The organism is Shewanella bicestrii (assembly GCF_002216875.1).
Lineage (GTDB): Bacteria > Pseudomonadota > Gammaproteobacteria > Enterobacterales > Shewanellaceae > Shewanella > Shewanella seohaensis.
Window position 1 is genome coordinate 4,438,530 of sequence record NZ_CP022358.1, and the last position, 115,343, is coordinate 4,553,872.

Genomic DNA, 115,343 nt, shown 5'->3' on the forward strand with positions numbered 1-115,343 from the left:
TCAGTAATGATATCGCGCTGTTGCAACGACTAATCGGCTTTAAGGCTGCGCCACCAGCACCGTGGGAAAGCTTTCCCGATGTCGATCCTGATACACTCGGGAGTCTGCAGGGCAATATTGAGTTTTGGTGCGATACGTTTTGGCGGCCTTACTGGTTATCACTCAGTGAGGCCGAGCGCAGTCAGTACCCCACTAATTGGCATGAATTCAGTGAGTTCCACTAGCAGCGTTATACGGAGGTCAAAATGAAGCTCAAATTTATCACGGTCGCCATGCTGCTTTTTATTCTTGCAGGATGCCTAGTACCAGAACAGCCCGTCATCCCAGTCAAAGGCGCCAGCAATAAGGATTGGAATAGCCAAACCTTTTGGTATGAACCCTGGGGCAGCTCAGGCACCCACAAAGGCATTGATATATTTGCCGCGGCCAATACGCCCGTAATCGCGCCAACGCCGCTGTTACTTCTGTATAAAGGGGAGTTTTTTAAGGGTGGCAAGGTAGTGGTAGGACTTGGCCCCAAATGGCAAATCCACTATTTTGCCCACCTCGATAGCCTTAACGCATCGACAGGGTTATTTGCGGGACGCGGGGATGTGCTAGGTACTGTCGGCACGACGGGGAACGCCCAAGGCAAACCGCCCCATTTGCACTATTCCATTTTAAGCATGTTACCCAGACCTTGGTTAATCGACACTTCAACCCAGGGATATAAAAAGGCGTTTTACTTAAATCCAATCGACTATTTAGACCCTAAGTAAAGGATTGGTCGGTTAAGCATTCCTGTTGGCAACGACTTCAGCGGGTTGTTCAACGGGTTGAGTCACCTCGGTTTCTACCGCGATGGCCTGCGCCGCCCGCTCGGCTTTAGAAACGTATTTAGGCTTATTGCTGCTATGCAACTTGGCATTGGCTTTTTTCGCCTTCTGTTTAAGCGTTTGGTTAATCTTCTTTTTACGGTTCATATCGGCACTAAGGCGTGAAAAAGGTCGCCATTATATTCTTCCTTCGACTCGGCAACAAATCGGCGGTTCAGCCTACGTGCAAACCCTCAATCTAAATGCACCTATATTGATAACCGAGTCACAAGTTCAAGAAAGTGCCACTTTTTCCACGCATTTTATTTACAACTCGACTAGACAAGCCCAATTCACTTCCTTAAAATCAGCGGCAATAAAAATCGTTATCATTTGCAATGTTGTTTAACGGAATAGTCTGATGCCAAGGATATCGGTGTAGCAAATTCACTCGCCCTTAGCAGGAAGTTATATGACGTTCAAAACCTCGTTTGTTGCCCTCGCCGTATTTACCGCCCTCACCCAATCCGCAGTGGCTCAAGAAGCCCCAGATACGGGAACGAATAAGAATAAAGACATCGAAAAGATCACTGTCACCGCGAGCCGCATGGATAAATCGCCAAGCTCCATTCCCAATACAGTGACCATTATCGACCGCGTGCAACTCGAAGAGCAGTTCCGCACTACTAAAGATTTATCGACCATTATCGGCAACTTAGCACCTAGCTTTTCACCCAGCCGCCAGAAGATGAGTAACACGGGCGAAACCCTGCGTGGCCGTCCGCCATTAATAATGATCGATGGAGTGCCCCAATCCAACCCACTGCGTAGTGGTGGTCGTTCGGGACAAACTATCGACCCTGCGATGATCGAGCGTATCGAAATTATCCACGGCGCCAATGCGATGCACGGCTTAGGCGCACAGGGCGGTATCATCAACTACATCACCAAAAAACCAACGGGCGATAACCAACACGTCGTCAGTTTCGATGTTACTGTGCCCGACTCGCTCAAATCGAACGGTGTAAGTTTTGGTGCCAGCTATGCGTTTTCGGGCGAATCCGAGCTGATCGATATGTTGGGCTCGGTGAGCTATCGCAATAACGGCGTGTACTACGATGCAAACCACGATGTGATTGGCGTGGACACGACGCAAGGCGAGTCCATGGACAGCCAGAGCAAAGACTTCTTTATCAAACTCGGCCATAACTTTGCCGAGTCGCGCTTAGAGCTGATGGTTAACCATTACAACATGGAGAACAATGGCGATTGGATGCCGGTGAAAGGCGATATCACCACTGGCAAACCAACGGGCGCAATCGAAGAAAAACAACCTTGGGAAGCGGCCAACAACCAAGTCACGACGACTAGCCTCACTTACACCCACGAGAATATTGCTGGTCAACAGCTGAGTATTCAGTTGTTTAATCAAGATTTTGAGGCCGTGTATGGCGGTGGCTGTAACAAGACTTTCTACGATCCTGCATTTGCCAATAACGACAACCTAGTACAATGCGAAGGCCCTAAAGGCGAGAGTTGGTACTATGAGCAATCGCGTAACTCTTCGGTCAAATGGGGATTAAAAACCTCGTTAATTGCCAAAAACATTGCCGATACGGGTATCGACGCCGCCTATGGTATCGACCTGTTCCGCGATACCACTGAGCAGGATTTAGTGCAGACGGGTCTGTCGTGGGTGCCTGAAAGCACCTATGACAACTTCGCGCCTTATTTGCAGTTAGATTATGATTTAATTACTGATCTAACCCTATCGACCGGCGTACGCTACGAGCACGCTAAACTCAATGTCGATGACTACAAGACGCTCTACGGTGCAGGGAATAAACAAATCGAAGGGGGCGAAGCGAGTTTCGACGAGACCCTATTCAACATAGGTGTCTCCTACAAGATCACTCCAGATATCCGCGTTTACACTAGCTATAACCAAGGCTTTGGTATGCCAGACATCGGCCGTATTCTGCGCGACGGTAACAGCTTCCCCGGAGCAAACCCAAGTATCAGCGACTCTCTATCCCTTGCACCGATTGTGACGGATAACGTGGAGTTTGGCGCCGATTACCAAGGTGAATTCTTGAGCGCTAAGATTGCTTACTACCGTTCGGCCACCGATTATGGCGCCCGTTTAGCCTTAAACAGCGACGGCTTCTACGACGTTAAACGTGAGAAGAGCGTCATTGACGGTATCGAAGCCAATATCACCGCCTACCTGACCAGCAACGACGATCTGGGCATGAATCTAGCGATTCAGCGCGGTGAATACGATTCGAATGATGACAACAAAACAGATACCGATCTCGATGGTGCCAACATTTCACCAAATCGTATCAACCTGTTCTGGACCCATAATTTCGATAACGAAATGTCGACGCGCGTACAGGCAAACTACTTTATGGACCGTGATTTCGAAGATGCCACGGGTGAGAAATATGCCGAGTTTAATGGCTACACCACTGTCGATGCGTCATTCTCAATGCCGCTCTACACTGGCACCTTAACCTTAGGCGTGCAAAACCTGTTTAATAAGGATTATTTCAACTACTACTCACAAACTATGGGTACTAATGATCGTTATTTCAAAGGCATGGGTCGCACCGCAACACTCGGTTATACCGTGGCTTTCTAATTAGCACGCCCAATTTACCGCGTAAAAAAGCGCAACCTAGGTTGCGCTTTTTTATTGAGGATTTACTAATCTTTCGTCACCACCCAGAGTGCATGCAACAAACCGGGGAACCAGAAAAATAAACACAACACTATGTTGATTAATAAGTCCTTGCCCGCACCCGCCTTTAAAAATACCGCGACTGGAGGTAATAGAATCGCAATGATGACTAAGAGTAATTTGTTTGTATCCATAGCAGGCTGTCCTTAATTGACCATATCTTTAACTAACTTCGCAGTTAGTGTGCAGGTTTGCAACTTTTTCATCGTTCACAGTTTTGTTTGAGTCGTATATACGTCCGCACAAACTGAAAAAGCCATCTATAGTTAAAGGAAAAAATGAACCCTAACCATGGATCCTCAAGCCCTTTTACTGATTAAGTTTATCTGCCTGCTCACAGGCACCGCCGCTATTGCTTGGGGATTAATCGCTCAACCGTTAAAAATCGCCCCCCTAGCCAGCATGCGGTTTTCCCTCGCCAACCTTTTTGTGCTGTTTGGTATCATACTCAATACCCAACGGACAGAATCAAACAGTTATCTCTATTGGTTTTGCTCCGATATCATCATCTTGTTGGGATTTATCATGCTGCGTTGGGGGACCCAGTATCTGTTTCGCTTGAAGCACAGCACTCAGTTCGATCTAACCATTCTTACTATCACCGCAGTATTGATGTTAACGGTTCCCCCGAGCTCTCACTCAGAGCCAGTGCTAGCCATGCTGTTTTCTGCCAATGCCGCCCTTACCTTTGTGATGCTGACTCGAGATAATTTTATTGCCATCAAGCCAGATGCTGGCAGCAAAGTCGCCACGGCAATGGTGCTGCCATTAGTCGCCATGGTCATTATCTTCACTCTTCGCTTCTTAATCGCCCTGCTTTCATCGAACGAAAACCATGTCTTTATCGCCATCTATCGGGAGGAGGCGACGCCCGTGCTGTGGTTTTATGTTGTCCTCGCCCTTATCATCAACATAGTGATGATTGGCAATGCGATAACACGCCTTGTCAGCAAAATCAGAGTATTAGCCGAGCGAGACCAACTGACTGGGCTGTGGAATCGGCGGGCGATGCAAAAGCGGCTTACGGTTATCCATCAACGCTGGCAAAAAAATGCTGAGCCCTACAGCCTGATACTGCTCGATCTCGATCATTTCAAACAAATCAACGATCAATATGGCCACGCCGTCGGCGATCTCGCCCTACTTACGGCCGCTAGGCTGTTTAGCACTGTATTGAGGGAACATGACGTCCTATGCCGCCAAGGTGGAGAAGAATTTCTGGTATTACTGCCCGCCACCAGCGCGTCCGCCGCCAGAACCGTCGCTGATAAGTTACATAGGGTGTTGAGGGAAAATCCGCTTCAATGCCAAGGGCAGGAGATCCAACTCTATGCCAGCATTGGTTACGCCACCATTTACCGAGGCTGTGAGCCAGACAAGCTCTTAATCGAAGCCGACCATGCCATGTATCGCGCCAAATCAGAGGGGCGAGACAGGATCTGCCAAGCCCTAACACCACAAGCCTAACGCTCTGGCCAGTCTAATGACTCGGGGGCTTGCCACTGTTTAAGCGCCTCAGTCACACCCTGCAAGGTAAAGACCTCGCCCTGCTCGGGCATATCAAGATACGCATAGTCCTGCCTGTGACCATCCTCATGTTGATAACGAAAATGCAGGCAATAGGCGTGTAGATAACAGCGGTCGGCGACATCCGAGCCGTAGAGTGCATCGCCTAAAATCGGTACCCCAAGGCTTGCAAGCGCGACTCGTAACTGGTGGGTTTTCCCCGAGTGGGGTTTGAGTAAGTAAAGCCTAAGCCCTTCGCCAACACTGGTGGAGAAGAATTGGGTTATTGCGGGATTTTCTTTGGTTCGCAGCAACTTAAACATGCTGCGGCGGGATTTAGCCATATCGCCAATCACCCAGCCTTGCTTCTTCTTCGGCTTGCCTTTGGCGAGCGCAAGATAGTATTTCTGCACTTGATGGGCGCTAAAAAGCTCAGTCAACTGCCGCGCCGCCGCTGGATGTTTGGCTAACAGTAACAGCCCTGAAGTCGGCGTATCGAGCCGATGCACGGCAAAGAGTTTTATCCCTAAATCCTGCTCCAGCTGCGCAACGACACCCGCAGTGCCATCTTGGCTGTGAAAATGCACATTCGGCGATTTAGAAATAACAAGAAAATCAGCCTCGTCGGCTATGATTCGGTACATGGGGTTCTCAACACTGTCACGCGGATATTGGCCTAAAACTGAATGGTCACCACTAGGCCTGGATGATTATCCGAAAGAGTAATTTGCGCATTGTGCCGCGACATGATCGCTTTGACCATAGATAATCCTAAACCCGTGCCCTGCAAATGGCGGCTTGGGTCGAGACGCACTAATCGCTCAAACACCCTTTCCTTGCTGTCATCGGGGATCCCTGGGCCGTTATCGCAAATCTTAATTTGGGCGCCAGATTGAATAATATCGATGCGAGCACCTTGGCCTGAGTACTTCATCGCATTGTCGACCAAGTTATATAAGGCCTGGAACAACAAATACTTGTCACCATAAATCTTATGGTCTGATAGGAGCGATAGACTCAAGGTTTGCTCATTCGACTCGGCGACCGCGTCGGCCATGTCCAACAAATCGGTACATAGCTGCGCCAAACTCAGCTCCTGTAAGTCTAAGGTTTGCTGCCCTTCCTCGATGCGTGTTAACGAGAGCATGGCATCGAAGGTCGCAAGACAGTGGTCGAGCTCTTCGGTCAAAATCGCGCAACCTTCGCTGATTTCATCGGGGGATTTGGCCGCTAACTCCTCAAGACCAATGCGAATATGGGATAAGGGTGTACGCAAATCGTGGGCAATGTTATCTGTCACCCCGCGCACCGCCATCAGGTTATTCTCAAGAATATCCAGCACGTTATTAAACTGCAGCGCCAGCATATCGAACTCGTCCTGACGCCAACTGAGCGGCAGACGCGTATCGTAATGCCCCCGCTCAATTTGCTCACTCAAGCGGTTGTACTGCACTAAGCGGCGCAAAATCGCCTTAGAAAACAAATAGCCCAACGCTAAGGTTAACACTATGGTCAACATCACGGCCGTGGCCGCCGCACTGATAAATTTATCGATCAAGGTGGCTAAGTTATCGGTACGGGTGGCAATGAGCACAGGGCCATAGCGGGTCATCACTAGGCCGCCGGTAAGGATATGCAGCTTATCAGGACCGCCAGTTAAAATCGGGAAATCCCGAGTTTGCGGCAGCATGGGCATACCTTCTGGCATAAAGCTTAAGGCACCAACCATGTCATAACTGTTGCGCCAGGCGATGAGCGCCGTCTGCGGATCGGCGGCACGGATTTGCGCTGCAAAACTACGACGGTCCACAGTAAGAGCAAGTTGCTGATAGCGTTGGGTTTCTGACTCGAGATATTGAGTCACTTGGTACTGCTGTTCGATAATCAGTTGTCGATAAAGGGCAAACAGCAAAGCGCCTATGATCACAGTCACTAAGGTCGAGAAGATAATAGTGATGCGCCAGGCGCTGCTTTGGTAAGGCTTAATGCCTTTGGCGTAAGCGATAACCCGCTCCCCTTACGGTTTCAATCAATTCACCGTGGCCTAACTCTTCAAACTTACGGCGTAACTTGGCGATATGCACGTCGATCACATTGGTACGGGGATCGAAGTGATAATCCCATACGGCTTCGAATAATAGTGTGCGGCTAATGACCTGATTGGCGTGTTCCATCAGATACTTAAGCAGTTGGAATTCTTTGGGTTGCAGCATTAAATCGTGACCATCTAAAGTCACATTGCGGGTGAGCAGCTCCATTTTTAAGCCGCCGACCACTAAATCAGTGGTAATAGGGATGGATTGACCCCGTTGCATCAACTTTTCGGCACGCACGAGCAGCTCCGAAAAGGCAAATGGCTTAGTCATATAATCATCGCCACCCGCACGCAGGCCTTTCACTCTTTCATCCACATGGGCCAGCGCCGACAGTATAAGCACAGGGGTTTGATTGCCCGTGGCTCTGAGGGCGGCCAGCAGTTTCAAACCGTCGAGTTGGGGCAACATGCGGTCGAGAATCAAGAGGTCGTACTGACCACTCGTGGCTTGCAGCAGGCCTTGATGACCATCGCTGGCGGTCTCAATATTATGCCCCTGCTCAAGAAATCCTTTAACGATGTAGTCGATCGTTGTCGCATCATCTTCAACTAAAAGTATTTTCATCTGTATGCTGCGCTCCCCTGTCTTCACTTAGCGGTGATGCTCAGTGCTAATCCCACTTAAGTAAAGGTAGTTGCCGTAAATTTTCAATATCGAATGCCAATTTATACTTACCAGTATCATCCAGCAACTTTAACTCTAAGTAACTGATACCTAAGTCATGATCTAACTTTGCGTCGGTCAAAAAGGCCTTATGGTCCTTAGTCGCCATCGCAATAATGCCGGAGAAAGTTTGATGTTTAGTGCTGATAAGGCGCGCGGCTTCCACTTCACCAACATCGTCGGCAGTGACTTTGCCCGCTTTTTGTTTCAATAACTTACCATCTCGCGCCCGATATTCGAAACGGGTAATCGCATTCGCCAGCGGATTAATCAACTCAAACTGGTAGACCAACTCGCCTTCCTGCATTTCCATTTCAAACTCGGCAATCACGCCAGGAAAATCCTTCTCAATTTGCTGCATCACACTTAACGGCGGCTGATACTCACCGCTCGAAAGCATCGAATACATGCTCTGGGCTGCGGTGGCAATCCCAGATACCAACATGAATCCTAGCAACCATAGTCTCATGGCTCCTCCATAAAAATCGGCTAAGTTTGTATCTTATGAGACAATCAGTTAGATGTCGATGGCGTGCTAAAACCCCATCGTTTTTATCCCTGTTTGCCCATGATGGCGCCTCGTTCATCACCCATGTGGATTGCTCAATCCGATTGATTCAGGCTCGGCAAGCACTGACGAATGTATTGAGTTTACCTAATACCTACTGAAACACCGATGGAAACAAGATTAAGCTTTGATCATCTAGGGATTTAACGGCAGCGCAGCTTCGCAAATCAAGCTGAGTTATTCGTTAATGGAGAATAGATTTCGCGAAATGAGGCAAAAAACTTAGTTACTCTAAAATATGAATTTGTTCAGATTTGAGCGCAACCGTAGTTTGCATCCCCTTAGTTAAACCAAGCTTTTGTGCAAGGTGGAGCGACACTTCCGTATTAAGTTGCAACTCAGTCCCAGTGGCGTAACAGACCACGCGCACCGACTCGCCCATCACCAGCAAGGAGTCGATGGTGACATCTAACTTATTAAAACTGCGGCATAAACGTCCATTTGAGATGGCGTTAAATCTGATGCCTTGATTCGGGATCACCCAACGCACTTTACTGCCCACGCTGCGGTCTTTGCCAAAATCACTGGCGATCAGCTGCTCGCCAAATTTGAGCCAAGTAATGTCCTTAGTACGGTCTTGGAACACCACTTCGCCATCGAAAATATTTCTTAAGCCCATCTGCCGCGCAACCGCCTCGTTACGTGGACGCGATAACACCTCAAACGGCGCGCCCTGCTGCAACATCTGACCTTGGCTAATCAAGATCATCGAATCGGCCAGCAACAGCGCTTCATTTAAATCGTGGGTCACCATAATCACGGGGCAAAGCAGCAGCTCTTTTAGGCGAGCAAGTTCGAGGTATAAACGCTCGCGGGTTTCTCTGTCCACCGCCGAAAAGGGCTCATCGAGTAACAACACCGACGGTTCACGGGCAAGGGCGCGAGCAAGCGCAACCCGCTGGCGTTGACCGCCGGAGAGATGCATAGGCAGTCTATCGGGCAACCCATGCAAATTGACCCGTTCTAACCAGTCCTTCGCCCTCGCAATTCGCTCCGATTTGGGAATATGGTCAAGCCCTGCAACCACGTTCTCGAGCGCGGTAAGATTAGGAAAAAGCCCAAAATGCTGTGGCATATAGCCAATATGGCGCTGCTGTGGCGTCAGTGCGGTGCGACTTTGATGGTCGAACCATGGCGTTTCACCAAACACAATACTGCCCGCATCGGGATGATTCAGCCCTGCGATCATCCGCAGCAACGTTGTCTTACCGCCCCCCGAAGGCCCGACAACAGCCAACACCTCACCCGCCTTACAGTTAAATTCGGCGCTCAGTTTAATATGCTTTTGGTTTTGGATCTGGCAATGCAGATCAGCGATGATTTGCGCCACGCTGACCTCCTAAACGCCGCGATAGACTGGTAGTAAGAGCCAATGCGGTAATCGCAAATAACAACAGTACCAATGACATAGTGCCTGCTGCACCAAAATCGAAGGCCTGAACACTGTCGTAGATGGAAATCGAGATAGTTTTGGTCTCGCCGGCAATATTCCCGCCCATCATCAACACGACCCCAAACTCACCGAGTACATGGGAGAAACACAGCACTAAGGCGGTCAGCACCCCAGGCCATACCATAGGCAATTCAATTTTCAGCAGAATCTTAAGTTTGCTCATGCCGCAACAGGCAGCAGCATCGCGCACGTCGTGGGGAACCGCCTCAAAGGCACGTTGTATCGGTTGCAACGCAAAGGGAATATTCACCAGCACGGACGCCAGCACTAACCCCGAGAAATGAAACACTAACTGCTGCCCGGTTAGGCGCTCTAGCCATTGCCCTAACCAGCTTTGACTCCCTAGCCCCACCAGCAAGTAATACCCAATCACAGTTGGCGGTAAGACTAAGGGCACCATGATTAAGGCCTCAACCCAGGATTTACCCACAAACTGACGATAGGCTAAGGCTCGCCCCGCCAGAATCGCCAGCGGGATCAACACCAATACCGTGATGCTACTGAGCTTGACCGATAACCAGAGTGCCTGCCAATCCATGTCTAGCCTTACCGAACGGGTAGACCAAATCCGTATTGCAGGAATACGGCTCTGGCTGCATCAGATTGAAGATATTGATAAAAACGCTCTGCGGTTGCTCCCGCTTTTGGCATCAAGGCCATGCGTTGATTGAGTGGACCATGCAATTCTTCGGGCAAGGCAATCGCCTGACCTAAGGCCTTAAACTGTGGCGCTAAGGCAAGGGATAACGGAATAATACCGCCTTGGGTGGAGCCACTCACGGCAAATTGCGCCGCTTGGGAGGCATTTTCACCCAAGATTAACTTAGTTTGTAGACCATCCCACAAACCTAATTTTTGCAGGAGTTCGCGGGCACGCTCCCCATAGGGCGCATGTTCAGGGTTGGCAATCGCAAAGCGCTCCAACTTGCCTGCGGCGAGCAAGTTTTTTACGCCGTTCAGTTCGGCATCTAAGGTTAAGGGTGACTTATTTGGGGCCACTAAGGCTAGGCGACCGACCGCGTATTGCACGCCAGCATCGCGGGTAAAGCCTGCTTTTTGCAACTCATGGATATAACGCTCATCGGCGCTGAGCAAGAGTTCAAACGGCGCACCATGTTGAATTTGCGCCACAAAATTACCCGATGAGCCATAGGATACTCGCACCTTGAGCCCGGTTTCGGCGCTGAAGTTTTTAACAATATCATCGAGGGCAAACTTGATATTGGCGGCGGCCGCAATCGCTGGCACAGTCTCGGCGCGGCTAACGGCAGGCATCAAGGCGACACAGCACGACAAGCCGAGAGCAAATACTAAACTCCAGATTTTGCCTAACCCTGTCACACTGTGCATAAACTCACCCTCACTCTCGCCTACTACTGACTCAGTCTTACATTAGTCTTTGTGTTGCCACAATTGCGCCGCTTGCTCATCGGCGTCCTTGGCTTCGACCCAATTCTTGCCCTTGTCCCCGGCTTCTAATTTCCAGAAAGGGGCTTTGGTTTTCAAAAAGTCGATTAAGAATTCGCAGGCCGCAAAGGCCGCCTTGCGATGGGCACTGGTGACGCCGATAAACACAATTTGCTCACCTAGCGCCATAGTACCCACACGGTGGATAACAGTGACTTTATTGAGCGGCCAACGCTCACGCGCTTCGGCCACGATTTGCTCGAGCACACGCTCCGTCATACCGGGATAGTGTTCTAAGGTCAGGTCCGTCACCACTGAACCGTCGTTAAAGTCGCGCACCTTGCCCACAAAGGTGACAACGGCGCCATCGCTATTATCTTGGGCTAATTGGTGGTACTCATCGGCCACATTAAAATCGACGGTTTGCACCCGCACATTTGGCAGTAAACGCATATCAACCTCCGGTCACAGGCGGGAAGAAGGCGACTTCATCACCATCGCTCACTCGGGTATCCCATTGACTAATGGTTTGATTCACCGCCACCAGCAATTTGTCCGAGGCTAACACTTTGGCCCATTTATCGTCGGTGGCCGCGAGTGTTGCGCGTAATCCTTCTGCGGTTTGTGTCTGCTCACTCGCTTCAACACTCAGCTGGGCAGTTCCTAAAAGCTCACGAACTTGGGCAAAAAACAACACGTTAATCATATTCTTATCTCGCTTTACGTTATTCAGCTTTAAAGTGTCCCGACTTGCCGCCGCGTTTTTCGAGCAGGCGCACCTGTGAAATCACCATGTCTTTCTGTACGGCTTTACACATGTCGTAAATCGTCAGCGCTGCGACAGAGGCCGCCGTGAGCGCCTCCATTTCGACACCGGTTTTACCGGACAATTTACACAGGCTAGTGATGCGCACGCGATTGTGCTCAGGCTGAGCCTCGAGCTCGACTTCAACCTTAGTTAGCATTAGTGGATGACATAACGGAATTAAATCTGAAGTCTTTTTCGCCGCTTGGATCCCCGCGATACGCGCGGTGGCGAACACATCGCCCTTATGGTGGCTGCCGCTCATGATCATCTCGAGGGTCGTGCTCGCCATCTCGATAAAGGCTTCGGCACGGGCCTCGCGCTCGGTCACGGCTTTCTCGGTCACATCGACCATATGGGCATTGCCGTCGGCGTTAATATGGGTAAATACATTGCTCATTGAAGCGATCCTTTAAACTGATGCCAAATTCAAGCATAGGGAAGTTAAGCGCCATCGCGAAATCTAACCTAATGAAAGATAACGCGATAAGCAGACTAAGACCTAAGTTAGATTAACCGCCAATCGAGGCCAGATGTTGCGTCACGCCGGTAATGCCCTGATGCAGATAATGGGTTTCCTTCTTCTGCGCCAGTTGACCGTGTAACCGCTCGATTAATTCCGCTTGCTGACTCGGGTGTTGCAGTAGATCACGCAAATCGATGCCAGACTCGGTAAAGAGGCATAAGTGCAACTTACCCTTGGCCGAGACCCGCAAGCGATTACAGCTCGCGCAGAAGTTAGTGGCGTAGGGCATGATCAAGCCGATACGGCCCTTAAAGTCACTGTGGCTGAAGTTTTGCGCAGGGCCATCGTCGGCGCGAGGCGTATCTAATTGCCAGCCCTCGGCTTGCAGCTGCGCTTTGATATCGGCACCCGCCAAATGGTGAGCTTGGAAATACTCGCGGCCAAGGCCTGTTTCCATCAGCTCAATAAAACGCAGGTCGATGGGCGTGTGCTTAATCCAATTCAAAAAGCGCGGTAAATCTTTATCGTTCATACCCTTGAGCAATACCGCATTGACCTTCACGCGCTCAAAACCCGCGGATAAGGCGGCATCGATACCACGCATCACCTCGTCGAACTTATTTTCGCCGGTGATCTGGTAAAACATCTTAGGATCTAAGCTGTCTACCGACACATTGATACGGCGCAGCCCTGCGTCGAACCACTCTTGGGCATGCTTCTCGAGCCTATACCCATTAGTGGTAGTAGCTACGGTATGAATACGTGGGTTGTCGGCAACCACTCGAATGATATCGGTAAAATCTTTACGCAGCGTGGGTTCGCCGCCAGTGATACGGATTTTTTGAGTGCCAACCTGGCTAAATGCGGACACAAGGTTTTCTATCTCACTGAGAGATAAAAACTGTTGTTTGCCATTCGGATGATAACCATCTGGGAGGCAATAACTGCATTTGAAGTTACAAACGTCAGTGACTGACATTCGTAAGTAATGAAATTTACGACCAAAATTGTCTTGTAATTGAGACATGATCACCTTTCCAAGTGTGGGAGGCGAGTGCATTTCTTTACTCACCCCAGTGGCCTTATTGCCACGGCTACACCCCCATATCTGTTGACTTAGGTAGGCAAGCTCGGAGAACCGTCAACCGTGATTATAAGCCGAAAGTATTGCCTAGCTATACCCCCAAACAGGTATTTCTTGATCCGCTTCAAGTGGGCGTGAACAATCTGTGACAGCGCTCACCCAAAGATTTGTCATTATTTAGGCTAAACAGCCCGCTTAGCCCCTGTGCCCTGCGGTGATTTTGAGGTAAGGTGGACATCAGCAATAAAACGCCCGTTTACAAACAAACTACAACACCCGGTAAAAATCGGGGATATGCGAAGGAAGAGGTGAACTGATGGAACGCGAATCAATGGAATTCGATGTTGTTATCGTCGGCGCAGGCCCAGCTGGCTTGGCCACTGCGTGTCGGTTGATGCAGATATCACAGAGTTCAGGCAAAGAAATTACCGTCTGCGTGGTAGAAAAAGGCTCCGAAGTGGGCGCCCACATTCTATCTGGCGCCGTATTCGAACCACGAGTGTTAGATGAGCTATTCAGCGACTGGCGCGATTCAGGCGCTCCTGTCACCACAGCCGTGACCCACGATGAAATCTATCTACTCAATTCCGCCACCGACAGCAAGCTGATGCCCAATGCGTTTGTGCCTAAAACTATGCACAACGAAGGCAACTATATTGTCAGCGTAGGTAACCTCTGCCGTTGGCTCGCGACCCGCGCCGAAGCGCTCGGCGTAGAAATCTTCCCTGGCTTTGCCGCCAGCGAATTACTCTTCAATGAAGATAACAGCGTGAAGGGCATCCTGATTGGTGACATGGGCGTCGGTGCCGACGGTCAGCCGAAGGACAGCTTTATGCCCGGCATGGAACTACACGCCAAATATACCGTGTTCTCAGAAGGTTGCCGTGGTCACTTAGGCAAACAGCTGATCGCGAAATACCACTTAGATAATGGCAAGACACCACAGCATTACGGCCTAGGCTTTAAAGAAATCTGGAAAGTCCCCGCCGAACAACACGAGCAAGGTAAAGTGGTGCACACAGGTGGTTGGCCATTAACCGATGGCGCATCGGGTGGCGGCTTCCTCTACCATATGGAAGACAACCAAATTGCCGTGGGTCTGATTATCGACCTCAACTACAAGAATCCCCATTTAAGCCCGTTCGATGAGTTCCAACGTTATAAGACTCACCCAGTTATCGCCAAATACTTAACCGGCGGCGAGCGTTTGACCTATGGGGCTCGCGCAATCACTAAGGGCGGCCTGAACTCACTGCCGAAGATGAGTTTCCCCGGCGGTCTGCTGATTGGTTGCGATGCAGGCACCTTAAACTTTGCCAAGATCAAAGGCACCCACACCGCGATGAAGAGCGGTATTGTCGCGGCCGAAACCTTAGCCAAAGCGATGCTGGCCGAGGTCGAAGGCGGTAAAGATCTGGATTGTTTCCAAACCCATCTGGAAGAAAGCTGGTTACACGAAGAGTTATATAAGTCGCGTAACTTTGGCCCAGCAATGCACAAGTTTGGCACTTTCCTCGGCGGCGCATTTAACTACATAGATCAAAACTGGTTCGGTGGTAAGTTCCCAATCACCCTGCGTGATGAGCACCCAGACTATGCACAAATGGCCCCAGTCAGCGCCTACAGCAAGATTGATTATCCCAAGCCCGATGGCAAACTCAGCTTCGATAAGCTCTCTTCAGTCTACCTGTCGAGCACTTATCATGAGGAAGACCAGCCTTGCCATCTGCGCTTAAAAGACAACAGCATCCCGCTCGGGATAAACCTGACGCAATTTAACGAGCCAGCCCAGCGTTACTGCCCTGCCGGTGTGTACGAAATCGTTGAAGAAGCAGGACAACCTAAGTTTGTCATCAATGCGCAAAACTGCATCCACTGCAAAACCTGCGACATTAAAGACCCGAGCCAAAACATTACTTGGGTGACGCCTGAGGGCGGTGGTGGCCCAAACTACCCGAATATGTAACTCAACCGGAATAAGGCGCTCATTGAGCGCCTTATTTTTGCTTGCCTTCACGCCACACTTTGGTCACAATTGCGCCATAAAAATCATACGCTCCAAATCAGTAACTCATTTCCATCTATACTCTACATAACAAGATCTACCGCAAGAGCAACAGGTTAGGCCTAATAAATGTCTTGTACGCTGTTTTATTCGGCATTCGACCTAAACAAAGGTTAACTTTTACATTTCTGTCCGATACTTGTTATTGGCTAGAAAACGTCGACCGATATTTCTAAACGTCTAACACAGGCATATTGATATTTATGATATTGAATAACCTTACTATTAAGCAGAAAATCCTGCTGACAGTGACATTTGCTGTTCTGCTGTCGACCATACTCGTGGGCGTCCTCAGCCAACGTAGTGCAAAAAGCGTGGTACAGCAGCGTATGCTTGGGTCGGAAATGCCCAGCCTAATGATGCAGATCCGCAACAAGATTGAGCTAGATATTTCGAGCTTAATGAATGCCGCCGAACAACTCGCCAGCAGCCGTATGTTACTGCAATGGCTTGAAAACGGTCGTCCGCAGGAGCAAGAGCCGCAAGTCGTTGCCCAGCTGAAGGACATCACTCGCCAATATCATCTGGCCCAAGCCTCCTACGCCGATAGACAAACCGCCGCCTACTACACTCAGGATGGTTTTTTACGTGTACTCACCCCAGCGCAGGACGGTTGGTTTTTTGGTTATCGCGACAGCGGCCAAGAGCGAATGCTTAACGTCTTTACCGAAGCCAATGGCGAGGTAAAACTCTTTATCAACTATCAGCAACCTAATGGCCGTGGGCTCGTTGGCCTCGCCAAATCCCTCGATGATATGGTGCGCCTACTGGGCTCCTTTAAGATTGAAGAAACTGGCTTTGTTTACTTAGTCGATGCCAAAGGCGAGATAAAACTGCACCCCGACGCCAGCCAAATTGGCAAGAGTAGCCTCAAGAGCTTGTACTCTGGCGCCAACATCAGCTCATTACTCAATCGTAATGATTTCAACCTGATCGATACCCAAATCCAAGGTGAAAATACCTTCGTAGCCAGCAGCTATATTCCCTCCATGGATTGGTATCTCGTGGCACAAGTGCCCGAAGCCGAAGTGTTCGCCCTGCTAACGGATGCCGCCTACCAGATTTTAATTTGGACCTTAATCATTGCCGTGGGCTTTATCATGCTGGCGATTGTGGTGGCAGGTTCAGTAAGCCGCCCTATCGCACAAGTCGCGGCAATGTTCCGTGATATCGGCGAAGGTGAAGGCGATTTACGTCAGCGCCTCCCTGTTAAAGGTGAAGATGAAATTGCCCAACTAGCACAAGGTTTTAATAGCTTTATCAGCAAAATCCAAGACTCAGTGATTGAGGTTGCGCAGACCAGTGAACAGCTCGGCTTCTCAGCGAAGGATGTGTCTAATCAGGCGCAGCAAACCCTTGAAGACAGCCATGAGCAAAAAGATCGCACTATGATGGTAGTGACCGCCATCAATGAGATGGGTGCCACGGTAAATGAAATCGCCAGCAATGCCGCCCAAGCCGCTGTTGCTGCGAAAGATGCCGATACCGAATCCAATAGTGGCCAAGTGGTGGTAACCCGTGCTCGAGATACCATTAATCAGCTCTCTCAGGATGTGGAACAAGTTGGTGAAGTGATTGAATCCCTCGCGACTCATACCAAATCTATCGGCGGCATTCTCGATGTGATCCGCGCGATTTCGGAGCAAACTAACCTGTTAGCCCTAAACGCCGCGATTGAAGCCGCACGTGCTGGTGAGGCGGGACGAGGCTTTGCAGTGGTAGCCGATGAAGTCCGTAATCTGGCATCGCGCACCGCCGCATCGACCAACGAAGTCCAAGGTATGATCGACAAGTTGCAATCCGAGGCCAGTCGAGCGGTGAATGCCATGGCCCAAAGCCGTGCGCGCTCACACGAAGGGGTGGCCGCTGTCGATGAGGCGAGCCAATCTCTGGTAGGCATTAGTGACCGTATTGGCCTGATCAGCGATATGAATATTCAAGTGGCTGCTGCGACGGAAGAGCAATCGACCGTAGTGGAAGACATCAACCGCAACGTGACCGAAATTAACGAGATCACCCAGCGCACCGCCAGCACGGCACAAGCTGCGGCACAGGCGAGCTTAGCGCTAAATCAACTCGCCCACCGCTTAGACACCTTAGTGGCGAAATTTAAGGTGTAAGTCCAAGATGGGTTGAAACCAAACAACAACGCCTTAGCGAATCTCTCCCTAAGGCGTTTTTATTGAATCGCTTTAAAAGCAATTAGTTGTCGGAAAGGAACTTAATCGTCAGCGGATAACGATACACTTGCCCTTCGCTCGCCTTAATGATCCCAAGGATAGTGCAAACTAAGTCGAGAATGCCGAGGATGATCAAGAAGATAAACCCAATGCCCACAAAGGCTAACAGCCCGCTGATAATCACATAGATCAACAGGCTTAATTTAAAGTTCAAGCAACTACGGCCGCATTGGTCGACAAAAGCCGACTCTTCACGTTTCATCAACCACATAATCAGTGGTCCGAGTATCGAGCCTAATGGCACTAAATAACCGATTAAACTAGAGGCATACACAAGTAAGCCAAAATCTCTTTCACTCTTAGTCACTGACTCTATCATTACACTTTCCCTGTATTATCGTTTGAAAAATAAAGTTTATTTACCTTTTGGCCCATATAAACGCATCTGCCAATCTTCGACTTGCTGAGTCGCTAAGCGCCGCTGCAGGCTATTCACCCAGCTTTGTGCCAACCCTTCACAGGAGGCGAGTCTATCATAGGCTTTGGCATCGTATTCGGGTGAGAAATACAATGCCATGGCCTCGGCAACACTGATATCGGTTTTACGCTCGACTAATTCTATCCTGTCGTTTAGCTGAATCACACCTGGGGTTAATACTCTGTAAAACCAACCGCATAGCTGACTCTGCTGCATGGCGAGGGCAAAGTCTCTATGGCCAAATTGCAAGTTCAATTTAAAGCAAGGTGAGCGCGGCTGAGTCACCTGCACTGTGACGGCACCGATTTGCAGGATATCGCCGATATTGACTTCGGTTTCATTCAAACCAACAGTGCTGATGTTTTCCCCCATGCTCGGCGCATCTTCGAGTTGGGTGATTAAATCCCAGCGACGGTACTGACCATAATGCTCGCGGGGAAAATGATGCAGCACTCGGTCGAGTCCACCATGGTGCTTAGGATCGGCCTGTGCATCGCCTTCGACATGATCGACATTCACTCGCAACTGCTGCGCCGATTTTTTACCATCGATACCAGTAGAAACACCATCAATCTCTTGCAGAACCGCCCCTAAATACAAACCCGATAATCTATTTACCAACAAGGTCGACATTTGTTACTCCTACTTCTCGCTATCCGTCACCGAACTCTACCCGCACGGCTCAGCCACTAAACGCGGCGTTGAACCCAAACAATCCCTTTGGCAGATTTGGCCATCATAACAGCATACTACTGATTGAGAACCACTTGATTGCGCCCCGCTTCTTTCGCCTGATACAAGGCGAGATCCGCTCGTTTAATCAAATCTTCCGCGGGCTCAAGTTTTTGGTATTCGGCAACCCCAATACTCACAGTGATAGCGATGTGCACGCCATTGACTTTTAATTCGCGCTGGAAAATTAAATCCCGGAAATGCTCCGCCAATTCAGCGGCATGGCTAAGATCCATCTCAGGCAATAACACGATAAATTCCTCGCCGCCCCAACGGCAAAGTACATCCTGCTCTTTTAACTGACTACGCAGCAGGTTAGTGACGGTTTTTAATACTAAGTCACCAATGCTGTGACCATAGCTATCGTTCACTTTTTTAAAGTGGTCGATATCGACAAGGAGGATTGAAATCGCTTGCTTGGACAGCTTTGCCTTCTCTAATGCCTGATGGAAATACTCTTCAAACACTTGGCGATTAGCGGCGCCGGTGAGTTTATCGGTTGAGGCCATGACCTCCAGTTTGCGCTGATAACGACCTAAGGTCATGTTTGAAATCAGTAAAATCCCAATTGTCACCAACAAACTTAAGCCCAAGTTACCCCAAAAGGTATTCAGCAGCTCTTGCTCCTGCGGTACATCTTCCTGCTCAACGATAAGATACCATTTGAATTCAGGCACGAGGCGACTGTTTAAGTGGACCGTTTTACCGTTGCGTTGATAGCTAAAGGCCGCGCTCGGACTGGTTAAAATCCGCGTAGCTAGCAGCTCGAGTCCGGCGGTAGTCTGCAAAGAATCGGCACCATCATATTCATCCCCATGGAGGGTGACGTTGCCCTGCCTATCGGTGAAAAATACCCGGCGGTTGTAACGTTTCTGATAGAGCTCGATCAGCGCCTTGACCTTTTCAACCGCAAGGCCGACACCGGTGACGCCAATAAACTTACCTTCAAAATCAAAAACCTTGTAGTTAACAAATACGGTTGTCTTAGTCCGATCCGCCGTATCGGAATCAATATTAATCTCGTAATGTTCTGACTCGGGTAACGAGCGCACACGAAAATACCAGGCATCGTTTGGGTCGATATCTTGGATTTTCTTTAGGACTCCCGAAGAATGGTAGTAATTACGGCTCTGCTCCGAGACAAAAAAGCTGGTGACTGTATCGTATTTATCTTGGATTTCTTTGAGATAACGGATCAGTTTTTCGGGTTCTTGTTCGTGATTTAACATCCAGTCACGCACAAAGGTATCCTGCGCCATAAGCGAGGAGATAAAGATGGGACGAAGCAGATCCTGTTGAATTTCAGAATAAATATTGTCGCTGGTTAGGGGCAAAGTATTGCTCTCAATCTGCTGACTCAAGGAGTCATGGGCTACTTTATAACTAATGCCACTGGTGACTAAAAAGGCCACCAGCAACAATACTGACAGCAACCAAATAAACTTCTTTTTATCATTCCAAACGTGATTGCCCATTTCCAACTCCAACAACGGCAGGCTTATTATTCTATTTCAACGAGATGCGTTGCCTGAATGTTAACGTAAACCCTCGCCAACCGCACAATATTTCCACAATATGAATGTTCGGTAACGGAATAACATTATTCGAGCTAAAAAAATGCCCCGTTGGGGAAACGGGGCAAACATGCGAACCAACAAAATGGGAGAAAAGCACAAGAAAACGTTAAGGGACAAGAGCTATTCGTCACTGAACACACTCTAGCAAGCCTAGATGACAGAAAGATGACTTCCCTTGCACGTCACATTGAGGCTAATCAGCCATTCTAACCTTCTAAATAGTGTTTCAATGCCTCACCGGGGATAGAGCTGTCGGTGGCCACGGCAAATGCCGCCCAAATCGCGCCTTCGGCCATGGCTTCGGTAATGGTTTTTCCCGCACATAAGCCATGGATAAGCCCTGCGGCATAGGCATCTCCCGCCCCTGTAGTATCGACAACCTCAGCAGGCACAGCTGGGACATGCTGCACATCATCTCGGGTATACACCTTTGCGCCACGCACGCCGTCGGTGACAACAAAATAACGTAATGATTCACCACCAATGCTCACGCCATAATCCCAAGAAGCGACATCACAGCGGCCATGCATATCACTCACGGAAGCCAGCAACACGTGGCAAGGGCGCGGCCTGTCATCCTTCGCCAGTTGTGCGATCACAAGGCAGTGATCCAGCGCGGTTTTCGCCCAACTGACCGTACCCTCTGCCGAGGTATTAAAATACAGCGCATCCCAATGCTGCCATTTGGGTGGCACAGATAATTCAAAAACTGGCCGCTGCGGACGAATGATGGTGCGCTCACCATCGGGCGTCATCACCAGTAACATTTCACAGGTATTTCCCGCGCGGCGCTGCACTAAGCGACAATCGAGCCCTTGAGTACTCGCCTCTGCGATGACCCAGTCGCCCATTTCATCCCGCCCGACTTGGCTCACCAGTGCAACTCTATGACCTGCCCATACCAGCCCGAGCCCAGTATTGGCGCCACCACCACCTAACCTTTGTCCGCCATCTTGATAATGAAAGCGTCCGCCCGTTTTCAATGGTTTATCAAGGATCAACACTCGGTCACAGTTAAGATTGGCCACCAGCAAAATATTTGCCATGACAGGACTCCATAATGAAAGAACAGACCGCGCTAACTCTCAGCGATGACTCGGTTAAAAGAGCCCTCAATCTAGACCAAAACCTCAGGTGACACAATCGCAGCTATCAAGGTGTTGAACCCCATCACGGCAGCCAATCGCAGTTTTTGCTGTAAGACTTTATCCATATTTGAATTCAGCGAGTTAACCCACCAGGCAACTTAAACGTTAAATGCAATCACTCAATATATTGATAAATAATAAAAATATTCTTTAATGTGTGATTTTTAGACATTTATTCATAAAAGTGTCATCAAATGCCATCCCACACTAGATTAGAAAAAGGTTAAGCTGGCGCTTCAAGGATGAAAGACGAAAGGAATTCGTATGCTTATCGACTGGCTACATCAAGATATTGATGGACAAGAGCAACTACGTCGTTATCGACAATGTTTAGAAGAGTTTAGCGAGTTGGAGTTTCATGACGCCTATGTCGCGAAGATTCAGCATGAATATCAGTTATTAAAGGCATTATTTGAGGAGCAGTCGGTTCAACACTTTGAGCCTAACTGCTCCGAACAATAGGATGTTGGTTAATCGATCATCTTAAAGGGAGAAAGCGAGGTAAACTTTACATCCAGTTGCCAATCTTGGATCACCATCTCCGAAGGTTGCCAGCTGTCATCCACCCATTCGTAAATGAGGCCAGGATCTTCCTCTGCGTTCACCAATAAACGACGACCATCTTTTAACACAACCGTATAATCAAGCCCTTGAGCATCAACACTTTCAATATCCCCCAAGACTTTGTGATGAATGCTTGAAATTGCGCCTGTCGCTTTCACTGCATCAGCTTCTTTCGCGCCGCTGTAAAATCTCAGTGCCTCATTGGTAGCGGGTTTATGAAATACAAACTCTTCAGTCACGCCCACAACGATCGACGGATCAAGCTCATACCAAGCGGGTATCCATAATGCGTTCATTGCCATCCCGTTATATCCTGCATAATAATTTTACGGACGAGAACATTCTGCCTTAACCTTGGCAGATAAAATACTGGTCAGGGATAAAATAATTTTAACCTTCTGCAGACATCTTTAAAACGGCAATCAATTTCAGTAAATACCTAAAGTTAGGTTAGCAATCCCGATCTTAACCAAAATGGTTTATCCCTAAACCATTGCGTACAAACCCATTTTTGCCCAGATTTTACTTCACAACCGCGATGCAAAGAGGAAGGTATTGGTCTGCCAGACTGGTCTGTATTGTCGAATACTAAAAGAGCACCGGCCTGAGGCTTTACTTGAATGTAAGGCACTTTAAACTCGGTTTCTCCTCCTTGAAAATCATCGTTAAGGTATAAAATACCTGTTCGACACCTTTGCCCAAAACGTTCTAATTCAGCTTGAATCTCAGAAGTATGCGCATGTATTGCATCATAATGCCATTGATAAAACTGACCTGGCTCGTACCGTAACACCACCATAGGTTCTGCATGGGCGAGCTTTATTCCTGAAAATTTAGCCGTCACTCTTTCAACACAGGCTAGTGCAACACATCCATTAGGTATAGGGGTCGGATAATGCATATTGTTACGAATCTCCGCTTCAAAACTTCCCTTACCTTGATGCCCATAAACTGTGATGGGTTGTAAATAAGGCAATGAGAATTGCTTAACCTCTTCTAATAGGTTCGAAGGTAATTGGGAGTAAAACAATTTAGCCGATTGTAGCTGTTGTCCAATAGATATAGGACGTTGCTCAAAAGCCAATAAAGCAGAGAAGATACAAATAGCATCGACATGATGAGGTGAAATTGTTTTGAGCCAAGGAATGAACTCATAAAAACGCGCTTTCAAACTTTCATTTTGTGGAAGATTCTCAACCACAACATAATCGGTCCAGAAAGCTTTTAAGCAAGAAAGTTCTTCTAACTGCCACTCTGCACTAAAAAACAAAGCCAACGCCAACTCTCTTTCTGAAGCAGAACTACGCATACAATGAACTAACCAAAAACGAACAAAATCAGCTGATTCTGTAGCAAATTTCAGTACGACTTTTTCAGGGAGTCGATTGAAAAAACGTTCTTCTAATAATTGAATGAATAGCTGCTGCATATAACGAACGACCTCAGTACGGCATAACAAACACGACTGTTATTAAAACTGAATCGCGCCATGGATGAAACATTTTATTTACAAACCCTCTTTTAATGGCCGCTAATGGGTCATCCATACGGATACAAAAACACAACTCTAGTTTCACCTAGAACCTAGTTTCTGTTAGCTTGAAAAAACAGCTCAATAACTGCCACATTTTGTTGATAGAGTGATCCAATAAACCCTCGCCACGTATTGAGCCTGACAACCCATAGCCACCACTATGGCACTAGCTTGCCCTATGGAGAAATCGAATATGCCAGTTTTGCAAACACTCAAACTTACGGGTGAGAATGAGGCGCTGAAACGTCAAGAGCTTAAACAATACTTCAATCAAACTTGGGCACTCTATGAATCCCTTTTCGAGCTGATAAAACACGATGAGGCTTATTACGTTAAAGCCGAACCGCTGCGCCATCCGCTGATTTTTTACTTTGGCCATACTGCCACTTTCTACATCAATAAACTCAAGCTGGGGAAGTATCTCGATGAACGAGTGAATGATCACTTTGAATCTATGTTTGCCATTGGTGTGGACGAAATGTCTTGGGATGACCTCGATGAAACCCACTATCAATGGCCAAGTGTCGCAGAGGTAAAGAGTTATCGGGATCAAGTCAAACAGGTCGCCAATCAACTGATTGATACCATGCCAATCACTCTGCCGATCAGCCAAGACAGTCCCGCTTGGGTCATCTTGATGGGCATAGAACACGAGCGCATTCACTTAGAGACCTCTTCCGCCATTATTCGCCAGCTTCCATTAGAGGATGTGAGTGCTAATTCCCAGTGGCCAGAATGTCAGGATGTGGGTAGCGCCGAACCCAATCAGCTGCTTGCCGTGGCGGGTAAAAAAATCACCTTAGGTAAAAAAGAGCAAGACAACACCTATGGCTGGGATAACGAATACGGTAACAAGAGTTTTAAAGTCGCCGACTTTAAAGCCTCAAAGTACTTAGTGAGCAATCAAGAATACCTAGCCTTTGTCGAAGCGGGAGGCTACCAAACTCAAGACTATTGGAATGAGGAAGGACAAGCTTGGTTGGCGTATACCCAAGCCCAAATGCCGCGCTTTTGGCGTCGCCGCGATGATAAATGGTGGCAACGTAACCTCACCAGCGAAATCCCTTTGCCGCTCAATTGGCCCGTCGAAGTCAATCAACTCGAAGCTAAAGCCTTTTGTAATTGGAAGGCGCGCCAAAGCCAGAGCAATATTCGCCTGCTCACCGAGGCCGAGTGGTATATCTTGCGGGAAAATGTACCGAGCGATGCCCCTGATTGGCATGAAGTTCCAGGCAATATCTCACTGGCTTATTACGCCTCTTCGTGCCCGGTGAACCGCTTTAAACACAATGATTTTTATGACATTGTCGGCAATGTCTGGCAATGGACTGAAACCGCTATCGACGGTTTTAATGGTTTTGCTGTACATCCGCTCTACGATGATTTTTCGACGCCCACCTTCGATGGCAAGCACAATCTGATTAAGGGCGGCTCGTGGATTTCAACGGGCAATGAAGCCATTGCCGCCTCACGCTACGCCTTTAGGCGTCACTTTTATCAACATGCCGGATTCCGTTACGTCGAGTCGCTGCAAAATCCAGAACAGATGGCCGAGGTCAATGTGTACGAAACCGATGAACTGATTTCCCAGTATTTAGAATTCCACTATGGCGCCGAGTACTTTGGTGTGCCGAATTTTTGCGTAAATGGGGTGCAGCAGGCACTCAACGAGATCCAACTTGAGCACACCACCAAAGCCTTAGATATAGGTTGCTCAGTCGGACGCGCCAGTTTTGAGTTAGCCAAAGTGTTCGACCACGTGGATGGCATCGACTTTTCGGCGCGCTTTATCCAGCAGGCTTACGCCCTGACCGAGCAAGGTGAAAAACGCTACACCATTCGCACCGAGGGAGACTTACAGGAATTCAAGAGCGCCAGCCTTGCTAAACTGGGATACCTTGGCGAAGCCAAAAAAGTCAATTTTATCCAAGGGGATGCCTGTAATCTCAAACCAATCTACACAGGATACGATTTGGTCTATGCCTCAAATCTAATCGATAGATTGAACGACCCTCAACATTTCCTCACCAGTATTGGGCAACGCATCAACCAAGGAGGATATCTGGTTATCGCCTCGCCCTATACTTGGCTCGAAGACTACACGCCGAAGGATAAATGGCTCGGGGGGATTAAAGTCAAAGGGGAGAACTTCACTACTTTAGATGGGTTAACCGAAACCTTGATAGGCCAATTTGAACTGGTCGCGGTGAAAGAAATCCCCTTCGTTATCCGCGAAACCAAGCGTAAATTCCAGCATTCGATTTCAGAGATGACAATCTGGCGTAAGCGTTAGTTTTCAAGATTAATCGTCGCCCTAAAGAAAAAATCCGCCAGATAATCCCTTCTGGCGGATGCATAACAAACGGCGCAGCAATAATAGTCATCCAGTTGCAAGAACGACGAATGCTCGGCATTGCTTACCTATGCTTGGCACTGCGTCCTAGACCTTAAACTGAGCCGTTGTTAAACCAAGTTGGTTTGCTAGCCCTAACAGGCTGCGGGTGCTTGCGGCCACTTGGCTGATGGCCGCGCTATTTTCCTCCGCCGCCGCGCTGAGCCCTGCAATGCCTTGGGCTATCGTCGCCGACACTGTGGTTTGTTCCTCTGCGGCAGTTGCCGTCTGGATCATTAAGGCTTTAAGTGTTTCGAGCCGCATAGCAATATCATCCACCGCCGCTTGCATGCCTTCGGCATCCTCAGCCGTTTTAGATGCCTCAGACGAACAAGTCACGCTATGCTGCGCCAGCACACCCGATTGCTGCTGGATCCCCTGCAATACCTTTCCAATATCCTGCGTCGCCTCTTGTACCTTCACCGCAAGTTGCCGCACTTCATCGGCCACCACCGCAAATCCACGCCCATGTTCGCCTGCTCGGGCAGCTTCAATCGCCGCATTGAGGGCTAACAGATTGGTTTGCTCGGCAATCGCATTAATCACATCCAGAACGCTGCCGATTTTCTGGCTATCTGCCTCAAGATTTCCGACCTGCTGATGAATGGCGGCAAAACTTGCTAGCGTCACCTGTAAGCTTTGGCGAGTACTCGCAAGATTTTGTGAAAGAATGCCACTCGATTGAGTACAAGAGGCCACCTCGTCGGAGGATTTCAGTGTATTGGTACTGATTTCGGCGGCGGCATAACTCATTTCCTCTACGGCCGTGGCCAACATATCTGTCTCTTTCGCCTGCAATTGAATGCTGCAATCGGCCTGACACATAGCCGCAGAATTTTGCTCCGCGGCAGACTCTAGCTCGTGGCCCATCCCCACCAATTGGCTAATAATTTCCTTTAATTTGGTCTGCATCCTCGCCAGCCAGCTCATTAAATGATTATCAGCATGGCCGTGGGAGAGACTATGGGTTAAGTCCCCAGAGGCGATAAGGCTAGTCAAATGGCACATATCCTCGGGCTCACCGCCCAGAGGTTTAAGCACAAAGCTGGTCACGAGTTTTGCCGCCGCGATCGCCAGCACCACAGACAAGGCACACACCATCAGCCCGATATACATCATATGGTAGGCAGGCGCGGCAATTTCACTCACATCAATCTCGGCCATTAAGCCCCATTTGAGCCCCATTTCAATGACAGGCGAGTAGGCTGAGAGAACAAGATTATGATTGTAATCATAAACCTGCATAACCCCCTCTTTACCAGCTAACGCAGCTGCCACCGCCAGAGTATCGACCCCATTTTTAGCGACCGAGCCTGCAAAGGAGGCAGATACGGTGAGATTGATGGGGTCAAGAAAAGAGTCAGAACGCATTCGATTATCAGGGCCGATGAGATAGGTTTCCCCCGAATCCCCCATCCCTTCGCGGATCTGCATCACGCGGTTGATCCGCTCTATAGAAACCTGTGCCGCCACCACAATATGCTGCCCATGGTATTGAATGCCTTGGCCAATAAAGGCGGCCGCTTGTCCGTTTGATGGTGCATAGGCAGAAAAATCCTGTAAAAACACAGTGTCCGATGTCGTAAGTGCCTTATCGAAGAGTTGTGCAAGCCCTGAAGAACGATAGGGCCCAGTACGCAGATTGGTTCCGTAATCAGGCTCTTTCGCCACAGTATAAAAAACCGTGCCATCATCGGAGATGATAAACAGATCGTAAAAACCCAGCAGTTTGTTGAGGGATTTGAGCGTTGAGTCTAAATCGCTCAAGGTTTCTAGATTCGGCTGGCTGGCAATCACCGCGCTAACGGACTGTAAGTTATCTGAGAAATCTTGAAACATACCGTTGATCTGCCGCTGTTTAATCTCGCGAACGGCCACCAAACGGGATTGAGCCTCTGCAAATAACTCATTTTTGGCAAGATAGGTCACTATCGCTGTCGATAGGATCAGAGGTAACAGAACGATCAACAGACTAATCAGTTGAATTTTACGCGTAAATCCCATGGAGACACTCCTTGTCGCACCCAAGATTCCATAATTACTGGCAAAACAACTACCGTTAAAACTATAGGTGAAGATTGAAACCTCAACCAAGTGAGGCCATTTTTTTATTCAGTACGCAACTCGCTAATTAAATAACCATTAACCTTGCTCAGGCGCTTTTATGCATATTTCATTGAAATGTATAAGAGGCAATAGAAATAGCGTTGTTAAGTGATACATAACGTTGACGATGAAAATTTTCACATTGACGCAAGAATAAAAATCACATCAAATTGAATACAAATTCACATCTGCACAAATGGGAGCGTAACATGGAGTTAATCGAGCAAGTCTCAGTCGCGAAAAAAGCCAATATTTACTTTGAGGGTAAAGTTGCCAGCCGCAGTGTATTTTTCAGCGATGGCAGCAAAAAGACCTTAGGCGTGGTCCTCCCTGGAGAATATGAGTTTTCCACCTCTCAAGGGGAAATCATGCAGGTTACCAGCGGCAGTTTCGAGGTGTTACTGCCAAATAACACAACCTGGCAAACCTTTAGCGAAGGCAGTCAATTTGAGCTCGCGGCCAACGTCAGCTTTAAAATCCGCAACAATGCAATAGCCGAGTATTGCTGTAGCTACCAGTAAGACCCTTGCTGAGGAATGCTTAACCAGCTTAGGCATTCCTTAATCGTTAGCGCTTTAGTGTTGATGCAAACCAGACCACTAGACGACTGGTCTAATATACTTTATGATCCTTCGCCATGAAAACTGAAACCCAATCGACGCGTCAGCATATTCTCGACGTTGGATACTCACTGATCCTCAAACAAGGCTTTTCGTGCCTAGGCTTAGCCCAATTACTCAAGGCCGCCCAAGTCCCTAAAGGCTCGTTTTATCATTATTTTAAATCCAAAGAGCAATTCGGTGAGGCCTTGTTAGCGGGGTATTTCGAGCAATACCAAGCTGAGCTTGATTGCCTGTTTAACGAGACTCAACTCTCTGGCTTTGAGCGCCAAATGCAATACTGGCAAAGGTGGTTGCACGTGCAGCAGGACGGCTGTGTCGATCAAAAATGCCTAGTCGTTAAGTTAAGTGCAGAGGTGGCCGATCTCTCTGAGGCCATGCGCCTTGTGCTTTTAAAGGGGTCAGCAGGGATCATTGAGCGCTTAACCCAGTGCATTCAAGTGGGGATTGCCGATAAATCCATCTGTGAACAGGATGCCCAGGTAACAGCAGAGTTGTTGTATCACATGTGGCTCGGTGCCAGTTTGATGAATAAACTCGGCCACAGCCGCGCAGCTTTAGAGCGCGCCCTTGCAATGACCGAATCTATTTTAAAGACCAAAACCATGGGTTAATGCCAACAACACTGGCACACCAATTAATCCGCAACCCGTTAATGAACAATGAAATATCGCCTCATCGGCTTGATTTATCATTTAGTAGCCAAACAAATCTAGACGACTGGTCTACTAAAATCATTTTCCAACCATAGGACACATAGCAGTATGTTCAATTTCGCCTACTACAACCCAACCCGAATCCACTTTGGTAAAAACACCATCGCTGAAATCGACACCTTAGTGCCTCGCGATGCCAGAGTCATGGCGTTATTTGGCGGCAGCAGTGCCAGAAGAACAGGCACCTTAGCCGAAGTAAAACAAGCGCTTGGAAATCGTTTCGTGGTCGAGTTTGAGGGAATCGAACCTAACCCAACCTACGAAACCCTGATGCAGGCTGTCGAGCAAGTTCGTGAATTAAACATCGACTTTTTACTCGCCGTCGGCGGCGGTTCTGTGATCGATGGAACTAAATTTGTTGCGGCGGCAGCGGTATTTGAAGGCGAGCCTTGGGATATCCTCACCAACTGGGGCGCGAATGTGACTAAAGCCATGCCATTTGGCTCGGTATTAACCTTGCCTGCGACGGGTTCAGAGATGAACAACGCCAGCGTAGTGACCCGTAAGTCTTTGAAAGCTAAACTGCCGTTCCGTAACGACTTGGTTTATCCGCAATTCTCAATCCTCGACCCAACGAAGACCTTCACCCTGCCAGAAAGACAAGTGGCGAACGGTGTGGTCGATGCCTTTGTGCATATCACAGAGCAGTACCTCACCTACCCAGTCAATGCTGCGGTGCAGGACAGATTCGCCGAAGGCTTGCTGCAAATTTTGATTGAACTAGGGCCACAGGCACTCACACAGCCAGAAGATTACGATATCCGCGCTAACTTGATGTGGGTCGCGACTATGGCACTCAATGGCACTATTGCGACGGGTGTACCGCACGACTGGGCAACACACATGATCGGCCATGAGCTAACGGCCTTATATGATATTGACCATGCCCGCACCTTAGCCATTGTATTGCCAGCATTATTACGCTGCACCAAAGCCGCTAAGCGCGAAAAGCTACTGCAGTTTGCTGACAGAGTGTGGCGCATCAACACTGGCTCGGAAGATGAACGTATTGAGGCTGCGATTGCGAAAACTCAAGCCTTCTTCGAATCCATGGGCATTGCAACCCACTTATCTGCCTACGATTTAGGTAAAGAAGCTGTCGATGCTGTCGTCACTCAGCTTGAGCAGCATGGCATGGTTGCCCTAGGCGAACATGGCAATATCGATCCCGCTATGAGCCGCGATATTTTAACCCTGGCGCTCTAAGCTTTCGTTACTGTCGTCAACGCACCATAGTGGTGCGTTGACACTCCCCTAAAAGAGGCAAACTCGCCTGCGCCTCAACATCCAAACCGCTCTCACCTTCACTCCACAAGATATTTGCCGCTAGAACCACGCGCTCCACAAATTTGAAGGCATAAAATCAATCCCGCGATTATTCCTACGCTAAACCTCAACCGAGCTGAATAAACACCATGATTTTTGGTGAAAAAACGACTAATCTTGTAGAACTTCATCTCCAAGGCAAAAGGACTTTCGCATGCGTGCATTCACCCTCATCAGCTTATTGCTGCTCAGCCTGTTCGCTCAGGCAACAGTGTACAAATGGGTCGATAAGGATGGAAAAGTCCATTACTCAGATGAGCCGCATCCCAATGCCGAGGTTGTTGAGTTAAAAGAGAAAACCCTCAATCAAATTGCACTTCCCCCCGTAAAAAATGACGCGGATGACTCGCAAGTGATCCAACAAATCCAGTATCAAGTCGTCATCACCTCCCCAGAAGAAGAGGAAACAGTGAGAGACAATAACGGCGACTTTCAGGTCACGGCCACTGTCACCCCGGAGATCAAAAGCCAGTATCTGATGGCACTAAAACTCGACGGTCAAACGGTCGGCCAGCCTCAAGTGGGTGGCATCTTCCAACTTAAGAACATCGACCGAGGTGAACATACCATTGTTGTCGATGCCATGACTCAAAACGGCAAAATCTTTGCATCTAGCTCTCCACGAAAGATATTTCTTCATCAAGCGGCGATGAATCCAGTCCCGAAAAAACAACCGAAATCCAATTAAACCATTTAATAACAATTGATTAGGTCGTTTTTATTCAATCTAGCCGTTTGATGAAGTCGAGTTGCAGCCCGCACCAAATCGGTGCAACATAATGGTGCAACCCCATTTTCAGGAACGGTAGATGGATAAAGAGACTCTGCTTAATCATTTAGTCACCGCGGTACTTGTCATCGATAAGGATCTTAAGCCTTGTTATGCCAACGCCGCAGCAGAGCAGCTATTAGGTGTCGGTAGCCATAGGTTAGTCGAGCAAGCCCTGCCGGAGCATTATCAAGTCCTTGGCGTTGATGCCCAATTACTGAGTGATGCAGTGAAAGCAGGCCAAGGCCTCACAGTTAACACGGCGACCTTAGTGACCTTAGATGCCCAGCATCATACCGTCGACCTAACACTGATCCCGCTCGAAGATGAAGCGCAATTGAGCCTACTTGAACTGAGACAGGTGGACCAACAACGCCGGATCCACCAGCAACTCAGCCAAGATGCCCAGCAACAGGCGGCGCAATTCCTCGTGCGAAATTTGGCCCACGAGATCAAAAATCCCTTGGGTGGCCTGCGTGGCGCGGCACAATTGCTCTCGCGGGAATTAGAGGATCCGGCACAAAAGGAATTTACCAATCTGATCATTGAGCAGGCCGACCGCCTGCGCAGCCTAGTGGACAGATTGCTCGGCCCGCAGCGACCAACCCAACATAGCCTGCACAACATTCATCAAGTGGTGCAGAAGGTCTATAAACTGGTGGAAATGGCTCTGCCCGCCAATATTCAGCTAAAGCGCGACTACGACCCCTCGATTCCCGATATCGAGATGGATCCCGACCAAATGCAACAAGCCGTGCTGAATATTTTGCAAAATGCGGTGCAAGCCCTTGAGCATACAGGGGGCGAAATCCTGATCCGCACCCGCACGCAACATCAGGTCACTATCGGTTCGCAGCGCCACAAGCTCGTGCTGACCCTGTCCATTATCGACAATGGTCCAGGTATACCACCAGAGCTGATGGACACGCTGTTTTATCCCATGGTCACCAGTCGTGAGCAAGGTTCGGGACTCGGCCTATCGATTGCCCATAACATTGCCAGATTACACTCGGGCAGAATCGATTGTGTATCCAGCCCTGGGCATACCGAATTTATCATTTCGTTACCGATTTTAAGCGCCAAATAATCAAGACAAACCAACACATACCGTATGAGGAAGCAAAATGCGAATGAGTGAACAAGTGTGGATCCTCGACGATGACAGTTCGATACGTTGGGTGCTCGAAAAGGCGCTACAAGGCGCGAAACTCAGCACCGCCAGCTTTGCCGCGGCCGAATCACTTTGGCAAGCATTAGAGATTTCCCAGCCACGGGTCATAGTCTCAGATATTCGTATGCCGGGCACCGATGGCTTAACCCTGTTAGAAAGGCTACAAATCCACTACCCGCATATTCCCGTCATCATCATGACTGCGCATTCGGATTTAGACAGTGCCGTCAGCGCCTATCAGGCGGGGGCATTTGAGTATTTACCCAAGCCCTTCGATATTGATGAGGCGATTTCCTTAGTCGAGCGCGCCCTAACCCATGCGACCGAGCAAAGCCCCGCACCTGCGGCGCAGGAGACGCAAGTAAAAACGCCCGAAATCATAGGCGAAGCGCCCGCCATGCAGGAGGTATTTCGCGCCATCGGCCGATTATCACGCTCCTCAATCAGCGTGCTGATCAACGGCCAATCGGGTACAGGTAAAGAGCTGGTTGCAGGCGCATTACACAAACACAGCCCACGTAAGGATAAGCCCTTTATCGCCTTGAATATGGCTGCAATTCCCAAAGACTTAATCGAATCAGAACTCTTCGGCCATGAAAAAGGCGCCTTCACCGGCGCGGCAAACGTGCGCCAAGGACGCTTCGAGCAAGCCAATGGCGGCACCCTGTTTTTAGATGAAATAGGCGATATGCCGCTGGACGTGCAAACCCGCCTGCTGCGGGTGCTCGCCGATGGGCAATTTTATCGAGTCGGCGGTCATAGCGCCGTCCAAGTGGATGTGCGCATTATTGCCGCTACTCACCAAGATCTGGAACAACTCGTACTCAAAGGGGGATTTAGGGAAGACCTATTCCATCGGCTCAATGTTATCCGCGTCCACTTGCCGCCGCTGTCACAACGTCGTGAGGATATTCCCCAATTGGCAACCCACTTTTTAGCCTCCGCCGCGAAGGAGATTGGTGTCGAGGCAAAAATCCTCACCAAAGAGACCGCCGCCAAGCTATCGCAACTGCCTTGGCCAGGAAACGTCAGACAACTCGAGAATACCTGTCGCTGGCTCACGGTTATGGCCTCAGGGCAAGAAATCCTGCCCCAGGATTTACCCCCAGAGCTACTTAAAGAGCCCGCCAGTATTAATCCTATGGCAAAAGGCAGCCAAGATTGGCAATCGGCACTCACAGAGTGGATTGACCAAAAACTGTCTGAGGGAAATAGTGATTTATTAACTGAGGTTCAGCCGGCCTTTGAACGTATTTTGCTCGAAACCGCATTACGCCATACCCAAGGGCATAAACAAGAAGCGGCAAAACGTTTAGGTTGGGGAAGAAATACCTTAACGCGAAAACTCAAAGAATTGTCTATGGATTAACCATCCATTAAAAAGCAAAAAGGGATATAACTATCCCTTTTTTATTATTTAGATTAAATCTAAATCATTAGAACTGGTAATGAACACCAATCGCTAGTTGCTTCATATCGGTGTCGATATCGTTCACATTTAAATAGCTGTGGTCAGCATCTAAATCACCTGTGGTGACATCGTAGCTAAAGCGCACATTTAAATGCTCGGTCACGGCAGCATTAATACCTACGCCGTACGTCCAACCAAAGCCTGTGAAATCTTCATCGAAACCAAAACCGTCAAAATTCATAGCCATAGATGCAACACCAACTTTTGCATAAGCCGAGAACATATCATTGATTTGCAGAGTAAACTTAGGCGTGAAAGTTAATGCGCCCGCAGTGACATCCGTATCGCTGTCGCCCAAATCGGCCGTCGCAAATAAATTGGCTTCTAAACCAAACCACTCGTTGAAGTTGTAACCACCGTAAACACCGAAACCTGTGCCAGTATCTGAATCATCAAAAACATCCACAGCTACGCGGTTTAGTGCGCCACCCACATAGAAACCAGTAGTATCGGCAGCCGCTGAAGCTTGGCCGGCCACTAATGCTGATAATAAAGATACCGCAACTAAAGATAGTTTTTTCATTATATTTTCCTAATGAGTTAACTTGAGTAGTAAACGCTGCGGATATTACAACAAACAAATAATAAGGGTGACAGTTTGTAAAAACTAAATGCGCTTTATACAGGAAGCATTCAGCTTTAAATTAAACAATAACAAACTAGATGCACTTAAGTATTAAATGAAATACTCAATATTAAACAATAAGTATTAAATGAAATACTCAATATTAAACAATAAGTATTAAATGAAATACTCAATATTAAACAATAAGTATTAACTTACTATTCGCAATAAATTCATGATGCCAAAATAACACCAACGAATTATCGAACGGCGTTTTCGTTCATCAAGGCATTCAATAATCATGACCTTTCCTGACTGCGCGCATGTCACACGGCTGCGCCACATCAACAAGGGCCAAATATGCAGTCGGTAGCCCCGCTGCGCGATATTGAATGGGATCGTTCTCGGCAAATAATATAAAGATTGGCGCAGGATAAGCTCGCTCCAAACGCCCGTAGGAGGATTGACTAAATACGGATCAGGGAGTTTTGAATCAGGCCCCGCGCTCGCGGCGGGGGCATGTTCGGCAATCAACTCGAAGCGGGTCGATAATTTATGATAACGACAGATCAGCCGAGTCTGTTCGGCCAAGGGATGAACCTGCTGCTGTATCCATGACATAACCATTCCTTTGGTTGTTTGGTTGAGGGCTAAACCACTAAACTGGGTTCCACCTGCACAGGATCTTGGTGAATAATCACCTCGGCATCTTCAAAGGCGGCCTTTACCCTCAGCCCCGTGGTATCGGCAATGCTGTGGGCTTCGTTCAGGCTCAAATTACCATCCAACTCCAAATGAAATTGAATAAAGATGGTTTTACCCGCTTGGCGCGTACGTAAATCATGTAGTCCTTGCACTCTAGGATCTTGCTTGGCGATTTGCTTAATTTGCTGACGCGTCTCTTCATCCAACTCACGGTCGAGCAGTGCTTGAATAGAGCGGTAACCTAAATCAAAGGCCTGTTGACCTATGTAGCAGGCAATAAGCACGGCAAAGACCCCATCGGCCCACCACCAGCCATACTGGGACAAAAGGAGTGCGAGTAACACGGCGCCATTGAGGAATAAATCCGACTTGTAGTGCAACGAATCGGCTTCAACCACTGTGCTCTTGGTTGCCGCCAGCGCCCGCTTTTGTAACGCCACTAACGCCAATGTCAGCACGATAGCAACGACAGACACCACCACACCTAAGGTGGCATATTCAACGGGAGCAGGATTGAGTAAGCGTTCTCCGCCATAAAACAGCAGCAGGAATGCCGAGCCCATGATAAAGGCCGATTGTGCCAGCGACGCTAACGGCTCGGCCTTACCGTGGCCGTATCTGTGGTCATGGTCGGCAGGAACGATAGCATAACGAATGGCGATAAAGTTGATGATCGAGGCGAGCGCATCAGCAAAGGAGTCCGTTAAGGACGCCAGCATACTGGCCGAGCCTGAATATAACCAAGCTAATAGCTTGATAATAATAAGGGTCAAAGCGGTAGCCACGGAAGCGCGACTAGCCAGTTTGACCCAAAAATCGTATTGGGAAGTTTGAGTCATAGGGGTCTATATCGGGAAGCTATGACTCTATTGTATATCAGCTTACAAGCTTAACCGCGAGGTTCTTTACCAGCTTGTGCTTCAAATCGCGCTTTAAATTTTGCTTGTTGCTCAGGCGTGAGCAGGTTGTAGATCTGATTCTGCATCTTCATCCGTTCAATCGCTTGAGCTTGGCGTTTTTCCTGCTGGGCACTCATTAATGCCTTAGCTTGCGCCTCATCGAAGTTGGCCGCAGTGATCAGCGCATGCATCTCGGCGCGGTGCGCTAAACGCTCTTCCTTGGTTGGTCTATTATCGCTGCGGGCGGCACGTTGCTCGGCGAACAGTTTCTTAATATCAGCCTTTTGTGCATCGGTTAAATCCAAACCTTCAAACATTCTGTGCATACCGTCATGGCCCATACGGTCGCCGTGTTTGTGGAACTCACTCCGTGGATGATCGCAGCCCTGGCTTGGTTCGGCACTGACTGTCGTCGCAAATACTGCTGAGCTTGCTAAGATGGCAAATAGGCCAGCTTTTAAAGGAGATAATGTTTTCATCATGTTAACCTCAATATTCAACTTATGTTGTATACAGTGACGACCCTTTTAAAAGCCGAATCACTTTCGACGATTACAGTCTAAAGCACCCTATGTAAGTGAGGTCGTGACCTGAGTAAATCAGTGTAAAGTTGCGATAAGAACTATCCCAAAACAATCTTAAGGTGTTGAAACTGGCGTATTAAGAACAGCTTGAGCATACAAATTCCCTATTCTTTACTTTGGCTTACATTGCTACACAGCAATTGACACCAAAAGAGGTATACTCAGGCAAAATACTCAAACCGTCTGTGGTTTAGCACATCGCTTTGAGTCTTTCGCACCAGTTCACCCAGATTAAGGAACACTATGAGTCGGATATTATTAATCGATGATGATCTTGGTTTATCAGAACTTCTCGGACAATTACTCGAACTCGAAGGGTTTAAACTCACCCTCGCCTACGATGGCAAGCAAGGCCTAGAACTGGCCCTCGCGGGGGATTACGATCTGATCTTACTCGACGTGATGCTGCCTAAATTAAACGGTTTTGAAGTGCTACGCGCCCTGCGCCAACACAAGCAAACACCGGTGTTGATGCTCACAGCCAGAGGCGACGAGATTGACCGAGTAGTAGGGCTTGAGATCGGTGCCGACGATTATTTACCTAAGCCCTTCAATGACAGGGAGCTTATCGCCCGTATTCGCGCCATTATTCGCCGCTCGCACTTAACCGCCCAAGAAATCCATGCAACACCGGCACAGGAGTTTGGTGATTTACGCTTAGATCCCTCGCGCCAAGAGGCTTACTGCAATGAGCAACTCATCATACTCACAGGGACTGAGTTTACCCTGCTTCACACACTGGCACTGCATGCGGGAGAATTGATGAATAAAGAAGAGCTCAATGAAATTGTGCTCGGCAAAAAACTCATGCCCTTCGATCGCAGCCTAGATATGCACCTGTCGAATCTACGCAAAAAGCTCCCCGAGCGCAGCGATGGTAGACCTAGGGTGAAAACCATCCGTGGCAAAGGCTATATCTGGCTACCATAACGGCGGGAACAACTGTGCCTAATCGTTTATTTATCAAATTACTGCTCGGATTTTGGATCTGTAGCTCACTGATTATCGCCTTAGTCGGCTTGCTACCTTTGCTGCAGCAAAATCACGACCGCGCGCCTATCCCACCCCATATGCAAAAAATGCTCGCGACCGTAGCTCAGCGAATTCAAGCCAACCCTGAGCTGATAAAGTCCGATTTTCTGCGCCGCTGGGAAAGGCGTGGCGATATGGAAGGCAAGCCCCTGCGACTCTATCTCGCGAACAGCCAAGGCCAAGTGATTAACACCAGCCGAGTGAGCCGTGGCGTACGCAGTTTTATGCTGATGACAGATGAGGAAAAACAACCCATTAGTCATCAATTTAAAGATGAGCTAGTGTTTGGCCCCTATCAATTTAGCCTCGAAGGCGAAACCTATTACCTCTATGGTCGCTTGCCGGATATTCACCCTCGCCCATGGTTTTTCTTCTTTATCGAAAATAAGCTGCTCACCCTAAGTCTAGCCATAGTGCTCTCGGGATTACTGTGCGCCATTCTCGCATGGCATTTAGGTAAGCCATTAAGCTCACTAAAGAAAAGTGCCGATGCCCTCGCCGAAGGTGATCTTAGTAACCGTGTCGATAAGGCGACCACTCAACGTAACGATGAAATCGGTCAACTCGCCACCGCGTTTAATAGCATGGCGGACTCGATTGAAGCCATGGTGAAGAATCAGCAACGTTTGATGGGGGATATTTCCCATGAACTGCGCACCCCATTGACACGCCTACAATTGTCACTGGCACTGGCCCGCAAGAAAGGTCAACAGACCACTGAAACCGACCGTATCGCCTACGAGGCCGAGCAATTAGAGAAATTGATCGCAGAGTTGCTGGAGTTATCGCGGGTCAAACTCAGCACCAATGAAACTAAAGTGCGTCTCGGATTAGCCGAGTCCCTCAGCCAAGTGCTAGATGACGCCGAGTTTGAGGCCGATCAACAGGGCAAAAAGATCACAATCGACATCGATGAAGCCATCGAGCTCAGCCATTACCCTAAATCCCTGTCCCGTGCGATAGAAAACCTACTGCGCAACGCCATTCGTTATGCCCAGAGCGATATTCACCTGCGCGCGAGCCAAACCAACGGCCAAGTACAGATCACCATTAAAGACGATGGTCCAGGGATTGATCCTGCTGAGCTTGAAGCGATTTTCAAACCCTTCTATCGCCCCGATTCGGCAAGGCAGCGGGAAAGCGGTGGCTGGGGCCTAGGACTCGCCATTACCGAAGCGGCCATTAGCGCCCATAAAGGTAAAATCAGAGCCGAGAATCGTCAGCCTCATGGACTCGAAGTCAATATCAGTTTACCGACCTAAAAACATAAGCCCCGCTAACACAGTTAGCGGGGCTTATATCATCAACAGTTAACTGCCGTTAGTCCTTAATCCCTAGCTGTTTTAACTTGCGATACAAGGCATTACGGCTAATCCCCAAACGCTTAGCACATTGGCTCACATTGCCCTCGCAGGCGCGGTAAGCCTGTAACACGTTCAGATTTATGGTTCCGTGGAGCGAGTCTATGGTGGCGGAGCTAGACTCGGACAGTTCGAGCGGATGCGCCGTGGTTTCGGCGTCGACAACTTCAGTTAAAGTTTGGGGCTCAAACGCCAGATTCATGAGCTTTTGAGCAAGGTAATCGGGGAGATGATTTATCTCGAGTACAGCCTCACCTTCGGCCATCAAACACGCCACCTGCATTAAGTTATCCAACTCCCTTAGGTTACCGGGCCAATCGTAACGCATTAGCTGCACCAACAACTCAGTACACAAGGTTTGTGGGCTGCTGCGGTGACGGCGGTGCAATTTATGGATGATGCGCTCAATATCCTGCCGCTCACGTAGCGCAGGCAGCCGCACCTGCAATCCATTTAGGCGATAAAATAAGTCCTGACGGAACAATCCCTGCGCCACCAGCGACTCTAAATCCATATGGGTCGCGGCGATGATCTGAATATCGACCTTAAAACTTTGATTACTGCCGACGGGAACGACCTCGCGCTCCTGCAACACCCGGAGTAAACGGCTCTGCGCCGCCAGCGGCATCTCACCAATTTCATCGAGGAATAAAAAGCCACCGTGGGCTTGGCGGATCTTACCGATAAAACCGGTTCTATTGGCACCGGTAAAAGCCCCCGCCTGATAACCAAATAACTCTGACTCAACCAACTCAGCAGGCAAGGCGGCGCAGTTCACCGCCACCAAGGGCTGCGCGCGGCGGGCACTTTGAGCGTGGAGCTTTTTCACAAATTGCTCCTTGCCGACACCCGTTTCGCCAAGTACCAGTAGGGGGATCTGCTTAGTGATCACCTTATTCGCCTGCTGCCAAGCCCGCTCAAGCAGTGGATCGCGAAACCTGACCCCCAATTGGTTCAAGGGTTTATCTTGAAGAGTTCTGGTACTTTTCGTCTGTATCAGTGCCAGCGCTTGCGTCTGCACATGCAGCGCCGAATCGCGGTGAAAGCCCCCCGCTCGTGCCCAATTGTCGCCGAGGTGTTGCTCTAAACTGTCACCCAACTTGGCCTGACTCAGCAGCTGTTTCGCCATGGGATTACAGCCCACAATTCGCCCGTCACTGCTGGCGATAACTATGCCTTGCCAACCAGAATTTAATAGACTCGGCTGCGCTGCAAAATCAATTCGATAATGACTATCGGGCAGATGGCACAACAGCGCCGTTTCGACCTGCTGCGCTAGGCTCGACACTAGCATCAAGGTTTGCTGCGAATGCCGTTGCTGCTCACTGGTAATATCGAGCACTCCGAGCATCTCACCTTGGGGCGAAAAAATCGGGCAAGCGGTGCAACTCATAAAACGGTTTTGGCGGATAAAATGCTGCTCACCGACCACTGATACCGCCTGCTTGGCCGTGAGCGCCGTGCCTATTGCATTGGTGCCCTTATACTTTTCGAGCCAGTTGACCCCAATATCGAGCGCCACATCCGCCAGCTTGCTGGAATAGCGGCTCACCCCCCAATGTTTCAGCACATAACCGTCGGCATCGGAGAGCAATAATCGACTATTGGAGTGCGCCATCAGTTGATTAAACAGCGGCAAGGCATGGGATTGTACTAATTCGATGAGCTGCTGATATTGCTCATGTTTATGTTTGAGCTCCGAGCGCGTGAGTCTGAGATCCTCACCAGCACGAAACTCTGATAAGCCAGCACCTAAGCTACGCTGCCATGAATCGGTTAACCATGCCTGTGTGGTTGGGAAATGCGGTTTTACTGTCATAGCCATGCTCCCCGAGCGCTGTTCCATTTCGGCACACCCATGGTGTGTCGTTGGATGACAAAATGACCACAGGGCACCTTTCTTTCCGTGAGCGCCCCTATTGTTTGGGATCTGCAAAATTAGCTTTTCATCATACTGTTAGCTCAACAAGTGTACAACTCTTGCCAGTTTGGCACTGTCCTTGCGATGTCTGTTTATACGCAGTACTCAGGTGTTGCGTAAGAGAACATCAACTTAATCAATAGCTTTGTCAGTCAACTCGATTGGCAAAGGATAAAAATAACAACAGTGCTAAAACCTATTTCAACAAGACCCTTTGCTGAGACGCTGCACATTTAGCGTATTCGGCAGTCACAGAAGGAAAACACTATGATCTATGCTCAACCCGGAACCGCTGGTGCCATCGTTAACTTTAAAGAAAAATACGCCAACTTTATCGGTGGAAAATGGGTCGCCCCAGTCAACGGCGAATACTTCGATAATCGCTCCCCCGTTAATGGTCAAAACTTCTGTAAAATTCCCCGCTCTGACTACCGCGATATTGAACTGGCGCTCGATGCCGCTCACGCAGCTAAGGATGCTTGGGGAAAAACCTCGGTCACCGAGCGTGCGAATTTACTGCTGCGTATCGCCGATCGCGTTGAGCAAAATCTCGAATACTTAGCCGTTGCCGAAACCTGGGAAAACGGTAAAGCGGTGCGCGAAACCCTCAACGCTGACTTGCCTCTGTTTGTCGACCACTTCCGTTACTTTGCCGGCTGTATTCGAGCACAGGAAGGCAGCGCCGCGGACATCGATGGCAATACCGTCAGCTATCACTTCCCAGAGCCATTGGGTGTCGTCGGGCAAATCATTCCGTGGAACTTCCCGCTATTGATGGCGGCATGGAAAATCGCCCCTGCCCTCGCCGCGGGCAACTGCGTGGTACTCAAGCCCGCCGAGCAAACGCCGGTATCTATCCTTGTGCTGCTCGAACTGATTGAAGATCTGCTGCCGCCCGGCATCCTCAACGTCGTCAACGGTTTTGGTGCCGAAGCGGGCCAAGCCCTCGCCACCAGCAAACGCATCGCTAAACTGGCCTTCACTGGCTCCACCGAAGTCGGTTACCACATCTTAAAATGTGCCGCCGAATCACTGATCCCATCGACAGTCGAACTCGGCGGTAAATCGCCTAACCTGTATTTCGCCGATGTAATGGACCACGAAGACGAGTATTTAGATAAGGCCGTCGAAGGCATGTTGCTGGCCTTCTTCAACCAAGGTGAAGTCTGTACTTGCCCATCAAGGGTGTTAATCCAAGAGTCGATTTACGATCGCTTTATCGAAAAAGTGCTCGCCCGTGCGCAAACCATCAAGCAGGGCAACCCGCTGGATACCGCCACCCAAGTGGGCGCACAGGCCTCCCAAGAACAGTTCGATAAGATCTTAAGCTATCTCGCGATTGGTAAAGATGAAGGCGCGCAGGTGCTCTTAGGCGGCTCGCTCTGCCAGCTCGAAGGCGAGCAAAGCAAAGGCTATTACATCAGCCCAACGATCATGAAAGGCCATAATAAGATGCGGATTTTCCAAGAGGAAATCTTCGGTCCGGTTATTTCGGTCACCACCTTCAAGGATGAGGCCGAAGCCTTGGCAATTGCCAACGATACCGAATACGGCCTTGGTGCGGGTGTATGGACTCGGGACATGAACCGCGCCCAGCGTCTAGGTCGCGGCATTCAAGCGGGTCGCGTTTGGATTAACTGCTACCACGCCTATCCTGCCCACGCGGCCTTTGGCGGTTATAAGAAGTCAGGCATCGGCCGTGAAACCCACAAGATGATGCTCAATCACTATCAAAACACCAAAAACCTATTGGTGAGTTACGATATCAATCCGCTCGGGTTCTTCTAACCCAGCTGCAACTTTGCCTTGATAACAAGAAAGGGCCATTGGCCCTTTCTTTGTTTTTATCGCATTGAACTATAAGAACATACCGCCAGAAGCCTCGATACGTTGTGCGTTTATCCACGCCGCGGCGGGTGACAACAAGACACTGATTGCACCGCCAATATCCTCGGGTAATCCCACCCGCCCCAAAGCCGTTTGCTGCGCTAAAAACTCATTCATCTGTCGGTTATCCCGAACGGCACCACCACCGAAGTCCGTTTCGATTGCACCGGGAGCCAGCACATTAACGCGAATGCCGCGTGGACCAAGCTCCTTCGCCCAATACTTGGTCATGGTTTCGACCGCGCCTTTCATAGTGGCGTAAGCACCAAACCCCGGGACAGCAAAGCGCGTTAACCCCGTGGAGACATTGATAATACTGCCGTTATCGGCAAGCAGAGGCAGCAGTGCCTGAGTTAAGAAGAAAGGCCCTTTGACATGGATATTCATCAAGGTATCGAACTGTTCCACACTGGTTTCAGCCATAGGCACATGAATACCAATCCCAGCATTATTAACTAGATAGTTAAAACTATCCCGCTGCCAAGTCTGTTCGAGTGCGGTTTTAACGCGTTGAGAAAAATCACTAAAGGACTGGCTATCACCCACATCTAACGGTAACGCGACAGCCTTGCGTCCGTGCCATTCAAGTTCCGCAACCACCTCGGCGGCGGCAGCGGCATTACTTTGGTAAGTTATAATAATATCAACACCTTGTGCGGCTAAAGTCAGGGCCGCATTTTTACCTAAGCCACGACTTGCACCGGTGATCAGCGCGATGGGAGTTGTGTTCATTGTGTATCCTCTTCATTCATCTATGTTAATGCCGCCACACAGCATGGCGATTCCACATCACAAAGCTTATTACTTGCACAAAGAGGGATAAACACACTATAAATGGCAAGACTGTTAGCTATTAGAGAACAATTGCGATGCAAGATAGACTACAAGCCATGCAAATTTTTATGCGGGTGGCTGAATTAGAGAGTTTTACTCAAGCCAGTATCAGCCTAGGTCTGTCGAAAACCCATGTGTCGAATGTCGTAGCTCAGTTCGAAACCGCGTTAGGTGCACGTTTACTACAACGTACCACTCGCACAGTGCGCCTCACTCAAGATGGTATAAGTTGTTATGAGCGCTGCAAAAACTTGCTCACCGACTATCAAGAATTAGAAAGCCTTTTCCAGCTACAGGCGGCGCAAGTTTCCGGTCGCTTAAGAGTCGATATGTCCACAGGGATTGCGCGAAACTTAGTGCTTCCTCATCTTCCTGACTTTATTGAGCAATATCCCCAAATTGAGTTGGAGCTAAGCAGTACCGACCGCAAGGTCGATATCGTCGCCGAAGGTTTTGACTGCGTGATCCGCGTTGGTAGCGTGCAGCAAGAAGGCGTTATCGCAAAGAAGATTGGCCACTTTAAGATGCTGAACTGCGTTAGCCCAAGCTATATCGCAAAATACGGTAAACCATCGAGTTTAGAAGAGCTTAGCCAAGGGCATAAGCTTATTCATTACGTTGGCCAATTGGGCGGCAGCGATTCAGGATTTGAGTATCTAAGCCAAGATAATCACGAACTCTGCGCCCTAGCCTTACCTAAGCTAATCACAGTCAATAATGCCGATGCCTACTGCGCGGCCTGTCTGGCGGGTTTAGGGATTATTCAAGCGCCGAATATTGGGGTGGCAAAATATATCCAAACTGGCGAACTGATAGAGATCTTGCCAGATTACCCAGCGCCCTCAATGCCTGTGAGCTTGCTCTATCCCCATAGACGCCATCTTTCAAAGCGCCTTCAGGTATTTATGGCTTGGTTGACCGAATTGCTGACGCCTTTTTTAGTATCGCGTTAACGGTCAGTCTCGATATTCGCTAACCGCTGCGACAGTTGTGCCATCGAGCTTGTGGTGCGGGGATCGCACTCAGGATTGGCTACTGGGCTAAATTCGAGGCGCAGCCCGCCAAACCTACCTAAACGGCTTGGCAGAATATGCAAATCCCAAACTAACTGATCGTAGTAATGCAGCCGCAGGCCATTATCCGCAACAGGCCAATGGGCATAGAGTAAAAATGAATGATAACTCTGCGAGAGGGAGCGACTCGCCACTAATTTAAAATTTGCATCGAGCAGGCTGCTCTCGGTCGATTCTTCAAAGGGACAATCGTAGGAGGTCAGCAGTAAATAGCCTTGGGTGCCATTGGGTAAAGTGCAGCAGTACTGGGCCTCAAGCTGCCTTCCCGCAATCTTGGCCCCTGTAGCTTGCTCATTGAAATACAAAGGCTGAGTGAGCGCCTCGGTATCGGACACTCGCAGTGTGAAGGCTGTTATCGGCTGCATGCGGTATCCTTCCTTTGCCTTGAAATAGCTAATGTCGCTTCCAATACAAACCCATCAATATCAGGTATCCCACAAAATACGCCAGCAAGTCGAGTGGGTCGAAATGGCTACCAATCACGATTCGCGCTAAACGATTTCCGCCCAACCCCAGCTTGTCCACTAAGCCCCAATACTGACCAAATTCGATACCGAAGGCAAACAACAGCACAGCCAGCGCCAACCATGGCGTTTGCCAAAACCGATTGATTGACTCCCCTTTTGCATTCACCACGGGCACTAGCGTGCGCGCCATGCAAAACAACAGGATCACCACTAACACGTCACCTACAAAACCGCGAATAAACCCCGAAGGCACAAAACGCGCGATCAACACTTCGATGATAAACAGCAGCACCGCATAAATTAAAAAAGATTTTCGATCGGGCTGACGGCTAAAAAGATGGACTGGCATAAACAGGTTGCTCCCTTACCTCTCGAAGATGAAGCGGCAAAATCTATCTTAAAACCAATGCCTTAACAAGCTTAGTTCGATGGATTTATCTCCTATTTACCCATTTCACTCACCAGAACAGCGGGCAAGTCACTCCGCAAAATTTAAGCGCCGTTTAAGTTTGGCTTTAGTAGCCTGCAAGCACACCATCTTAGGAGCAACAGATCATGTCCTCAAATATGCAGCAAAACATCAAAGTCTGGGATCCCTTGATCCGTATCTTTCACTGGTCATTGGTGGGCTTTTTTACCTTAGCCTACCTCACCGAAGGTGAAGACGAATGGATGAACATCCACAGTTACGCTGGCTACAGCATCTTAACCCTGCTGGTATTTCGCCTGTTATGGGGCGTGATTGGCACTCACCATGCGCGTTTTATCAACTTTGTTACCCGTCCGAGCATCGCATGGGCTTACCTGAAGGAACTCTTCACTGGCAAGGCTAAAGATTACATCGGCCACAATCCCGCAGGCGCGCTGATGATAGTCGCCCTGATCCTCAGCATAGGGTTCACGGGCTTCTCCGGCATGGCGCTTTATGCCACCGATGGCCAAGGTCCACTAGCCACAAGCTTTTTCGCCTCTTGGCCCGAGGGCGCACTGAAAGAAGTGCATGAGTTTTTCGCCAACTTCAGCCTGTTTCTTATCGTCACCCATGTCGGCGGCGTGATCGTCAGCAGCCTGCTGCATAAGGAAAACCTCGTCAAAGCCATGCTGACAGGTAAAAAGCAGCGCCCGCTGATCCAACAAGATGAACATCAATAACCGTCACAATCCGACCGTTCAAAGGAGTTAGAGATGAACAACAACCTGAATAAAAGCCTGATGGGACTGGCGCTCACTGTGGTACTGCTCAGCAGTGTTAATGCCAATGCCGCCAATTCCAAGGTCGCCAGCTTGCCACTCAGCGCCGAGCGAATTGGCTTACAACTACAACAATATCAGGCACAAGGTGCAGGCCCATTTAGCGCCGCGGCAGGACAAGCACTGTGGCTACAGCAGAGTGAGGATCGCAGCTGTGCCAGCTGCCACACCGCCAAAGTGACAGACCCAGGTATGCATCAAAACACCCGAAAGCCCATCGAGGCCATGGCGCCATCGCTCACCAGTAACCGTTTAACCGATGCGGCCAAGATTGAGAAATGGTTTACCCGCAACTGTAACTGGACCTTTAAACGCGAGTGCACGCCTCAAGAAAAAGGTGACGTACTGCTGTGGCTGAGTTTGCAATAACGGCGTTATTCACATCGATTTTAATCAGTAAAACTTAAGGAAATACTATGACTAAACAAGCCCACCCCCTAAGCTGGATTGCCGGAACCACACTCACCGTCCTCGCCCTTGCGATAGGCGCCGTAGGCCTCAGCTTAACCTTTACTGGCACAGGTTATGCCCACGATGGCTTCGAACATAATCAAGCCATCCCACAAAATGCAGAATATTCAGCGGAATGCGGCAGCTGCCATATGGCGTATCCCGCAAATTTACTGCCCGCCGAAAAGTGGCAGGCAATTACCAGCAACCTAAGCAACCACTTTGGTGATGATGCCAGTCTGTCGCCTGAAGCAACGGCTAGAATTGAGCAATATCTCGTTCAACATGCTGCGCAAAATGGTAAGGTGATGAAAAATAGCAAACCTTTGATTGCTGGCATGGGGCCGCAGAAAATTACCGAGCAGGCATTTTTTATCCGTAAGCACGATGAGATCCCAAGACGCATGGTGCAAGATAACCCCAAAGTCGGCTCATTCAGCCAATGCAGCAATTGCCATAACCTCGCAGAGAAGGGCATATTCGATGAAGATACCGTTAATATTCCTGGCTTTGGCCGCTGGGATGATTAACAGCCCAAGCTGTCTAGCCCATGATGAAGACCTCTCCAACAAAGTGGTCGAATGGGTGAAGGAGGGTAAAGTATTACCCTTCGACACCATCATGCAACGCTATGAGTCGCGCCTTAAGGGGCGCTTGCTCGACCTCGAGGTCGAGCAAAAACACGGGCGCATCATCTATGAGCTCGAAATCCTGCGCGACGATGGCGTGGTCTATGAGATTAAGATCGATGCCAAAACGGGTGAATGGCTTAAGGAAAAGGTCGACTGATGCGCTTACTCCTAATTGAAGATGATACTGACTTAGTGGCTCGCCTCATCCCCGCCCTTAACAAGGCGGGCTACACGGTTGAACATGCCAATAATGGTATCGATGGCGCTTTTCTGGGCGAGGAAGAAGCCTTCGAGGCGGTGATCCTCGATTTAGGCTTGCCCGGAAAGCCGGGCTTAAGCGTACTGAGCCAATGGCGCCAAAAGGGCCTGTTGATGCCAGTGTTAATTCTTACGGCTCGCGATGCTTGGCACGAACGTGTCGATGGCCTAAAGGCCGGCGCCGATGATTATCTCGGTAAACCTTTCCATGTTGAGGAGCTGCTCGCCAGATTAGAAGCGCTGATCCGCCGCCACTTTGGCCGCGCCGATAATCTGCTGCAACATGCGGGCGTCTCCCTCGATGTGGATAAACAAGCGGTGACCAATGCCGAAGGAGAAGTAATCGAGCTGACGAAGATTGAGTATCGCCTGCTGCATTACTTAATGGCCAACCCGACTAAGATTGTCTCCAAATCCGAGCTGAGCGAGCGCATTTACGAAGAGGAACAAATCAAAGACAGCAATGTGATTGAAGTGTACGTCAACCGACTCCGCCAACGCCTAGGTAAAGACTATATCGAGACGCGGCGCGGCCAAGGTTATCGACTCAAGGATGCATAAGCGTGTATTCACTCAAAGCCTACCTCACCCGCAATCTGCTTATCACCCTCACCTGCGCCATGGCGCTATTGTTGTATTTGCTATTTCAAGGCATTCAAATCTTGACCCAAGACTTTGTCGCCTCGCGCCTGCAACACGATGCCGATAGTCTGATCTCCGCCCTCGAACCGCAAGCCGATGGCACTTGGGCACTGAGTGCCGATAGGCTCCCCAATGTGTATCACAGGGTCAATTCGGGCCACTACTTTGCGATCAAAATCGGTGAGCAACAACTCCGCTCTCGATCGCTTTTCGATCATAACGTCACCCTGCCAACACTAAAGGTTGGTGAACAACAACTCGCCACTCAATATGTTGGCCACCATCATTGGCTGATGCTCAGTCAGGCAATCGTTAAGAATGAGCAAACCATTATCCTCTGGGTGACGGAAGACATTAGCTCACTCGAGCAAACCCAATTACGCTTTTTAGGCTTTGCCGCGGTAGTGGTACTGCTGACCATTATGATCCTGTTATTTGCCCAACATCTGTTGCTCAAACGGGGCTTTAAACCGCTAGAGCAAATGCCAGATGCAATCAGGCAACTGCGGCTCCAAGGGCAAGAAATCGATACCCAGCACACGCCAACAGAGATTAGTCCTTTGATTGAGGAAATCGAACGCCTCATGAATCAACTCGGCCAGAGGGTGCAACGTTCACGCAATGCCTTGGGTAATCTTGCCCACGAAATGAAACGCCCACTGCAAGGGCTACAATCCTACCTCGATAGCCTAGCGCCACAGCAAAGACGCGAAGGCAGTAAGGTGCTCGCGGATCTGCACCATATTATTGAGCGAGAGCTTAAGCGCACTAAAATCGTCGGGCTTTCAACGCCTGGGCGTTTTACCGTGCTCAATGACGATCTGCCGCCACTCATCCAAGTGATGCAGCGCATCTATCCCGAGCGTCAAATTGATTATCAGTTTGAGAAAACACTGGTCATGCCCTTCGACCGGGACGACTTACTGGAACTACTTGGCAATCTACTCGACAACGCCTGCAAGCATGCGCGTCAACAGATAAAGCTGTGTATTGAGCAGACTCATGCCAGCAAGCAGGCGTATCAGATTGAGGTCAGCGACGATGGTGAAGGCGTATCCGATAGCGATTTAGCTGTGATTACGGAGCGAGGGATTCGGCTCGATGAGAGTATTCAAGGCCATGGCTTAGGCCTGTCGATTTGCAAAGATATTGTCGAGAGTTATCAGGGGGAACTTAGCTTTACACATTCAGACCTTGGCGGATTAAAGGTTAGCGTACTATTACCTCAGCCGCATTAAGCGCACAGCAAAGCAAATGCTCTGCTGTGCGATGGGCATTACGACTTGTAAGGCATAGGGCCAAGATAATCTTTCTTACCCACATCCACACCGTTGTGGCGCAGAATCGCATAGGCCGTCGTCACATGGAAATATAAGTTCGGGATAGCATGCTCAATCGCAAACTCATATCCCGTCAAATACTTACCTTCCCAACGCGGTTGAGAGACGTGAATTGTCGCCGCATCGGCAAAATCTGCTTCGGTAAATTGAGCTAAGTACTCGATAACAGAAGCAATACGCGCCTGCAGCTCAGGCAGAGTCGTTTCTGTATCATCATGCTTAGGCACTGTATCTAAATTACCCGTCAGACGCGCGACCCCAATCTTGGCGGTATCACAGGCAATCTGGATCTGACGGATCAGATTAAATTGATCGGGCGCTAAGCGGGAATTCAATAATACCGCCATATCCACCTTCTTCAAGTTGGCAAAAACCTCGCCCTTTTCCAGAATAAGACTCAAGTTTTTCAGCATCTTGCTAAATTGAACAGCCGTTAAATCATAAAGCATGACATAAACTCCTGTGATAAACGCCACCAGATTGCAGCACTTCGGATTATCTTGGGGCAAATAACATGATTTCAACAGCAGAAAATAAAGATTTATTTTGCGCTAGCCTGAAGATAGATAGACAAGAGATAAGAGCGACTCAAAAATGAAACAGCTCAAACGAAAAAAGCCTCTGCATTGCTGCAGAGGCTTATCTCTTAATGTTGGCGGAGCGGACGGGACTCGAACCCGCGACCCCCGGCGTGACAGGCCGGTATTCTAACCAACTGAACTACCGCTCCTTTAACTTAACGTTTGCACATTAAGCTAAATTAGGCGCTTGGCGATGACCTACTCTCACATGGGGAGACCCCACACTACCATCGGCGCGATTGCGTTTCACTTCTGAGTTCGGGATGGGATCAGGTGGGACCACAATGCTATTGTCACCAAGCAAATTTGCTATTTACTTACCCGTCTTATCTCATGCAGGCAGTAAATTAATTCGGAAAGCTGAATTGAGTTGCACTTCTTAAGTGTTTGTATTCAAGCTAAGTTCTCTTAGCAAAACCCATCTGGGTTGTATGGTTAAGCCTCTCGAGTCATTAGTATCAGTTAGCTCAACGCCTCACAACGCTTACACACCTGACCTATCAACGTCCTAGTCTCGAACGGCTCTTTAGTGGACTTAAAGTCCAAGGGATGACTCATCTTGGGGCTCGCTTCCCGCTTAGATGCTTTCAGCGGTTATCGATTCCGAACATAGCTACCGGGCAATGCCATTGGCATGACAACCCGAACACCAGCGGTTCGTTCACTCCGGTCCTCTCGTACTAGGAGCAACTCCCCTCAATCATCCAACGCCCACGGCAGATAGGGACCGAACTGTCTCACGACGTTCTGAACCCAGCTCGCGTACCACTTTAAATGGCGAACAGCCATACCCTTGGGACCGACTTCAGCCCCAGGATGTGATGAGCCGACATCGAGGTGCCAAACACCGCCGTCGATATGAACTCTTGGGCGGTATCAGCCTGTTATCCCCGGAGTACCTTTTATCCGTTGAGCGATGGCCCTTCCATTCAGAACCACCGGATCACTATGACCTACTTTCGTACCTGCTCGACGTGTCTGTCTCGCAGTTAAGCTGGCTTATGCCATTGCACTAACCGTACGATGTCCGACCGTACTTAGCCAACCTTCGTGCTCCTCCGTTACTCTTTGGGAGGAGACCGCCCCAGTCAAACTACCCACCAGGCACTGTCCTTAACCCCGATTAGGGGCCCAAGTTAGAACATCAACACTACAAGGGTGGTATTTCAAGGACGACTCCACGTGAACTAGCGTTCCCGCTTCAAAGTCTCCCACCTATCCTACACATGTAGGGTCAATGTTCAGTGCCAAGCTATAGTAAAGGTTCACGGGGTCTTTCCGTCTAGCCGCGGGTATACGGCATCTTCACCGCAATTTCAACTTCACTGAGTCTCGGCTGGAGACAGCGTGGCCATCATTACGCCATTCGTGCAGGTCGGAACTTACCCGACAAGGAATTTCGCTACCTTAGGACCGTTATAGTTACGGCCGCCGTTTACCGGGGCTTCGATCATGAGCTTCTCTTGCGATAACCCAATCAATTAACCTTCCGGCACCGGGCAGGCGTCACACCGTATACGTCATCTTGCGATTTTGCACAGTGCTGTGTTTTTGATAAACAGTTGCAGCCACCTGGTATCTGCGACTGCCGTCAGCTTAGGGAGCAAGTCCCATCACCAACAGCAGCGTACCTTCTCCCGAAGTTACGGTACCATTTTGCCTAGTTCCTTCAGCCGAGTTCTCTCAAGCGCCTTGGTATTCTCTACCCGACCACCTGTGTCGGTTTGGGGTACGATTCCCGCTAACCTGAAGCTTAGAAGATTTTCCTGGAAGCATGGCATCAACTACTTCATCCCCTTGGGGACTCGTCATCAGCTCTCAGTGTTAAGAACGCCCGGATTTGCCTAAGCATTCCACCTACCACCTTAAACGCGGACTACCAACGCCGCGCTAGCCTAGCCTTCTCCGTCTCTCCATCGCAGTTAGCGGAAGTACAGAAATATTAATCTGTTTCCCATCGACTACGCCTTTCGGCCTCGCCTTAGGGGTCGACTCACCCTGCCCCGATTAACGTTGGACAGGAACCCTTGGTCTTTCGGCGAGGGGGTTTTTCACCCCCTTTATCGTTACTCATGTCAGCATTCGCACTTCTGATACCTCCAGCGTGGGTTACCCCTTCACCTTCAACGGCTTACAGAACGCTCCTCTACCGCGCAACCCTAATGGATTGCACCCGTAGCTTCGGTGGTATGTTTAGCCCCGTTACATCTTCCGCGCAGGCCGACTCGACTAGTGAGCTATTACGCTTTCTTTAAATGATGGCTGCTTCTAAGCCAACATCCTAGCTGTCTAAGCCTTCCCACATCGTTTCCCACTTAACATACACTTTGGGACCTTAGCTGACGGTCTGGGTTGTTTCCCTTTTGACGACGGACGTTAGCACCCGCCGTCTGTCTCCCGGATAGCACTCTTTGGTATTCGGAGTTTGCAAAGGGTTGGTAAGTCGGGATGACCCCCTAGCCTTAACAGTGCTCTACCCCCAAAGGTGTTCGTCCGAGGCGCTACCTAAATAGCTTTCGAGGAGAACCAGATATCTCCCGGTTTGATTGGCCTTTCACCCCCAGCCACAAGTCATCCGCTAATTTTTCAACATTAGTCGGTTCGGTCCTCCAGTTGATGTTACTCAACCTTCAACCTGCCCATGGCTAGATCACCGGGTTTCGGGTCTACGCCTTGCAACTAAACGCGCAGTTAACACTCGGTTTCCCTACGGCTCCGCTATTCGCTTAACCTCGCTACAAAACGTAAGTCGCTGACCCATTATACAAAAGGTACGCAGTCACGGTCTCAAGTACCGCTCCCACTGCTTGTACGTATACGGTTTCAGGTTCTATTTCACTCCCCTCACAGGGGTTCTTTTCGCCTTTCCCTCACGGTACTGGTTCACTATCGGTCAGTCAGGAGTATTTAGCCTTGGAGGATGGTCCCCCCATATTCAAACAGGATATCACGTGTCCCGCCTTACTCGTTTTCATCAAAGGTTAGTTTTCGTGTACGGGGCTATCACCCTGTGCCGCTGGACTTTCCAGACCATTCCACTAACACCCCTCTGACTTAAGGGCTAATCCCCGTTCGCTCGCCGCTACTAGGGGAATCTCGGTTGATTTCTTTTCCTAAGGGTACTTAGATGTTTCAGTTCCCCTCGTTTGCCTCACTACACTATGTATTCATGTAGTGATAACAGCTTATGCTGCTGGGTTCCCCCATTCGGACATCGTTAGCTCAAATGCTTGTTACTAGCTCGCCAACGCTTTTCGCAAGTTACTACGTCCTTCATCGCCTCTGACTGCCAAGGCATCCACCGTATACGCTTAGTCGCTTAACCATACAACCCAAATGAGTTTCACTTGAATTGTTGCGACCAGCTGGTTTTACTTGTCTCATTTCCGACCAAGGAAATGGACTCGCCTTAGACTTGAATATTCAAGACACTTAAAAAGTGTTTTAAGAACTCAATTTTTTTCGTATTAACACAACGACAGACATCATTGTATTAATTACTATCAGCTTTCCAAATTGTTAAAGAACAATGCTTACCGGCACGCGGTGCATTTCGCTCTCCCTCCTCTTTCGAGAAGTTCAACAAGCCATCTGTGTGAACACTCAACAAACATCGAGTTAGTCGTATAGGTAAGGAGGTGATCCAGCCCCAGGTTCCCCTAGGGCTACCTTGTTACGACTTCACCCCAGTCATGAACCACAAAGTGGTGAGCGCCCTCCCGAAGGTTAAGCTACCCACTTCTTTTGCAGCCCACTCCCATGGTGTGACGGGCGGTGTGTACAAGGCCCGGGAACGTATTCACCGTGGCATTCTGATCCACGATTACTAGCGATTCCGACTTCATGGAGTCGAGTTGCAGACTCCAATCCGGACTACGACGAGCTTTGTGAGATTAGCTCCACCTCGCGGCTTTGCAACCCTCTGTACTCGCCATTGTAGCACGTGTGTAGCCCTACTCGTAAGGGCCATGATGACTTGACGTCGTCCCCACCTTCCTCCGGTTTATCACCGGCAGTCTCCCTAGAGTTCCCGCCATTACGCGCTGGCAAATAAGGATAGGGGTTGCGCTCGTTGCGGGACTTAACCCAACATTTCACAACACGAGCTGACGACAGCCATGCAGCACCTGTCTCAGAGTTCCCGAAGGCACTAAGCTATCTCTAGCGAATTCTCTGGATGTCAAGAGTAGGTAAGGTTCTTCGCGTTGCATCGAATTAAACCACATGCTCCACCGCTTGTGCGGGCCCCCGTCAATTCATTTGAGTTTTAACCTTGCGGCCGTACTCCCCAGGCGGTCTACTTAATGCGTTAGCTTGAGAGCCCAGTGTTCAAGACACCAAACTCCGAGTAGACATCGTTTACGGCGTGGACTACCAGGGTATCTAATCCTGTTTGCTCCCCACGCTTTCGTGCCTGAGCGTCAGTCTTTGTCCAGGGGGCCGCCTTCGCCACCGGTATTCCCCCAGATCTCTACGCATTTCACCGCTACACCTGGAATTCTACCCCCCTCTACAAGACTCTAGTTTGCCAGTTCGAAATGCAATTCCCAGGTTGAGCCCGGGGCTTTCACATCTCGCTTAACAAACCGCCTGCGCACGCTTTACGCCCAGTAATTCCGATTAACGCTTGGACCCTCCGTATTACCGCGGCTGCTGGCACGGAGTTAGCCGGTCCTTCTTCTGTAGGTAACGTCACAGCTGCAAGGTATTAACTTACAACCTTTCCTCCCTACTGAAAGTGCTTTACAACCCGAAGGCCTTCTTCACACACGCGGCATGGCTGCATCAGGGTTTCCCCCATTGTGCAATATTCCCCACTGCTGCCTCCCGTAGGAGTCTGGGCCGTGTCTCAGTCCCAGTGTGGCTGATCATCCTCTCAGAACAGCTAGGGATCGTCGCCTTGGTGAGCCATTACCTCACCAACTAGCTAATCCCACCTAGGTTCATCCAATCGCGAGAGGCCCGAAAGTCCCCCTCTTTCCCCCGTAGGGCGTATGCGGTATTAGCAGTCGTTTCCAACTGTTATCCCCCTCGACTGGGCAGATCCCTAGGCATTACTCACCCGTCCGCCGCTCGCCACCTCAGGAGTAAACTCCCTTGTGCTGCCGCTCGACTTGCATGTGTTAGGCCTGCCGCCAGCGTTCAATCTGAGCCATGATCAAACTCTTCAATTAAAAGTTTTGTGTTTAACTCGCGTTAAACGACTCAATGAATTCTACTGTTTTGATTCGCTTTGCTCACTAAGAAACATCGCGTCTCAATTCATACATTACTGTATGTACATATTGCTATGAACACTCATTCATTGATTTAAATTTTGATTACTCGCCAAACGGCAGAGTAATTTCGATTAACTCAACACCTGTGAGTGTCCACACAGATTTCTTGTTTAGATTGTTAAAGAGCATTTGACCATTCACTTCGCGTTACCGCTCAGCGGGCCAGGGCTGCGTATTCTACGCATTTCCCTTGTCGCGTCAAGGCGTTTTTGCAAACTTCTTGAGGCTTTCGAATCAACTGCACATTTTGCATTCGATTCGCACTGATACCGCGCTTGCTTTCGCTGTCTGCCGTGTCAGTGGATGCGCATTATAGGCAGCAGAACTTTTTGTGCAAGGGCTTTTTTCAGGTTTTTTGCATTATTTTTCAAATCGCTTTTTACACCCAAACTAGGCACAAGCTACCCACTACTTATTCCCAAAGTTATCCACAGTCGCTGAATTTATCACCACTGTATGCCATTAAAATCATTAATTAGAGCAGTTCATCGCTCAATTGAAACGTGCCGCTGAAGCAAAAAAGGAATTAAAGATGAAAGTCGGCAGTTAGAATTGAAGAACAAAGAGACGAAGTAGCGACCTTATACTTATATAGCTAAATAAAAGTATAAGGCCGTGCAACGCGGCTCACTTATGGCGTTAGTTAGCACTCCACAATAACTGGCCGCAATCAGTAAGATCGTATCCGCCTAACAACGCCGCCATTTGGCGTGTATGCCCGCTGCTTAACATAGTAAAGAGTTGTTGCAGTTGTCTGCGGAAGTAGATGCTTTGTGGCATAACAAAGTCGAAGGACTCTTTAACGAGTGGCACGAAGCTTAAACCACTTTCCAAGGCTACGGATTGGCAACCAAAACCAATGTCGGCATCACCCCGTGCTATATATCCTGCAAGTTCACGTTCGCTGTAGGCTGTGAGCACCACATTGAGTTGGTCTAAACGTGCCCCTTGCTTTAATAGCCATTGTTCTAAATGTTGTTGGCTCCCTGCGCCACCTTGGCGACTGACCCAGCGCCAGGGTAAGGTGAGTACCTTGTCCTCTTCTTGGCATCTGTGGTGCATATCGGTTCGCATGATCAAACCTTGCTGGCGAGAATAGCCATGGACCATGATCCATTGCTGATGGTTCTGATAACCTTTGAGTAAGGCTGGATGGCGGATATTTCTATCCTCCATGCTGCCCCAGTGCAGAGTACAAACATCAGCATATCCCTTTGCTAAAAGCTCTAACCCGAGGCGCGAGCCTGTTGCGCTGTAGCTGATCAGCTCACGACTACCAACCTGCGCCATCAAACGCGCCACTAACATAGATAGCAGGGGATCATCACTGCCAGTGATCAAGAGTCGATCGGTTAACATGCCGCTGTGGCAGGAGTCCATCACCCAGCGATCAATTAGCACCTTAGGGAATAGCCATTTACCGGTGATTTTCGTTGCTGGCAGAATTCGGTCATTCGCCATGGCGTAGACCTTCTTCTCGTTCAGATCTAAATACTCAGCAACCTGCTTCGCGCTCATGTAAATCAATTCACTGGCGGATGTCATCTTATGTCCTTGTCGTCCTGTCTCTCTGAGTTCAAGCAATACCATTTATCGCGGCATTAGTTGCCTGACGGGGTATTCACATCAAATTCGAGATTTTCACTACCGTGATAGATCAAAAAGTGGCGCCCTTTCGCTCGGGCAATAATTGTGATGCCCAGCTGTTGAGCCAGTTCTAAACCCATTTGTGTCACGCCACTGCGCGACAGCAATACGGGGATCCCCATTTTGGCGACCTTAATCACCATCTCCGAGGTGAGTCGTCCCGTGGTGTAGAAAATTTTGTTATCGCCCCGATCCTGTGCCAACCACATATCACCCGCTAAGGTATCCACGGCATTGTGGCGTCCCACATCTTCCACAAAGGCAAGGATCTGGTCGTTCTCGCAAACACCACAGCCATGAACGGCGCCGGCATTCTTATAAGTGTCATTATATTCGTTGATATTTTTAAGCAAACTGTAGAGCGTACTTTGCTTAAGGCTAGGTGTGGGTAGCTGGATATCATCTAAATCCTGCATAAAACTGCCATATACAGTTCCTTGACCACAGCCTGAGGTCACGGTTTTTTCCGATAATTTTTGCTCGATATCGGCAGTTTGCTCACGGGTTAATACGGCGGCGGAGTTCACATCCCAGTCGACAATTACAGAGTCTAACTGGCTGACATCTGAAATAAAGCCCTGATTTTTAAGATAGCCTAACGCCAGCGACTCGGGTTTTGCCCCTAAGGTCATCAAAGTCACAATCGGGCGCCAGTTAAGGTAAACCGTTAAGGGCCTCTCACAGGCAACATGCTTATCAATCACCTCGCCCGACTCATCAACGGCTTTGACTGCGATCGTTAACGGCACTTCAGCCTGTGTTTTCACAAATGTGAAGGCTGACTTCGCTGGCGATGGAGGGTCATTCGGCTGTGCTTGCTGAGCAATATTAGAACTATTATCAGAAATCATAATGTTACCGCGTTACGTGTGATGGCATCAGCATAGCAATATTTATACCTAGGTATGAAACTCTGGGCTAAATGCGTGATCCGTCGCAATTCTGAATATTTCACTGGGCGTAAATGTCCCAGACAAAATGTCCAACTAGACAAAATGTCCTAAATTCACCCTTATTTTGATGATCCACCTCAAACAAATACCCCCTGTTTAATGGCATTAATATTGCAGTGACCTTTTATCGCAATCAGTAGGGGAAAGAGAACCGTTAGCTCAGGTTCGTCCCCTCTCGGCTGAAACGGAGAGACAATGCAACATACTACTAGTGTTTGGCCAATGTACGTTTCGCTCAAAAAAGTAGAGAAACAAATGGGCCGTTGGACCTCGGTACAATGGGAAATCGATCATCTGCTGCCCGCCACCCACGACGCCCCCGAAGGCGCGACCTTAGTGCTGCTCGAACTGCACAAAGATGAACGCGCCAGTTATCGCATCAACCTCGACATGGACAATGCCATGCTGTATTTGGTCTGCGATGAAATGGCAGATGGCACTTGGGTCCCCGCGCTACTCTCGGCGGATCAAAACGTGGCGGCAGGCTGCCTTGAGGGCAATACTCCCGTTATCAATATGCTGATGCCTGAGGCCATAGCCTGCTGGATTGAAGCCTTTATCACCCAATACGGCGAAGTTGAAATCGCCGCTTATCGTCGCAAGCATGTCGACCACCGTAAAAACCAAGGCCCTAGCCGCGACCCATTGCGGAGGGACTAATGACTGACTCAACCCCGAAGGCTAACGGCTTTTTTAGCCGTTGGAGCCAGCGCCGTGAGCAAGTCGCAGCCGAAGAAGCCGCACTTGCAGCCCAAACTACGGCCGAAAATCTTGCAGAAGTAAAGCCTGAGAGCACGGCAGAGCCTGCCGCGACGACTTCTGAACCTCAAGATGCTCCCCCAAAAACCGATGAGGACCCTAACCGTCTCCTCACCGCAGAGGAATTGCCCAATCCCGAAGAAATTGAGATTGGCGGCAGCTTTGCTAAGTTTATGGGAGCCAATGTTGACCCCGCGGCCAAAACAGCAGCGCTACGAGCCTTGTGGAAACAGCCTCATTTCAATGAGATAGATGGTCTGTTGGAATATGCGCTCGACTACAGTAATCAGCCAAAGCTGACGCCTGAAGTATCCGCTGAGTTAGCCCAAAAAGTATTCCGTTTTATCACCAAAGAGAATGAAGAGTCAGACGAAGATCTGGCCTCAATCCCTAGCGATGCGGTGGTGAATACAGAAAATGCAATGGAATCAAAAAACAGTGATGTCGAAACCGAGTTAGCAAACACTCAGATCACGGACAATTTGGATGGGGAGACTGATGACCTACCCCAAAATGCACCAGAGCCTGCCGCTCAGATGCAAAAGCCAGTTGTTTAATGTCAGTTTAGCTAATTTTTATGTCCATAACTTTGGTATGTGAATTGCTGTACTAAGGGATAAAAACTTAGATAAAAGCAGAAAAGGCAATGACTTAGTCTCAAATTACCGCCTAACTCTGCAGCAAAACAGCTATAAAAGAGCAGCCAAAGTACTGTTCAGGAACGCAATGTGAGCACTCATTTGATGACCAATCAAACCCAGCTTGCGCTAAAACAAGCGCGGCAAAATGTGTTAGCCCAAACGCAGATTTTACAGAATCTGATCCCCCCAACAGTGAGCTACACCACTGAAGGCACAGTGCTAATTATTGGCCCAGAGGATCTGGCACGCCTCGCGGCGGACAAATTGTCCACTATGGCGAGCCGTGTGATTTTGGCTAACGAAGCGATTACCAGCCAAGATGAAACCCACCTTGAAAAGGTGATGGCTGCGGCGACGGATGTTGAAAGCTACTACAACAAACTCATTGGCATTAAAGGATTTTTAGGTCAATTCCAGGTCAGCGTTGAACATCAAAATGGCGCGGCGGAATTGAGTGTTGTCGCCATTCGTAAACCTCATTTCGACTTGATTCTCGATTTAAGCAGCACGCCTTGCTTGAATTTAGAGATGCTGCCACCGGGTTATTTCTATGTCGGTCAAGACGAAGCCAAACTGGCCGATGCGCTGGAGCAACTCCCAGAACTAGTGGGGCAATTTGATAAACCCCGTTACGTAAAAATCAATGCCGACCTGTGCGCCCATGACCGTAATGGCATCAACGGCTGTAACCGTTGCCTCAACTTCTGTCCAGCCGATGCTATTAGCAGTGTCGCCAAGAAAATTGAGGTCGATCCTTACCTCTGCCACGGCGCTGGCAGCTGTTCGAGCGCCTGCCCAACGGGTGCGATTGGTTATGACTTACCGACACCACAGGCATTGCATTCTTACCTGAACAAAATTATCAACCGTTATCGTGAACAAGCTCAAACCGCACCTGTGATCCTGTTCCACGACAACGCGGTTGGCGCAAGCTTGATAGGGGACGACTTAGCCGGGGATGTACTCCCTGTCGCCCTCGAAGAAATCACCGTTGCCAGCATTGACCATTGGTTAGCTTCGCTGGCTTGGGGCGCACGCCAAGTGTTAATCCTCAATACCGAGGCAACCGCCCCTACGCTCACACAAATGTTGAAAGGCGAACTGGCTTTAGCCAACAGCATTTTAGATGAAATGGGCCAACCGCAGCGCTTGAGTCTTATCGACCCAAGCATGCTGGCGAATTTGGAGCCTCTGCTCGACATCAGCCTCGATTGGCCAGTGATTGTGCCCGGTGCTTTTGCGTCCACCAGCAAACGTAACACTCTGTTTGATGCGATTGATCATCTAAACAGCCAAGCGGGTGAAATCAATAGTTGTTTGAGTATCAACAACGTTCCCTACGGCAACGTCAGCGTCAATGTCGAGAAATGTACCCTGTGCATGTCCTGTGTGGCAATTTGCCCCACCATGGCATTGCAAGATGGTGGCGACAAACCTGCACTACACTTTATTGAGCAAAACTGTGTGCAATGTGGCTTGTGTGAGGCGGCTTGCCCTGAAAAGGTCATCAGCCTGACGCCACAAATTAACTTTGATAAAGCTGCTCGTCAGCAATTACAAACCCTGAAAGAAGAAGCCCCGTTCGAATGTATTCGCTGCGGCTCTCCTTTTGCGACCCAATCTATGGTGCATCGGATGCTGGATATGGTCGGCGCGCACAGCGCATTCTCAGCCAATATTGAACGGCTGAAAATGTGTGGCGATTGCCGGGTAAAAGACATGTTTGAAGACATTCTTCAAGATCCTGAAAAGCAACTGCGATAAGAGATCCGCTATGACCGAATCAGTAAGACAAGTATCAGAAAACGATCAGTTGAGAGCCGATATCTATCAACTGTTGGCCGCCCTGTTGCGTCGCCATCCAAGCCCTGAACTACTGCAATTTTTGGCCAATCTTGAAATCGATGCCAATGAAGACAATGAGATGACCAAGGCTTGGTTATCCCTGCAATTAGCGGCGCAGCAGTTCAGCAGTGAACAATTAGAAGATGAGTATTTTGCCCTGTTCCTCGGTGTGGGTTGTGGCGAAATCCTGCCCTATGGCAGCTGGTTTATGACAGGCTCACTGATGGATAAGCCCTTGGCTCTGCTACGCCAAGACTTAATGCAACTCGGTTTTGAACGCGAAGAAAACGTCAAAGAACCTGAGGATCATGTGGCCGCTCTGTGCGAAGTCATGGGTACGCTTATCCTTGAAGCCCCAGGCTACCGCCAGCTGGCGTTCTATCAACGCCACATGGGCAGTTGGATTCAGCGCTTCTGCGACGCCGTCAGCAAAGCCCCGAGCGCAGCGTTTTATGCCACGGTTGCCCATCTTGCTAAGGCGTTTTTCGAGATGGAAGCCACCGAATTTGAACAACTGAGTTTAGACATTCCCGTCAATTGCCCCGGCAGTGCGGAGTTACAACCCGCCGCCAGCGATTTAGAAAAACAAGTGGAATTAATGAACTAAACTTAAAACGGTTAGCGATACGCAGATTCAATGCCTGTCGCGTTTTAGTTTGATAGGCAAAGGTGGACTTAAGGTTCACCTTTGCCACAAAAAGGAAGCTTAGGCTTCCACAGTAACCGAGGTGGTCGTGGTATGCATCACCTCACCCAGTAACACAAGGAGACACTATGAAGAAGCAAGCTTCCGACATGGGCCGTCGTCAATTGCTCAAAGCATTGGCACTCGGCAGTGCGGCTGGCGCGGTTGCGACTGTCAGTAGCCAAGCTCTGGCTGCGACCCCAACAGTTGCCCCAAGCGAAACTAAGAGTGACAGCTATCGCGAAACCGACCATATCCGTAACTACTATGCGTCGTTGAACAACTAACCAGAGGAGTGTGTGTGATGCGATTAACCCGCAAAACAGACCAAGTCGTCGAGCCTAAAGTGCCCGCCCTCGGTCTTAATCGTCGCCAATTCTTAAAATCTGCAGGTCTTGCCACTGGTGGTATCGCCGCCGCGTCTATGCTTGGCACAGGTATGATGCGTAAAGCACAGGCACAGGAACATATCCCCCATAATGCACCGACTGAAGTCAAACGTACCATTTGCTCTCACTGCGCTGTGGGTTGTGGTATCTATGCTGAAGTGCAAAACGGTGTGTGGACAGGTCAAGAACCCGCGTTCGATCATCCATTTAACCAAGGCGGCCACTGCGCGAAAGGGGCTGCACTGCGTGAACACGGCCACGGTGAAAAACGCCTGAAATACCCAATGAAGTTAGAAGGCGGTAAGTGGAAGAAGATCTCTTGGGATCAAGCCATCAATGAAGTGGGCGATAAAATGACTGCGATTCGTCAAGAATCGGGTCCAGACTCTATCTACTTCATGGGTAGTGCTAAGTTCTCTAACGAACAGGCTTATTTATATCGCAAACTCGCGGCACTGTGGGGCACAAACAACGTCGACCACTCAGCCCGTATTTGTCACTCTACCACGGTAGCCGGTGTTGCTAACACTTGGGGCTACGGTGCGCAAACCAACTCGTTAAACGATATCCGCAACTCTAAGTGCATCATGTTCGTGGGTTCAAACCCAAGTGAAGCACACCCTGTCGCCATGCAACACATTCTGGTGGCAAAAGAGCGCGGCGCTAAGATTATCGTTGTTGACCCACGTTTCACCCGTACTGCAGCTAAGTCTGACGAGTACGTGCATATCCGCCCAGGTACCGATATCCCCTTCATCTATGGCCTGTTATGGCACATTTTTGAAAACGGCTGGGAAGATAAAGAGTTCATCAATCAACGTGTTTACGGCATGGAACGTATTCGCGATGAGGTGAAAAAATATACCCCTGAAGAAGTCGAAAACGTGGCAGGCGTGCCTAAGGCGCAAATGTACCGTATCGCTAAAATGTTAGCCGAAACCAAACCAGGCACTATCGTATGGTGTATGGGCGGTACTCAGCACCACGTCGGTAACGCCAACACCCGTTCATACTGTATTTTACAGTTAGCGCTGGGCAACATGGGCGTGTCTGGCGGCGGTACCAACATTTTCCGCGGTCACGATAACGTGCAAGGTGCAACAGACTTTGGTCTGTTATTCGACAACTTACCCGGTTACTACGGCTTAACCTCAGGCGCTTGGGCTCACTGGTCTGGCGTTTGGGACTTAGATCCAAAATGGGTTGCAGGCCGTTTCGACCAAGGCGAATACTTAGGTCAAACCCCACAAACCTCAACGGGTATCCCCTGCTCTCGCTGGCACGATGGTGTACTCGAAGATAAAACCAAGATCGCGCAGAAGGACAATATCCGTCTGGCGTTCTTCTGGGGTCAATCAGTTAACACCGAAACCCGTGGCCGTGAAGTGCGTGAAGCGCTGAACAAGTTAGATACTGTGGTCGTTGTTGACCCAATCCCAACTATGGCCGGTGTGATGCACCAGCGTAAAGATGGGGTATATCTACTCCCTGCGGCGACTCAATTTGAAACCTACGGCTCAGTGTCTGCCACTAACCGTTCGATTCAATGGCGATCTAAAGTCATCGAGCCACTGTTTGAGTCTCTGCCTGACCACGTGATCATGTACAAACTGGCGAAAAAGCTGGGTATCGAAAAAGAATTCTGTAAGCACATCCAAGTCAATGGCGAAGAGCCATTAATTGAAGATGTGACTCGCGAGTTCAACAAAGGTATGTGGACCGTCGGTTACACAGGTCAAAGCCCAGAACGTTTGAAAATGCACCAAGAAAACTGGGGCACTTTCGATGTAAACAGTCTGACCGCACCGGGCGGCCCAGCTAAAGGCGAAGTCTACGGCTTACCTTGGCCATGTTGGGGTACGCCAGAAATGAAACACCCTGGTACCCAAATTCTTTACGATCAATCTAAAGAAGTGAAAGACGGCGGCGGTACTTTCCGTGCCCGTTACGGTGTTGAACACAATGGCGTTAGCATTCTTGCCGACGGTTCATTCTCTAAAGGCAGTGAAATTCAAGATGGTTATCCTGAGTTTACCGCCGACATGCTCAAGCAATTGGGTTGGTGGGATGACTTAACCGAAGACGAGAAGAAACTGGCCGAAGGCAAAAACTGGAAGACAGACCTGTCTGGCGGTATCCAACGTGTTGCTATCAAGCACGGCTGTATTCCTTTCGGTAACGCGAAAGCACGTTGTATCGTGTGGACTTTCCCAGATGATATCCCACTGCACCGCGAGCCACTCTACACTCCTCGTCGTGACTTAGTCGCTAAATACCCAACCTACGAAGACCGTATGGTTGCGCGTCTACCGACTCTGTATAAGTCAATTCAGGATAAGGACTTTACCCAAGGCTTCCCACTGACACTGACCTCTGGTCGTTTAGTGGAATACGAAGGTGGTGGTGAAGAATCTCGTTCTAACCCTTGGTTGGCCGAGCTACAACAAGAAATGTTTATCGAAATGAACCCGGCAGACGCTGCTGACCGTGGTATCCGTGACGGTGACAATGTCTTTGTTCATAGTCCTGAAGGCGCCAAGATCACAGTGAAGGCAATGGTGACACCACGGGTTGTTCCGGGTGAATGTTTTATGCCATACCACTTCGCCGGTATCTTCGAAGGTGAAAACCTCGCGAAGAATTACCCAGAAGGTACAGTACCTTATGTACAAGGTGAATCGGCAAACACCATTTTAACTTACGGCTATGACGTTGTGACTCAGATGCAAGAAACTAAGTCCAGCCTTTGCCAAGTTAGCAAAGCCTAACCTACTTGATGAGGAGATAAGCCATTATGGCAGTCATGAAATTTTTGTGTGACACCAAACGCTGCATCGAGTGTAACGGCTGCGTCACAGCATGTAAAAACGAAAACGACTCCGCACTTGAGTGGGGTATTCAACGTCGCCGCGTGGTGACGATTAACGATGGTCAACCGGGTGAAGCATCGATTTCAGTAGCATGTATGCACTGTACCGACGCTCCTTGCATGGCCGTATGTCCGGCAGATTGTTTCTACCGTACTGACGATGGCATTGTGCTACACAACAAAGATACCTGTATCGGTTGTGGCTACTGCTTCTATGCCTGTCCGTTTGGTGCACCACAATTTCCGAAGAAAACCGCCTTCGGTAGCCGCGGTAAAATGGACAAGTGTACTTTCTGTGCCGGTGGCCCAGAAGAAACCTTCTCCGAAGCCGAGCACAAGAAATACGGTGCAAACCGTATTGCTGAAGGCAAGCTACCTATGTGTGCTGAGCTTTGTTCAACCAAAGCGCTGCTTGCGGGTGATGCGGAAGTAGTATCAAACATCTACCGTCAACGTATGGCCTCTCGAGGCAATCCTAACGTGATTTGGGGCTACAACCCAAAGACCGGTGAGATTAACTAAGCAGAGTGAAGGTTAGGGAGTCATCCCTAACCTCTGGCAAGGAGTGAAAATGTTAAACAAACAGTTAAACAAATCACTGCGCAGTCTGTTTGCTCTGATGGTACTCGTGATGGGATTGGGCCTAGGTTCAGTAATGAGCGCAAGCCCAGTACAAGCAAGTGATCAGCAATCGAGTCAACAACAGGCGAAAGCGCAAACCAGCGAAGCCGATCTGTGGCGCGCGGTAAAGTCGGGTGAAACTGGCTATACCACAGCCAAAGGGGTCGAAACTGGGGTGTTGATTAACGTTGCCGGTAACCAAGGTAAAGAACTGAGAAACCAATACATCACCCCGATTATGGCCTTGGCTGTAACGGGTGTGTTTGGTGCTTTCTTACTGTTTTACTTGGTGAATGGTCCTTCAAGACTCAGCCACGGCTTTTCAGGCAAGATGGTGGCTCGTTGGTCTAAGGCGGATCTGTGGATCCACTGGATCATGGCAATTAGCTGTCTCACGCTGATGTTTACCGGCTTAACCATTATGCTCGGTAAGCATGTTGTGCAAGAGCTGCTAGGGCCAGACATCTGGGCACCGCTGATCTACGGCAGTAAAACCGTGCACGACTGGGCTGGTCCCATCTTTATCATGGCGTGGATTGTCTGCGTGGTGAAATGGATGCCGCTACAAACCTTTAAGATGTACGATCTTAAATGGTTCTTAGTGGTCGGTGGCTATATCAACTTTGGCCCATTCAAAGGCAAACACCCTGACAGTGGTTTTGCTAACGCCGGTGAAAAAATGTGGTTCTGGACACTGACCCTCTTCGGACTGTTTATCAGTGTGTCTGGCATCATGTTGGTATTACCCGGCTTAGATCTACCCCGTGAAGCCTCGATGGGCGCGCTGCTGATCCACTCGATCAGTGCCGTTATCCTGATTGCCTTTACCATAGTGCATATCTGGATGGCGACCGTACTCAGTGAAGGCGGTATGGAGTGCATGAAGTCAGGCTATTGTGATGAGAACTGGGCTATCCAGCACCACAATTTATGGTATGACGAAATCAAAGCTAACGGCAGTCTGCGTTATAAAGACTAACTAAAGCCTGAAGCTTTACCCCAATAAAAACACCTCGCAGTGCGGGGTGTTTTTTTACCTAGACTCCAAACAACAACTCATTAACAAGCGTTTCATTTTTATCCGAAAACCGCCCCATTTTTGCGTGTTCACACAAGTGCTGAAACCATGAGCGAGTTAACGCTTTTGCATCAGCACGCCTGCCTGTCCGGCTGCAAACTGTTCTAGATCAAATCCTACTCAATCTTTTCCTACTATATTGCCCTCACGCGCGATGATTAACGGCAAGCAAGATGATTTCATTATCTTTTCCACCTCTAATCTTCACTTTTTGATAACAAGTTTAATCCCTCGAAAAGTCGCGCCATCCAAGAACCATAACCCCTCATTCAGGAGTCAGCATGAAGCAACAACCTAGCGATTTATCTCGCCGTTCTTTGCTTAAAGCACTCACCGTTGGCAGCGTTGCCGGCGCCGCAATTGCCGCTACCGGCATGAGCGCAGCCCAAGCCAGCGAGAGCAGCAAGGTAACAACCAAAGAGCCTAAGGGTTACCACGAAACTGCGCACATTATCAGCTATTACGATAGCCTGCGTAGCTAATCTAGGAGAAGTCAGCGATGAAGTTAACTCGCAAGTCCGATGTCGCCCAAGTGGCCGACAAACCGACGTTAGGCATTAGCCGTCGTCAATTTATGAAGCAAGCAGGTATTACTACTGGTGGTATCGCAGCCGCTTCTCTGATGGGTACTGGCATGATGCGCCGCGCAGAAGCCAAAGATGTGCCACACGATGCGCCGATCGAAGTTAAACGTACGATTTGTAGTGCCTGTGCTGTGGGTTGTGGTCTGTATGCCGAAGTGCAAAATGGCGTGTGGACAGGTCAAGAACCCGCGTTCGATCACCCATTCAATGCCGGCGGTCACTGCGCGAAAGGTGCTGCACTGCGTGAGCATGGCCACGGTGAAAAACGCCTGAAATACCCAATGAAATTGGTTGATGGCAAGTGGAAAAAAATCTCTTGGGAAGATGCGATTAACGAAGTGGGCGACCAAATGCTCAACATTCGTAAAGAATCTGGCCCAGACTCTGTGTACTTCATGGGTAGCGCTAAGTTCTCTAACGAAGGCTGCTATATGTACCGCAAACTGGCGGCCATGTGGGGCACAAACAACGTCGACCACTCTGCTCGTATTTGTCACTCTACCACGGTAGCCGGTGTTGCTAACACTTGGGGTTACGGTGCGCAAACTAACTCTTTCAACGACATTCAGAATGCCAATGCCATCTTCCTGATCGGGGCAAACCCAGCAGAAGCGCATCCGGTTTCAATGCAACACATTCTGATCGCCAAAGAGAAAAACAACGCGAAAATCATCGTTGTTGACCCACGTTTCTCTCGCACAGCGGCGCACTCAGATCTGCACTGTGCAATTCGTCCTGGTACTGATATTCCGTTTATCTACGGTATGTTATGGCACATTTTCGAAAACGGTTGGGAAGATAAAACCTTTATCCAACAACGCGTATTCGAGATGGAAACCATCCGCGAAGAAGTGAAAAAGTTCCCACCTAAAGAAGTGGCGGATATCACTGGCGTGAGCGAAGAAGTGGTTTATCAAGCCGCAAAACTGATGGCAGAAAACCGTCCGGGTACTGTGATTTGGTGTATGGGTGGTACTCAGCACCACGTCGGTAATGCTAACACTCGTGCTTACTGTATTCTGCAATTAGCCTTAGGCAACATGGGCGTTTCTGGCGGCGGTACTAACATTTTCCGTGGCCACGACAACGTACAGGGCGCGACCGACTTAGGTCTGCTGTTCGACAACCTGCCAGGTTACTACGGTTTAACCTCAGCCGCTTGGACTCACTGGACCCATGTGTGGGATCTGGATATGGAGTGGGTGAAGAGCCGCTTCGATCAAAACGCCTATTTAGGCAAAGATCCAATGACCACCCCTGGTATTCCTTGTTCTCGCTGGCACGATGGCGTGTTAGAAGACAAGAGCAAGCTGGCACAGAAAGACAACATCCGTATGGCCTTCTTCTGGGGTCAATCGGTCAACACTGAAACCCGTCAACGTGAAGTGCGTGATGCCTTAGACAAGATGGACACAGTAGTGGTTGTCGACCCATTCCCAACCATGGCGGGTGTTATGCACCGTCGTAAGAATGGCGTGTATCTGTTACCTGCTGCGACTCAGTTTGAAACTCAAGGTTCAGTGTCTAACTCAGGCCGTTCTATCCAATGGCGTGAGCAGGTTATCCAACCTTTATTCGAGTCAAAAACCGACATCGAAATCATGTACCGTTTAGCGCAAAAACTCGGTATCGCCGAGCAATACACTAAACGCATCGCCAAAGAAAACGGCTTACCTGTTATCGAAGAAATCACCCGCGAAATCAACCGCGGCATGTGGACCATCGGTATGACAGGCCAAAGCCCAGAGCGTATCAAGCTGCACACCCAAAACTGGGGCACTTTCAGCAACAAGACGCTCGAAGCCGCCGGCGGCCCAGCGAAGGGCGAAACCTACGGTTTACCTTGGCCATGTTGGGGCACACCAGAAGCTAAACACCCTGGTACCCAAATTCTGTATAACCAATCTAAACACGTTAAAGACGGCGGCGGTAACTTCCGCGCTCGTTACGGCGTTGAATACAATGGTAAAAACCTGCTGGCTGAAGGCTCTTTCTCTAAAGGTGCCGAGATCCAAGACGGTTACCCAGAATTTACCGACAAGCTGCTGAAGCAACTCGGTTGGTGGGATGACCTGACTGCGGAAGAAAAAGCCGAAGCTGAAGGCCGCAACTGGAAGACCGACTTATCAGGCGGTATCGTGCGCGTGGCAATTAAGCACGGTTGTATTCCATTTGGTAACGCGAAAGCCCGTTGTATTGTTTGGACTTTCCCAGACCAAGTGCCAGTTCACCGCGAGCCGTTATACACAGCACGCCGTGACTTAGTGGCTAAATACCCAACCTACGACGACATGCAAGTTCATCGTCTGCCAACACTGTACAAGTCAATCCAAGAGAAAGACTTCAGCGGCAAGTACCCACTGGTACTGACCTCTGGTCGTTTAGTGGAATACGAAGGTGGTGGTGAAGAATCTCGTTCTAACCCATGGCTGGCTGAGCTTCAACAGGAAATGTTTGTTGAAATCAACCCTGGTGACGCAGCCGACCGCGGTATCCGCAACGGTGAGTTTGTGTGGTTAGAGGGCGCCGAAGGTGGCCGCATTAAAGTACAAGCCATGGTAACGCCACGCGTTAAACCAGGTGTGACCTTTATGCCATACCACTTTGCGGGTGTGATGCACGGTGAAAGCTTAGCGCCTAACTATCCTGAGGGCACTGTGCCTTACGTTATCGGTGAATCCGCTAACACGGCACTGACCTATGGTTATGACCCTGTGACTCAAATGCAGGAAACCAAAGCGTCGCTCTGTCAGATCGTTAAAGCGTAAGTGCAGCTTAAGCTAGGAGAATTGCCACTATGGCTACAATGAAATTTTTGTGTGACACCAAGCGCTGCATCGAATGTAACGGCTGTGTCACCGCATGTAAAAACGAAAACGATTCCGCTCTCGAGTGGGGAATCCAACGCCGCCGCGTCGTGACTATCAACGATGGTCAACCCGGTGAAGCTTCAATCTCTGTCGCCTGTATGCATTGCTCAGACGCGCCATGTATGGCAGTTTGCCCAGCAAACTGCTTCTACAAAACCGAAGACGGCATTGTGCTACACAACAAAGATGCCTGTATTGGTTGCGGTTACTGCTTGTACGCCTGTCCATTTGGCGCACCACAGTTCCCGAAAAAAGGTGCCTTTGGTAGCCGCGGTAAGATGGATAAATGTACCTTCTGTGCCGGCGGCCCAGAAGAAAACCACTCAGAGGCAGAGCGCCAGAAGTACGGTTCAAACCGTATTGCCGAAGGCAAACTGCCAATGTGCGCAGAACTATGTGCGACTAAGGCCCTGTTAGCGGGTGATGCAGAAGTGGTTTCTAGCATCTTCCGTGAGCGAGTGGCTTACCGTGGCGCTAAAAACGCGGCTTGGAATTAATTCAGGTCACAGGATCTGTCCACAGACTTAGCTTGGCGCCTGCTAGCAGGCGCCACTAAGCGAGAGAGGATGTATGATGAACAAATGGTTCAAACACATAGGTTTAGCCATTGCACTACTATTTAGTGCCGTGTGTCTAGCCAATGGTGGTGATGAACAGGCGCTCCAACCTCAAGCCTCTGATGCCCAAATTTGGGCACAGCTGAAGGACGGCGCCACGGGATACACTACCTCCCAAAGCGAGTTCCACGCACAACCGATCAATACCTATGATCTGCGCGTGCTGGAGCTGCGTAGCGACTGGTTAGCGCCGGCCTTAATGGCGGCGTTATTCGGCATGATCATTATCTTTGTCTTATTTATCAAGGTGAACGGCATCTCCAAGCTACACCATGGTTTTTCGGGCAAGCTAGTGTATCGCTGGTCAAAGTTTGACGTTTCAATCCACTGGTTAGGCGCGATCCCGTGCTTAATGCTGATTTTAACGGGCTTAACCTTATTAGCGGGTCGTTTCTTCTTCCAACCTTGGTTGGGCGAAGGCATCTGGGAAGCCATCGTTTATGGCGCCAAGCAAATCCACGATGTGATGGCGATTCCGTTTATGATCGGCTGGGCATTGATGACAGTGTTATGGGCGAAGAACCAGCTGCCAAAAATGTACGACGTGAAGTGGTTCCTCGTTGTGGGTGGTTACATCAACTTTGGCCCCTTCAAAGGTAAGCACCCTGACGCAGGTTTTGCTAACGCCGGTGAAAAAATGTGGTTCTGGGCCTTTGCCCTGTTTGGATTAGTGATTTCAGCCTCAGGCATGTTGTTACTGTTCCCAAATCTTTTCGAACCTAGCCGCACCTTAAGCTTAATCGCGCTGGTATTGCACTCAGTGAGCGCTATCGTGATCTGCGCCTTCTCTATCGTGCATATCTTTATGGCAACGGTAATGTCTGAAGGCGGTATGGAGTGTATGGTGTCTGGTTATTGTGATGAAAACTGGGCAACCCAACACCACAACCTGTGGTACGACGAAATCAAAGCCAACGGCACTTTGAAATATAAAGAGTAAAAGTCGCTGAAAACAAAAAACCTCCACAGCATGCTGTGGAGGTTTTTTTATCGGTAAAATAAGTGCGTCAAATCGAGCGCTTAGAAGCGGTACATCACAGATACACCGAGATTTCTAGGGTCGATAATCGCCGCATAACCATCGGGATAACTGCGGCTAGCGGGTTCATTTACCGTCAACGCTTGCTCATCAAACAGGTTGTTTACAAAGCCGCTGATTCTCCAGCTATCGGTTTGATAATCGAGGCTTAAGCGGGCAACAACATAATCGCCAGCCACCCGTGATTCAGTATTATTGATATCCGCATAATACTCACCTACGTAGTTACCTGAAAAACCGAAAGAAAACGCATCGCCCAACCAATATTTTAAGCCCGCATTGGCGGTCACATGCGGCGCCGAGTTCAGCTGATTGCCGATAATGTCGCCATAACTAGGATCCGCTTGCTTGGTCTCACTATCGAGTAAACCTACGCCCGAAATAAACTGCAGGTTTTCGGTGAGCATAGCGCTGAATTCAGCCTCAATACCGTAGCTGACCGCTTTATCGATATTGGTAATTTTGCGGGCGCTGTTAGAGGCTTGGTAACCGTCGAAATCGTTGTAGAACAGGTTGGCACTAAAGTTAACATCGCCATCCATAAACGCGCTGCGACTGCTGATTTCATAGGTATTAACGTACTCTTCGTCGTAGTAGTAATACTCACTTTCGGCTAACGACAACGCACCGCCACCCGAGTTATAACCGCGACGCACGCTGGCCGCTAAAGTTGTGCTGTCATTCAGCGCATATTGCAGCACTAACTTCGGCAGGGTAACGGTATTGGCATTATCGAGTTTTTCCCGCAATTGGCTGCCTTGATAGAGCATATTGAAGTTACGCAATTGCTCCTCACGCATCACGCGGCCACCGAATGTGACCCAGAGAGATTCGGCAAGGCCATAGGTCATCTCACCATAAATGGAGGTGGATTCAGTGCTGTCATCCCCACTGTAAACAGAGCTGCCAGTACTACCAAAATCTTGATCGCGTTTAAAATAGGCTAAACCCACAAAGCCGTTGAAATCTTTATCTTTTAGACCAAAGCTGTACTTACCATCGACGGTGTAACTCTGGTCATTCATATCAACATATTGCTGCGCCGTGGCGAGAGCCTCATAGGATTCAAAGCCCCAGTCATAATCCATATAAGCGACGATGAGATCGAAGGCGCGGCCTTCACCGAGGTCATAATCGACTTTCACTGAGTGAGTCGTGGATTTAGTCTCGATATAACGTTGGAAAATAGGCTTAAACGCCCAAGGATCATCGCCGGTAAAATAGTTGCGCCCAGAGTCACCTTTCTCATCATTGTATGAAAAGCTATAGAGCACTTTGAGATCTTCAATCGCACTCGGCTGCCACAGGAATTTACCGCGCCAGCGATTGGTGATCAGTTCATTGAGGTCGAATGGGGCTGGATTTGTCTCATATTCCAAGCCTTTATTGAAGGTATTCCCTGTCACATTTTGTCCGCTCACCCTAAACGCCAACTCATCATCGAGAATCGGGCCTGAGAGCATAACGGCGCTATCGATAAAGTTATCTTGATTGCGATAACCGACACGAGCCGCACCTTGCCAATCGAAGGTGGGGTCTTCCGTTTTAATAAACACTGTGCCGCCAATGCTGTTACGACCGTTAATTGTCGATTGCGGACCGCGGTACACCTCAATTTGTTGGATATCCCACAGACCAGTATCACCAGTAAGATCGGCCACAAAAGGTTCGGCAACGCCATCGACTAAGGTGGATACCCGCGCCCGAGCACCGCCGGTAAAAGAGTTAAATCCAGAGGCAGAACCATTACCAGAAACCCCACGGATATCCGGCACAGATCCCGTAAGCACCACCACGTTAGGCACTTCAGATAAGGCACTCGAGGTAGATTGATATTGACCGCTGTCGAGCGCGTCTTTATCGATAACCGAAATAGAGGAAGTCGTATCCTTAAGGCTACGCTCGATTTTCTCACCATAAACAGTTATCTTTTCAATCGGTTCAGAAGATTCTGCGTCCACAGCAGCGTAAGCTGAGGACATCACTAAACTCGAAACCATTACTGCAATTGCACTTTTCTTAAACGCCCTGCATTCCATAAAAACCTCGACGGCACTCATTGATAAACGGTGTTAGCTTGAAATGCCGACAATCTACATTAAAACAACCTTAAATCCAGATGATAACCAATATCATTTACATTCTACTTATGACTTTGTGACCGAACGCAAATTCGTAGGAATGAGAGATAAACAATTGAGCAAGGAACAATTGTCACTCGCTTTGACAGACGAGGACGCATTGACGCCTCAGTTTTTTGCAGAGATTTGGCGGGCTTTGATTCGAGCGAAAGCACGTGGCGTTTGGTTGTTCAGCCCCAACGTGCGATAGCACCATGGATACACTTATAAACATTTGTAAGTTTTGCGATCTGCCTCACAATCGCTTTTTGCACTGTTAATAGGCTGTAGAGTGACTGCTACATCACTTTATTTTCACCATGAAAATCAATCAACTGAGAATACTTTGATTTTTACTTACATAACATCTGGCAACCACTGCACCATTCCCAATTAACACGGTAAAAACAATCCCTTTTAAAACATACCACTATAGCTAAAACGCTCAAAATGTCGCCTTGCCGCGGCCTAAACCCAAGCGTTAAAATGGGTTCAATGTGTAATTTAATTACACCCCGTCTTGATTAATACCCCAGTAGGCCACCATGTTTAACAATGCAAAAACCAGCACATTGACGGCGCTGCCTTCAGTGTTTGCGAGTATTTTATTGATCATTATCGGCATTTCCTCCTATCGGGGCTTTGCTGAACTCAATGACACCAGCAGCAGACTAGTTAACAACACCCAACTCGCCGAAACCTTCACCAATGTGCGTGAAGCTTTCTTCGAGTTGCGCTTAGCCACATTAGTCCATAACAGCGACGCCATCAGCTTGCAGCAACGCAATGTGCAGCAGCTTGTCGAGCAACTCGCAGGATTTAACACCGATTTTATGGGGCAAGATGCTAGAACAATCCGCACACTATTGCCGCAAATCGAGCAATATGTGCGTCTCTATCAGCAGGAGTTAGCCTACGCCAAACAAACGGGCACCGAGCCTGAACTCACACCAGAACGCGGCGCACTTGGGCCCAAAGTCAGTAATGAGATCAATCAATTAGTCAAATTGATCACCCAACGCAACCATGAACTAGGCAAACAGGCAGAAGACAAAGTCAATGCCACCGAAGCGCTGCTCCTTGGCCTAATCCTAGTTGCCATTGTCGCGTCCCTGCTAAGCGCCCTGTTTATGAGCAGACGTTTAGTCAATATCGTTCATCAAATCAAGCGGGTTGTAGAACACCTTGCCGATGGCGATCTCACCCAGAAGACTCAAATCAGTGGGCAAAACGAACTCTGTGCGCTCGGCGCCGATCTTGATCGAGTGATTGACCACTTGCGCCATATGATTTCCGATATTGCCCAGGCCTCTGAACATATGTCGGATCAAATTGGTCAGTTGAATGTGCAGTCCAATGCCAATACCCATGCATTGCAAACCCACGCGGTAGAAACCGACCAAGTGGTGACGGCCATGACCGAAATGAGTGCAACTGCCCATAACGTTGCCGGTGATGCCGCCTCTGCCGCACGCTTTACCCAGCAGGCAAATGAACAGGCTGATAAGTCGAAAAAGGCTGTCGAACAGGCGGCAAATACTGTCGTCGCCTTAGTTGGTAAGGTCGATACCGCCGCTCACACCATCGCGGAAATGAATGAAAACACCCGCCATATCGCCACCATCTTAGATGTGATTGGAGATATCGCCGACCAAACCAACTTACTCGCCCTTAACGCCGCCATCGAAGCCGCCCGCGCCGGTGAACAAGGTCGAGGCTTTGCCGTCGTCGCCGACGAAGTACGCGCCCTTGCCGCTCGCACCCAAGCGAGCACGGCCGAGATCAATCAAATGCTAGAACGCCTGCGCACGGGTGCTAACAGCGCCGTTAATGCGATGGATGAGACTAAACAGAGTTGCCAAGATGCAGCGGACACCACCACGTTGGTGACTGAAAGCTTGGAAACCTTGACCACTTATGTATTTGATATTAATGGATTGAGCAATCAAATCGCCACCGCCGCCGAAGAACAAAGCGCCGTCAGTGAAGAGATTAATCGTAACTTGAATACCATTCGCGAAATGGTTGAAGAATTAAATCAAAGTGGTAAAGCGACCCTCAATAGCGCGACCTCCTTGGCCGCCACGAAAGAACAGCTAACAGGCGTAGTCTCGCATTTTAGACTCTAATTCGAGTCAGCTAAGTCGTTACAATGGCCTAATATCGCAAGATGTTAGGCCATTTTTGATTAAGGGCGAGCAACTATTGGCGACAACATCACAATCTCAGCGCTCATACACTTCATTCATAATGAGCCATTAAATACATCAAAAAAATAAAGGCACCCTAAGGTGCCTTTATAATCGATTAGTGGTTAATTCCCACCGAAGAGTGATAACGGATCACACCATTTAAAGGCGGCATGGTATTTTCACAACGCTGATTAAAGTTAACTGCTAGAGATTTAACAGATTTATCAGCATTATAACTCAACTCAAGCACCTCAAAATCCCCGATACTTTGGTTGCAGCCACGGCCATCACCCGTAAATGACAAACCTGCCGTCAAGGGGCCTTGGAACGGATAACGAGTAGCATTGATATATTTCTTCACTTGCAGGTTTTCACCAGCGGGTGCAGCAATATCAAAGCTCCACCAAGTATTTCCGTCAATAGATAAGGTGATTGCATTTAAGCTGTTGTCGTAATTCGTTGGCGTGAACACTGCACTGCTCGAATCCATAATCACTGTTTTCCCACCACCAATGTAGTCACCTTGCGGGCTCACATAGTGCATGAATGTGTCACTGCCAGCATAATAGTGCATCGTTAAAGTTCGGAATACTTGGTATCCCTGTCCATTGGACACTTCTAACTTTATCGCGACATCAGATGTCACTTCATTTGGAACGGTAAAACCTGTCTTGGCACTAGTCGGATTTGAAAAAACAATGCCGACATTATTCACATCTACCCACTTAAATGTCAGCACGCTACCTTTATTCATAACAGTTTGTGAAGCATCGAGCTTTGGCGTGTCGTTGGCTTTATATAAATAGCTACTTGCAGCCACATCGATAATGATTGCATCGCTGGTTTTAAAACGTTCAGACCACATGGTATTCGCCACAGCACCAAATTTGCTTTCAAGCAAAACACCATTAAAGCGATATACCGTATTCGCCTTTAAATCTGTCTCTGGCGTGATGTTTAATATCGCACCATTCACGCTAATTTTGGCTGCAACTTTTCGGTATGGCCATGAATCCTCATCAAAAGAACTTTCGTAAACTTGGTCTTTGATAGGGCGTGACATGAGTAATCGAATCGTCCCGCCGGACACAGGAAATGCTTGTAAATCCTGGTCTTCAATCATGCCTACATAGTTAAAGTTGTCAGAGCGAAACTCAAATGATGAGTTGGATTTTCCACCTTCAAGATGCCACAAACTTCCCTCAACAATTTGACTCCAATAAACCATGTAAGCTTCTTTAGCTGTATTCACATTGAGCATTTTAGAGTCAGTAACGAAGTTACTCGTCATTTGAACTGAGTCCTGAGCTGATGTACTGGCGACAATCGAGCCTTCATGGGGAAATTCGTTAAAATGTCCTTTCAATGGTTTAGTAAACTCAAAACCAAAGCCATTATTAAATTGTGCGACCGAGATCTGGCCTTTACCACTAATCGCATAAGTTGCATCGGAAAAGTTTTCCACTCTCGTTAAAGAGAGATTAGTAAAACTTAACTCCGAATTACTATTTACAACTAATTTAACAGTGCTTTTGCTTTGAATGTTCAACTGTCTTTGCAGCGGTGAAATGTTATTTTCGAACAACATTTGACCAACCAAATTGAAGTTATCATCTCCATTAACCTGCAGATTAGAAATATCAATCGACCCTTTTGCCTTAGTGCCCTGTTGATATTCAGATAACGTTAATGAACCTTCGCCATTCACTGTACTGTCGAGTGCTTGAATGTAACAATCACGATAGGACATATTAAGACTATCGCCGACAGAAATGCCTTTTGAGTCATCCTTATCAATCAACTCAATCGTCGCTAAACCGCCATTAGAGCACGACTTTTCAGCGCCATTAGCCTCGATATCAAAATTGCGTAAGATGTCATTAGCAAAAAAACCAACTTGCAACACACTCTCCGCTAACGATAGCGAAGTGACAGCAACTTCCGTCGGGTAATCAGTAACTTTAAAAGTTGTTGTCGGAGGAGGATTGGTGGGTGATGTGGGCGTTGTAGAGTCGCCACCGCCACAAGCAGATAAGACTAGTGTACTGCCAAGTAATAGACAGATTCCTTTTGCGGTCATATTCGTTCCCTAAACTAGCAAAAACAGATCATATTTTTAATTTGCCAGCTACTTTACCGAATTAATAAAAGTTAACAACAAGTATCTATAATTTAACAACAAGTTAATCGGCTGGCATAAGTTGATGCTAATTAAGTGATGCGCATTTATGAGCGAGTGACCACATACTCACTTATCCATAAAACACTCATATATTTCATTTACGATATTAAGATATACGTTACTTCAGCTTATTAATAAGCTGCTATCGTTTCTCACTATTTGGTGGTGGTTTTCACACCATCCGGATCTTGCTCTAAGCTCGCCCAATATCCTGCCAGCAGGGCGCCAGAAAGGTTATGCCAAATCGAGAAAATCGCGCTGGGGACGGCGGAGAGCGGGCTAAAAAACTTGATGCATAATGCGGTCGCAAGGCCTGAGTTTTGTAACCCCACCTCAATCGAAATGGTTTTACACACTGTATGGTTAAAGCCGAGCAAGCGGCAGCAGGTATAACCCAAGGCGAGTCCCACACCATTATGTAGAAACACAGCAAGTAAAATCACAGGCCCCACCTGCGAAAATTGCCCTGCATTTAGGGCCACAATAATGCTAATGGCCAGTACAATCGCCACGATAGAAATGATGGGCAATACGGGGGCAAGTTTAGCCACCTGCGGTTTAAAGAAGTGGTTCAACATCACACCCACAGTCACAGGGATAAGCACGATTTTAACGAGACTGACTAGCATATCCATTAAAGGAATGGCGACCATCTCACCGATTAATAGCTCAATAATCAAGGGTGTGAGCACTACACCCGCTAAGGTGGATAGCGCAGTCATAGTGATAGATAAGGCGACATCGCCCTTGGCCAAATAGCAAATCACGTTCGATGCCGTACCACCCGCCACACTCCCCACCAACACCATGCCTATGGTCAATTCCCGATTGAGCCCTAATAGTAAACTAATGGCTAAGGCGCTTAAGGGCATCAGGGTAAATTGCAAGATTAAGCCAGTGATAACGGCACGTTTCTGTTTGAATGCATTGGCAAAATCCCGCACATCTAAGGTCAGTCCCATAGATAACATAATCACCACCAGCAACGGCACTATGCTGGTTTTCAATCCGCTAAACCATGCGGGCATCAAATACGCCGTACCCGCCCCGAGTAAGGCAAATAGCGGAAAAAAGCGGTTGATATTAACCAATGGGGATCCTCCAAGATTTCAGGCAGTTTGGGGAGATTAAGCAATGTCCGCAGGGATAATGACAGCCAGATACCCTCAGTACAAGTCAAAGCGCCCACAAGTAAGAAGCTCAACTTTTTATCATTTCAGACTTTCGATTGAGCACTGAAGTTAATCGCTCAAATTCAATAACAAACAGCCAAAAACCTCAGTAAATATGCATCTATGTTTACTAAAACATGATCTGCTTAACAAAAAGCCAGTGATTTCCTTGTTAGGAAACCGTAACTTATAACCAGTTCACGTTTTACTTACTCCATACGAGGTAGTCTAATTGCGCTAGGTGGTCGTGAATTACCTAAAGCAATTTCGGTGTTTACGGTTAGCACTCTCAGATAGGAATCGTTATGTCTTCTGTTATTCAAACGCTCAATGGCGCGATCGCAACGCCTTATCAAGCGAATATTACCGTCCCTAACTGGATGCTCAGCTCGATGGAACGAGTCATGCAGTATTATGTCGATAAGAATCTTCGCCTCGATACGCTCTCCGCCGACATCATGCCCGCTCCGGTCGAAGGTAAAAAGTACATGCTTTATGCCCATGTGCCCTTCTGCCATACCTTGTGTTCTTACTGTACCTTCCACCGTTTTATGTTTAAGGAAGACAAGGCGCGCGCTTACTTTATCTCTCTGCGTAAAGAGATGGAGATGGTCAAAGCCTTAGGCTATGACTTTGAATCTATGTACATTGGCGGCGGCACCACCACAGTATTAGAAGACGAACTCGCCCGTACCATTGAGCATGCCAAGACCCTATTCCCAAGTATTAAAGAAGTGTCTTGCGAGTCGGATCCACAGCATTTAGACAGCCCAGGCTTTAAGCAACTCAAGGGCTTAGTGGATCGTATGTCCATCGGCGTACAAAGCTTTAACGACGACATTTTAAAAATGACCGATCGCCTCGAAAAATTCGGCACAGGTCAGCAAACCTTCGACAAGATCATGGCGGCCAAAGAGCTGTTCCCTATTATCAACGTCGACCTGATTTTTGGCTTCCGCGGTCAAACCGATGAAGTGATCCAGCACGACTTAGATATGGCCTCGCGCCTCGACCCAAGACAGATCACCACCTATCCGCTGATGATCACGCACCAAACGCGTAAGAGTGTTAAAGGTAAACTGGCAGCGCCACAGGCGGATATGGCCAACCAATATCGCCAGATCTTAAACCGTTTAAATGGTCAATATAATCAGTTGTCTGCGTGGGCCTTTGGTAAGGCGAATGACGAAGGCTTCGACGAGTATGTTATCGATTACGATGAGTATTTAGGGGTGGGCTCAGGTTCATTTAGCTTTTTGAATGACACTTTATACGTCAACACCTTCTCGCTGCGTAAATACCAAGAGCGGATCGCCGCAGGCAAGATGGGCGTCGAGCAACAGAAAAACTACAGTAAAAAGGATGTGATGCAGTATCGCTTCCTGCTGGGGATGTTCTCCGGCCGTCTATCACGCAAATACTTCCGCGAAACCTTTGGCGTTAACTTAGACACAGCCCTGTTTAAGGAAATGACCTCGATGAAGCTGATTGGCGCCATCAAGAACGACCCCACCGATCCCGATAATCTGATCATCACAGATAACGGTAAGATGATGGGTCTGTTAATGATGAAAGAGTTCTACGCTGGCATGGATAACGTGCGCGCGCAGTTACGTAAGCCACTCAAGCCCTGCGATATGTAAATATCGGTTGAACCACAAAAGGCCCATGATGGGCCTTTTTGTTAGCGCCATTTCAGGCTACGCTTGCCACCACTCACGCATGAGTCTGTCACCCAGTAATAAAGGAGTATTCGTTATGGGTTTTAATGAGCAAGAAAAACAAGCACTACTCGCCGTTAAGGGCGTTGGCCCGACTGTCATTAAACGCTTTGAAGAAATCGGTATTAGCTCACTCGCCCAGTTAGCCGAGCATGAGGTCGAAGATATCGCCAACCTCGTCGCCAGCATGCTACGCACCACTTGTTGGAAAAACAGCCCACAGGCTCGCAACGCCATCGCCGCAGCCATTGCGCTTGCCCGCCGCGCCTAATCCTTTATTGCTATCTTTTGAGATGTTTATGTCAATCCATATTCGCGCCCTAATGGGCGGTTTACTCGCGCTGCTGAGCACGGCTGCCTTCGCCAATGACAGCTGTTTTGGTGATGCTAATGGTTCTATCACCCTTAAATATCAGCCGCATATCAGCATGGACAAGGAGTCGCTCTTTATCAGCGAGGCCGAAGTCAGGGTCGATTACCTGTTTACCAACACCAGTTCGCAGGATCTTATCGTCCCCATCGCCTTCCCTATGCCGCCGATGTTTTTTGGCTCCGCCGATCACAGCAGCATCGATAACTTCACCCTCAAAGTAAATGGCAAAAACCAACCAACCGAGCACAGGCTCGTCGCCCAACTTGCCGATAAGACGGATATTTCACTAGAGCTTAAAAATCTCGGCTGGGGCGTAGAAGAAGTCGCTTACTTTGCCGAATATGGCGAAGTCCCCAAGGGCAAGCCCGCGCTCCCCAGCCAATGGTTGGATGAGGACCAACAAATCGCCTTTACCCTGAGCGATTACTTTGTATGGGAACAAACCTTTCCCGCAGGAAAAACCGTTGCCATCAGCCACAGTTACACCCCGAGCCTCTCAACGGGCGTGCCCGATACCGCCAGCAGTATTATCGATACTTACACTGAACTTGCCTGTTTAGATGAAAGCGCCAAGCAAGGCATTCGTAAGCGAAACCTTATCGTTAAACAAGACGGTGAAGATCAGGAGATTGGCGTCGAGTGGAGCCATCTTAGCTATATTTTGGTGACGGCCAATAACTGGCAAGGGGCGATTAAGGACTTCAAACTGACGCTGAAAAAATCCAAACCCACAGATCTCATTAGCTTGTGTTTTGATGGCGAGCTTAAAAAAATCGACCCACTCACCTTTGAGTTTCAGCAAAAACAATTCACCCCAACGCAGGATCTCAGCATCCTATTTATCCGTAAACCGAATTATGAATAATCGAAAAAGCCAGCTAAATGCTGGCTTTTGTATTAAGCGACTAATTTTAAAAGGCGATTAAAAGCTATAAGTCATACCTAACCAGTAACGACGGCCGTCTTCGATATAACCGTATTCTTCTTCCGTGATGTCCTTATCGAAGGCGTTATAGATGCCCGCGCTGAACTTAATGCTGTCATTAACGCGATAGTTCGCCCCTAAATCTAACAACGTATAGGAAGGCGCAATCAAGCTGCTTGAAGAAGGCCCAGTGGTTGGTTGGCTCTCTTCGCCACGGTAGTTGACCCGCAGCCAAGTGCTTAACTTATCTATCGGCTCATAGTTAACCGACAATTGCACTAGATGTTTAGGTAACTGATTCAATGGACTACCTTTATAGGCGCCCGTCTTCTGCTCCGAGTCGGTATAAGTGTAGTTGCCGGTTAATGCCAAGTTGCTCAAGATTTTATAGTCGATACTGAACTCAACCCCTTGGGTGACCGCCTCATCGATATTCACATAAGTGGTTGGGTCAGAACCAAACTGATTCGGCCCATCGGTACATTGAGTCGCAGGGCAAGCGACACGGGTGATCTTGTCCTCAAACTCGTTATAAAACACGCCAGCACTGGTGGTGATAGAATCGGTAAGGTCGGTATAAATCCCTAACTCATAGTTGACTGAGGTTTCGGGTTGTAAATCGGGGTTACCGTACATATTGCCGCCTCGGCTCACCTGCCCCCAATCGGGCACGGTTTGCCTCAGGCTAGGTGCCCTAAAGCCCGTCGACACACCACCTTTTAAGGTAGTGTGCTCGGTCAGCCCCCATACCCCGTAAATCCGAGGACTGAGGTGGTCGCCAAAGTTTTCATCATCGTCTAAACGCAGGCCTAAGGTTAAAGCAAAATTATCGACGATACGCCATTCATCCTCTGAGAACACCGACCATTGGCGACGACTAATATCGGTTAACTCGCTGACCTGATTGCCTGTTTCATCGGTGAGATCTTGCTTATTGAAGGCCGCGCCGAACGTAGCGGTATGGCTTTCACCTAAGGTCGCGATCAGGCTGGTTTGAGCATCGGTATTCTTGATTTTCATCTTGCGGGACTTGTTATCGTACACTTCGTGCTTGATATAAGTATCCGAGGTGCCAAAGTCCCAACGCCCGGTATGCGATAGCGAAATGGTGCTGTTTTCATATTCGGTTGTCGACGATGCAGGGCAACCGCTACGGCCACAACTGGCTCCCGGCGCTAATGGTGCAACGGTTTTCCCTAAGGTGCTATCCAACTCTTGGTTGGCGATGCCGACTTCTAACATGATGTCATGGTCTTGGTTAGGTGTGAGGGCAAATCTGGCGGTGAGATTATCCGCATCGCGACCTCGGTAACCGCCGTAGATATTATCTTCTTCACGCTGGGTATATTGGCCGTATAACTGCACGCCGAGCAGATCTTTAATCAAACCACCGTTCACAAAAAAGTTGCCCTGATACACATTACCCGAGTCCGACTTCTCCTGCAGCGTGGTGTCGAGGCGCAGTTCCCCCTGCCACTCATTGGGCACTTTACGGGTGATAATGTTGATCACCCCACCGATAGCATCGGAGCCATAAAGGGATGACATAGGGCCGCGGACAATTTCAATCCTATCGATTGCGGCGAGCGGCGGCGTCCAAGCGCCTTCAACACCTGGACCATCGCTGTTGGTGCGTGTCTCGCGGGAAGACTGGCGCTTACCATCAACTAAAATCAGCGTGTATTGGCTGCCCATCCCCCGCAGACTAATATCCCGACGGTCGGCACCACCAGTTACCACCACGCCGGGGACTTCTAACATAGCATCGGTTAAGTCACGGTAAAAACGTGTATCGAGGTCCTCACGGGTGATGACGCTAATCGATGCCGGCGCGTCACGCACTTGCTGCTCAAAGCCCGATGCGGTGACGACGATTCTTTCCATCATCTTGTCTTGCTCAGGGGCGGCATCCGCCAAAGCCTGAGTGGCCGGTAGCAATAAAGCTGTAGATACCAGCTGTGCGAGGATCTTTTTACGACGTAACAACATAACCAACGAATCTCCCTTGACCCTTCGTAAATGATAATAATTTTCAATACGGCAATGTATCCCTATGTTACAATCGGCTCAAGTTAGACTTTGAGTAATCACTTGTAAGAGTTGCTTAAGAATGAATAGAAATATGGTCAAGGGCATGATCGTGTTTGCCGCCATCGCGGAAAAAGGCTCGATGAGTGCTGCGGCAACACAGCTTAATCTGAGTTCATCGGCGGTGAGCCAACAAGTCGCAAAGCTTGAAATGGATATGGGAATTAGTCTGTTTCACCGTAATACCCGCCACCTGACACTCACAGAGGCGGGCACATTATTTTATGAAAACTGCATTAAAATCATAAAAATAGTAGAAAGTGCCGAACATCAGCTGCACGCATTGAAGGGCACACCTTCGGGGGAGCTTAAAATCGCCGCCCCAGTCGGCTTTGGCAGTGGTTTACTCAGCCAGCCTTTAGCCCATTTATTGGCCGCCCATCCGCAGATCAGCCTCAATCTGCAATTACAGGACGGTCCAATCGATATAGTTAACGAAGGAATAGATCTGGCGATTTGCATCGGCCCTCTATCGGATTCGAACCTTATCGCTCGCCCCTTGGCAGATTGGCGCATGTTGTTGTGCGTCGCACCCACCTATATTCCCCAGCATCAACACCTACAGCATCCTCACGAGTTACAAGGATTCAACCGTATTAGCCACAGTTATGCCAAGCCCGAGTTCTTAACCCATTCACAGACTCAAGAGCGAATAGAACTCCCTGCCCAGCGCATCAACGTCAACAATATGCAGACGCTTATCCAACTCACCCTCGATGGATTAGGCTTTGCCGTATTGCCAGAGCCAGAAGTGCATCAATATCTTGCATCGGGGCAGCTGGTAACACTTTTGCCCGACTGGTCGCTACGCACCTACAGTGTTTACAGCGTGACCTCGGCGCGGGATAAACAGCCCGCCAAAGTGAAAGAAGCCATCACTGCGCTCAGCCAATATTTTAGCCAGATGGATTTTAGCCCGACCCCAGCATTACTGACTAAACCCAGCGCCTGCGAGCACCCGCCAAGATTAGCCATACCCGCCTAACCCTTGTAGGCATGCGTTTCATTTATCAGGTGAGTTAGAGTATGCTGTTCTATCCATTCGATTAAACAGCAGTAACTCAATGCAAGATGTGGCCTTAGTGTTAGAGGGCGGCGGCCTGAGGGCAATTTATACCGCCGGCGTGTTAGATGCCTTTTTGCAGCAACAATTGCACTTCCCCTATGTGATAGGTGTATCGGCGGGGGCGATTTATCCCGCTTCTTATGTCTCACGCCAATTTGGCCGCAATTTACAAATTCAGCAGCAATATCTGCGGGATAAGCGCTACATGGGGCTACGCCACTGGTTAGCCACGGGCAATTATGTCAACACCGACTTTACCTATAAGCGCATGGCCTATGAGTTACAGCCTTTTGATTTTAAAACCTTTTTAGGCAGCGGAACCGAGTTTAAAGTCGGGGCGTTTAACTGCCAGACAGGACAAACCGATTACTTTGGCATGGCCGATTTTCAAGAGCACGACAAATTGCTCGATGTACTTATCGCCTCCTCTAGCCTGCCTTTTATGGCCAATCCCTATCAGATAAACCAGCAAACCTACCTCGACGGCGGTATCGCCGCGCCCATTCCGGTAGCGAAGGCGCAGCAAGAGGGCTACTCTCGCCAAGTGGTGATCCTGACTCAGGACGCAAACTATCGAAAATCGCCGATGAAGTTCAACTGGTTAGCACGCAAGCGTTATCAAGCTTATCCGGCAGTGGCCGCCGCGCTCAAAGTACGCCACCAACGTTATAACCACTCCCTCGAGGAACTCGCCCAGAGTGTTGCCAGCGGCCATACCTTTGTGATCCGCCCTGCTGCGCCACTTAACCTCTCGCGGCTTGACCGCAATATCGATAAAGTGACCGCCGTGTATCACCAAGGCCTAGCCGATGGACAGGCGATTTTGCCCAAGTTACAGGCTTGGCTAAACACTGGGGCAGGTATCAGTTAGGAAGCGAGGCGCTGACTTTGTTAATAATCAGTTCCCGCAGCCATTTATGGCTGAGATCGTGCTCGAAATGCTTATGCCACATCAGCAGATAGGCACCGGGGATCAGTTTAATTGGCGAGGGTAAATACTTAAGATCAAACGACTTCATCATCGCTAAGGCATAACGGGAAGGAGCGCAGAGAATCAAATCACTCTGCTCACACAGGGCCAGCGCACTCTGGAAGTCGGTCATATTGACCGCAATATCCCGTTTACGCCCTTGGATTTGCAGCACATCGTCTAACAACCAATATTCCAAGCCACCAAAGGCGACCTGTAACTGGCGATAGCTTAAAAAGGTATCGAGATCCCATTCCTGCGAAAGTGCAGGATGGTCACGGCGCATCAGGCAAACTGTGTAATCCTGAACCAATTCAACATAATGGATATCGTCCGGAATATGGTTTACATGCATGGGCGAACGTTCATCCCATTCGCGGCAACCTATGGCGAGATCGATATCGCAGCGCAGGAGTCTATCCATGGTGTCCAGCCGCCAGGTTTGGCAATTAATGCTCACACCGGGCGCCTGCGCTAAAAGCGAAGGCATAAAGTGTGGAAAGGTCAGCGAATAGGTCGTTTCGACCAGATGCATTCGAAACTGGCGCTGACTTAAGGCGGGTTCAAAACTGTCTGGCCGAGTAAATTGCGCTAATTGCTGTAAACATTGGCGCAAGTCGGGCGCCAGCGACAGCGCCTTGGGCGTCGGCTTAAGGCCGTAGGCGGTGCGCTCGAATAAGGGGTCATCAAACACTTCGCGCAAGCGGGTCAATTGCTTGCTCACCGCCGACTGACTTAAATGCAGCCGCGCCGCCGCGGCCGTGACACTCTGCTCCTCGAGGAGAATTTCCAGTACGGGCAGTAAGTTTAAGTCTAAGTGTTTTAGCATCTAACCCCTCGCTTTTAAGGGATTCCACCTCAAGTTTTGCGGCAACTTCATCAGCAGTAGCGACAGTAAAATCACTAAAATCCCTGCCCACTGGCGCATATCTAAGGCTTCACCCACAATCAATACGCCTAATGATACGGCAACCACGGGATTGACTAAAGCCACCATCCCCATGATTTCTGGTCCTAAATTTCGCATTGACCAGAGCCAAGCCCAATAAGCCACTGCTGTATTGGCGGTAACTAGCCAGATTAACGAGGGAACCACATCCATACTCGGGATCTGTGGCGGTCCCGCCATAAACCAAGCCAGTGGGATCAACATCAATCCCCCCAAGAGTAATTGCCAAGCGGTAAGCACTAAAAAGTCGCCCACATCCCAGCGCTGCATCCAGCGGGAAGAAAAGGCAATCAGAGTCGTCGCGCTCAGCATACACAGGACACCAATCGGGTCGAGATCCGCCGAGGGATTCAGCAATAAAATCACGCCACCGAGGCCCATTAAGCCGAGCAGTAACCACTTCATCCCCGGGCGTTTTTTATCAATCAGCCAAGCGAGGATCAAAAAGATTAATGGCAATGTCGCACCCAGCGTGCCCGCAACGGCACCCGGTAGCCGATAGGCGCCAATAAACAGCAGCGCAAAGAAGGCGCCAATATTACAAAACGCCAGCAAGCTTAATTTAGACCACGCCAACGTCGGCAAACGTGGGCGCAGCATCAGCAGCAATATGCCCGCAGGCAGCGCACGCCAAACCGCCACCCAGTAAGGCGACATATCCTGTAAGTAAAGACTCACCAGTGCATAGGTAGTCCCCCAAAACACTGGAGCGAGTAACGCAATCACAAACGGCATAATGACTTCTTAAAAAGTATCTTGATATTGAGATATATTACTTTGAGAGAATAAAACAGGCAAGTGCTGAGATAAGGTTAATAGGGAGAAAAGAAAATGGATTCGCATTTATGCCGCTTTAGATATGCGCACGCAGAGCTGCGCTTAAGGCTTGTTTGCCGTATAATCGGGCGTCATTTTTTATAGGCGGGCAAGCATGTTCCATATCGCACTCTATGAGCCAGAAATCGCACCCAACACGGGTAATATCATTCGCCTTTGCGCAAACAACGGCAGCCAACTGCATCTAATTGAGCCACTAGGGTTTGATTTTGAAGAGAAAAAACTGCGCCGCGCGGGCCTAGACTATGCCGATTTAACCAATGTGACTCGCCATAAAAACTTCGATGCCTTCCTCGAAGCCATGGCAGGCAAACGCATTATGGCCTGTACCACTAAGGGCAGCCGCCCTCACACTGAACTCAGTTTTGCCAAGGATGACGTGCTATTATTTGGCCCAGAAACCCGTGGGCTACCTATGCCAATTATCGAGTCGATCCCAACCGAGCAGCGATTACGCATTCCGATGGCGGCCACCAGTCGCAGCCTCAATCTCTCCAATGCCGTGGCGATTATCAGCTACGAAGCCTGGCGTCAGCTCGGGTTTGAAGGCGCAATTTAATAGGTAGGAATACTGATTTAAATTGGCTGGACTTAACCAGCCAATTTTCCAATCACTAAGTCATCAACTCCGCAAGATTGCTTTAACTCAATTCGGGCTGAAAGCCAGTAATTTTGTCGTCAGGTATGTAGGATTAATTGTCATTGTTTCCCACTGACATAACGCGGTTTTATTTAACAGAGTTGTCCCGCTAGGCTCGACGACGGCATCTGCAACACATGGAAGTGTAAATGCCGCGTTCACATGGCCAATGATGTTCCCGACACCATAGTGGCATTTCCCATATCCCTATGGGTCAGTTGTGAAAGAGCGGCCATGCCGCCAACGGTCACTGTTGCAACAGTGACAATTTTGACGACCATTGAACTGTTCATCTGGCTAAAAGCTTTTGCCCTAAAGCGAGATAAGCTTGTCGTCAGGTGTGTAGGATGAATTGTCATTGTTTCCCCAGTGACACGCCGTGAATATGTCCCTATAGGCTCGACGGCGACATCCATGTCGCCAACGGTCACTGTTGCAACAATGGCAATTTTGACGGCCATTGCACTGTTCATTTGGCAAAAAAGCTAATTGCCCCATTCCATGTTTCGGCTCGTTAGCTCGATCGAAAACTCCCACTCCTGCTGCCATACATATTTTTATCTATTTGCCTATGTTTGGCCTTACCAGAAATCGACTAACAACGTATGGGTATACAGTCATATTTAAATTTAGGCATCTTTGTATGATGTTTAGACAAAATCAGTGCGCTCTAACTCCATTTGTAATAAATAAAATTCCATTAAATCAATTAACTATGATGGCAGATTTTTAGTTTATAGGTTTGGAAAACGCGCATGCGCGTTTTCCCAGATGGTGTATTTGGAAGAAAGCTGATAAGTTCTTTGCATACAGATAGTTAATCGTGCGCGTTTTCACTGGTCCAACGAGGTAAACGCGCATGCGCACGAATAAAATGTTATATGCCAATACAGCTAGGAAGTAAAAATGAACTTTGTATATGAATTTCTATATGTGCTTTCATTGTCCAAACGCACTCAATTAGCATTGATTTTTGGCGTCGTTTTTCACTTCGTAATTTTATTGGTCGGCAAATACTACATCGCTGAAATTGAGTTCCAAGGGGTAATGAAACCTTTGGAAGATGCCATAGTTGGGAAGCTATTACATAGATACGACAAGGTAGCATTGTTTGCCTTAGTTTCGTTCTGGGTCTTGGCTTTTAAGTGCTATCGTAAAGATCGCAAAAGGCTATATAGCTTGTAGTTCTTACTTTGGGTGCTCACTAAGGGACTCTCAGGCTTTGGGTTCAGGCATATAACAATCTGTTTAAGAGTGATTCGCAACGCGTGGCATTTTTACTATGCGTTGCGTTTAGTGTTTAAGGTGGTTTGCAGGGGCTTCGGTATTGCGTTGCTCACACCTTAACAGGGCGTTAGTTTCCTCGCATAGTTGAGACTTATGGGAAGAGTCGGTAAGAAATTAAAGATGAAGAGATTCAAGCAGGCCTTGAATGACATTCAAAAGAAAAAATCAAAAATGGATAAAGAGCCTGTGAGTAGAATATATAAATATTTCAGCCATGATGTACTTGAATTGGTATTTAATAGAGATGGATTCTGCGGCGTAAAATGCTCCTTGCCCAAGGATTATAATGACCCTTATGAGCTGTTTCTGGGGATGGACTTAAACACTCCAACCGATCAGCTTGCATTCTACAGCGACATTGTCGGAGGTATTCCCCAAAATCCGACGACTTGCTTTTCACAGTCGCCTATTGTTTCCCCAATGTGGGCGCACTATGCAAACAATCACTCCGGCTTTGTTCTTGAATTTGACTTAGAAGGGATGCAGAAGCATTTTGAAGGCAATCCTATATGGGAGGTTAGTTATCGAAAAGCCCCACATGAGAATTTAAAGAAGATCCTTCAGAGAGCAGCTGTTTTAAAGAAGCCAAGATATGCATATGAACTTCAAGAGTTTGTATTTGTAGAATCCTACTTCACGAAATATGACGAATGGAGCTATGAGCGAGAGTGCAGGTTCGTCGATATGAAGAATATAACAGAAGAAATAAATGGAAATAGCATACTCTTCATACCTATTGAGTTTGTTACATCTATTATTGTTGGCCCCAAATTCCCTGAAGGAAGCATAGATGAGGCCCTATCTCTTGCGGAAGAAAACGATTTAGCTTGGTATAAGCTGCATATTGGCAAGAGCCATCCAAAACCTTATATGAAAGATGAACGCGGAGATATCTTTATATTTGAAGATGAAGGTATTTCACAAACAAATAACTCGTGCGAATCATGCTCTGAACCATTGATTAATGGTGACCATCTTTGCCCGTGGTGCAGTATTACTGAAGCTCATGAGGACGAGGCTGCCCAAAATAATCCATTCAGAATGTTAGATGCTATTGGGGAGCTAGAAAACTACATGGATGCAATGGGGAAAATAGGCAAGTGATTTTGAGTAAAGAAACTAACAAGCGCATGTTGTCGGACTGGTTTTCCGCTGCGCTCCAAACCAGCCGCAAATGCGGGCGTTACCCATAGATATTTTTATCTGAAACAAACGCGTTTGAGTTAAGGCTTTAACTCGAAAATGTCCCCAAAGTGAGTTGCGTATTGTCGAGTATGAATAAGTCGGCTTAATAAGATGGTGCGACAGGCGCCATCTCTATCCCACGAAAGAGCTGATAGCGGTCGATATCATCGTCTAAATATTGGATATTTTGCGTCCACTGCCATGCCCCTTGGGGCAATTTAGCTTCGAATAACAGTTGGATTAAGGCGGCGCGCGCATTCACGACTCCCTCGCCAAGCAGGGAATAATCGCCATTTTGTTGATATAAACTAAAGAGTTGCTGCTTTTCCTGCGAGACACCGTCGTAGTAGGTTAACAGTACTTGCTCGCCCTGCTCCCGAAACCACCATGTCTCGCTGTAGGGAGCGCGCGTTCCGACACTTACGGAGAGGATCAACTGGCGCTGATCATGGGAGCAAAAGCCGTTGACTATGACTTGCTTCGGGATTTCCCCCACCTTAGCGGCATTGCCCTGCCACTGCCCCACCATTTGTGGGCAAAAGGCTTTAAAACTGATCTTAGCGGCTTGCGCAGGAAAGAGAGCCAAGCTGCCCAAGGCGAGTATCAATACATTTTTTATCAATAACTTGCCCAGTTTTTGCGGGATGATTAACGCCATATTCAAGTCCTATTTTAATCTCCCAATACATTAGCGTTAAAACCCCTTAGCCACAAATACGTCACGACAGTTTGCGCCATGCCAGTCATGCCTCGTCATCAAAATGTGGCCCGTGGTTACAGTTACTTACATAAAAGTCCGCCTCAACCTTCACAGACTCAGCTTGATTTCATGCTCGGTTTTTATACTTTGGGGTTTAATGGGAAAAATAACGATAACACTCTGAATGATAAGGAGACATCTAGTGAAGAAGGCAGGAATTATACTGCTGAGTCTGCTCATGCCCCTCAGTACGGCATTTGCAGAAGCCAGCAAACCACTCTCAGTCGAATTACTTTGGCAACTCAAACGCATAGGTAGCCCTGTGGTGTCCTCCACGGGCGAGCACATTATTGCGCCTGTGACTGAATACGACCTTAAGGAAGACAAGGGCTCAACCCAACTGTGGCGCTTCGACGGTGAAGGTAAAAATAACCGTGCGATTACCGCAAAAGGCTTAAAAGTCAGCGAGCCAGTATTTTCGCCAGACGGCAAAACCTTGGCCTTTATCAGCGAACGTAACGATGACGACGCGGGCCAAATTTACCTGTTACCTATGGATGGCCCGGGTGAAGCCAGCAAACTCACGGATATCCCCACTGGCGTCAATGGCATCAAGTGGGTTGGCAAGCATTTGTATTTTATCAGCAATATCTTCCCTGAGCAGAACTGGGAGCAAATGAAGACCCAGCTTAAGACAGATAAAGATAATAAAGTCTCCGCCCGCCAGTGGAATGCGCTGCCCTATTCGCAGTTTGATCATTGGTTAGATGAGCGCCGTCAGGCCCATGTATTTAGGATCCCAGCCACAGGCGGCGCGGTTGAAGCCGTGACTCAGCCTTTAGGCCATGAGCTGCCACGCTCAAGCCAAAGCAGTTCAAGCTATGATATTTCCCCCGATGAACGCTTAATTGCCTTTAGCGCCTATGGTTCGGATAATCGCGTCGACCCTAAGTTAGACTTGTTCCTCGCCACCATAGGCGGCAGCAAGGCTGAAAATATCACTCCAGATAACCCAGCGCCGGACCTGAACCCAACATTTAGCCCTAATGGCAAAACCCTCGCCTTTACTCGGCAAAAAATCCCCGGATTTTATGCCGATACCGCAAGGTTGATGCTGCTGGATGTGAGCAGTCGCAAACTCACCACGCTTACCGCGGATTGGGATCGCTCAGTGTCTCAATTTGAATGGACACATGACAGCAAGGGCTTCTATGCCAGCATTGATGATGCGGCGACAAACCGTATTTATCATATCGATGCCAAGAGCGGTAAGGCCAAGGCCATCACTCAAGCGACCGACTATAGCCAACCTGCTATCGCTAAAGATGGCCAGTTGATTGCGACTAATCAAAGCTTTTTGTATCCCGCGCGTTTAGTCAGCATCAACCCCCGCAATGGTAAAACCGAGCGTTTAGAGCAGTTTAACGACGAGATTTTAAAGGATGTCGATTTAGGCACCTATGAGTCGGTCACCTACAAGGGTTACCAGGGCCAAGATATTCAAATGTGGGTGCACTATCCACCTGGGTTCGATCGCAGCAAAAAGTACCCGCTGTTTATGTTGATCCACGGTGGTCCACACAACGCCATTAGCGATGGTTTCCACTTCCGCTGGAACGCGCAAACCTTCGCCTCTTGGGGTTATGTCACCGCCTGGCCAAACTTCCACGGCTCTAGCGGCTTTGGACAAGAGTTTGCCGATGCCATTAACCCAGATTGGAAAAACAAATCCCTCGAAGATGTGCTCAAAGCCGCAGACTGGTTTAAGCAACAAAGTTGGATCGATAGCGATCGTATGGTCGCCGGCGGCGCCAGCTATGGCGGCTACTTAACCTCGATTATTTTAGGTCAGCCGCATCCCTTCAAGGCGCTGCTGATCCACGCAGCGGTATACGACATGTACTCCCAAATGTCGGCGGACTTTGCCGTCCACAGCACTCGCTTTGGTAACTACTGGGATAATCCTGAGCTGTATAAAGCCATTTCGCCCCATTACTTTGCCGCCAACTTTAACACCCCAACCTTAGTCAGCCATGGACAACTCGATTACCGTGTGCCCGTCGGCCAAGGTTTTGAGCTGTTCCGCACCCTGCAAACCCGTAATGTCGAATCGCGGATGATTTATTTCCCCGATGAAAACCATTGGATCATGAAACCCAACAACTCCATCTATTGGTATAACCAAGTGAAGGATTGGATGACCCATTACGCTAAGCCCGGTGCGCAATAACACCTAGAAAAGAAAAACAAAAGGTCTGCACTAAGCAGACCTTTTTATTGGGCGAAATAGACTAACGCCAGTGGTTATTGACCGAAACCCACCGCATTAATATCCACGGTTTGCACTTGGCCATACTTGGCCGCGATAGGTGCTATCTTGCTGGCGTTGCCAATCAGCACAAACTGCAGGTCTTTTTGTGGGAAGTAAGTTTTCACTAACCTTTGGGTTTCTTCTAAGGTTAAGCCATCCACTTTGGCTTGGAACTCATTGATAAACTTATCATCGAAGCCGTAGAGATACATGCCAGATAGGAGTCCAGCCAATTGGCCCGAGGTTTCAAACTTAGGCGGGAACTGACCTTTAACATAGGCCTTAGCCGAATCAAGAGTCGCTTGGTCGACACCTTTCTCCCATAAGCGAGCATAGGTTTTCAGCGCTAAATCAATCGCTTCTTGAGTGGTTTCCGTCTTAGTGAAGGTGCTAATGGTAAACACGCCCGAGTCGGTATAAGGACTAAAACCGGAGCGCGCGCCATAGGTTAGCCCCGCATTCACCCGCAGTTCATCGTTCAGCCAAGAGGTAAAACGGCCACCTAAAATGGTGTTCACGACCGTTAGCCCCACATAGTCAGGGTTATCACGGCTAATGCCTAAACCACCGATAACAAAGGTGGTTTCCATCGCATCTGGCTTATCCACCAGCAGCACTTTGGCCTCAGTTAACTTTGGCAAACCTTGGTTTAAGTCGGGCTGAACGAGTTTTTCGCTGCCTTTCCACTGACCAAAAGTCTGGGTTAGCTTGGCCTTCATCGCCGCCACATCAAAATCCCCCACCACTGTTAATGCGGTATTGGCAGGTTGATAGTAGCTTTTATGGAAGGCGCGCAGCTGCGACACTGTGACTTGCTCAAGTGACTCGCGATTACCCGATGAGGCATTACCGTAAGGATGGGCACCGAACACCAGTTTATCGAAGTAGCGACCAATCACGGCGCGCGGGCTTTCTTTATCCTGCTGTAAACCCGCAATGGCGCGCTGCTTAAGCTTGTCGAACTCGGCCGAATCAAAGTCTGGGCTTAATAGCGCGGCGCTGAATAGGCCGAGCATCACATCGGTATCTTTCGCCATAAAATCGGCGGCCAGATAACTGCCTTCTTTGTCGGCTTCGGCCCCTAAGCTAGCGCCGAGAAAATCCACTTGCTGCTCAATCTCGGCCTTGGATTTACCCGCCGCACCAAGGAGTAAACCCTCGGCGGTCATTTGGGCGATACCCGCTGTGGTGTCGTTTACCGCCCCAGCACGCACGACCGCGTTTAGGGTGATTAACGGCACTTCGCGCTGTGGCATTAAATACACGGTTAGGCCGTTATCTAGCACTAACTTGTCGTAACTTGGCATGGCAAAGCTGCCGGTATCGACGCGTTTTGGTGCCGTGGTGGAGGCACAGCCGGATAAGGCTAAGCTAGCGCCTAGGGCTAATGCGACCATTAACTTAGTCGGCTGCAGAGATGATTTTATAAAGGATGATTTAACAAAGGAGAATTTCATTGATCCGACTCCTCGTTTGCCGCCAATACCGCAACAGTGCGATTCGATTTGCGTAAATAGGTTTGGGCAACACGTTGGATATCCGCAGGCGTTACCTTGTTATAGGCCTCTGGCGCATTAAATAATTTATCGTAGCTACCAAAATACATTTCATAGGTGCCTATGGTGTTGGCCTTACCATTGATGGTTTCCATCGCACGATAAAAGTCCATCAACTTGATATTTTTGACTTTATCTAGCTCTTGCTGGGTCACGCCATTGGTCGCAATGCTATTAATTTGTTCGATCAGCGCGCGCTCTAAGGTGTTAGCATTCACTTCAGGCGTGGCTACGCCCATCACATAGAACAGGTTAGGATCGACCGACATCGGCATATAAGTCTCGGCTTCGAGCGCGACTTGCTTATCTACCAGCGCTTGATATAAACGCGAGCTATTACCTTGGCTTAGGATAGAGCTGAGCAGATCCAAGGCATAATAATCGGCATGGGTCGCCGCTGGCACATGGTACGCCAACATCACGTTAGGTGTACTGACCGAGGCTTTTTGAACGAAAGTACGGCGCTCACCCTTTTGCAAAGGCTCGACGGTACGCACGGCCCTAGGCGGCGTTTGCGCAGGAATGGGCGCAAAATACTTATCCGCCAATGCCTTAACTTGAGCCAGCTTTACATCACCGGCAATCACTACGACCGCATTGTTCGGCGCATAGTAGGTTTTATGGTATTGCACTAAATCTTCTAGAGTCCAAGCGGCAATATCCGACTCATGACCAATCACAGACCAAGAGTAAGGGTGCGCTAAAAAGGCCACGCCTTTAACTTCGCCTTCGAGGGTATTCCAGTTGGAGTTTTCAAGCCCAGTCGAACGCTCCGACTGTACTACGCCACGCTCGCTTTCCACCATATCGGGATTGATATCTAAGTTGGCGATACGGTCAGCCTCGAGGTCGAACATGGTTTCTAGCGCATTAGCTGGGAACCAGTCGGTGTAAACCGTCATATCCTCTGTGGTGTAGGCATTGTTAGCCCCGCCTGCGGCTTCCATGGTACGGTCGAACATCTTAGGGCCGTATTTTTTCGAGCCGTTAAACATCATATGTTCGAAAAAGTGTGAAATACCGGTAATCCCCGGGACTTCGTTGCGGGAACCGACTTTCCAAAACAGATACATGTTGGCATTGGGAATAGAAGAGTCCTCTAGCACCATGATTTTCATGCCGTTGGCTAGCGTAAAACTCTTGATGTCTTCTGCCGTTGTGGCCTGTGCTTGGCTCAAGGGATTAAAGAGCCCCATCGCCAACACCAGCGCCGATAGCGTGCGCTTCATCTTGTTCGCTCCTTGCTGTAAAAATCCACATATGAAGGCAAATTGCCTAGCAAATCAAGCGCAGGAAGGCCTTCCCGCGCCGATTTTTTGTAAGCTCAAGTTATACCGAAAAGCTGACGGAATAAGGCTTAAGCGGTTTATTGCGCCTTAAGTGCCGTAAGGGCAACCTTGGTCATGGCCTCAACACCAACTTTTAACGCACTTTCATCCACATAGAAGGCGGGAGAATGGTTACTGGCCGCCGTTTCAGGATCTGTGTCTTTTGGTGTTACCCCTAGGAAGAAAAACATCCCAGGAGACTCTAGGGCATAGAAGGAAAAGTCCTCGGCACCTGTGATTAATCCGGGCTCAATCAACATATTATCGCCGACCACACTGGCAAGCACGGGGCGCATACTGGCGACCAATTCAGGATTGTTCACCACCACGGGATAACCTTGATGGATTTCGGTTGTCGCGGTGGCGCCTAAGGTTTTTGCCGATAACTCGGCGATTTCGGCCAAGCGCACCTTAATATCGGCGCGCATAGGTTGATCGAATGTACGGATGGTGCCAATCAGTTCCACTTCATCGGGAATAATATTCGAGCGAATGCCGCCATTTACTGCGCCAAAACTCACCACGGCGGGTGCTTTGGTAATATCCACCTGACGACTGACAATGGTTTGCACATTGGTAATAATTTGCGCCGCGGCGACGATAGGGTCGACGCCATTCCACGGGCGCGAACCATGGGTTTGGCGACCTTTCACTTTGATTGTAAAGGAATCTTCACTCGCCATGGCTGGGCCGCTACGCACACCAATCATGCCGCTTGGCATACTTGAAGTTACATGCATGCCAAACACTTGGTCGGGTTTACGCTTGGCAAACAGCCCTTGTTTTAGCATTAATTCCGCGCCGCCTTCTTCGCCATCAGGCGCACCTTCTTCGGCGGGTTGAAAGATAAACATCACATCGCCGGCAAGACTATCCTTCACTTTCACTAAATTTTCGGCCACACCCATCAACATAGCCACATGGGTATCATGGCCACAGGCATGCATCACCCCAACGGTTTGACCGCGATAGGTATCTGTCGCTTTAGAGGCAAAGGGCACATCGACCACTTCGGTCACGGGCAAAGCATCCATATCCGCGCGGATCGCAATTAAGGGACCGGGTTTACCGCCCTTTAAGATGCCTACAACGCCAGTATGAGCGATGCCTGTTTGCACTTCTAATCCGAGGGATTTCAGATGCTTTTCGATAATCTTGCTAGTGCGAAACTCACGGTTAGATAACTCAGGATGTTGGTGCAAATCACGGCGCCAGTCGATCACCTTTTGCTCCACACCCGCCGCTAACTTGGCCGCATCGGGCTGCGCCGCATAGGCAGTGCTTACCCCTGCACCCATTAAGCTCATGGTGACGATGGAAGCGAGTAAGCTCTTGGTCAATTTGGATGTACTCACACCGAGCGAATTGGAATAAGGTGCACAGGATGTTGCTACAGAGGATGTTGATAAAGCGCGCGATACCGAGGATACAGTCATAGCGATAACCTATTGTTGTTTTTATAAGCTATCTAAACTACACGGACATTGAGAAATTGTTAATAGATTTAATAGTAAGGAGACATTACGCAGTGAATGTTTTACTACACTCAGTGTAAATCACGCGGCTTGCAAAATATGCCGACAATCCATTGTTGATGGTCTTATGAAATCAAAAGCCGAGACAATGCGATTACTCGCATAAGGTGAGTCAGTCGGGATTTTGAAAGATTTTCACACACCATACAAAACCTGCGACAGCTTTTGTCGCAGCCTTTGATTAATATAATGTTATTCCGCTAAACATCGAAAAATTCATCATGCAGCCTAACTTTCAACGCCAAGTGACACTACTGAGCTTAATCCCGCGGGCGCCACGTAAAATCTCGGTGAACGAATTAGTCGAGCGGCTGGCAAACCGCACGCAGGATATCAGTAAGCGTTCGGTGCAAAGGGATTTAAAGGCCATGTATGAAATGGGCACCTTTGGCTTACGCCTCGATGATAGAAACAAGCCCTATGGTTGGTCGATTGAGTCCTGCTGGCGCGGGTTGAACCTAGATCTAATGGACCAACATATGGCGCTGGCTTTAACCACCTTAAAGCGCAGTGCCAGTCAGTTAATGCCACCACAAAGCTTGCAGCAATTACAGCCCTACTTCGACAGGGCCGATCAGGTGCTGGCTAGCGATCCCGAAAACCCTTGGCTCTATTGGGCGTGCCGAGTCGCACAGCTTCCCGAGCCTTATCCCTTTATCCTGCCGCAGCACCAACCTCAGTCCTTAGAGGTCATACAGCAAGCGATTTTGGATAAGAAACAAATTCGCTGCGATATCAAAAAATGGATCAATGGCAAAATGCATTGGCTGCATTACAACCCCATTAATCCACAAGGTATTTTGATCCGCGATGGGGTGGCGCTACTCGCCTTTACCATTGGCAGCTTCGATAAACGCCGCCACCACAAACCGATAGGATTACTGCGTAACGCGCAGCTATTGCCCAGCGCGGCGGTTAAGAGTGCCGATTTTGATATCAATAAAACCGCACAGGGCTCGCGTGGCGAGAAGATGCGTCTCGAACTGCTGCTCTCCGATAAGGCGAGTTTTATCATGCGCGAAGCCAAGTTTAGCGATAACCAGACCATGCAATTACGCGAGGATGGCCGCTTTTATGTAGTAGCAGAAGTCACTGACACCCCAAAACTGCGCGCAGCATTGTGGGAAATGGCCGATACCGTGGAGGTGCTGGCACCGGTAAAACTGCGGGAGCACTTTGTTGCACTCAGCCAAAAAATGGCGGCGAAATACCGTTAAACCGTTTATCGCATTGATGCGACAAGCTGAGTCGCAACTCAAGGTTAGTCTTGCTTTACCATTGCTAACTGTGAGAGTGCTATGTTTGAACTAATTCATGAAACCGCCGCTGGCGCCATGCCTAAATTAACGGTATTCGGCGTCGGAGGTTGTGGTTGTAATACCATTAATCAACTCAGCCAAGTCAATCTGCCATCCAGCGTAGAATTAATTTCCGTCAATACCGATGCCCAAGCCATGGCAGCCACCAGCAGCCATTACCGCATTCAAATTGGTTCACAAACGACAAAAGGCTTAGGCGCAGGCGCCAAGCCCGATGTCGGCTGCGCAGCAGCGATTGAGTCGGCGCAGGCATTAACTGAACAAATGCAGCATAGCGATATCGTGTTTCTCACGGCAGGATTAGGCGGCGGCACAGGTACGGGCGCGCTACCGCAGGTGGCAAAGCTCGCTCGAGAGTTAACCAAACCTGTTATCGCCGTTGTGACCATGCCTTTTAGCTTTGAGGGCCAGCACAGAAAGACCAATGCCGAAGCCGGACTGCAGGAATTATTGGAGAGCGCCAATGCCGTTATCGTTCTCCCCAACGATAAGCTTGCCGAGGTGCTTGGCGCCAAAGTGACCCTGCTTAATGCATTCAAAGAGAGCAATAAAATTTTACAGGATGTGTTACTGGGGCTTGCCAATACCATCAGCCAAGCTGGGCTTATCAATATTGATTTAAATGACTTTATTTCCGTTATCAGCCGTCAAGGTCGCGCCGCAATGGGCGTGAGCTGCCTTCAGGGCGACGAGGATCTGATCTCGGCGGTTAAACGCGCCATGCAACATCCTTTGCTCGATAATATTGAACTCAATCAAGCACAAGCGGCAATTGTCAGTGTTGTCGCAAAAGACACGATAGAGCTCAGTCAATACAACCAAATCGGCGCAACTGTACATGAGCAATTACCGCGGGATGCCTTAGTGATTATTGGGCTCACTATCGACCCGAACCTCGAATCGGAGCTCGAAATCATGGTGATAGCAACAGGGATTGGATTCGCGCCGCCGGAAATTCAAGCTCCTATCCAGGCAGTCAATGACAACTATATCAATGTGCATGATTTTATTAAGCGTCAGGCAATATCCATCGCCGACCCTGCACCATCCAAGTTCGATTTAGAAAACTTACAAATCCCAACTTATCTGCGGCAGCAAAAGCCTCAAGCGCATTAATTAACCTAAGTTCAGGTTAATTAGCTTGATGCAAAAACACGACGTCTTTATCGATGATTTCCAGTTGCCAGCCGTAATGCTCGGCGAGCCATTGAAAGGTGGCTTCGGAGTAAAAGTTAATATGGGTGGGATCATTTTTATAATGCCAAGTGCTAAAGGCCGTGGGATTGAGCACTCGCTTCGTCATCACGGCCAAAATGCCCTTGGGTTTGAGCAAGGTGTTTAATAAGGTCAGTAACGCATCGGCATCGCTCACATGCTCAATGACCTCTGTCAGGGTAACAAAATCGTATTGCCGCGTAAGTAACTCGGGGTGGTTGGCGTAATAGAGATCGTAGTTTTCGACCCGATAACCCCGCGTTTGCGCCAGTAGACTCAAAGCTTTGCCCTCACCACAACCAAAATCGAGCCCCAATGCCGTTGGCGCAAAGCGGCTCAACAAGGGGGCGAGGGTTCGGTCTAGAAACTGCTGATAACCGAGATCCTGCGGGTGATTCTCGTGCTTATCGTATTCAGCCTTTTCGGCTGCAGGACTCAGATAAAATTCGGCAGGCACGCTCACCAAGGCACACTGCTGGCACTGTTGGTAACGACGGCGTTTATCTTGGTGGTAAGCCACTAAATTGGCACTGTGGCAAAGGGGGCAGGTGTTCAACGGCAATTCCTAGCAGAATCAAAGGGCAAACGGTGAATATTGCCCTTAATGTAAAAATAACTAAGGTTTGGGGATTTTACGCTCTTTGGCGGCCGCTTCCTTGGCTTCTTGCAGATATTTTTGCTCGCGGCTTTCCCTTTCATCGAACTGCTTTTGAGCCTTAAGCTTTTGTTGGGCTTCCCAATCCTGCGGATTGGACTGTTGGCGGATTTTTTCTTCCCGTGCCGAGGTCTCTTGGGCGGCTCGACGTGCCTTTTCAAGCTGCGCCTGCTCGATACGCTGCGAGTCGATACGCGCCTTATCGGCCCGTTGCTCTAAGGTCAGCCGTGGTTTCGACTGATCAGCCGCGTGCGCGGAAGGTAATACTAGGCCGACAACGACACTTAATGCGATGGTGGGGATAAGTTTTTGCATCCTATGTTCCTTAGAGTCCTTCCTCGGCTGATTGACACGGCAAACTGGGTATTCAGGGCAAAACATAGCATAAAACCGTATTTTGCAGTGGTGAGTTAGAATGATTTTCGTGTAAGACGCTGAAAATCAGCTATCTTAGACTGTCAGTTTTTAGTTGTTATTTGAGCAAAACCTCGATTAGGTTTATTTTAACCTCGCTGGAATGATGTACTATTTGAATTAATTTCGTTATAAACGAAGTACCTAGCTATAGGATGTGACCTTAATTTGCGTCACAAGGGAGTATCCTAAATGATCAGATGGCAACACTTGCTCAATAAACTCAGTACAGATGACCCTGTATTGCAAGATAAGCTGTCATGCTGGCAAGCCGATCCGTACCAGACTCCCCTCGCCCTGATCCAAGGCTTTAGTTTTATTAGCGCAAATAGCGCCACCCTCGATTACTTTGGTACCGAATACGATGCCTTAGTGAATACCACGCCCTATGACTTTTCACCTAGGATCCAATCCTCTGGACGCAATAGCGTTGAATTTGCACGGGAAATGATTATTGAGGCGGCATCGGGGAACCATGTCGAATTTAGTTGGCTCCACCTGAGCCAACAGGGTAAAGAACTCCCCACCAAGGTAAGACTCTACCCTTGTTATTTACAGCAACAAGCCGTAGTGCTCGTTGAGCTACAAGCCCTCAACCGTCGAACTCAAGTTCGGCCGTCGATCTCCGATGGCTTTGCCCATATCCCACGGGAGATTATGGCGACCACACTCGAGGAGAGTGCCGAGGCCGTTTACATCACCGATGCTGATAATCGCATATTGGCCGTAAACAAGGCTATGTGCCGTATCTGCGGTTACAGTGCGGAGCAATTGATCGGTAAAACCCCTGAGTTTTTAGAGGCTAAACTCCTGCCTCCAGGGCAAGAAACCGATTGCCAAGCCGCCATGAAACTTCGGGGATTTTGGCATGGTGAGACGCTTAAACAGCGATCTGACGGGAGCCACTTTCCCGCATGGCAGAGCAGTCGCCGAATCGAGACCGATGATAATGCCCTGTATCATGTGAATATTTTCAGCGATATCAGCACCAAAAAACTGCTCGAAACGCAGCTCACCACCCGCGCTATGTACGACACATTAACGGGGTTGCCGAACCGTTATCATCTCAAGCAAATACTCAATAGTGCCCTCGATAAACTGAAGGATGATCCTTCCACCCTCGGCGCACTGATGTTTTTAGACCTCAATGGTTTTAAGAACATCAATGACAGCTTTGGTCATTCCATGGGGGACAGGGTGTTACAACTGGTGGCCGCGCGTTTAGAAGCGGGCTGCATTGAGAAGGCCGATATCGCCCGTATGGGGGGCGATGAATTTACCTTAGTGCTGCAAGATTGCAGCTGTAAGGAAGAAATTCAATTATTTGCCGAGCAAATACTGAGCCTATTCGACAGTCCATTTGAAATCGAAGGGCAAAAGTTCTTTCTCGGTACCAGTATTGGTATCGCGCTGTTCCCAACCCACAGCGATCAAGCGGGACAGCTGATTAGCTTGGCCGATACCGCCATGTATAGCGCGAAGAAAAATCAGCCGCACTTAGTCTTTTATGACAAGGCGATGAGCCAAGCTGCCGAGCTTAAATTAAAACTTATCAACAACCTAAGGCATGCCCATAGCCTCAAACAGTTCAATCTTGCCTATCAGGCAATTGTGGATTTACACACCAATAAGCCCATAGGTGCCGAGGCGCTGTTGCGTTGGCAAAAATCCCCCAACGAGCATTATGAAGCGGCCGAGTTCGTCCCTTTACTCGAGGAAACAGGGCTGATTATTACCATTGGGCAATGGGCACTCGAGCAAGCCTGTAAACAGGCCGCCATATGGCGCGCGAGTTATCAGCCTGATTTTAAAGTGTCGGTTAACGTATCGCCCTTACAGTTGGAGCATGTGGACTTTGTCGGCCAAGTGATTAGCGCCCTAGAAATGGTCGCCCTGCCCGCTGAAGCATTGATTTTAGAAATCACAGAGTCAGCGCTGTTACGTCAACCCGAGTTAGTGCGCCAAACCCTTGAGCGCATCAAAGCCTTAGGTGTCGGCATCGCGATTGACGACTTTGGTACGGGTCTCTCATCACTCAGTCGTTTAGGAACCTTACCGATAGACAGTGTCAAAATTGATGCTGAATTTGCTATGCGCCTTAATGATGTCTCGGGACAAAAACTTTGCCACGCCATAGTGCAATTAGCGCAGGCTCTCGACATTCACTTTGTGGCTGAAGGCATTGAAACGCAGCAGCAAAAAGACATCATTACCCATATGGGGCAAGGTTTTGCACAAGGCTTTTTGTTTGGCTATCCCAGTTCGGTTGAGCAGTTTACCCAAGCCTTTTTAGCCGAAAGGTGTATCGCTTAAGGTTGAGCTACAACATGGTGATAATTGACTGGTTTATGGGTGGATTTTTACGAATTGACTCATTGGCTCGATAGCCCTGCCAGCACGCCATTAAGAATGGAATCACTCCCCTGCAAAGCAATTGGCTGGCAAAGCTATCTCATCATTTGCGCTGCAAATGAATCACCGCTATTAAACCTTGTTTTACGTTACGTTAGCGTGATCTGAATAAGATTTTAACTATTTTAATTCGTACGGGGTCTCAAAAACGTAAGAATTTAAAAACACTTATTCTCCGTCCTGATAACGCAGCCTTACTTGAGCTGGCATCGCCCGAATGCGCATCTCCACCATAGCATCAAAGGCATTCAATAGAGGCGACACATCTAAATCCGGCTCGAGTGCTTTTAGCATATAAGCACTCGCCTCTAAGGTTGATAAACTGTCGCTGCGACTCGATTTGCGGATCTTGTATCTTGATGCATAACCTTCGGCCAAGTGCACCGCCGGCAATTGAGCTAACCATGAATTGAGCTGCAAGATTTTAAAGGCTTTGCGCCAGGTGCCATCGATCAACAACAGCACACAATCGGCGCAAAGCTTCTGTTGTTCGACACTCACACTCTGCTCAGAGGGATAAACAAGATAGACCGGGCGTCCGCCATTCATCAATTGTTCGCGCAATAAGGCAAAATCCGCCTCAGTCTCCCCCACATATACTTGGGTATTAGGGATTACTAGACTTAACACCTTGACGCTATTCTTTTTATGCTCGACTTCGGAAGGGTGTTGCAATATCACTAGCTGCGTTTGCGGCTGTATCGGCTGCACATGGGCGCAGAGGCATGCATTCATCGGATAACAGCAAATAGGACAATAATGGCGACTCAAAGCAAACTCTCTATAAAACGTTTATCCAGCAGTATAGCAGCTTGAATTATCGATAAAAAATGCCCGTAGTTATGGTCAAATAAGCTACGGGCAAAGGGTGTTTTTGGTTAGCCGTTTAGGGCGAATTAATGCTCTGCGGCTAATTGCTCTTGGTGCCAGTGGTCAAAGCGGCTGAGCGCCATCATTGAAAGTAATCCGACAGAAAATACTCCCATCACTAAGGCCACAGCATAGGGTGCGGTCAGGTTTGTTTGCTGCACAAGGCCAGCCACCACAGACGCACCACTCATCTGAATAAAACCTAACATCGCCGTAGCGGTACCCGCCCGCTCGCCAAAGGCAGACAGTGCCATACTGGTCGCTGGGCCTAATAACAGCGCAAAACCAATACACAACAGCATCATAGGCAGCATAAAGGCAAAGGCGGCGGCCATACCAACACTCGGGCCGAAGGCTTGCGTTGCGATAATCAATACCGCCGAGAGCACCAGTAGCACTAAGGCAAGGATGGCGGTTGGACGGTTGCCTAATTTGCGGATCACCACTGGCGCGGCAAAACAGGCCACAATATTGACTACAGCGTTCAAACCGAACAAACCACTAAAAGCTAACTCAGACACCCCTAAATGGCCGATAAGCCACACGGGAGAGTAAGACACATAACTTAAAATTGCCGCCATCGCCGACATACAGGCAAAAGCATAGAACAAGAAATGGGTATTGCTCAGCACAGGTTTATAACGACTCCAACGGTACAATGGGCCTGTGCTAACGGTATTGGCCGGACGGGTTTCGGGTAAACGATAGCCCACCAATAGCATCATCAAAATCGCGTATAGCGTCATAAACACAAAGGTCGAGCGCCAGCCAAATTGCATGGCTAATAGTCCGCCAAGGGTAGGTGCCAAGGCGGGAATAACGCAAATAGCACCATTTAAGTAACTGTAAATACGGGCGCCTTCCTTCGGCGAATAACAGTCACGCACAGCGCTAAAGACCACAATCGAGGTTGAACACGCCGCTAACCCTTGCAGCACGCGAGCAAGTTGCAACCAGTGAAATTCAATCGCGGCAGCGGCGAGCAAACTGCTCGCGCCATAGAGCAACACACCAAAGAGTGCCACGGGGCGACGTCCATAACGGTCGGCCAAGGGGCCAATCAATACCTGTCCCACACCCATAGCAAATAAAAACAGTACTAAGGTGGACTGTACTTCACTGGCAGACACGGCGAACTCTGCCGCCATAGTGGGCATAGAAGGGAGGTAAATATCAATTGCCAGAGGGCTAAGTAGCACCAAAGACATCAAAATAGGTAACAGATTGCGCCGCATAAAACTTATCTCGGTTAAACAGTAAAAAGTATTTCAGTGGGCGCTATTTTAAATAACTCAAGGTATGAACAGAAATGGTATAATTTCCAAAGTGAATTTCCTTTAAGGAATATCTATGAATCTCGACAACTTAGCCAGAATCGATCTCAACCTACTGGTGATATTGAAGGTTTTGCTCGAAGAGCAGAGCGTCACCCGCGCAGCGAGTCGATTACATATTAGCCAGTCGGCATTAAGCAAGAGCTTGAATCGCCTGCGAGAAACTCTAGATGATCCCCTATTCCAGCGCACTGCCCACGGCCTAAAACCCACGGCACATGCGCTCAATATTGGGCTTAAATTACCGAATATTTTACAGGACTTATATCAACTCACTCAGCCACCGACGTTTACACCAGCCAGCAGTTACAGGCAGTTTTCCTTTGCCATGGTTGAAAGCGCTTACGAAACCTTAATTCCCTATTTTATCGGCCCATTGTTAAGCACTGCACCAAATCTGAAGCTCGACTCCTATGTGTGGACCGAGAAATCGATGCACGATTTACAGCAGGGGCAAATTGACTTTGGGATCTCGGGGCGGGATCTACACCCACTGTCAGACTCGCAAACGGACAGACTCCCAGATGGCATCAGCTGCCAAACCCTGTTTACCGACAGGCAAGTGTGTTTGGTGCGCCAAGATCATCCTTTGATGACTGCACTCACCTCGCCCCAATGGGATTTATCCATGTACTTAGATATGGCGCATGTACAGGTTCGCTGTGAAGGGAGTGATTGGTGGGCGCTGGATTACTTTCTAGCCGACCTTGGCCACAGGCGCAAAATCAGCACGACTGTACCCGATTTTTATGGCGCGGCCAGCATCTGCGCCCACAGTGATTTAATTTTCACTTTGCCGTCGAGCTTTGCACTGCACGCATGCAAGCTGTATCCACTGAGGCTATTGCCTCTGCCCTTTGAATTTATCCCTATGGCCTATGTTCTGCTCTGGCATCAGCGCAACGATGAAGACCAAGGCCATAAATGGATGCGTGATACCATCTGCCAAAGTGTTGAAAAGCTTATGCAACCCTAGGATAAAAGCCATAAAAAAGCCCAGGGCACAAGCGTATCCTGGGCTTATTCAACTCAACACACTTACAGAATAAAGGTCGCTACCTGCGCGTTGAGATCATTCGCGCGCGCCTTTAATCCTTGGGCTTGAGTCAGATCCGATTTCGCGGCCTCGGTGATTTCGTCGGTCACGTCCTTGATCGCTACGGTATTTTGGGTGATCTCCCCAGTAACTTGGGTTTGCTCTTCGGCGGCAGTGGCAATTTGGCCCGCCATATCCGAAATCACATTCACGGCTTGGGTGATCTCCTCCAATGCCTTTGCGGCGGCATTCGCATCTTCCACGCTGTTGCCTGCAAGCATTTGACTGCTTTCCATCAAACTCACGGCTTTTGCTGTGGTGCGTTGCAGGGTTTCAATGGTCGCATGTACTTCTTGGGTCGAATCTTGAGTCCGACGCGACAATACCCGTACCTCATCGGCGACCACGGCAAAACCACGGCCCTGCTCACCCGCGCGGGCGGCTTCAATCGCAGCGTTGAGCGCTAATAGGTTAGTCTGCTCCGCAATCCCTTGAATAGTTGCTAAAATGCTAGAAATCGACTGTGCATGGCGACTTAAATCTTCAATCACGTCCGTTGCCTGAGCGACTTCATCGGCTAGGGAATTGATCGAACTGCGGGTTTTATTGACCAGCTCTTTGCCTTGGAAACTGCTCGCGGCCGACTGCTGCGCCGCTGTCGCAGTGTTTTCCGCATTGGCGGCAATTTCATTGGTCGCGCTTGCCATTTCGGTCACCGCCGTTGCCACCATAGCCACTTCCTGCTGCTGACGTTGCAACTCTGCCACGGCAATATGGTTGGTTTTAAGACTGCGCTCGGCATCCGCATCTAGCTCACTGGCTAACTGACGAATATGGCTGATCAATTGATGCTGGCTGCCGACAAAACGGTTAAAGCTATCGGCCAACACGCCCACTTCATCCTGTGTGTCGACCTCGATGCGTTGAGTTAAATCGCCATTGCCGTCGGCAATGCGTGCCAGTGCCTGAGACACGCGTCCGAGTGGACCTAGCAATAGATTCACCAACCAAGAAATCGCCAACACACTCAGGAGTAACACAACGGCGGAAAGTCCAAATTGCGTCAGCAGAAGATCGGTTAACGGCGCCTCTAGGGTCTCCTTATCCAGCACTATCACCAATTCCCAATCGGTATTGGGAATATCGACGCCCCAGACTAACTTGTCGCGGCCCTCATTCTCAAAATACATGGGCAGCAAGGCTCCCGCTTGGCGGCTCTGCTGCGGTAAATCATGATTCAGATCGTTGTCGATTTGGCCGACAGGCTTCATCGCCTTTGAAGCATCTTTGTAAGCAATCACAGTACCGTCTTTGTGCATCATGATCGCATAGCCATTGGCGGGGAGTGTCATGCGATTCACGCTCTCGACTAGGCTCGCAATTGAGAGATCGCCCCCCACCACACCTTGCGAGGTCGCCTGTGCCATAGTGACCACTAACACGTTATAGGCCACGTCAACATAGGGTTTTGTCAGGATAAGACCGCGCTCATTCATGGCCTGTTTATACCAAGGGCGCGTTCTCGGATCGTAACCCGTGCGGTCGATACTTGGATCTGAATCCAACATCTGCCCTGTCTCGGTACCAAAATAGGTCAGCTGGAATCGCCCAGAGGCCTGCGCCTGCTGTAATGCACTTAAACTATTACCTTCAACCTTAGAGACTAATGCCCCAACGATATCTTGGCGTCCCGCAAGCCATTCCTGAATGCGCTCGGCCTGTTGTTCACCCAAGCGCTGCACTTGCTCTAGGCTATTTTGCAGCAACAATGACTTTTGACTGGAATAGCTTTGCCATGACAGTGAGCCGATGACGAGGGAGAGCGCGATCACGACCGAAATCAGGATCTTTTGTTTAAGCGAATATGAGTTCATTTTGGTATCTACGGTTTTACACAGCACTGAAGGAAGGTAATGATGAGAGGCAGGCAGTTAACGTCGTAAATTTACAGTTTTAGCCAAAACCAATCAAAATATCGGCTAAATTTTCGCACATATTGCACAACAAACAAAGAATACGTTACAGTCGGAATGACAAATAATTAAGCAAAAACATTAAGATAACTAAACAACACCAAAAACAAACCTCAGGTAAACACAAAGATCACAGCCAAATAAAAGGCACAACAATTTCGGTTTCATAGACGTAAAACAACGTAAATTAACCCAAATTAACGTGACCCAATCCGATTATTTATTGCACACTGACCCTCCATAGCATTGGGAAAGAGGCCCATTGATAGCGCCAGCTTGGCGACATCCACTCTACAATATGGCTTTACTCGTTTTCCGCCTCGCCCATTTTGATTAGGAGTTCTTATGATCTATCAACAATTTCAACAGAGCCCATTTCAGCCACGCATTTCAGGAGCTCGGGCTTGGTTAGCCATGGCGATCAGCGTCAGCCTAATCTGCTTATCTCTGTTTTTATTACCTTTTGTGCTTTTATTCGGCGCGATTGCGCTCGGCTGTGTTGTGCTATTTAGCCGTTTTTATGTCGCACGCCAAATGAGTAAGTTTAATCGCGCCCAAGCGCAAGCACAGGAGGCGGCAAGCCAAGCATCGGACTTTTATCGCTCGGCGAATGTGGTACGCGAACCCCATGCAGAGCACTATCGTGGCCGCACCTTCGAGCATCAACAGGATGAGAAATAATACTAGGGCGTGTTGACGTTTCAGGGTTATTTTTGCAGCAGTTTGGCAGGCTTTTATGCAAGACAAAGTCCGTGCAGTGTAGTTATTCTACATAAACGGACGATAACGCAGCAGAAACGCCAGCCAAATGCTGCCCGAAGGGTTCGTCTGGCAAGCCCTTGCTCTTACTTTCTGTCATAAGAGCCGCTCGTCATTTGAGTTGAATAACTACACTTGATTCCTCGTTTCGCGAGCACGTACTTGCCAGAACGAACAAAATCTAATCTCGAAACGTCAACACGTCCTAGGCGCTTAGTAATGTCTTTGCGCGCTTAAGGGTTTGAATCTCGCCGGGATCTTGAGTCATCTCCAGCACAGTATCAATTTGCAGCGCGAGTGATTGCCAGAGAGGCTCGATGATCTCGGCCTCTTTGGCATTAGCATGACGACGCGCGAGATTGAGTAGCGCCGCAGAGCCCACCACATCGATGCGCCCTAAAATACCGTCTGCGAGTGCCATGCTCAACTCAATCATGGCTGGCACGCTGTGACCGTATTTAATCACTTCACGCAGGTAACGCTCCGCCTGACTCACATCGCCACCCAAACCACTTTCATCGTTTAACATGTGTTGTGCGCGGGTAAGCATGGCATCGAGTTGGCCTTGCTCAGCAGCTTCGGCCATCCAATATTCACTCACAATAGGATCGCGCTTACAACCATCACCATTGGCGAGCATTAAGGCTAAATGGTACTGGGCATGGGGATAACCCGCTTGCGCCGCTTTATTAATAAAATGATAGGCTTGGGTCAGATCTTTCGCCTGATAGTAAAGCACGCCTAAATTCGCCATGGCTTCGGTTTGCTCACCCTCGGCCGCCAATTGTAAATAGTGCTTCGCCTGCACTAAATCCGGCTTAAATGACTCACTGCCCACCAGATAAAAATACCCCAGTAACGCCATCGCATTGACGACACCCGCCTGAGCGGCCTTGGCAATTGCCGCTTCGCCCTGAATGGCATCGGCCTGCCCTTGATAGCCATGGATAAGCCCCACCCCATGTTCATAGAGGGCATCCGAATGTTTTGGCGCCGCAAGGGCAAACCAATAGGCAGCTTTAGCAAAGGTATCACTGGCTTTTTGCGCCACTTCCTTTACCGCTGGGCCATTTTCATCTTCATTACCATAGGATTGGTCAGCCAAGGCAAGCTCTTGTTCTTTAAGCATTAATGATTTGGTTTTAAAAGAAATCCCCACAAGATATTGTGCCTTAGGGTCGTCTTCCATCACCGCGCGGTAACAGAGATCTTTGATGGTAACTGCATCGCTGGCTTGGTAACGATAAGCGGGAGCCGCACGCCCAACCACCTTAGGATACAAGTGCTCAATTAAGGCCAACACATCCTTGATGGCCTTTTGGGCCAAGGCGAGCAATTGTTCTTGGGTTAAATGGTATTTTTCAGGGTGGGCGCCACGGTTACCATCGCCACGCAGGCGATGCAAGGCTCTGGTCGTCTTCACATCGATCAGCCGCTTTTGGTTTAACAGCTCGATACGATCATAGAGGTTAGGACTGGTGAAGGAGACGGCTTTATCCTGACCGAGTAGTTCGGTCAGCCTGTGGGTAAAACTGCGGATATGCAGCAGTGACTGGGTGGGCACATCCTGCACATAGTTTTTGGCGTTGAGGTAATCATCGAGGAGAGAGGCCGAAAACCCTTGGATAAATTCGCTATCCAGTAACTCAGCCCCTGTCCCCATAAATCCTTACCTCAGTTCAAATGTACTCAGTTGATATTATTCCGCGGTAGGCTTTTTCGTCACCATATACAGGCGGAACAGCGCTAAGTTCACGAATAGACCAATAAATGCCATCAAGGTATCCGCCAACATTTGCACTGGCAGGCCACCCAGAGAAGCCGCGCCAGAGAGCTGAGCACCCACGACAGAAAGCGGCAGGTAAAGCATCAATAAGGCGATAGTTTTCAGTACGATAGGACCGCTAAAGCTAAAGCTTGCCTTAATGGCTTCCAGAGGTGTAAGACGTTCAACCACCACCATAAAGTTCACATAGGCGAGTCGCGCAAACAGATAGAAACTGATGACGAGGCCGACTAACCACAGTGGACCAAACGCAGCAAATAGCATCACAGGCGCTAAAATCGCCAGTCCCGAAAACACACCCGCCAACAGCAGGGGCGGTACAAAAGGTAAGCTGGCCTTCAATACCATTCCCGTCGGGGGATTATGTCCCTGGGATCTCAGCTCTAAAAACAGCGTTAATGCGGCGATCAGCACCGAAAAAATCAATAACAGTAGCATCATGGCGATCATATGTGGCGCGCCAAACTGTGGGTTTTCCAGATCAACTTTGCTCATCTCTGTACCTAGCCACAGCTGGATCCCCACCTGCACTAACAGTAATGGCACTGTCAGCATGGCAAGCTGAGTGAGATGATTACGGAAAAAGTTATAAGCTTCGGTCAAAATTGCGGATAGTGACATGCGCCTTTCCAAAATAATTGAAGTAAATTAACACCGTGAATTGCCGCTAAGGATACCCAAAATCCCGCCCCAATGCACAACACAAATCACTTGAGTGAACCGTAAATCACAGAAAAGGACTGCAACAAAAGTCGCAAAGCCGTTACACTGTGGGCCTTTATTGCGCGCAAACCCTCAAAGGATGCCACTCATGAAACACACTCTCACTCTCTCAATCCTGATCAGCGCCACGCTTTTAGCGGCTCCCGCCAGTGCAGGCTGGTTAGATAACCTCGCAGGAACACAAGCAAAAACAGAAAAAGTAGCCACAGGTACCGCGACTCAATCTAACGAGTTAGTCGGTAGCGTGATGTCGCAACTCGGTTTAAGCCAAAACCAAGCCGAAGGCGGTTTAGGCAGCCTGCTAGGCCTAGCCCAGTCTAGCCTAGGTTCGAATGATTACACCAAATTAGCCGCCAGCATTCCTAATGCCGACAGCCTATTAGCCGCAGCGCCAAAGCTTGACGCTAACTCAGGCGTTTCAGGTCTATTGTCTAAGGCGGGTAATATTGGATCTTCCCTTCAAGGCAGCGCAATGGTGTTAGATGCTTTTGAAAAATTAGGTATTTCTAAAGATCTCGCTATGCCGATGATCAATATCGCCAAGTCTTATCTTGAGACAAATGGTGCAGAAGGCAGCTCAGATCTGCTGATGAAAGGACTAAACTCTCTGCTGTAATCTTCGCTTTCACCCTAAGCACACGGCTTAGGGTGAACTTTAGCGCCGTAAATCACTCTATTTAGTTATCCCTTCTTGCCAGAGCAGTGCCCTTTTATGATTGCTAAGCTGAAACGATTCCTTCAATCCCACACCCAGGCCATCTCCCCCGAGGAGAAAGCCCACCAGCTGAAGTTGGCGGCCGCGAGTATGTTGCTCGAAGTGGTATTTGCCGATGAAACCCTCGCGGCAGAAGAAATGGCATTACTACCGACCTTGCTGACGGAAACATTGTCGATGCCAGCGCAGGAAGCCAATGAACT

The 115,343-nt window shown here is 48.9% G+C and carries 103 protein-coding genes, 1 tRNA gene, 3 rRNA genes and 1 riboswitch (2 of these 108 cut by a window edge); of the genes, 54 read left to right on the forward strand and 53 right to left on the reverse strand.

Going from position 1 to position 115,343, the window contains the following annotated elements; translation table 11 throughout:
* Nucleotides 1-224, forward strand: the 3' portion of a protein-coding gene (locus CF168_RS19395) for a hypothetical protein (protein WP_089068700.1). The gene continues 355 nt to the left of window position 1, outside the view; only the last 224 of its 579 coding nucleotides appear in the window; the start codon falls outside the window, past its left edge; it ends in the stop codon at nt 222-224.
* A gap of 21 nt (nt 225-245) precedes the next feature.
* Nucleotides 246-758 carry a M23 family metallopeptidase gene (locus CF168_RS19400; protein ID WP_089068701.1) on the forward strand — a complete coding sequence of 171 codons (513 nt, stop codon included), beginning with the start codon at nt 246-248 and terminating at the stop codon, nt 756-758.
* Nucleotides 759-770: 12 nt separating this feature from the next.
* Here CF168_RS19400 and CF168_RS19405 read toward each other — a convergent pair whose 3' ends face one another.
* A complete protein-coding gene (locus tag CF168_RS19405; RefSeq protein ID WP_089068702.1) occupies nt 771-962 on the reverse strand; it encodes a DUF2986 domain-containing protein in 192 nt (63 codons plus the stop codon).
* Nucleotides 963-1,266: 304 nt separating this feature from the next.
* On the opposite strand from CF168_RS19405, the gene CF168_RS19410 reads away from it, so the two are divergent.
* Nucleotides 1,267-3,438 (forward strand): TonB-dependent receptor, encoded by a 2,172-nt coding sequence (locus tag CF168_RS19410; protein ID WP_089068703.1) that lies wholly within the window; start codon nt 1,267-1,269, stop codon nt 3,436-3,438.
* A 65-nt stretch (nt 3,439-3,503) separates the two neighbouring features.
* Here the strand turns inward: CF168_RS19410 and CF168_RS19415 are convergent, their stop codons facing one another.
* Complete coding sequence (locus CF168_RS19415) at nt 3,504-3,671, reverse strand: YqaE/Pmp3 family membrane protein (protein ID WP_011787651.1); 168 nt, start codon at nt 3,669-3,671, stop codon at nt 3,504-3,506.
* 157 nt (nt 3,672-3,828) lie between these two features.
* Between CF168_RS19415 and CF168_RS19420 the strand changes: the two genes are divergently transcribed.
* Nucleotides 3,829-5,004, forward strand: a complete 1,176-nt coding sequence (locus tag CF168_RS19420) for a GGDEF domain-containing protein (protein ID WP_089068704.1) — start codon at nt 3,829-3,831, stop codon at nt 5,002-5,004.
* On the opposite strand, the gene CF168_RS19425 is transcribed toward CF168_RS19420, so the two are convergent.
* The 11 genes from CF168_RS19425 to moaA all read right to left on the reverse strand — a co-directional run bounded on the left by CF168_RS19425 (nt 5,001) and on the right by moaA (nt 13,528).
* Nucleotides 5,001-5,687, reverse strand: coding sequence for a TIGR01621 family pseudouridine synthase (locus tag CF168_RS19425; protein WP_089068705.1), 687 nt, complete (start codon nt 5,685-5,687; stop codon nt 5,001-5,003). The two genes, CF168_RS19420 and CF168_RS19425, sit on opposite strands and share 4 nt — an antisense overlap.
* A gap of 32 nt (nt 5,688-5,719) precedes the next feature.
* Nucleotides 5,720-6,976: a sensor histidine kinase gene (locus CF168_RS19430; RefSeq protein ID WP_086903949.1), complete on the reverse strand. Its 1,257-nt coding sequence runs from the start codon at nt 6,974-6,976 to the stop codon at nt 5,720-5,722.
* Nucleotides 6,977-7,025: 49 nt separating this feature from the next.
* Nucleotides 7,026-7,703: a response regulator transcription factor gene (locus tag CF168_RS19435; protein WP_089068706.1), complete on the reverse strand. Its 678-nt coding sequence runs from the start codon at nt 7,701-7,703 to the stop codon at nt 7,026-7,028.
* A gap of 46 nt (nt 7,704-7,749) precedes the next feature.
* Nucleotides 7,750-8,271 (reverse strand): hypothetical protein, encoded by a 522-nt coding sequence (locus CF168_RS19440; protein WP_086903948.1) that lies wholly within the window; start codon nt 8,269-8,271, stop codon nt 7,750-7,752.
* Between the two features lie 325 nt (nt 8,272-8,596).
* Nucleotides 8,597-9,700, reverse strand: coding sequence for an ABC transporter ATP-binding protein (locus CF168_RS19445; protein WP_089068707.1), 1,104 nt, complete (start codon nt 9,698-9,700; stop codon nt 8,597-8,599).
* Nucleotides 9,681-10,361 carry a molybdate ABC transporter permease subunit gene (gene modB, locus CF168_RS19450; protein WP_011621084.1) on the reverse strand — a complete coding sequence of 227 codons (681 nt, stop codon included), beginning with the start codon at nt 10,359-10,361 and terminating at the stop codon, nt 9,681-9,683. Before modB ends, CF168_RS19445 begins: the two co-directional genes overlap by 20 nt.
* Nucleotides 10,362-10,369: 8 nt before the next feature.
* Nucleotides 10,370-11,173 carry a molybdate ABC transporter substrate-binding protein gene (modA, locus tag CF168_RS19455; protein ID WP_089068708.1) on the reverse strand — a complete coding sequence of 268 codons (804 nt, stop codon included), beginning with the start codon at nt 11,171-11,173 and terminating at the stop codon, nt 10,370-10,372.
* 42 nt (nt 11,174-11,215) lie between these two features.
* The gene (gene moaE / locus CF168_RS19460; RefSeq protein ID WP_023265973.1) at nt 11,216-11,683 is read right to left on the reverse strand and encodes a molybdopterin synthase catalytic subunit MoaE; all 468 of its coding nucleotides are present in this window, start codon (nt 11,681-11,683) and stop codon (nt 11,216-11,218) included.
* A 1-nt stretch (nt 11,684) separates the two neighbouring features.
* Complete coding sequence (moaD, locus tag CF168_RS19465; RefSeq protein WP_011621081.1) at nt 11,685-11,936, reverse strand: molybdopterin synthase sulfur carrier subunit; 252 nt, start codon at nt 11,934-11,936, stop codon at nt 11,685-11,687.
* A 19-nt stretch (nt 11,937-11,955) separates the two neighbouring features.
* The gene (gene moaC, locus CF168_RS19470) at nt 11,956-12,435 is read right to left on the reverse strand and encodes a cyclic pyranopterin monophosphate synthase MoaC (protein WP_011074083.1); all 480 of its coding nucleotides are present in this window, start codon (nt 12,433-12,435) and stop codon (nt 11,956-11,958) included.
* A 112-nt stretch (nt 12,436-12,547) separates the two neighbouring features.
* Nucleotides 12,548-13,528, reverse strand: a complete 981-nt coding sequence (moaA, locus tag CF168_RS19475) for a GTP 3',8-cyclase MoaA (RefSeq protein ID WP_041412503.1) — start codon at nt 13,526-13,528, stop codon at nt 12,548-12,550.
* Nucleotides 13,516-13,649, reverse strand: a riboswitch (molybdenum cofactor riboswitch). It overlaps the preceding gene by 13 nt.
* 252 nt (nt 13,650-13,901) lie before the next feature.
* Here moaA and CF168_RS19480 point away from each other — a divergent pair.
* Together CF168_RS19480 and CF168_RS19485 are read left to right on the forward strand one after the other, a co-directional pair.
* Nucleotides 13,902-15,551 (forward strand): electron transfer flavoprotein-ubiquinone oxidoreductase, encoded by a 1,650-nt coding sequence (locus tag CF168_RS19480; RefSeq protein WP_011715511.1) that lies wholly within the window; start codon nt 13,902-13,904, stop codon nt 15,549-15,551.
* 302 nt (nt 15,552-15,853) lie between these two features.
* Nucleotides 15,854-17,770, forward strand: a complete 1,917-nt coding sequence (locus CF168_RS19485) for a methyl-accepting chemotaxis protein (protein WP_089068709.1) — start codon at nt 15,854-15,856, stop codon at nt 17,768-17,770.
* Nucleotides 17,771-17,852: 82 nt separating this feature from the next.
* On the opposite strand, the gene CF168_RS19490 is transcribed toward CF168_RS19485, so the two are convergent.
* The 4 genes from CF168_RS19490 to CF168_RS19505 all read right to left on the reverse strand — a co-directional run bounded on the left by CF168_RS19490 (nt 17,853) and on the right by CF168_RS19505 (nt 21,663).
* Nucleotides 17,853-18,209 carry a DUF4870 domain-containing protein gene (locus CF168_RS19490; protein WP_011621077.1) on the reverse strand — a complete coding sequence of 119 codons (357 nt, stop codon included), beginning with the start codon at nt 18,207-18,209 and terminating at the stop codon, nt 17,853-17,855.
* Between the two features lie 36 nt (nt 18,210-18,245).
* Nucleotides 18,246-18,941: an MOSC domain-containing protein gene (locus CF168_RS19495; protein WP_089068710.1), complete on the reverse strand. Its 696-nt coding sequence runs from the start codon at nt 18,939-18,941 to the stop codon at nt 18,246-18,248.
* 116 nt (nt 18,942-19,057) lie between these two features.
* Nucleotides 19,058-20,515 (reverse strand): sensor domain-containing diguanylate cyclase, encoded by a 1,458-nt coding sequence (locus tag CF168_RS19500; RefSeq protein WP_089068711.1) that lies wholly within the window; start codon nt 20,513-20,515, stop codon nt 19,058-19,060.
* Between the two features lie 308 nt (nt 20,516-20,823).
* Nucleotides 20,824-21,663: a PfkB family carbohydrate kinase gene (locus CF168_RS19505; RefSeq protein WP_086903938.1), complete on the reverse strand. Its 840-nt coding sequence runs from the start codon at nt 21,661-21,663 to the stop codon at nt 20,824-20,826.
* A gap of 366 nt (nt 21,664-22,029) precedes the next feature.
* Here CF168_RS19505 and CF168_RS19510 point away from each other — a divergent pair, with 366 nt between their 5' ends.
* Nucleotides 22,030-22,227, forward strand: a complete 198-nt coding sequence (locus tag CF168_RS19510; protein WP_086903937.1) for a hypothetical protein — start codon at nt 22,030-22,032, stop codon at nt 22,225-22,227.
* 8 nt (nt 22,228-22,235) lie between these two features.
* On the opposite strand, the gene CF168_RS19515 is transcribed toward CF168_RS19510, so the two are convergent.
* Together CF168_RS19515 and CF168_RS19520 are read right to left on the reverse strand one after the other, a co-directional pair.
* A complete protein-coding gene (locus tag CF168_RS19515; protein WP_086903936.1) occupies nt 22,236-22,631 on the reverse strand; it encodes a hypothetical protein in 396 nt (131 codons plus the stop codon).
* A gap of 143 nt (nt 22,632-22,774) precedes the next feature.
* Nucleotides 22,775-23,758, reverse strand: a complete 984-nt coding sequence (locus tag CF168_RS19520) for a prolyl hydroxylase family protein (protein WP_089068712.1) — start codon at nt 23,756-23,758, stop codon at nt 22,775-22,777.
* Between the two features lie 298 nt (nt 23,759-24,056).
* Between CF168_RS19520 and ovoA the strand changes: the two genes are divergently transcribed.
* Nucleotides 24,057-26,156: a 5-histidylcysteine sulfoxide synthase gene (gene ovoA, locus CF168_RS19525; protein WP_089068713.1), complete on the forward strand. Its 2,100-nt coding sequence runs from the start codon at nt 24,057-24,059 to the stop codon at nt 26,154-26,156.
* A gap of 147 nt (nt 26,157-26,303) precedes the next feature.
* Here the strand turns inward: ovoA and CF168_RS19530 are convergent, their stop codons facing one another.
* The gene (locus CF168_RS19530) at nt 26,304-28,259 is read right to left on the reverse strand and encodes a methyl-accepting chemotaxis protein (protein ID WP_089068714.1); all 1,956 of its coding nucleotides are present in this window, start codon (nt 28,257-28,259) and stop codon (nt 26,304-26,306) included.
* A 311-nt stretch (nt 28,260-28,570) separates the two neighbouring features.
* Here CF168_RS19530 and CF168_RS19535 point away from each other — a divergent pair, with 311 nt between their 5' ends.
* The 6 genes from CF168_RS19535 to glnG all read left to right on the forward strand — a co-directional run bounded on the left by CF168_RS19535 (nt 28,571) and on the right by glnG (nt 34,332).
* Entirely contained in the window at nt 28,571-28,882 is a 312-nt protein-coding gene (locus CF168_RS19535; RefSeq protein ID WP_089068715.1) for a pyrimidine/purine nucleoside phosphorylase, read from the forward strand.
* Nucleotides 28,883-28,998: 116 nt separating this feature from the next.
* Nucleotides 28,999-29,595 carry a TetR/AcrR family transcriptional regulator gene (locus CF168_RS19540; RefSeq protein WP_089068716.1) on the forward strand — a complete coding sequence of 199 codons (597 nt, stop codon included), beginning with the start codon at nt 28,999-29,001 and terminating at the stop codon, nt 29,593-29,595.
* Between the two features lie 150 nt (nt 29,596-29,745).
* Entirely contained in the window at nt 29,746-30,903 is a 1,158-nt protein-coding gene (locus CF168_RS19545) for an iron-containing alcohol dehydrogenase (protein ID WP_089068717.1), read from the forward strand.
* Nucleotides 30,904-31,177: 274 nt separating this feature from the next.
* Nucleotides 31,178-31,711, forward strand: coding sequence for a DUF4124 domain-containing protein (locus CF168_RS19550; protein WP_089068718.1), 534 nt, complete (start codon nt 31,178-31,180; stop codon nt 31,709-31,711).
* 121 nt (nt 31,712-31,832) lie between these two features.
* Nucleotides 31,833-32,879, forward strand: coding sequence for a nitrogen regulation protein NR(II) (gene glnL / locus CF168_RS19555; protein WP_086903929.1), 1,047 nt, complete (start codon nt 31,833-31,835; stop codon nt 32,877-32,879).
* Between the two features lie 37 nt (nt 32,880-32,916).
* Nucleotides 32,917-34,332, forward strand: coding sequence for a nitrogen regulation protein NR(I) (gene glnG / locus CF168_RS19560; RefSeq protein ID WP_088212550.1), 1,416 nt, complete (start codon nt 32,917-32,919; stop codon nt 34,330-34,332).
* Between the two features lie 67 nt (nt 34,333-34,399).
* Here glnG and CF168_RS19565 read toward each other — a convergent pair whose 3' ends face one another.
* From CF168_RS19565 to CF168_RS19580, 4 genes are all read right to left on the reverse strand, one after another.
* The gene (locus tag CF168_RS19565) at nt 34,400-34,957 is read right to left on the reverse strand and encodes a porin family protein (RefSeq protein WP_089068719.1); all 558 of its coding nucleotides are present in this window, start codon (nt 34,955-34,957) and stop codon (nt 34,400-34,402) included.
* Nucleotides 34,958-35,209: 252 nt separating this feature from the next.
* Complete coding sequence (locus CF168_RS19570; RefSeq protein WP_089068720.1) at nt 35,210-35,620, reverse strand: hypothetical protein; 411 nt, start codon at nt 35,618-35,620, stop codon at nt 35,210-35,212.
* Nucleotides 35,621-35,649: 29 nt separating this feature from the next.
* Nucleotides 35,650-36,543: a cation efflux pump FieF gene (gene fieF / locus CF168_RS19575; RefSeq protein ID WP_089068721.1), complete on the reverse strand. Its 894-nt coding sequence runs from the start codon at nt 36,541-36,543 to the stop codon at nt 35,650-35,652.
* A gap of 50 nt (nt 36,544-36,593) precedes the next feature.
* Nucleotides 36,594-37,082 carry a Spy/CpxP family protein refolding chaperone gene (locus CF168_RS19580; RefSeq protein WP_167373722.1) on the reverse strand — a complete coding sequence of 163 codons (489 nt, stop codon included), beginning with the start codon at nt 37,080-37,082 and terminating at the stop codon, nt 36,594-36,596.
* 348 nt (nt 37,083-37,430) lie between these two features.
* Here CF168_RS19580 and CF168_RS19585 point away from each other — a divergent pair, with 348 nt between their 5' ends.
* Both CF168_RS19585 and CF168_RS19590 read left to right on the forward strand, forming a co-directional pair.
* Entirely contained in the window at nt 37,431-38,117 is a 687-nt protein-coding gene (locus CF168_RS19585) for a response regulator (RefSeq protein ID WP_011621060.1), read from the forward strand.
* 14 nt (nt 38,118-38,131) lie between these two features.
* Nucleotides 38,132-39,481 (forward strand): ATP-binding protein, encoded by a 1,350-nt coding sequence (locus CF168_RS19590; RefSeq protein WP_089068723.1) that lies wholly within the window; start codon nt 38,132-38,134, stop codon nt 39,479-39,481.
* Nucleotides 39,482-39,539: 58 nt separating this feature from the next.
* On the opposite strand, the gene CF168_RS19595 is transcribed toward CF168_RS19590, so the two are convergent.
* Nucleotides 39,540-41,399 (reverse strand): sigma-54-dependent Fis family transcriptional regulator, encoded by a 1,860-nt coding sequence (locus tag CF168_RS19595; protein ID WP_089069010.1) that lies wholly within the window; start codon nt 41,397-41,399, stop codon nt 39,540-39,542.
* Nucleotides 41,400-41,768: 369 nt separating this feature from the next.
* On the opposite strand from CF168_RS19595, the gene exaC reads away from it, so the two are divergent.
* Entirely contained in the window at nt 41,769-43,289 is a 1,521-nt protein-coding gene (gene exaC / locus CF168_RS19600) for an acetaldehyde dehydrogenase ExaC (protein WP_011621057.1), read from the forward strand.
* Between the two features lie 69 nt (nt 43,290-43,358).
* Here exaC and CF168_RS19605 read toward each other — a convergent pair whose 3' ends face one another.
* Nucleotides 43,359-44,120, reverse strand: coding sequence for an SDR family NAD(P)-dependent oxidoreductase (locus CF168_RS19605; RefSeq protein WP_089068724.1), 762 nt, complete (start codon nt 44,118-44,120; stop codon nt 43,359-43,361).
* Nucleotides 44,121-44,257: 137 nt separating this feature from the next.
* On the opposite strand from CF168_RS19605, the gene CF168_RS19610 reads away from it, so the two are divergent.
* Nucleotides 44,258-45,175 carry a LysR family transcriptional regulator gene (locus CF168_RS19610; protein WP_089068725.1) on the forward strand — a complete coding sequence of 306 codons (918 nt, stop codon included), beginning with the start codon at nt 44,258-44,260 and terminating at the stop codon, nt 45,173-45,175.
* Here the strand turns inward: CF168_RS19610 and CF168_RS19615 are convergent.
* Together CF168_RS19615 and CF168_RS19620 are read right to left on the reverse strand one after the other, a co-directional pair.
* On the reverse strand, nt 45,172-45,660 hold the full coding sequence (locus CF168_RS19615) for a hypothetical protein (RefSeq protein ID WP_089068726.1): 489 nt from the start codon (nt 45,658-45,660) through the stop codon (nt 45,172-45,174). The two genes, CF168_RS19610 and CF168_RS19615, sit on opposite strands and share 4 nt — an antisense overlap.
* A 28-nt stretch (nt 45,661-45,688) precedes the next feature.
* Entirely contained in the window at nt 45,689-46,111 is a 423-nt protein-coding gene (locus tag CF168_RS19620; protein ID WP_089068727.1) for a DUF2809 domain-containing protein, read from the reverse strand.
* A 206-nt stretch (nt 46,112-46,317) separates the two neighbouring features.
* Here CF168_RS19620 and CF168_RS19625 point away from each other — a divergent pair, with 206 nt between their 5' ends.
* From CF168_RS19625 to CF168_RS19650, 6 genes are read left to right on the forward strand one after another with little or no spacing between them, the layout of a single operon-like run.
* Nucleotides 46,318-46,914 (forward strand): cytochrome b/b6 domain-containing protein, encoded by a 597-nt coding sequence (locus tag CF168_RS19625; RefSeq protein WP_086903919.1) that lies wholly within the window; start codon nt 46,318-46,320, stop codon nt 46,912-46,914.
* A gap of 33 nt (nt 46,915-46,947) precedes the next feature.
* Nucleotides 46,948-47,382, forward strand: coding sequence for a DUF1924 domain-containing protein (locus tag CF168_RS19630; RefSeq protein WP_089068728.1), 435 nt, complete (start codon nt 46,948-46,950; stop codon nt 47,380-47,382).
* A 47-nt stretch (nt 47,383-47,429) separates the two neighbouring features.
* Entirely contained in the window at nt 47,430-47,993 is a 564-nt protein-coding gene (locus CF168_RS19635) for a diheme cytochrome c (RefSeq protein ID WP_089068729.1), read from the forward strand.
* Nucleotides 47,986-48,252 carry a PepSY domain-containing protein gene (locus tag CF168_RS19640; RefSeq protein ID WP_011621049.1) on the forward strand — a complete coding sequence of 89 codons (267 nt, stop codon included), beginning with the start codon at nt 47,986-47,988 and terminating at the stop codon, nt 48,250-48,252. Before CF168_RS19635 ends, CF168_RS19640 begins: the two co-directional genes overlap by 8 nt.
* Nucleotides 48,252-48,914: a winged helix-turn-helix domain-containing protein gene (locus CF168_RS19645; protein ID WP_086903916.1), complete on the forward strand. Its 663-nt coding sequence runs from the start codon at nt 48,252-48,254 to the stop codon at nt 48,912-48,914. The genes CF168_RS19640 and CF168_RS19645 overlap by 1 nt, the downstream gene beginning before the upstream one ends.
* 2 nt (nt 48,915-48,916) lie before the next feature.
* Nucleotides 48,917-50,233 carry a sensor histidine kinase gene (locus CF168_RS19650; protein ID WP_089068730.1) on the forward strand — a complete coding sequence of 439 codons (1,317 nt, stop codon included), beginning with the start codon at nt 48,917-48,919 and terminating at the stop codon, nt 50,231-50,233.
* 38 nt (nt 50,234-50,271) lie between these two features.
* On the opposite strand, the gene CF168_RS19655 is transcribed toward CF168_RS19650, so the two are convergent.
* The 7 genes from CF168_RS19655 to CF168_RS19685 form a co-directional block, all read right to left on the reverse strand.
* Complete coding sequence (locus CF168_RS19655; protein WP_089068731.1) at nt 50,272-50,784, reverse strand: DUF1993 domain-containing protein; 513 nt, start codon at nt 50,782-50,784, stop codon at nt 50,272-50,274.
* Nucleotides 50,785-50,988: 204 nt separating this feature from the next.
* Nucleotides 50,989-51,065, reverse strand: a tRNA-Asp gene (locus CF168_RS19660).
* Between the two features lie 36 nt (nt 51,066-51,101).
* Nucleotides 51,102-51,217, reverse strand: a 5S ribosomal RNA gene (rrf, locus tag CF168_RS19665).
* 130 nt (nt 51,218-51,347) lie between these two features.
* A 23S ribosomal RNA gene (locus CF168_RS19670) occupies nt 51,348-54,241 on the reverse strand.
* Nucleotides 54,242-54,547: 306 nt separating this feature from the next.
* Nucleotides 54,548-56,090 (reverse strand): 16S ribosomal RNA (locus tag CF168_RS19675).
* Together the 16S, 23S and 5S rRNA genes with 1 tRNA gene alongside form the textbook arrangement of a ribosomal RNA operon.
* A 744-nt stretch (nt 56,091-56,834) precedes the next feature.
* Complete coding sequence (locus CF168_RS19680) at nt 56,835-57,740, reverse strand: helix-turn-helix transcriptional regulator (protein WP_011624435.1); 906 nt, start codon at nt 57,738-57,740, stop codon at nt 56,835-56,837.
* Nucleotides 57,741-57,796: 56 nt separating this feature from the next.
* Nucleotides 57,797-58,693 carry a formate dehydrogenase accessory sulfurtransferase FdhD gene (locus CF168_RS19685; protein ID WP_086903573.1) on the reverse strand — a complete coding sequence of 299 codons (897 nt, stop codon included), beginning with the start codon at nt 58,691-58,693 and terminating at the stop codon, nt 57,797-57,799.
* A gap of 297 nt (nt 58,694-58,990) precedes the next feature.
* On the opposite strand from CF168_RS19685, the gene CF168_RS19690 reads away from it, so the two are divergent.
* From CF168_RS19690 to CF168_RS19745, 12 genes are all read left to right on the forward strand, one after another.
* Entirely contained in the window at nt 58,991-59,455 is a 465-nt protein-coding gene (locus CF168_RS19690; protein ID WP_089068732.1) for a DUF3305 domain-containing protein, read from the forward strand.
* Nucleotides 59,455-60,111 (forward strand): DUF3306 domain-containing protein, encoded by a 657-nt coding sequence (locus CF168_RS19695; protein WP_089068733.1) that lies wholly within the window; start codon nt 59,455-59,457, stop codon nt 60,109-60,111. Before CF168_RS19690 ends, CF168_RS19695 begins: the two co-directional genes overlap by 1 nt.
* Before the next feature lie 186 nt (nt 60,112-60,297).
* Nucleotides 60,298-61,959, forward strand: a complete 1,662-nt coding sequence (locus tag CF168_RS19700; RefSeq protein ID WP_167373723.1) for a 4Fe-4S binding protein — start codon at nt 60,298-60,300, stop codon at nt 61,957-61,959.
* Nucleotides 61,960-61,969: 10 nt separating this feature from the next.
* Entirely contained in the window at nt 61,970-62,647 is a 678-nt protein-coding gene (locus CF168_RS19705; RefSeq protein ID WP_089068735.1) for a TorD/DmsD family molecular chaperone, read from the forward strand.
* A gap of 167 nt (nt 62,648-62,814) precedes the next feature.
* Nucleotides 62,815-63,012 (forward strand): twin-arginine translocation signal domain-containing protein, encoded by a 198-nt coding sequence (locus CF168_RS19710; RefSeq protein ID WP_023265401.1) that lies wholly within the window; start codon nt 62,815-62,817, stop codon nt 63,010-63,012.
* 17 nt (nt 63,013-63,029) lie between these two features.
* Entirely contained in the window at nt 63,030-65,882 is a 2,853-nt protein-coding gene (locus CF168_RS19715) for a molybdopterin-dependent oxidoreductase (protein ID WP_089068736.1), read from the forward strand.
* 26 nt (nt 65,883-65,908) lie between these two features.
* Nucleotides 65,909-66,505: a formate dehydrogenase FDH3 subunit beta gene (gene fdh3B, locus CF168_RS19720; protein WP_007651894.1), complete on the forward strand. Its 597-nt coding sequence runs from the start codon at nt 65,909-65,911 to the stop codon at nt 66,503-66,505.
* 49 nt (nt 66,506-66,554) lie between these two features.
* Nucleotides 66,555-67,583, forward strand: a complete 1,029-nt coding sequence (locus CF168_RS19725) for a formate dehydrogenase subunit gamma (RefSeq protein WP_011624443.1) — start codon at nt 66,555-66,557, stop codon at nt 67,581-67,583.
* A 380-nt stretch (nt 67,584-67,963) separates the two neighbouring features.
* A complete protein-coding gene (locus tag CF168_RS19730) occupies nt 67,964-68,164 on the forward strand; it encodes a twin-arginine translocation signal domain-containing protein (protein ID WP_011624444.1) in 201 nt (66 codons plus the stop codon).
* A gap of 17 nt (nt 68,165-68,181) precedes the next feature.
* Nucleotides 68,182-71,034 (forward strand): molybdopterin-dependent oxidoreductase, encoded by a 2,853-nt coding sequence (locus CF168_RS19735; protein ID WP_086903568.1) that lies wholly within the window; start codon nt 68,182-68,184, stop codon nt 71,032-71,034.
* A 29-nt stretch (nt 71,035-71,063) separates the two neighbouring features.
* Nucleotides 71,064-71,633 carry a formate dehydrogenase FDH3 subunit beta gene (gene fdh3B, locus CF168_RS19740; RefSeq protein WP_011624446.1) on the forward strand — a complete coding sequence of 190 codons (570 nt, stop codon included), beginning with the start codon at nt 71,064-71,066 and terminating at the stop codon, nt 71,631-71,633.
* A gap of 76 nt (nt 71,634-71,709) precedes the next feature.
* A complete protein-coding gene (locus CF168_RS19745) occupies nt 71,710-72,693 on the forward strand; it encodes a formate dehydrogenase subunit gamma (RefSeq protein ID WP_086903566.1) in 984 nt (327 codons plus the stop codon).
* Nucleotides 72,694-72,773: 80 nt separating this feature from the next.
* Here CF168_RS19745 and CF168_RS19750 read toward each other — a convergent pair whose 3' ends face one another.
* Entirely contained in the window at nt 72,774-74,831 is a 2,058-nt protein-coding gene (locus CF168_RS19750) for a TonB-dependent receptor (protein ID WP_011718644.1), read from the reverse strand.
* A 43-nt stretch (nt 74,832-74,874) separates the two neighbouring features.
* Between CF168_RS19750 and CF168_RS19755 the strand changes: the two genes are divergently transcribed.
* Nucleotides 74,875-75,123, forward strand: a complete 249-nt coding sequence (locus CF168_RS19755) for a hypothetical protein (RefSeq protein WP_041412850.1) — start codon at nt 74,875-74,877, stop codon at nt 75,121-75,123.
* A gap of 334 nt (nt 75,124-75,457) precedes the next feature.
* On the forward strand, nt 75,458-77,041 hold the full coding sequence (locus tag CF168_RS19760; protein ID WP_086903565.1) for a methyl-accepting chemotaxis protein: 1,584 nt from the start codon (nt 75,458-75,460) through the stop codon (nt 77,039-77,041).
* Nucleotides 77,042-77,219: 178 nt separating this feature from the next.
* On the opposite strand, the gene CF168_RS19765 is transcribed toward CF168_RS19760, so the two are convergent.
* Together CF168_RS19765 and CF168_RS19770 are read right to left on the reverse strand one after the other, a co-directional pair.
* A complete protein-coding gene (locus CF168_RS19765) occupies nt 77,220-79,184 on the reverse strand; it encodes a hypothetical protein (protein WP_089068737.1) in 1,965 nt (654 codons plus the stop codon).
* A 257-nt stretch (nt 79,185-79,441) separates the two neighbouring features.
* On the reverse strand, nt 79,442-80,377 hold the full coding sequence (locus CF168_RS19770; protein WP_089068738.1) for a bile acid:sodium symporter family protein: 936 nt from the start codon (nt 80,375-80,377) through the stop codon (nt 79,442-79,444).
* 386 nt (nt 80,378-80,763) lie between these two features.
* On the opposite strand from CF168_RS19770, the gene CF168_RS19775 reads away from it, so the two are divergent.
* The 3 genes from CF168_RS19775 to CF168_RS19785 all read left to right on the forward strand — a co-directional run bounded on the left by CF168_RS19775 (nt 80,764) and on the right by CF168_RS19785 (nt 83,417).
* A complete protein-coding gene (locus CF168_RS19775) occupies nt 80,764-82,101 on the forward strand; it encodes a coproporphyrinogen III oxidase family protein (protein WP_011624451.1) in 1,338 nt (445 codons plus the stop codon).
* Between the two features lie 115 nt (nt 82,102-82,216).
* Nucleotides 82,217-82,450 carry a hypothetical protein gene (locus CF168_RS19780; protein ID WP_086903564.1) on the forward strand — a complete coding sequence of 78 codons (234 nt, stop codon included), beginning with the start codon at nt 82,217-82,219 and terminating at the stop codon, nt 82,448-82,450.
* A 28-nt stretch (nt 82,451-82,478) separates the two neighbouring features.
* On the forward strand, nt 82,479-83,417 hold the full coding sequence (locus CF168_RS19785; protein ID WP_089068739.1) for a DUF4424 domain-containing protein: 939 nt from the start codon (nt 82,479-82,481) through the stop codon (nt 83,415-83,417).
* 57 nt (nt 83,418-83,474) lie between these two features.
* Here the strand turns inward: CF168_RS19785 and CF168_RS19790 are convergent, their stop codons facing one another.
* Nucleotides 83,475-85,466 (reverse strand): ligand-gated channel protein, encoded by a 1,992-nt coding sequence (locus tag CF168_RS19790; RefSeq protein WP_089068740.1) that lies wholly within the window; start codon nt 85,464-85,466, stop codon nt 83,475-83,477.
* Nucleotides 85,467-85,587: 121 nt separating this feature from the next.
* On the opposite strand from CF168_RS19790, the gene CF168_RS19795 reads away from it, so the two are divergent.
* Together CF168_RS19795 and CF168_RS19800 are read left to right on the forward strand one after the other, a co-directional pair.
* Nucleotides 85,588-86,550: a LysR family transcriptional regulator gene (locus tag CF168_RS19795; RefSeq protein ID WP_089068741.1), complete on the forward strand. Its 963-nt coding sequence runs from the start codon at nt 85,588-85,590 to the stop codon at nt 86,548-86,550.
* Between the two features lie 79 nt (nt 86,551-86,629).
* Nucleotides 86,630-87,502 carry a patatin-like phospholipase family protein gene (locus CF168_RS19800; RefSeq protein WP_089068742.1) on the forward strand — a complete coding sequence of 291 codons (873 nt, stop codon included), beginning with the start codon at nt 86,630-86,632 and terminating at the stop codon, nt 87,500-87,502.
* On the opposite strand, the gene CF168_RS19805 is transcribed toward CF168_RS19800, so the two are convergent.
* Nucleotides 87,495-88,430, reverse strand: a complete 936-nt coding sequence (locus CF168_RS19805; RefSeq protein WP_089068743.1) for a LysR family transcriptional regulator — start codon at nt 88,428-88,430, stop codon at nt 87,495-87,497. The genes CF168_RS19800 and CF168_RS19805 overlap by 8 nt on opposite strands.
* Nucleotides 88,431-89,285 carry a DMT family transporter gene (locus tag CF168_RS19810; protein ID WP_011624456.1) on the reverse strand — a complete coding sequence of 285 codons (855 nt, stop codon included), beginning with the start codon at nt 89,283-89,285 and terminating at the stop codon, nt 88,431-88,433.
* 196 nt (nt 89,286-89,481) lie between these two features.
* On the opposite strand from CF168_RS19810, the gene trmL reads away from it, so the two are divergent.
* On the forward strand, nt 89,482-89,946 hold the full coding sequence (gene trmL, locus CF168_RS19815; protein ID WP_011624457.1) for a tRNA (uridine(34)/cytosine(34)/5-carboxymethylaminomethyluridine(34)-2'-O)-methyltransferase TrmL: 465 nt from the start codon (nt 89,482-89,484) through the stop codon (nt 89,944-89,946).
* A 239-nt stretch (nt 89,947-90,185) separates the two neighbouring features.
* Here the strand turns inward: trmL and CF168_RS19820 are convergent, their stop codons facing one another.
* The gene (locus CF168_RS19820) at nt 90,186-90,488 is read right to left on the reverse strand and encodes a hypothetical protein (protein WP_240520047.1); all 303 of its coding nucleotides are present in this window, start codon (nt 90,486-90,488) and stop codon (nt 90,186-90,188) included.
* Between the two features lie 445 nt (nt 90,489-90,933).
* On the opposite strand from CF168_RS19820, the gene CF168_RS19825 reads away from it, so the two are divergent.
* Both CF168_RS19825 and CF168_RS19835 read left to right on the forward strand, forming a co-directional pair.
* Nucleotides 90,934-91,212, forward strand: coding sequence for a hypothetical protein (locus CF168_RS19825; protein WP_089068745.1), 279 nt, complete (start codon nt 90,934-90,936; stop codon nt 91,210-91,212).
* 222 nt (nt 91,213-91,434) lie between these two features.
* Nucleotides 91,435-92,418 carry a DUF2971 domain-containing protein gene (locus tag CF168_RS19835; RefSeq protein WP_240520048.1) on the forward strand — a complete coding sequence of 328 codons (984 nt, stop codon included), beginning with the start codon at nt 91,435-91,437 and terminating at the stop codon, nt 92,416-92,418.
* A 184-nt stretch (nt 92,419-92,602) separates the two neighbouring features.
* Here the strand turns inward: CF168_RS19835 and CF168_RS19840 are convergent, their stop codons facing one another.
* Complete coding sequence (locus CF168_RS19840; RefSeq protein WP_089068747.1) at nt 92,603-93,157, reverse strand: hypothetical protein; 555 nt, start codon at nt 93,155-93,157, stop codon at nt 92,603-92,605.
* A 244-nt stretch (nt 93,158-93,401) separates the two neighbouring features.
* Between CF168_RS19840 and CF168_RS19845 the strand changes: the two genes are divergently transcribed.
* Nucleotides 93,402-95,429, forward strand: coding sequence for an alpha/beta hydrolase family protein (locus CF168_RS19845; protein WP_089068748.1), 2,028 nt, complete (start codon nt 93,402-93,404; stop codon nt 95,427-95,429).
* Between the two features lie 74 nt (nt 95,430-95,503).
* Here CF168_RS19845 and CF168_RS19850 read toward each other — a convergent pair whose 3' ends face one another.
* From CF168_RS19850 to CF168_RS19860, 3 genes are all read right to left on the reverse strand, one after another.
* Complete coding sequence (locus tag CF168_RS19850; RefSeq protein ID WP_086903555.1) at nt 95,504-96,967, reverse strand: M16 family metallopeptidase; 1,464 nt, start codon at nt 96,965-96,967, stop codon at nt 95,504-95,506.
* Nucleotides 96,964-98,295 (reverse strand): M16 family metallopeptidase, encoded by a 1,332-nt coding sequence (locus tag CF168_RS19855; protein ID WP_086903554.1) that lies wholly within the window; start codon nt 98,293-98,295, stop codon nt 96,964-96,966. The genes CF168_RS19850 and CF168_RS19855 overlap by 4 nt, the downstream gene beginning before the upstream one ends.
* Before the next feature lie 137 nt (nt 98,296-98,432).
* Nucleotides 98,433-99,830: an amidohydrolase gene (locus CF168_RS19860; protein WP_089068749.1), complete on the reverse strand. Its 1,398-nt coding sequence runs from the start codon at nt 99,828-99,830 to the stop codon at nt 98,433-98,435.
* A 320-nt stretch (nt 99,831-100,150) separates the two neighbouring features.
* Here CF168_RS19860 and CF168_RS19865 point away from each other — a divergent pair, with 320 nt between their 5' ends.
* Together CF168_RS19865 and ftsZ are read left to right on the forward strand one after the other, a co-directional pair.
* Entirely contained in the window at nt 100,151-101,146 is a 996-nt protein-coding gene (locus CF168_RS19865) for a helix-turn-helix transcriptional regulator (protein ID WP_089068750.1), read from the forward strand.
* Between the two features lie 81 nt (nt 101,147-101,227).
* Nucleotides 101,228-102,364 carry a cell division protein FtsZ gene (gene ftsZ, locus CF168_RS19870; RefSeq protein WP_089068751.1) on the forward strand — a complete coding sequence of 379 codons (1,137 nt, stop codon included), beginning with the start codon at nt 101,228-101,230 and terminating at the stop codon, nt 102,362-102,364.
* Nucleotides 102,365-102,380: 16 nt separating this feature from the next.
* On the opposite strand, the gene CF168_RS19875 is transcribed toward ftsZ, so the two are convergent.
* Nucleotides 102,381-103,019, reverse strand: coding sequence for a class I SAM-dependent methyltransferase (locus CF168_RS19875; protein ID WP_089068752.1), 639 nt, complete (start codon nt 103,017-103,019; stop codon nt 102,381-102,383).
* A gap of 60 nt (nt 103,020-103,079) precedes the next feature.
* Nucleotides 103,080-103,433: a hypothetical protein gene (locus tag CF168_RS19880; protein WP_086903549.1), complete on the reverse strand. Its 354-nt coding sequence runs from the start codon at nt 103,431-103,433 to the stop codon at nt 103,080-103,082.
* 291 nt (nt 103,434-103,724) lie between these two features.
* On the opposite strand from CF168_RS19880, the gene CF168_RS19885 reads away from it, so the two are divergent.
* Nucleotides 103,725-105,845 carry a putative bifunctional diguanylate cyclase/phosphodiesterase gene (locus CF168_RS19885; protein ID WP_089068753.1) on the forward strand — a complete coding sequence of 707 codons (2,121 nt, stop codon included), beginning with the start codon at nt 103,725-103,727 and terminating at the stop codon, nt 105,843-105,845.
* 267 nt (nt 105,846-106,112) lie between these two features.
* Here the strand turns inward: CF168_RS19885 and CF168_RS19890 are convergent, their stop codons facing one another.
* Nucleotides 106,113-106,715, reverse strand: coding sequence for a tRNA-uridine aminocarboxypropyltransferase (locus tag CF168_RS19890; RefSeq protein WP_089068754.1), 603 nt, complete (start codon nt 106,713-106,715; stop codon nt 106,113-106,115).
* 125 nt (nt 106,716-106,840) lie between these two features.
* The gene (locus CF168_RS19895; RefSeq protein WP_086903546.1) at nt 106,841-108,049 is read right to left on the reverse strand and encodes a multidrug effflux MFS transporter; all 1,209 of its coding nucleotides are present in this window, start codon (nt 108,047-108,049) and stop codon (nt 106,841-106,843) included.
* A gap of 115 nt (nt 108,050-108,164) precedes the next feature.
* On the opposite strand from CF168_RS19895, the gene CF168_RS19900 reads away from it, so the two are divergent.
* Nucleotides 108,165-109,124 carry a LysR family transcriptional regulator gene (locus CF168_RS19900; RefSeq protein ID WP_089068755.1) on the forward strand — a complete coding sequence of 320 codons (960 nt, stop codon included), beginning with the start codon at nt 108,165-108,167 and terminating at the stop codon, nt 109,122-109,124.
* Between the two features lie 62 nt (nt 109,125-109,186).
* Here the strand turns inward: CF168_RS19900 and CF168_RS19905 are convergent, their stop codons facing one another.
* Entirely contained in the window at nt 109,187-111,058 is a 1,872-nt protein-coding gene (locus CF168_RS19905; RefSeq protein ID WP_089068756.1) for a methyl-accepting chemotaxis protein, read from the reverse strand.
* Nucleotides 111,059-111,502: 444 nt separating this feature from the next.
* On the opposite strand from CF168_RS19905, the gene CF168_RS19910 reads away from it, so the two are divergent.
* The gene (locus CF168_RS19910; protein WP_086903543.1) at nt 111,503-111,838 is read left to right on the forward strand and encodes a hypothetical protein; all 336 of its coding nucleotides are present in this window, start codon (nt 111,503-111,505) and stop codon (nt 111,836-111,838) included.
* Nucleotides 111,839-112,121: 283 nt separating this feature from the next.
* On the opposite strand, the gene CF168_RS19915 is transcribed toward CF168_RS19910, so the two are convergent.
* Together CF168_RS19915 and CF168_RS19920 are read right to left on the reverse strand one after the other, a co-directional pair.
* A complete protein-coding gene (locus CF168_RS19915; protein WP_089068757.1) occupies nt 112,122-113,579 on the reverse strand; it encodes a DUF4145 domain-containing protein in 1,458 nt (485 codons plus the stop codon).
* 36 nt (nt 113,580-113,615) lie between these two features.
* Complete coding sequence (locus CF168_RS19920; protein WP_011624476.1) at nt 113,616-114,323, reverse strand: hypothetical protein; 708 nt, start codon at nt 114,321-114,323, stop codon at nt 113,616-113,618.
* 190 nt (nt 114,324-114,513) lie between these two features.
* On the opposite strand from CF168_RS19920, the gene CF168_RS19925 reads away from it, so the two are divergent.
* Nucleotides 114,514-115,041, forward strand: coding sequence for a DUF2780 domain-containing protein (locus CF168_RS19925; RefSeq protein WP_011624477.1), 528 nt, complete (start codon nt 114,514-114,516; stop codon nt 115,039-115,041).
* Nucleotides 115,042-115,137: 96 nt separating this feature from the next.
* Nucleotides 115,138-115,343 carry the start of a TerB family tellurite resistance protein gene (locus CF168_RS19930; RefSeq protein ID WP_011718675.1) on the forward strand. It continues 256 nt past the right edge of the window, so 206 of the gene's 462 nt are visible here — the first part of the coding sequence; the start codon lies at nt 115,138-115,140; the stop codon falls past the right edge of the window.

Excerpts from the sequence above, each read along its gene's own strand:
- CF168_RS19400 (WP_089068701.1), top strand. The coding sequence starts at position 246 with ATGAAGCTCAAATTTATCACGGTCGCCATGCTGCTTTTTATTCTTGCA.
- CF168_RS19405 (WP_089068702.1), bottom strand. The coding sequence starts at position 962 with ATGAACCGTAAAAAGAAGATTAACCAAACGCTTAAACAGAAGGCGAAA.
- CF168_RS19410 (WP_089068703.1), top strand. The coding sequence starts at position 1,267 with ATGACGTTCAAAACCTCGTTTGTTGCCCTCGCCGTATTTACCGCCCTC.
- CF168_RS19415 (WP_011787651.1), bottom strand. The coding sequence starts at position 3,671 with ATGGATACAAACAAATTACTCTTAGTCATCATTGCGATTCTATTACCT.
- CF168_RS19420 (WP_089068704.1), top strand. The coding sequence starts at position 3,829 with ATGGATCCTCAAGCCCTTTTACTGATTAAGTTTATCTGCCTGCTCACA.
- CF168_RS19425 (WP_089068705.1), bottom strand. The coding sequence starts at position 5,687 with ATGTACCGAATCATAGCCGACGAGGCTGATTTTCTTGTTATTTCTAAA.
- CF168_RS19435 (WP_089068706.1), bottom strand. The coding sequence starts at position 7,703 with ATGAAAATACTTTTAGTTGAAGATGATGCGACAACGATCGACTACATC.
- CF168_RS19440 (WP_086903948.1), bottom strand. The coding sequence starts at position 8,271 with ATGAGACTATGGTTGCTAGGATTCATGTTGGTATCTGGGATTGCCACC.
- modB (WP_011621084.1), bottom strand. The coding sequence starts at position 10,361 with ATGGATTGGCAGGCACTCTGGTTATCGGTCAAGCTCAGTAGCATCACG.
- modA (WP_089068708.1), bottom strand. The coding sequence starts at position 11,173 with ATGCACAGTGTGACAGGGTTAGGCAAAATCTGGAGTTTAGTATTTGCT.
- moaE (WP_023265973.1), bottom strand. The coding sequence starts at position 11,683 with ATGCGTTTACTGCCAAATGTGCGGGTGCAAACCGTCGATTTTAATGTG.
- moaD (WP_011621081.1), bottom strand. The coding sequence starts at position 11,936 with ATGATTAACGTGTTGTTTTTTGCCCAAGTTCGTGAGCTTTTAGGAACT.
- moaC (WP_011074083.1), bottom strand. The coding sequence starts at position 12,435 with ATGAGCAATGTATTTACCCATATTAACGCCGACGGCAATGCCCATATG.
- moaA (WP_041412503.1), bottom strand. The coding sequence starts at position 13,528 with ATGTCTCAATTACAAGACAATTTTGGTCGTAAATTTCATTACTTACGA.
- CF168_RS19480 (WP_011715511.1), top strand. The coding sequence starts at position 13,902 with ATGGAACGCGAATCAATGGAATTCGATGTTGTTATCGTCGGCGCAGGC.
- CF168_RS19485 (WP_089068709.1), top strand. The coding sequence starts at position 15,854 with ATGATATTGAATAACCTTACTATTAAGCAGAAAATCCTGCTGACAGTG.
- CF168_RS19490 (WP_011621077.1), bottom strand. The coding sequence starts at position 18,209 with ATGATAGAGTCAGTGACTAAGAGTGAAAGAGATTTTGGCTTACTTGTG.
- CF168_RS19495 (WP_089068710.1), bottom strand. The coding sequence starts at position 18,941 with ATGTCGACCTTGTTGGTAAATAGATTATCGGGTTTGTATTTAGGGGCG.
- CF168_RS19500 (WP_089068711.1), bottom strand. The coding sequence starts at position 20,515 with ATGGGCAATCACGTTTGGAATGATAAAAAGAAGTTTATTTGGTTGCTG.
- CF168_RS19505 (WP_086903938.1), bottom strand. The coding sequence starts at position 21,663 with ATGGCAAATATTTTGCTGGTGGCCAATCTTAACTGTGACCGAGTGTTG.
- CF168_RS19510 (WP_086903937.1), top strand. The coding sequence starts at position 22,030 with ATGCTTATCGACTGGCTACATCAAGATATTGATGGACAAGAGCAACTA.
- CF168_RS19515 (WP_086903936.1), bottom strand. The coding sequence starts at position 22,631 with ATGGCAATGAACGCATTATGGATACCCGCTTGGTATGAGCTTGATCCG.
- CF168_RS19520 (WP_089068712.1), bottom strand. The coding sequence starts at position 23,758 with ATGCAGCAGCTATTCATTCAATTATTAGAAGAACGTTTTTTCAATCGA.
- ovoA (WP_089068713.1), top strand. The coding sequence starts at position 24,057 with ATGCCAGTTTTGCAAACACTCAAACTTACGGGTGAGAATGAGGCGCTG.
- CF168_RS19530 (WP_089068714.1), bottom strand. The coding sequence starts at position 28,259 with ATGGGATTTACGCGTAAAATTCAACTGATTAGTCTGTTGATCGTTCTG.
- CF168_RS19535 (WP_089068715.1), top strand. The coding sequence starts at position 28,571 with ATGGAGTTAATCGAGCAAGTCTCAGTCGCGAAAAAAGCCAATATTTAC.
- CF168_RS19540 (WP_089068716.1), top strand. The coding sequence starts at position 28,999 with ATGAAAACTGAAACCCAATCGACGCGTCAGCATATTCTCGACGTTGGA.
- CF168_RS19545 (WP_089068717.1), top strand. The coding sequence starts at position 29,746 with ATGTTCAATTTCGCCTACTACAACCCAACCCGAATCCACTTTGGTAAA.
- CF168_RS19550 (WP_089068718.1), top strand. The coding sequence starts at position 31,178 with ATGCGTGCATTCACCCTCATCAGCTTATTGCTGCTCAGCCTGTTCGCT.
- glnL (WP_086903929.1), top strand. The coding sequence starts at position 31,833 with ATGGATAAAGAGACTCTGCTTAATCATTTAGTCACCGCGGTACTTGTC.
- glnG (WP_088212550.1), top strand. The coding sequence starts at position 32,917 with ATGCGAATGAGTGAACAAGTGTGGATCCTCGACGATGACAGTTCGATA.
- CF168_RS19565 (WP_089068719.1), bottom strand. The coding sequence starts at position 34,957 with ATGAAAAAACTATCTTTAGTTGCGGTATCTTTATTATCAGCATTAGTG.
- CF168_RS19570 (WP_089068720.1), bottom strand. The coding sequence starts at position 35,620 with ATGTCATGGATACAGCAGCAGGTTCATCCCTTGGCCGAACAGACTCGG.
- fieF (WP_089068721.1), bottom strand. The coding sequence starts at position 36,543 with ATGACTCAAACTTCCCAATACGATTTTTGGGTCAAACTGGCTAGTCGC.
- CF168_RS19580 (WP_167373722.1), bottom strand. The coding sequence starts at position 37,082 with ATGAAAACATTATCTCCTTTAAAAGCTGGCCTATTTGCCATCTTAGCA.
- CF168_RS19585 (WP_011621060.1), top strand. The coding sequence starts at position 37,431 with ATGAGTCGGATATTATTAATCGATGATGATCTTGGTTTATCAGAACTT.
- CF168_RS19595 (WP_089069010.1), bottom strand. The coding sequence starts at position 41,399 with ATGACAGTAAAACCGCATTTCCCAACCACACAGGCATGGTTAACCGAT.
- exaC (WP_011621057.1), top strand. The coding sequence starts at position 41,769 with ATGATCTATGCTCAACCCGGAACCGCTGGTGCCATCGTTAACTTTAAA.
- CF168_RS19605 (WP_089068724.1), bottom strand. The coding sequence starts at position 44,120 with ATGAACACAACTCCCATCGCGCTGATCACCGGTGCAAGTCGTGGCTTA.
- CF168_RS19610 (WP_089068725.1), top strand. The coding sequence starts at position 44,258 with ATGCAAGATAGACTACAAGCCATGCAAATTTTTATGCGGGTGGCTGAA.
- CF168_RS19615 (WP_089068726.1), bottom strand. The coding sequence starts at position 45,660 with ATGCAGCCGATAACAGCCTTCACACTGCGAGTGTCCGATACCGAGGCG.
- CF168_RS19620 (WP_089068727.1), bottom strand. The coding sequence starts at position 46,111 with ATGCCAGTCCATCTTTTTAGCCGTCAGCCCGATCGAAAATCTTTTTTA.
- CF168_RS19625 (WP_086903919.1), top strand. The coding sequence starts at position 46,318 with ATGTCCTCAAATATGCAGCAAAACATCAAAGTCTGGGATCCCTTGATC.
- CF168_RS19630 (WP_089068728.1), top strand. The coding sequence starts at position 46,948 with ATGAACAACAACCTGAATAAAAGCCTGATGGGACTGGCGCTCACTGTG.
- CF168_RS19635 (WP_089068729.1), top strand. The coding sequence starts at position 47,430 with ATGACTAAACAAGCCCACCCCCTAAGCTGGATTGCCGGAACCACACTC.
- CF168_RS19640 (WP_011621049.1), top strand. The coding sequence starts at position 47,986 with ATGATTAACAGCCCAAGCTGTCTAGCCCATGATGAAGACCTCTCCAAC.
- CF168_RS19645 (WP_086903916.1), top strand. The coding sequence starts at position 48,252 with ATGCGCTTACTCCTAATTGAAGATGATACTGACTTAGTGGCTCGCCTC.
- CF168_RS19655 (WP_089068731.1), bottom strand. The coding sequence starts at position 50,784 with ATGCTTTATGATTTAACGGCTGTTCAATTTAGCAAGATGCTGAAAAAC.
- CF168_RS19680 (WP_011624435.1), bottom strand. The coding sequence starts at position 57,740 with ATGACATCCGCCAGTGAATTGATTTACATGAGCGCGAAGCAGGTTGCT.
- CF168_RS19685 (WP_086903573.1), bottom strand. The coding sequence starts at position 58,693 with ATGATTTCTGATAATAGTTCTAATATTGCTCAGCAAGCACAGCCGAAT.
- CF168_RS19690 (WP_089068732.1), top strand. The coding sequence starts at position 58,991 with ATGCAACATACTACTAGTGTTTGGCCAATGTACGTTTCGCTCAAAAAA.
- CF168_RS19695 (WP_089068733.1), top strand. The coding sequence starts at position 59,455 with ATGACTGACTCAACCCCGAAGGCTAACGGCTTTTTTAGCCGTTGGAGC.
- CF168_RS19700 (WP_167373723.1), top strand. The coding sequence starts at position 60,298 with ATGACCAATCAAACCCAGCTTGCGCTAAAACAAGCGCGGCAAAATGTG.
- CF168_RS19705 (WP_089068735.1), top strand. The coding sequence starts at position 61,970 with ATGACCGAATCAGTAAGACAAGTATCAGAAAACGATCAGTTGAGAGCC.
- CF168_RS19710 (WP_023265401.1), top strand. The coding sequence starts at position 62,815 with ATGAAGAAGCAAGCTTCCGACATGGGCCGTCGTCAATTGCTCAAAGCA.
- CF168_RS19715 (WP_089068736.1), top strand. The coding sequence starts at position 63,030 with ATGCGATTAACCCGCAAAACAGACCAAGTCGTCGAGCCTAAAGTGCCC.
- fdh3B (WP_007651894.1), top strand. The coding sequence starts at position 65,909 with ATGGCAGTCATGAAATTTTTGTGTGACACCAAACGCTGCATCGAGTGT.
- CF168_RS19725 (WP_011624443.1), top strand. The coding sequence starts at position 66,555 with ATGTTAAACAAACAGTTAAACAAATCACTGCGCAGTCTGTTTGCTCTG.
- CF168_RS19730 (WP_011624444.1), top strand. The coding sequence starts at position 67,964 with ATGAAGCAACAACCTAGCGATTTATCTCGCCGTTCTTTGCTTAAAGCA.
- CF168_RS19735 (WP_086903568.1), top strand. The coding sequence starts at position 68,182 with ATGAAGTTAACTCGCAAGTCCGATGTCGCCCAAGTGGCCGACAAACCG.
- fdh3B (WP_011624446.1), top strand. The coding sequence starts at position 71,064 with ATGGCTACAATGAAATTTTTGTGTGACACCAAGCGCTGCATCGAATGT.
- CF168_RS19745 (WP_086903566.1), top strand. The coding sequence starts at position 71,710 with ATGAACAAATGGTTCAAACACATAGGTTTAGCCATTGCACTACTATTT.
- CF168_RS19750 (WP_011718644.1), bottom strand. The coding sequence starts at position 74,831 with ATGGAATGCAGGGCGTTTAAGAAAAGTGCAATTGCAGTAATGGTTTCG.
- CF168_RS19755 (WP_041412850.1), top strand. The coding sequence starts at position 74,875 with ATGCCGACAATCTACATTAAAACAACCTTAAATCCAGATGATAACCAA.
- CF168_RS19760 (WP_086903565.1), top strand. The coding sequence starts at position 75,458 with ATGTTTAACAATGCAAAAACCAGCACATTGACGGCGCTGCCTTCAGTG.
- CF168_RS19765 (WP_089068737.1), bottom strand. The coding sequence starts at position 79,184 with ATGACCGCAAAAGGAATCTGTCTATTACTTGGCAGTACACTAGTCTTA.
- CF168_RS19775 (WP_011624451.1), top strand. The coding sequence starts at position 80,764 with ATGTCTTCTGTTATTCAAACGCTCAATGGCGCGATCGCAACGCCTTAT.
- CF168_RS19780 (WP_086903564.1), top strand. The coding sequence starts at position 82,217 with ATGGGTTTTAATGAGCAAGAAAAACAAGCACTACTCGCCGTTAAGGGC.
- CF168_RS19785 (WP_089068739.1), top strand. The coding sequence starts at position 82,479 with ATGTCAATCCATATTCGCGCCCTAATGGGCGGTTTACTCGCGCTGCTG.
- CF168_RS19790 (WP_089068740.1), bottom strand. The coding sequence starts at position 85,466 with ATGTTGTTACGTCGTAAAAAGATCCTCGCACAGCTGGTATCTACAGCT.
- CF168_RS19795 (WP_089068741.1), top strand. The coding sequence starts at position 85,588 with ATGAATAGAAATATGGTCAAGGGCATGATCGTGTTTGCCGCCATCGCG.
- CF168_RS19800 (WP_089068742.1), top strand. The coding sequence starts at position 86,630 with ATGCAAGATGTGGCCTTAGTGTTAGAGGGCGGCGGCCTGAGGGCAATT.
- CF168_RS19805 (WP_089068743.1), bottom strand. The coding sequence starts at position 88,430 with ATGCTAAAACACTTAGACTTAAACTTACTGCCCGTACTGGAAATTCTC.
- CF168_RS19810 (WP_011624456.1), bottom strand. The coding sequence starts at position 89,285 with ATGCCGTTTGTGATTGCGTTACTCGCTCCAGTGTTTTGGGGGACTACC.
- trmL (WP_011624457.1), top strand. The coding sequence starts at position 89,482 with ATGTTCCATATCGCACTCTATGAGCCAGAAATCGCACCCAACACGGGT.
- CF168_RS19820 (WP_240520047.1), bottom strand. The coding sequence starts at position 90,488 with ATGGCCGTCAAAATTGCCATTGTTGCAACAGTGACCGTTGGCGACATG.
- CF168_RS19825 (WP_089068745.1), top strand. The coding sequence starts at position 90,934 with ATGAACTTTGTATATGAATTTCTATATGTGCTTTCATTGTCCAAACGC.
- CF168_RS19835 (WP_240520048.1), top strand. The coding sequence starts at position 91,435 with ATGAAGAGATTCAAGCAGGCCTTGAATGACATTCAAAAGAAAAAATCA.
- CF168_RS19840 (WP_089068747.1), bottom strand. The coding sequence starts at position 93,157 with ATGGCGTTAATCATCCCGCAAAAACTGGGCAAGTTATTGATAAAAAAT.
- CF168_RS19850 (WP_086903555.1), bottom strand. The coding sequence starts at position 96,967 with ATGAAATTCTCCTTTGTTAAATCATCCTTTATAAAATCATCTCTGCAG.
- CF168_RS19855 (WP_086903554.1), bottom strand. The coding sequence starts at position 98,295 with ATGAAGCGCACGCTATCGGCGCTGGTGTTGGCGATGGGGCTCTTTAAT.
- CF168_RS19860 (WP_089068749.1), bottom strand. The coding sequence starts at position 99,830 with ATGACTGTATCCTCGGTATCGCGCGCTTTATCAACATCCTCTGTAGCA.
- CF168_RS19865 (WP_089068750.1), top strand. The coding sequence starts at position 100,151 with ATGCAGCCTAACTTTCAACGCCAAGTGACACTACTGAGCTTAATCCCG.
- ftsZ (WP_089068751.1), top strand. The coding sequence starts at position 101,228 with ATGTTTGAACTAATTCATGAAACCGCCGCTGGCGCCATGCCTAAATTA.
- CF168_RS19880 (WP_086903549.1), bottom strand. The coding sequence starts at position 103,433 with ATGCAAAAACTTATCCCCACCATCGCATTAAGTGTCGTTGTCGGCCTA.
- CF168_RS19885 (WP_089068753.1), top strand. The coding sequence starts at position 103,725 with ATGATCAGATGGCAACACTTGCTCAATAAACTCAGTACAGATGACCCT.
- CF168_RS19895 (WP_086903546.1), bottom strand. The coding sequence starts at position 108,049 with ATGCGGCGCAATCTGTTACCTATTTTGATGTCTTTGGTGCTACTTAGC.
- CF168_RS19900 (WP_089068755.1), top strand. The coding sequence starts at position 108,165 with ATGAATCTCGACAACTTAGCCAGAATCGATCTCAACCTACTGGTGATA.
- CF168_RS19905 (WP_089068756.1), bottom strand. The coding sequence starts at position 111,058 with ATGAACTCATATTCGCTTAAACAAAAGATCCTGATTTCGGTCGTGATC.
- CF168_RS19910 (WP_086903543.1), top strand. The coding sequence starts at position 111,503 with ATGATCTATCAACAATTTCAACAGAGCCCATTTCAGCCACGCATTTCA.
- CF168_RS19915 (WP_089068757.1), bottom strand. The coding sequence starts at position 113,579 with ATGGGGACAGGGGCTGAGTTACTGGATAGCGAATTTATCCAAGGGTTT.
- CF168_RS19920 (WP_011624476.1), bottom strand. The coding sequence starts at position 114,323 with ATGTCACTATCCGCAATTTTGACCGAAGCTTATAACTTTTTCCGTAAT.
- CF168_RS19925 (WP_011624477.1), top strand. The coding sequence starts at position 114,514 with ATGAAACACACTCTCACTCTCTCAATCCTGATCAGCGCCACGCTTTTA.